The organism is Halomonas urmiana, assembly GCF_005780185.1.
GTDB classification, from domain to species: domain Bacteria; phylum Pseudomonadota; class Gammaproteobacteria; order Pseudomonadales; family Halomonadaceae; genus Halomonas; species Halomonas urmiana.
This window is the reverse complement of sequence record NZ_VBUI01000010.1, coordinates 1-112089: the sequence shown is the minus strand read 5'-3', so window position 1 is coordinate 112089 and position 112089 is coordinate 1. Positions and strand designations below refer to the sequence as shown.

The 112089-nt window shown below is 67.5% G+C and carries 104 protein-coding genes, 4 tRNA genes and 1 pseudogene (1 of these 109 only partly in view); 33 read left to right on the top strand and 76 right to left on the bottom strand.

Annotated features, from left to right (window positions below):
- On the top strand, positions 1–303 hold the 3' portion of the coding sequence (locus FEI13_RS08190; protein WP_138181058.1) for a PRC-barrel domain-containing protein. It extends 261 nt beyond the left edge of the window; the window shows 303 of its 564 coding nt (coding positions 262–564); its start codon lies beyond the left edge, outside the window; it ends in the stop codon at positions 301–303.
- Positions 304–360: 57 nt separating this feature from the next.
- On the opposite strand, the gene proX is transcribed toward FEI13_RS08190, so the two are convergent.
- From proX to FEI13_RS08175, 3 genes are read right to left on the bottom strand one after another with little or no spacing between them, the layout of a single operon-like run.
- Positions 361–1416 carry a glycine betaine/L-proline ABC transporter substrate-binding protein ProX gene (gene proX, locus FEI13_RS08185; RefSeq protein ID WP_138181057.1) on the bottom strand — a complete coding sequence of 352 codons (1056 nt, stop codon included), beginning with the start codon at positions 1414–1416 and terminating at the stop codon, positions 361–363.
- Positions 1417–1465: 49 nt separating this feature from the next.
- Entirely contained in the window at positions 1466–2389 is a 924-nt protein-coding gene (locus FEI13_RS08180) for an ABC transporter permease (RefSeq protein ID WP_138181056.1), read from the bottom strand.
- A 2-nt stretch (positions 2390–2391) separates the two neighbouring features.
- Positions 2392–3648 (bottom strand): quaternary amine ABC transporter ATP-binding protein, encoded by a 1257-nt coding sequence (locus tag FEI13_RS08175; protein ID WP_138181055.1) that lies wholly within the window; start codon positions 3646–3648, stop codon positions 2392–2394.
- A gap of 348 nt (positions 3649–3996) precedes the next feature.
- Here FEI13_RS08175 and FEI13_RS08170 point away from each other — a divergent pair, with 348 nt between their 5' ends.
- The 6 genes from FEI13_RS08170 to FEI13_RS08145 all read left to right on the top strand — a co-directional run bounded on the left by FEI13_RS08170 (position 3997) and on the right by FEI13_RS08145 (position 10974).
- The gene (locus tag FEI13_RS08170; protein WP_138181054.1) at positions 3997–5160 is read left to right on the top strand and encodes a PQQ-dependent sugar dehydrogenase; all 1164 of its coding nucleotides are present in this window, start codon (positions 3997–3999) and stop codon (positions 5158–5160) included.
- Positions 5161–5478: 318 nt separating this feature from the next.
- Positions 5479–6681 (top strand): quaternary amine ABC transporter ATP-binding protein, encoded by a 1203-nt coding sequence (locus FEI13_RS08165; protein ID WP_138181053.1) that lies wholly within the window; start codon positions 5479–5481, stop codon positions 6679–6681.
- A gap of 5 nt (positions 6682–6686) precedes the next feature.
- On the top strand, positions 6687–7520 hold the full coding sequence (locus FEI13_RS08160; RefSeq protein WP_138181073.1) for an ABC transporter permease: 834 nt from the start codon (positions 6687–6689) through the stop codon (positions 7518–7520).
- 84 nt (positions 7521–7604) lie between these two features.
- Positions 7605–8483: a glycine betaine ABC transporter substrate-binding protein gene (locus FEI13_RS08155; protein WP_138181052.1), complete on the top strand. Its 879-nt coding sequence runs from the start codon at positions 7605–7607 to the stop codon at positions 8481–8483.
- A 342-nt stretch (positions 8484–8825) separates the two neighbouring features.
- Positions 8826–9254, top strand: a complete 429-nt coding sequence (locus tag FEI13_RS08150; protein ID WP_138181051.1) for a universal stress protein — start codon at positions 8826–8828, stop codon at positions 9252–9254.
- Between the two features lie 46 nt (positions 9255–9300).
- On the top strand, positions 9301–10974 hold the full coding sequence (locus FEI13_RS08145) for a BCCT family transporter (protein ID WP_138181050.1): 1674 nt from the start codon (positions 9301–9303) through the stop codon (positions 10972–10974).
- 115 nt (positions 10975–11089) lie between these two features.
- Here FEI13_RS08145 and FEI13_RS08140 read toward each other — a convergent pair whose 3' ends face one another.
- The 5 genes from FEI13_RS08140 to dctP form a co-directional block, all read right to left on the bottom strand.
- On the bottom strand, positions 11090–11812 hold the full coding sequence (locus FEI13_RS08140) for a 3'-5' exonuclease (RefSeq protein WP_138181049.1): 723 nt from the start codon (positions 11810–11812) through the stop codon (positions 11090–11092).
- A gap of 1 nt (position 11813) precedes the next feature.
- A complete protein-coding gene (locus FEI13_RS08135) occupies positions 11814–13718 on the bottom strand; it encodes a DUF294 nucleotidyltransferase-like domain-containing protein (RefSeq protein WP_138181048.1) in 1905 nt (634 codons plus the stop codon).
- A 162-nt stretch (positions 13719–13880) separates the two neighbouring features.
- Positions 13881–14294, bottom strand: a complete 414-nt coding sequence (locus FEI13_RS08130) for a DUF4168 domain-containing protein (RefSeq protein ID WP_138181047.1) — start codon at positions 14292–14294, stop codon at positions 13881–13883.
- Positions 14295–14433: 139 nt separating this feature from the next.
- Positions 14434–16632: a TRAP transporter large permease subunit gene (locus FEI13_RS08125; RefSeq protein WP_138181046.1), complete on the bottom strand. Its 2199-nt coding sequence runs from the start codon at positions 16630–16632 to the stop codon at positions 14434–14436.
- Positions 16633–16777: 145 nt separating this feature from the next.
- Positions 16778–17941, bottom strand: coding sequence for a TRAP transporter substrate-binding protein DctP (dctP, locus tag FEI13_RS08120; RefSeq protein WP_138181045.1), 1164 nt, complete (start codon positions 17939–17941; stop codon positions 16778–16780).
- A gap of 467 nt (positions 17942–18408) precedes the next feature.
- Between dctP and FEI13_RS08115 the strand changes: the two genes are divergently transcribed.
- A complete protein-coding gene (locus tag FEI13_RS08115) occupies positions 18409–19308 on the top strand; it encodes a DMT family transporter (RefSeq protein WP_138181044.1) in 900 nt (299 codons plus the stop codon).
- Positions 19309–19340: 32 nt separating this feature from the next.
- Here the strand turns inward: FEI13_RS08115 and FEI13_RS08110 are convergent, their stop codons facing one another.
- On the bottom strand, positions 19341–20447 hold the full coding sequence (locus FEI13_RS08110; protein WP_138181043.1) for an FAD-binding oxidoreductase: 1107 nt from the start codon (positions 20445–20447) through the stop codon (positions 19341–19343).
- A gap of 321 nt (positions 20448–20768) precedes the next feature.
- Between FEI13_RS08110 and FEI13_RS08105 the strand changes: the two genes are divergently transcribed.
- Positions 20769–22055, top strand: a complete 1287-nt coding sequence (locus tag FEI13_RS08105; RefSeq protein WP_138181042.1) for an aromatic ring-hydroxylating oxygenase subunit alpha — start codon at positions 20769–20771, stop codon at positions 22053–22055.
- 135 nt (positions 22056–22190) lie between these two features.
- Here the strand turns inward: FEI13_RS08105 and FEI13_RS08100 are convergent, their stop codons facing one another.
- The 14 genes from FEI13_RS08100 to FEI13_RS08035 all read right to left on the bottom strand — a co-directional run bounded on the left by FEI13_RS08100 (position 22191) and on the right by FEI13_RS08035 (position 41074).
- Complete coding sequence (locus FEI13_RS08100) at positions 22191–22430, bottom strand: hypothetical protein (protein ID WP_138181041.1); 240 nt, start codon at positions 22428–22430, stop codon at positions 22191–22193.
- Between the two features lie 29 nt (positions 22431–22459).
- Positions 22460–25306: a formate dehydrogenase subunit alpha gene (gene fdhF / locus FEI13_RS08095; RefSeq protein ID WP_138181040.1), complete on the bottom strand. Its 2847-nt coding sequence runs from the start codon at positions 25304–25306 to the stop codon at positions 22460–22462.
- An 11-nt stretch (positions 25307–25317) separates the two neighbouring features.
- Positions 25318–27036 carry an NADH-ubiquinone oxidoreductase-F iron-sulfur binding region domain-containing protein gene (locus FEI13_RS08090; RefSeq protein ID WP_138181039.1) on the bottom strand — a complete coding sequence of 573 codons (1719 nt, stop codon included), beginning with the start codon at positions 27034–27036 and terminating at the stop codon, positions 25318–25320.
- 231 nt (positions 27037–27267) lie between these two features.
- Positions 27268–28461: a formaldehyde dehydrogenase, glutathione-independent gene (gene fdhA / locus FEI13_RS08085; RefSeq protein ID WP_138181038.1), complete on the bottom strand. Its 1194-nt coding sequence runs from the start codon at positions 28459–28461 to the stop codon at positions 27268–27270.
- A gap of 213 nt (positions 28462–28674) precedes the next feature.
- Positions 28675–29478 (bottom strand): electron transfer flavoprotein subunit beta, encoded by an 804-nt coding sequence (gene etfB, locus FEI13_RS08080; protein WP_138181037.1) that lies wholly within the window; start codon positions 29476–29478, stop codon positions 28675–28677.
- The gene (gene etfA / locus FEI13_RS08075) at positions 29468–30772 is read right to left on the bottom strand and encodes an electron transfer flavoprotein subunit alpha (RefSeq protein WP_138181036.1); all 1305 of its coding nucleotides are present in this window, start codon (positions 30770–30772) and stop codon (positions 29468–29470) included. Before etfA ends, etfB begins: the two co-directional genes overlap by 11 nt.
- Positions 30772–32754, bottom strand: coding sequence for a (Fe-S)-binding protein (locus FEI13_RS08070; RefSeq protein ID WP_138181035.1), 1983 nt, complete (start codon positions 32752–32754; stop codon positions 30772–30774). Before FEI13_RS08070 ends, etfA begins: the two co-directional genes overlap by 1 nt.
- 174 nt (positions 32755–32928) lie before the next feature.
- A complete protein-coding gene (dgcA, locus tag FEI13_RS08065) occupies positions 32929–35001 on the bottom strand; it encodes a dimethylglycine demethylation protein DgcA (protein ID WP_138181034.1) in 2073 nt (690 codons plus the stop codon).
- A gap of 12 nt (positions 35002–35013) precedes the next feature.
- Entirely contained in the window at positions 35014–35571 is a 558-nt protein-coding gene (locus tag FEI13_RS08060; protein WP_138181033.1) for a DUF5943 domain-containing protein, read from the bottom strand.
- Between the two features lie 51 nt (positions 35572–35622).
- Positions 35623–36600 carry a dipeptidase gene (locus FEI13_RS08055; RefSeq protein WP_138181032.1) on the bottom strand — a complete coding sequence of 326 codons (978 nt, stop codon included), beginning with the start codon at positions 36598–36600 and terminating at the stop codon, positions 35623–35625.
- A gap of 297 nt (positions 36601–36897) precedes the next feature.
- A complete protein-coding gene (gene mtgA, locus FEI13_RS08050; protein ID WP_138181031.1) occupies positions 36898–37599 on the bottom strand; it encodes a monofunctional biosynthetic peptidoglycan transglycosylase in 702 nt (233 codons plus the stop codon).
- 10 nt (positions 37600–37609) lie between these two features.
- Positions 37610–38746 carry a choline metabolism transcriptional regulator GbdR gene (gbdR, locus tag FEI13_RS08045; RefSeq protein ID WP_138181030.1) on the bottom strand — a complete coding sequence of 379 codons (1137 nt, stop codon included), beginning with the start codon at positions 38744–38746 and terminating at the stop codon, positions 37610–37612.
- Between the two features lie 282 nt (positions 38747–39028).
- Positions 39029–39886: an S-formylglutathione hydrolase gene (fghA, locus tag FEI13_RS08040; protein ID WP_138181029.1), complete on the bottom strand. Its 858-nt coding sequence runs from the start codon at positions 39884–39886 to the stop codon at positions 39029–39031.
- 78 nt (positions 39887–39964) lie between these two features.
- Entirely contained in the window at positions 39965–41074 is a 1110-nt protein-coding gene (locus FEI13_RS08035; RefSeq protein ID WP_138181028.1) for an S-(hydroxymethyl)glutathione dehydrogenase/class III alcohol dehydrogenase, read from the bottom strand.
- Positions 41075–41201: 127 nt separating this feature from the next.
- Between FEI13_RS08035 and FEI13_RS08030 the strand changes: the two genes are divergently transcribed.
- From FEI13_RS08030 to gfa, 3 genes and pseudogenes are all read left to right on the top strand, one after another.
- Positions 41202–42092 carry a LysR family transcriptional regulator gene (locus FEI13_RS08030; RefSeq protein ID WP_138181027.1) on the top strand — a complete coding sequence of 297 codons (891 nt, stop codon included), beginning with the start codon at positions 41202–41204 and terminating at the stop codon, positions 42090–42092.
- 17 nt (positions 42093–42109) lie between these two features.
- Positions 42110–42270: pseudogene (locus FEI13_RS19435) on the top strand (S-(hydroxymethyl)glutathione dehydrogenase); the annotation flags it as partial.
- 227 nt (positions 42271–42497) lie between these two features.
- Positions 42498–43067 carry an S-(hydroxymethyl)glutathione synthase gene (gfa, locus tag FEI13_RS08020; protein WP_138181026.1) on the top strand — a complete coding sequence of 190 codons (570 nt, stop codon included), beginning with the start codon at positions 42498–42500 and terminating at the stop codon, positions 43065–43067.
- A gap of 81 nt (positions 43068–43148) precedes the next feature.
- Here the strand turns inward: gfa and FEI13_RS08015 are convergent, their stop codons facing one another.
- The 6 genes from FEI13_RS08015 to FEI13_RS07990 form a co-directional block, all read right to left on the bottom strand.
- Positions 43149–44132, bottom strand: a complete 984-nt coding sequence (locus FEI13_RS08015; protein ID WP_138181025.1) for a branched-chain amino acid ABC transporter permease — start codon at positions 44130–44132, stop codon at positions 43149–43151.
- A gap of 4 nt (positions 44133–44136) precedes the next feature.
- The gene (locus FEI13_RS08010) at positions 44137–45024 is read right to left on the bottom strand and encodes a branched-chain amino acid ABC transporter permease (RefSeq protein WP_138181024.1); all 888 of its coding nucleotides are present in this window, start codon (positions 45022–45024) and stop codon (positions 44137–44139) included.
- 58 nt (positions 45025–45082) lie between these two features.
- Positions 45083–46303, bottom strand: coding sequence for an ABC transporter substrate-binding protein (locus FEI13_RS08005; RefSeq protein ID WP_138181023.1), 1221 nt, complete (start codon positions 46301–46303; stop codon positions 45083–45085).
- A gap of 94 nt (positions 46304–46397) precedes the next feature.
- Positions 46398–47144, bottom strand: coding sequence for an ABC transporter ATP-binding protein (locus FEI13_RS08000; RefSeq protein ID WP_138181022.1), 747 nt, complete (start codon positions 47142–47144; stop codon positions 46398–46400).
- Complete coding sequence (locus tag FEI13_RS07995; protein ID WP_138181021.1) at positions 47141–47917, bottom strand: ABC transporter ATP-binding protein; 777 nt, start codon at positions 47915–47917, stop codon at positions 47141–47143. Before FEI13_RS07995 ends, FEI13_RS08000 begins: the two co-directional genes overlap by 4 nt.
- A gap of 351 nt (positions 47918–48268) precedes the next feature.
- On the bottom strand, positions 48269–49648 hold the full coding sequence (locus FEI13_RS07990) for an L-serine ammonia-lyase (protein ID WP_138181020.1): 1380 nt from the start codon (positions 49646–49648) through the stop codon (positions 48269–48271).
- A gap of 203 nt (positions 49649–49851) precedes the next feature.
- Between FEI13_RS07990 and FEI13_RS07985 the strand changes: the two genes are divergently transcribed.
- The gene (locus FEI13_RS07985) at positions 49852–50814 is read left to right on the top strand and encodes a LysR substrate-binding domain-containing protein (protein ID WP_138181019.1); all 963 of its coding nucleotides are present in this window, start codon (positions 49852–49854) and stop codon (positions 50812–50814) included.
- Between the two features lie 65 nt (positions 50815–50879).
- Positions 50880–51533, top strand: a complete 654-nt coding sequence (locus FEI13_RS07980) for a hypothetical protein (RefSeq protein WP_138181018.1) — start codon at positions 50880–50882, stop codon at positions 51531–51533.
- Positions 51534–51716: 183 nt separating this feature from the next.
- On the opposite strand, the gene rpoD is transcribed toward FEI13_RS07980, so the two are convergent.
- From rpoD to rpsU, 3 genes are all read right to left on the bottom strand, one after another.
- The gene (gene rpoD, locus FEI13_RS07975; protein WP_138181017.1) at positions 51717–53555 is read right to left on the bottom strand and encodes an RNA polymerase sigma factor RpoD; all 1839 of its coding nucleotides are present in this window, start codon (positions 53553–53555) and stop codon (positions 51717–51719) included.
- A 221-nt stretch (positions 53556–53776) separates the two neighbouring features.
- Positions 53777–55600: a DNA primase gene (gene dnaG, locus FEI13_RS07970; protein ID WP_138181016.1), complete on the bottom strand. Its 1824-nt coding sequence runs from the start codon at positions 55598–55600 to the stop codon at positions 53777–53779.
- A 128-nt stretch (positions 55601–55728) separates the two neighbouring features.
- Entirely contained in the window at positions 55729–55944 is a 216-nt protein-coding gene (rpsU, locus tag FEI13_RS07965; RefSeq protein ID WP_013333229.1) for a 30S ribosomal protein S21, read from the bottom strand.
- Positions 55945–56210: 266 nt separating this feature from the next.
- On the opposite strand from rpsU, the gene tsaD reads away from it, so the two are divergent.
- Complete coding sequence (gene tsaD, locus FEI13_RS07960) at positions 56211–57245, top strand: tRNA (adenosine(37)-N6)-threonylcarbamoyltransferase complex transferase subunit TsaD (RefSeq protein WP_138181015.1); 1035 nt, start codon at positions 56211–56213, stop codon at positions 57243–57245.
- Between the two features lie 146 nt (positions 57246–57391).
- On the opposite strand, the gene FEI13_RS07955 is transcribed toward tsaD, so the two are convergent.
- Positions 57392–57946, bottom strand: a complete 555-nt coding sequence (locus FEI13_RS07955; RefSeq protein ID WP_420841579.1) for a glycerol-3-phosphate acyltransferase — start codon at positions 57944–57946, stop codon at positions 57392–57394.
- Between the two features lie 213 nt (positions 57947–58159).
- On the opposite strand from FEI13_RS07955, the gene folB reads away from it, so the two are divergent.
- Complete coding sequence (folB, locus tag FEI13_RS07950) at positions 58160–58525, top strand: dihydroneopterin aldolase (RefSeq protein WP_138181014.1); 366 nt, start codon at positions 58160–58162, stop codon at positions 58523–58525.
- Positions 58525–59046, top strand: a complete 522-nt coding sequence (folK, locus tag FEI13_RS07945; protein WP_138181013.1) for a 2-amino-4-hydroxy-6-hydroxymethyldihydropteridine diphosphokinase — start codon at positions 58525–58527, stop codon at positions 59044–59046. The genes folB and folK overlap by 1 nt, the downstream gene beginning before the upstream one ends.
- Positions 59047–59061: 15 nt before the next feature.
- Here folK and FEI13_RS07940 read toward each other — a convergent pair whose 3' ends face one another.
- From FEI13_RS07940 to FEI13_RS07905, 8 genes are all read right to left on the bottom strand, one after another.
- The gene (locus FEI13_RS07940; protein ID WP_138181012.1) at positions 59062–60216 is read right to left on the bottom strand and encodes a tRNA nucleotidyltransferase/poly(A) polymerase-related protein; all 1155 of its coding nucleotides are present in this window, start codon (positions 60214–60216) and stop codon (positions 59062–59064) included.
- A gap of 3 nt (positions 60217–60219) precedes the next feature.
- A complete protein-coding gene (gene glpE / locus FEI13_RS07935) occupies positions 60220–60549 on the bottom strand; it encodes a thiosulfate sulfurtransferase GlpE (protein ID WP_138181011.1) in 330 nt (109 codons plus the stop codon).
- A 37-nt stretch (positions 60550–60586) separates the two neighbouring features.
- On the bottom strand, positions 60587–61408 hold the full coding sequence (locus FEI13_RS07930) for a symmetrical bis(5'-nucleosyl)-tetraphosphatase (RefSeq protein WP_138181010.1): 822 nt from the start codon (positions 61406–61408) through the stop codon (positions 60587–60589).
- 31 nt (positions 61409–61439) lie between these two features.
- Complete coding sequence (apaG, locus tag FEI13_RS07925; RefSeq protein ID WP_240036474.1) at positions 61440–61838, bottom strand: Co2+/Mg2+ efflux protein ApaG; 399 nt, start codon at positions 61836–61838, stop codon at positions 61440–61442.
- Complete coding sequence (rsmA, locus tag FEI13_RS07920) at positions 61835–62653, bottom strand: 16S rRNA (adenine(1518)-N(6)/adenine(1519)-N(6))-dimethyltransferase RsmA (protein ID WP_138181009.1); 819 nt, start codon at positions 62651–62653, stop codon at positions 61835–61837. Before rsmA ends, apaG begins: the two co-directional genes overlap by 4 nt.
- Positions 62654–62838: 185 nt before the next feature.
- Positions 62839–63888, bottom strand: coding sequence for a 4-hydroxythreonine-4-phosphate dehydrogenase PdxA (pdxA, locus tag FEI13_RS07915; protein WP_138181008.1), 1050 nt, complete (start codon positions 63886–63888; stop codon positions 62839–62841).
- Positions 63888–64532 carry a SurA N-terminal domain-containing protein gene (locus FEI13_RS07910; RefSeq protein WP_138181007.1) on the bottom strand — a complete coding sequence of 215 codons (645 nt, stop codon included), beginning with the start codon at positions 64530–64532 and terminating at the stop codon, positions 63888–63890. The genes pdxA and FEI13_RS07910 overlap by 1 nt, the downstream gene beginning before the upstream one ends.
- A gap of 32 nt (positions 64533–64564) precedes the next feature.
- Positions 64565–67015, bottom strand: coding sequence for an LPS-assembly protein LptD (locus FEI13_RS07905; protein ID WP_138181006.1), 2451 nt, complete (start codon positions 67013–67015; stop codon positions 64565–64567).
- Between the two features lie 164 nt (positions 67016–67179).
- On the opposite strand from FEI13_RS07905, the gene FEI13_RS07900 reads away from it, so the two are divergent.
- From FEI13_RS07900 to FEI13_RS07890, 3 genes are all read left to right on the top strand, one after another.
- On the top strand, positions 67180–68205 hold the full coding sequence (locus FEI13_RS07900; protein ID WP_138181005.1) for an aminoglycoside phosphotransferase family protein: 1026 nt from the start codon (positions 67180–67182) through the stop codon (positions 68203–68205).
- Positions 68202–68864, top strand: coding sequence for an N-acetylmuramate alpha-1-phosphate uridylyltransferase MurU (murU, locus tag FEI13_RS07895; RefSeq protein ID WP_138181004.1), 663 nt, complete (start codon positions 68202–68204; stop codon positions 68862–68864). Before FEI13_RS07900 ends, murU begins: the two co-directional genes overlap by 4 nt.
- Positions 68865–68991: 127 nt before the next feature.
- A complete protein-coding gene (locus FEI13_RS07890; RefSeq protein ID WP_138181003.1) occupies positions 68992–69411 on the top strand; it encodes an OsmC family protein in 420 nt (139 codons plus the stop codon).
- 102 nt (positions 69412–69513) lie between these two features.
- Here the strand turns inward: FEI13_RS07890 and coq7 are convergent, their stop codons facing one another.
- From coq7 to phaR, 6 genes are all read right to left on the bottom strand, one after another.
- A complete protein-coding gene (gene coq7, locus FEI13_RS07885; protein WP_138181002.1) occupies positions 69514–70158 on the bottom strand; it encodes a 2-polyprenyl-3-methyl-6-methoxy-1,4-benzoquinone monooxygenase in 645 nt (214 codons plus the stop codon).
- A 73-nt stretch (positions 70159–70231) separates the two neighbouring features.
- On the bottom strand, positions 70232–70576 hold the full coding sequence (locus FEI13_RS07880; RefSeq protein WP_138181001.1) for a histidine triad nucleotide-binding protein: 345 nt from the start codon (positions 70574–70576) through the stop codon (positions 70232–70234).
- A 34-nt stretch (positions 70577–70610) separates the two neighbouring features.
- Positions 70611–71483 (bottom strand): phosphoribulokinase, encoded by an 873-nt coding sequence (locus FEI13_RS07875; RefSeq protein ID WP_138181000.1) that lies wholly within the window; start codon positions 71481–71483, stop codon positions 70611–70613.
- A complete protein-coding gene (locus tag FEI13_RS07870; RefSeq protein ID WP_138180999.1) occupies positions 71483–71917 on the bottom strand; it encodes an acyl-CoA thioesterase in 435 nt (144 codons plus the stop codon). The genes FEI13_RS07875 and FEI13_RS07870 overlap by 1 nt, the downstream gene beginning before the upstream one ends.
- A gap of 37 nt (positions 71918–71954) precedes the next feature.
- The gene (gene purD, locus FEI13_RS07865) at positions 71955–73247 is read right to left on the bottom strand and encodes a phosphoribosylamine--glycine ligase (protein ID WP_138180998.1); all 1293 of its coding nucleotides are present in this window, start codon (positions 73245–73247) and stop codon (positions 71955–71957) included.
- A 70-nt stretch (positions 73248–73317) separates the two neighbouring features.
- Positions 73318–73782 carry a polyhydroxyalkanoate synthesis repressor PhaR gene (gene phaR / locus FEI13_RS07860; RefSeq protein ID WP_138180997.1) on the bottom strand — a complete coding sequence of 155 codons (465 nt, stop codon included), beginning with the start codon at positions 73780–73782 and terminating at the stop codon, positions 73318–73320.
- A 111-nt stretch (positions 73783–73893) separates the two neighbouring features.
- Here phaR and FEI13_RS07855 point away from each other — a divergent pair, with 111 nt between their 5' ends.
- A complete protein-coding gene (locus tag FEI13_RS07855; protein ID WP_138180996.1) occupies positions 73894–74607 on the top strand; it encodes a 16S rRNA (uracil(1498)-N(3))-methyltransferase in 714 nt (237 codons plus the stop codon).
- An 85-nt stretch (positions 74608–74692) separates the two neighbouring features.
- On the opposite strand, the gene rloA3 is transcribed toward FEI13_RS07855, so the two are convergent.
- From rloA3 to FEI13_RS07795, 12 genes are all read right to left on the bottom strand, one after another.
- Complete coding sequence (gene rloA3 / locus FEI13_RS07850; protein ID WP_138180995.1) at positions 74693–75247, bottom strand: retropepsin-like aspartic peptidase RloA3; 555 nt, start codon at positions 75245–75247, stop codon at positions 74693–74695.
- A 20-nt stretch (positions 75248–75267) separates the two neighbouring features.
- On the bottom strand, positions 75268–76527 hold the full coding sequence (locus FEI13_RS07845; protein WP_138180994.1) for a lytic murein transglycosylase: 1260 nt from the start codon (positions 76525–76527) through the stop codon (positions 75268–75270).
- A gap of 70 nt (positions 76528–76597) precedes the next feature.
- Positions 76598–77053 (bottom strand): DUF3429 domain-containing protein, encoded by a 456-nt coding sequence (locus tag FEI13_RS07840; RefSeq protein ID WP_138180993.1) that lies wholly within the window; start codon positions 77051–77053, stop codon positions 76598–76600.
- Between the two features lie 48 nt (positions 77054–77101).
- Positions 77102–78502, bottom strand: coding sequence for a DASH family cryptochrome (locus FEI13_RS07835; RefSeq protein ID WP_138180992.1), 1401 nt, complete (start codon positions 78500–78502; stop codon positions 77102–77104).
- A complete protein-coding gene (locus FEI13_RS07830) occupies positions 78499–78651 on the bottom strand; it encodes a DUF2256 domain-containing protein (protein ID WP_138180991.1) in 153 nt (50 codons plus the stop codon). The genes FEI13_RS07835 and FEI13_RS07830 overlap by 4 nt, the downstream gene beginning before the upstream one ends.
- 218 nt (positions 78652–78869) lie before the next feature.
- Positions 78870–79274 (bottom strand): monovalent cation/H(+) antiporter subunit G, encoded by a 405-nt coding sequence (gene mnhG / locus FEI13_RS07825; RefSeq protein ID WP_138180990.1) that lies wholly within the window; start codon positions 79272–79274, stop codon positions 78870–78872.
- Positions 79267–79536 carry a cation:proton antiporter gene (locus FEI13_RS07820; protein ID WP_138180989.1) on the bottom strand — a complete coding sequence of 90 codons (270 nt, stop codon included), beginning with the start codon at positions 79534–79536 and terminating at the stop codon, positions 79267–79269. The genes mnhG and FEI13_RS07820 overlap by 8 nt, the downstream gene beginning before the upstream one ends.
- A 38-nt stretch (positions 79537–79574) precedes the next feature.
- Positions 79575–80048, bottom strand: a complete 474-nt coding sequence (locus tag FEI13_RS07815) for a Na+/H+ antiporter subunit E (RefSeq protein ID WP_138180988.1) — start codon at positions 80046–80048, stop codon at positions 79575–79577.
- Positions 80045–81559 (bottom strand): Na+/H+ antiporter subunit D, encoded by a 1515-nt coding sequence (locus tag FEI13_RS07810; RefSeq protein ID WP_138180987.1) that lies wholly within the window; start codon positions 81557–81559, stop codon positions 80045–80047. The genes FEI13_RS07815 and FEI13_RS07810 overlap by 4 nt, the downstream gene beginning before the upstream one ends.
- Positions 81556–81903, bottom strand: coding sequence for a Na+/H+ antiporter subunit C (locus FEI13_RS07805; RefSeq protein WP_138180986.1), 348 nt, complete (start codon positions 81901–81903; stop codon positions 81556–81558). Before FEI13_RS07805 ends, FEI13_RS07810 begins: the two co-directional genes overlap by 4 nt.
- Positions 81904–81912: 9 nt before the next feature.
- Entirely contained in the window at positions 81913–82347 is a 435-nt protein-coding gene (locus tag FEI13_RS07800; RefSeq protein WP_138180985.1) for a Na+/H+ antiporter subunit B, read from the bottom strand.
- On the bottom strand, positions 82340–84685 hold the full coding sequence (locus FEI13_RS07795; protein ID WP_138180984.1) for a putative monovalent cation/H+ antiporter subunit A: 2346 nt from the start codon (positions 84683–84685) through the stop codon (positions 82340–82342). Before FEI13_RS07795 ends, FEI13_RS07800 begins: the two co-directional genes overlap by 8 nt.
- Before the next feature lie 263 nt (positions 84686–84948).
- Between FEI13_RS07795 and FEI13_RS07790 the strand changes: the two genes are divergently transcribed.
- Genes FEI13_RS07790 through FEI13_RS07765 form a run of 6 tightly spaced genes read left to right on the top strand, consistent with a single transcriptional unit; the run spans position 84949 to position 90785 of the window.
- Positions 84949–87777, top strand: coding sequence for a monovalent cation/H+ antiporter subunit A (locus FEI13_RS07790; RefSeq protein WP_138180983.1), 2829 nt, complete (start codon positions 84949–84951; stop codon positions 87775–87777).
- Positions 87777–88115 carry a Na+/H+ antiporter subunit C gene (locus FEI13_RS07785; protein WP_089847482.1) on the top strand — a complete coding sequence of 113 codons (339 nt, stop codon included), beginning with the start codon at positions 87777–87779 and terminating at the stop codon, positions 88113–88115. Before FEI13_RS07790 ends, FEI13_RS07785 begins: the two co-directional genes overlap by 1 nt.
- On the top strand, positions 88112–89623 hold the full coding sequence (locus FEI13_RS07780; RefSeq protein WP_138180982.1) for a monovalent cation/H+ antiporter subunit D: 1512 nt from the start codon (positions 88112–88114) through the stop codon (positions 89621–89623). The genes FEI13_RS07785 and FEI13_RS07780 overlap by 4 nt, the downstream gene beginning before the upstream one ends.
- Complete coding sequence (locus tag FEI13_RS07775; RefSeq protein ID WP_138180981.1) at positions 89620–90117, top strand: Na+/H+ antiporter subunit E; 498 nt, start codon at positions 89620–89622, stop codon at positions 90115–90117. The genes FEI13_RS07780 and FEI13_RS07775 overlap by 4 nt, the downstream gene beginning before the upstream one ends.
- Entirely contained in the window at positions 90111–90380 is a 270-nt protein-coding gene (locus tag FEI13_RS07770; RefSeq protein ID WP_138180980.1) for a K+/H+ antiporter subunit F, read from the top strand. The genes FEI13_RS07775 and FEI13_RS07770 overlap by 7 nt, the downstream gene beginning before the upstream one ends.
- Before the next feature lie 21 nt (positions 90381–90401).
- Positions 90402–90785 (top strand): Na+/H+ antiporter subunit G, encoded by a 384-nt coding sequence (locus tag FEI13_RS07765; RefSeq protein ID WP_138180979.1) that lies wholly within the window; start codon positions 90402–90404, stop codon positions 90783–90785.
- Positions 90786–90810: 25 nt separating this feature from the next.
- On the opposite strand, the gene hemH is transcribed toward FEI13_RS07765, so the two are convergent.
- Positions 90811–91899: a ferrochelatase gene (gene hemH / locus FEI13_RS07760; protein WP_138180978.1), complete on the bottom strand. Its 1089-nt coding sequence runs from the start codon at positions 91897–91899 to the stop codon at positions 90811–90813.
- Between the two features lie 134 nt (positions 91900–92033).
- On the opposite strand from hemH, the gene FEI13_RS07755 reads away from it, so the two are divergent.
- Both FEI13_RS07755 and FEI13_RS07750 read left to right on the top strand, forming a co-directional pair.
- Positions 92034–93632, top strand: a complete 1599-nt coding sequence (locus tag FEI13_RS07755; RefSeq protein WP_138180977.1) for a cryptochrome/photolyase family protein — start codon at positions 92034–92036, stop codon at positions 93630–93632.
- Positions 93629–94117 (top strand): thiol-disulfide oxidoreductase DCC family protein, encoded by a 489-nt coding sequence (locus tag FEI13_RS07750; protein WP_138180976.1) that lies wholly within the window; start codon positions 93629–93631, stop codon positions 94115–94117. The genes FEI13_RS07755 and FEI13_RS07750 overlap by 4 nt, the downstream gene beginning before the upstream one ends.
- Here the strand turns inward: FEI13_RS07750 and FEI13_RS07745 are convergent.
- The 9 genes from FEI13_RS07745 to rnr all read right to left on the bottom strand — a co-directional run bounded on the left by FEI13_RS07745 (position 94056) and on the right by rnr (position 101835).
- A complete protein-coding gene (locus FEI13_RS07745) occupies positions 94056–94358 on the bottom strand; it encodes a DUF6482 family protein (RefSeq protein ID WP_138180975.1) in 303 nt (100 codons plus the stop codon). The two genes, FEI13_RS07750 and FEI13_RS07745, sit on opposite strands and share 62 nt — an antisense overlap.
- Positions 94359–94487: 129 nt before the next feature.
- Positions 94488–94781 (bottom strand): hypothetical protein, encoded by a 294-nt coding sequence (locus FEI13_RS07740; RefSeq protein WP_108445063.1) that lies wholly within the window; start codon positions 94779–94781, stop codon positions 94488–94490.
- 70 nt (positions 94782–94851) lie between these two features.
- The gene (gene dnaB, locus FEI13_RS07735) at positions 94852–96240 is read right to left on the bottom strand and encodes a replicative DNA helicase (RefSeq protein ID WP_138180974.1); all 1389 of its coding nucleotides are present in this window, start codon (positions 96238–96240) and stop codon (positions 94852–94854) included.
- 148 nt (positions 96241–96388) lie between these two features.
- Positions 96389–96835, bottom strand: a complete 447-nt coding sequence (gene rplI / locus FEI13_RS07730) for a 50S ribosomal protein L9 (RefSeq protein WP_138180973.1) — start codon at positions 96833–96835, stop codon at positions 96389–96391.
- 16 nt (positions 96836–96851) lie between these two features.
- Positions 96852–97703, bottom strand: coding sequence for a hypothetical protein (locus tag FEI13_RS07725; RefSeq protein WP_138180972.1), 852 nt, complete (start codon positions 97701–97703; stop codon positions 96852–96854).
- A 12-nt stretch (positions 97704–97715) separates the two neighbouring features.
- Complete coding sequence (gene rpsR / locus FEI13_RS07720; protein WP_016853668.1) at positions 97716–97943, bottom strand: 30S ribosomal protein S18; 228 nt, start codon at positions 97941–97943, stop codon at positions 97716–97718.
- A gap of 33 nt (positions 97944–97976) precedes the next feature.
- A complete protein-coding gene (gene rpsF, locus FEI13_RS07715) occupies positions 97977–98348 on the bottom strand; it encodes a 30S ribosomal protein S6 (protein WP_089847456.1) in 372 nt (123 codons plus the stop codon).
- A 302-nt stretch (positions 98349–98650) separates the two neighbouring features.
- Positions 98651–99469, bottom strand: coding sequence for a 23S rRNA (guanosine(2251)-2'-O)-methyltransferase RlmB (gene rlmB / locus FEI13_RS07710; protein WP_138180971.1), 819 nt, complete (start codon positions 99467–99469; stop codon positions 98651–98653).
- Positions 99469–101835, bottom strand: coding sequence for a ribonuclease R (gene rnr, locus FEI13_RS07705; protein WP_138180970.1), 2367 nt, complete (start codon positions 101833–101835; stop codon positions 99469–99471). The genes rlmB and rnr overlap by 1 nt, the downstream gene beginning before the upstream one ends.
- A gap of 239 nt (positions 101836–102074) precedes the next feature.
- On the opposite strand from rnr, the gene FEI13_RS07700 reads away from it, so the two are divergent.
- From FEI13_RS07700 to FEI13_RS07690, 3 genes are all read left to right on the top strand, one after another.
- Positions 102075–102161: transfer RNA gene (locus tag FEI13_RS07700), tRNA-Leu, on the top strand.
- 78 nt (positions 102162–102239) lie between these two features.
- A tRNA-Leu gene (locus tag FEI13_RS07695) sits at positions 102240–102326 on the top strand.
- Between the two features lie 41 nt (positions 102327–102367).
- Positions 102368–102454 (top strand) — tRNA-Leu (locus tag FEI13_RS07690).
- A gap of 155 nt (positions 102455–102609) precedes the next feature.
- On the opposite strand, the gene FEI13_RS07685 is transcribed toward FEI13_RS07690, so the two are convergent.
- Positions 102610–103476 carry a DNA/RNA non-specific endonuclease gene (locus tag FEI13_RS07685; protein ID WP_138180969.1) on the bottom strand — a complete coding sequence of 289 codons (867 nt, stop codon included), beginning with the start codon at positions 103474–103476 and terminating at the stop codon, positions 102610–102612.
- Between the two features lie 62 nt (positions 103477–103538).
- A complete protein-coding gene (locus FEI13_RS07680; protein ID WP_138180968.1) occupies positions 103539–103814 on the bottom strand; it encodes an Lrp/AsnC family transcriptional regulator in 276 nt (91 codons plus the stop codon).
- 424 nt (positions 103815–104238) lie between these two features.
- Here FEI13_RS07680 and FEI13_RS07675 point away from each other — a divergent pair, with 424 nt between their 5' ends.
- Positions 104239–104553, top strand: coding sequence for a high-potential iron-sulfur protein (locus tag FEI13_RS07675; protein WP_138180967.1), 315 nt, complete (start codon positions 104239–104241; stop codon positions 104551–104553).
- A gap of 131 nt (positions 104554–104684) precedes the next feature.
- Here the strand turns inward: FEI13_RS07675 and FEI13_RS07670 are convergent, their stop codons facing one another.
- The 5 genes from FEI13_RS07670 to FEI13_RS07650 form a co-directional block, all read right to left on the bottom strand.
- The gene (locus FEI13_RS07670; RefSeq protein WP_138180966.1) at positions 104685–106235 is read right to left on the bottom strand and encodes a SpoVR family protein; all 1551 of its coding nucleotides are present in this window, start codon (positions 106233–106235) and stop codon (positions 104685–104687) included.
- Positions 106236–106254: 19 nt separating this feature from the next.
- Positions 106255–107538, bottom strand: coding sequence for a YeaH/YhbH family protein (locus tag FEI13_RS07665; protein WP_138180965.1), 1284 nt, complete (start codon positions 107536–107538; stop codon positions 106255–106257).
- Positions 107539–107553: 15 nt separating this feature from the next.
- Positions 107554–109476 (bottom strand): PrkA family serine protein kinase, encoded by a 1923-nt coding sequence (locus FEI13_RS07660; protein WP_138180964.1) that lies wholly within the window; start codon positions 109474–109476, stop codon positions 107554–107556.
- A gap of 324 nt (positions 109477–109800) precedes the next feature.
- A complete protein-coding gene (locus tag FEI13_RS07655; protein WP_138180963.1) occupies positions 109801–111813 on the bottom strand; it encodes an NADPH-dependent 2,4-dienoyl-CoA reductase in 2013 nt (670 codons plus the stop codon).
- A gap of 199 nt (positions 111814–112012) precedes the next feature.
- Positions 112013–112089 (bottom strand) — tRNA-Asp (locus tag FEI13_RS07650).

The following is a 112089-nucleotide window of genomic DNA, read 5'->3' as shown; positions in this document are numbered from 1 at the left end:
CAGCAGTTCGTGGTCGAGGCCGGCAAGTTCACCGTCGAGACCCAGAACGGCAACAGCCTCGAGGAGATCGAATACCGGGTGAACGTCGACCTGAGCGAGGCGGAGCTCGCCGAACAGCCGACCTACACCAACGACTGGTGGCAGAACGCCCGCCAAGACGCCCATCAGGCCTGGGAGCAGACCAAGGAGGGCGCCGCCAGCGCCTGGGAGAGCACCCAGGAAGGCGCCTCCCGCGCCCTGGATCGCATCGGCCAGGCGCTGGAGAACGTCGGCGAGAAGACCCAGGACGCCGCCAACCAGTAACGCCCTCCCGACAGACGGCGCCGGGCGAGGCCCGGCGCTGCCCTCACGCTCTGGGTCTTACATGCCCGAGACGGCGGCCTGGCGAGCCTGGTCCAGCCAGCTGTCGACCTGGTCACGATGGGCCGCGATCCACTCCTCGGCATGACCCCGGATTTCCTCGGCACTGTCCTCGCCATCGAACATCCTGGCGTTCTGGGCGAAGATGTCGTCCACGGGGATCCGCACCACTTCGAACAGCTTGGTCGCCGCCGGGTTCTCCGCGGCGAAGGCGCTGTTTACCACCGGGCGGATGTCGTTGGCCGGCCAGCCCAGATTGCAGGGATCCTCGGTGCAGCCGACGACGTTCTCGACCACGGTATCGTCCTCGAACGCCTTCTGATCCTCAGGCAGGCTGGCCTCGTCCACCGTGATCCAGACGACGTCCTTGCCTGGTTCGAGCAGCCCTACCGTCCAGTTGGGGGTCCAAGTGTAGAAGAAGATGGCACCGCCCTCCTGGTAACGGCCCAGGGCGTCGGCCATGGAGGCCGAATAGCTCGCCTTGACCGGCTCGACGGTGTCGTTGAGGCCATAGGCCTCGAGCTGATGAGTGATCACCAGCTCGCAGCCCCAGCCGGGCGGACAGGCGACCAGTTCGGCCTTGCCGTTGCCGTCCGAATCGAACAGGGCCGCGACCTCGGGATCCTTGAAGTCCTCGAGACCGGTGATGCCATGCTCGTCGGCGGTCTTCTTGTCCACCAGGTAGCCCTGCAGGGCCCCGCCCTGAGCCACGTAGCCGATCAGCTCGGCACCCTGCTCGAAGGTGGGGCGATAGGTGTTGTGCAAGGGAAACCAGCCGTTCACCCAGAAGTCCACGTCGCCCTGGGCCACCGACTGATAGAAGGGCGGGTTGTCGAGGGTGGTGGGCCGGTCCAGCTCATAGCCCAATTCCTCGAGTAGCTGGCTGTAGACGGCCGCCAGGAACCAGCCGGTATCCCAGGTGGCCCGGGCCGGGGTCACGGTGACGCCCTCTCCGGGCAGATGCTGGTCGGCGGCGACCAAGCCCGGCGACAGGCACAGCGCCAGGGTGAGTCCCGCCGCCTTCAGCACGGATCTAGCATGGAGTAGCGAATGCATACGATGCCCTCCTCTATAGGGCCCCGGAGCAAACCTCGGGGCCGGATCATCAACGGTCATCCCTGTCGGTCCTCCTGACTCCCTTGAACAGCAGGTGCTTGAAGGAACGCTTCCTGCCGGTATCGGCGCGCCCGCCCTCTCCCAGGGCCTGGGTGACGCGATCGAGCAGGATGGCCAGCAACACGATGCCGATGCCCCCCAGGCTCGCCCGGCCGATGTCCAGGCGCCCCAGCCCGGTGAACACCGTCAGCCCCAGCCCACCGGCGCCGATCAGGGCGGCGATCACCACCATCGACAGGGACAGCATCAGCGTCTGGTTGAGGCCGGCCATGATGGTCCGCAACGCCAGCGGGACCTGAATCTCGAACAGCAGCTGCCGCCGGGTCGCCCCGAAGGCCAGGCCGGCCTCGACCAGTTCCCCCTGCACCTGGCGGATCCCCAGGTTGGTCAGGCGAATCATCGGTGGCAGAGCGAAGATGATGGTGGCGATGACGCCGGGCACGATCCCCACCCCGAACAGCATCACGATGGGCACCAGGTACACGAAGGGCGGGATCGTCTGCATGATGTCCAGCACCGGCCGGATCAGGCCGGCGAAACGGTCGCTGCGCGCGGCGAGGATCCCCACGGGCACCCCCACCACGACACAGAAGGCCACGGCCGTGATGATCATCGACAGGGTGATCATGGTCTCCCGCCAGATGCCCAGCAGGTCGAGCATGAGCACCGCCGAGAGCGCGAAGATGGCCACCGGGGTGCCGGCGGCGCGCCAGGCGATCAGCGGCACCACTACCACGAACACCGGATAGGGCAGCCACAGCAGGGCCCCCTCCAGCCCGCCAAGCACCTGATCGATCGGCCACTCCAGGGCCTGGAAGAGCGGACGGAAGTTGGGCACCAGCCAGTCCTTGACCAGCACTTCGATCCAGTCGTCCAGGGGTAGGGTATAGAAGTCGGAGATGCTGTCGGCCATGGTCATTCCTCCCTCGCGGCCAGCGGCGCGACGTCCGCGGCGTGTCGTGGCGTCTCGGCCTCGCCTCGCTCCCCGGCCAGCAAGGCGAAGACCCGCAGGGGGTCGACGCTGCTCTGCAGGCGTCCGGTCTCATCGAGCACGGCGATGGGCAACCCTCGGGCACAGGCGCCATAGAGCTCGATCAGCTCCTGGTCGGCCCGGGCCGCCGGGTAGTCGGACCGCATCAGGTCACTCAAGGCAGCGTCCTCGGCCGATGCCAGGTCCGCGCGCGTCAGGATGCCCAAGGGGCGGCCGTCCGGATCGACCACGTGGAGCCCCGCCACCTGGTGTTCATCACAGCGCCGCCGGGCCGTGGCCGCGTCGTCGCCCGGGGTCACGGTGAGCGCCTCCTGGCTCAGCCGCCCCATACGGAAGACCCGGCCGCGGTCCACGTCGCGGGTGAAGGCGGCCACATAGTCGTCAGCCGGGGCGGCGACGATCTGCTCCGGGGTACCCACTTGCACGAAGCGGCCATCCTTCATGATGGCGATGCGATCGCCGATGCGCAGGGCCTCGTGCAGGTCATGGGTGATGAACAGGATGGTCATGTGCAGCTGCTCCTGGAGCGCCAGCAGCTCATCCTGCACGTCGCGACGAATCAGCGGGTCCAGGGCGCTGAAGGGCTCGTCCATCAGCATGATCTCGGGATCCACGGCGAGCCCTCGGGCCAGCCCGACGCGTTGCTGCATGCCGCCGCTGAGATTGTCCGGTGGTACGTCGGCATAGGCCTCGAGCCCCACCTGCTCCAGGGCGCGCAAGGCCTTCTGGCGACGCTCGACAGGCGGCATTCCGCGCACCTTGAGGCCAAACTCGACGTTTTCCCCGACGGTCTTGTGGGGAAAGAGGGCGAAGTGCTGGAAGACCATGGAAAGCTTGTTGGCACGCAACTCACGCAGGGCATCCGCGTCCATGGCCACCACGTCCTGACCATCCAGCAGAATGCGCCCCCGGGTGGGCTCGATGAGTCGATTGAGACAACGGATCAGGGTCGACTTGCCCGACCCGGAGAGCCCCATGACGACGAAGATCTCGCCCGCACCCACGGTAAGGGAGACGTCGGCGACGGCGGCGACCGAACGGGTCTGGGCATAGATATTGTCCTTGGACTCGCCGGCATCGACTCGGCGAATCGTCGCCGCGGCATCCTCGCCGAAGACCTTGTAGAGGTGCTCCACGACGACCTTCGGGCGACTGGCCGGAACATCATTGCCGTCCGTCATGCCTCCCCCCATGTGGGGCAGGCGACGAGGCGGCGCGGCTTCGAGAGGGCGGCATCTAGCCGGAATCAGGGAAAGTAGCACCGAGCGTCGCCCGCCCGGGCGTTCTGAGGAACTTTCCGGCAGGGCCCAAGGCCCGGAACCGGGATTCCTGCATGGCTGATATTTAAAACACTAGAAGCCGCTCCTCTGGAGCGTCAAGTCGGCCCCCGAAGATATCGAGCGGCTCATGGCGATCGTCGCAGCTTGGCGATGACGGCGGTCAGTGCCTCACGGTACGACGGACAGTCCGACAGACTGCTAGCCTGTCCATGGAACGTCCGGGATCACCGCCACCGAGGGGGACACCGCATGTCGCTATCTCGCCAGTCGCCGACCACCGCCCTGCTGCTCGCGGGTGCTCTGCTCAGCGGTCCGGCGCTCGGCGCGGAGGTGATCGCGGCGCGCCTTTCCACCGAACACCATGACCTGCGCCTGGAACGCCTCGCCTCGGGGCTCGAGCACCCCTGGTCGGCGGCCGAGCTGCCGGGCGGTGGGTGGCTGGTCACCGAGCGCCCGGGACACCTCTCGCGGATCGACACGGACGGCAGCGTGACGCGCCTCGCAGGCGTCCCCGAGGTCGCTTCCGGCCACCAGGGCGGACTCCTAGATGTCGTCCTGCACCCGGACTTTGGCAAAGGTACTGGCCAGGGCGAGGGCCATGACTGGGTCTATCTCACCTGGAGCCAAGCGGGACCAGGCGGCCACGCCACCACTCTCTCCCGCGGACGACTCGAGGGCGACGCCCTGGTGGAGCTGGAGACACTCTTCACCCAGAACCGCTTCGCCCCGACGCGCCACCACTACGGCTCCCGCCTGGCCTGGCGCGCGGACGGCACCCTGCTGATGAGCATCGGTGAACGCGGCCGCCCGCAACGCGCCCAGGACGGCGGCGACCACACCGGCAGCGTCGTGCGTCTCACCGCCGAGGGCGGCGTACCGGCGGACAACCCCTTCGTCGATGACGACGCCATCCTCGATGAGATCTTCACCCTGGGCCACCGCAACCCCCAGGGCCTGACCGTGGCGGCGGACGGCACCGCCTGGAGCACCGAACACGGCCCGCGCACCGGCGACGAACTCAATCGCCTGGTGGCCGGCGAGAACTACGGCTGGCCGGTGGTCAGCCGCGGCAACGACTACGTCACCAACCAGCCCATCGGCCGCGACAGCGCACCGGGCATGCGTGATCCCGTGCATGTCTTTGCGGGCCGCTTCGCCCCCTCGGGTCTGGCCGAGGTGACCGGCGGCGCCTTCCCCGCCTGGCGCGGCGACCTGCTGGCCGGCGGGCTGCGCAGCGAGCGGCTGGTGCGTCTGTCTCTGAACGGCGACAGGGTGGTCGAGCGCGAGGTGATTCTCGAGGGGGAAATCGGCCGCATCCGCGATGTCCGCCTGGCCCGCGACGGCACCCTGACCCTGCTCAGCGACAGCGCCGACGGCGGCCTCTACCGGCTGCTGCCCGCGGCGGCCGACTGACGGCGCCGCGCCCGGATCGGGCGCCGGCCTGCGAAAAAGTGGCGCCCGCCGGCGAGCACATCCGGACACGTTTTTGCTACGCTCAATGGTTTGCTTCCGCCCGTCTGGACACCGCCGAGGCTAATTTTTCTTAGCCTGATACGGGGTTTTATTTGAATGACCGTTCAAATACCGCTAGGGTAGCTCCCACTTCTTCGTCGCTTGATGCCGCGGTCAACGGTACCGCATGGCATAGTTACGTCTTAATTTTACGTCACTTCACTCGACCCTTCGGCCCTTCCCGCCGAACCGACGGGAAGCCGAAATAAGGCAGAGCCAATGAACGAGAATCGAAACGTCAAGATTCGGGTGCGCAACCTGAGCAAGGTCTTCGGCAGTCAGCCCAAGAAGGCCCTCGAACTGCGCGACCAGGGACACAAACGTCCCGAGATCCTCGACAAGACCGGCCAGACCCTGGGCCTGTCGAACATCGACTTCGATGTCTACGAGGGTGAACTCCTGGTGATCATGGGGCTGTCTGGGTCCGGCAAGTCAACCCTGATTCGCTGCCTCAACCGCCTGATCGAGCCCACCGAGGGCGAGATCGTCATCGACGATGAGGATATTCCTCAGTTGGATGACAAGGCGCTGCTCGAGTGCCGGCGTCGACACTTCTCCATGGTGTTCCAGAACTTCGCCCTCTTCCCGCATCGCACGGTGCAGCAGAACGCCGAGTTCGGCCTCGAGATCCGCGGCGTGGAGCCGGCCGAGCGCGCCGACATTGCCCAGAAGGCGCTCAAGCAGGTGGGCCTCGATGGCTGGGAAGACGCCTACCCCAATCAGCTCTCCGGCGGCATGCAGCAGCGCGTGGGCCTGGCCCGGGCACTGGCCAACGACTCCACCGTGCTGCTGATGGACGAGGCCTTCTCGGCCCTTGATCCGCTGATCCGCGGTGACATGCAGCAGGAACTGCTCGAGCTGCAGCACCGCATGCAGAAGACCACGGTGTTCATCACCCATGACCTGGACGAGGCGCTGAACATCGGCGATCGCATCATCCTGCTCAAGGATGGCGAGATCGTGCAGATCGGCACGCCGGAGGAGATCCTCACCAATCCGGCCGACGAGTACGTCAAGCGCTTCATCGAGGGCGTCGACATGTCGAAGATCCTCACCGCCGAGCACGCCATGCGCCCGGTGCGGGCCACCGCCCGCGAGGATGACGGCCCGCGCACCACGCTGCGCAAGATGAGCGAGCACGGCCTCGACTCGATCTACGTGACCAGTCGCGACCGCACCCTGCTGGGCCTGGTGCAGGTCGATGCCTTGGAGCAGGCCGCCCACCAGGGCAAGGAGCACATCCGCGAGCTGATGGTCCAGGACTTCCGCACCGTCGGCCCCGAGGAGCCCCTGCACAATCTCTTCGCCATGTTCAGCGAGAAGAGCTTCCCCATCGCCGTGGTGGATGCCGAGAAGCGACTGCAGGGCGTGGTGGTCAAGGGCGCCGTCCTCGATGAACTGGCACAGGCAGGAGAAAAGTAATGGCTATCGAAATCCCGAGCATCCCGCTGGGCCAGTGGATCGAAGGCGGTCTCGACTGGCTGACCACTGAATATTCCGGTGTGACCCGCGGCATCTCGCGGGTCACCCAGACCGGCATCGACGGACTCAACGACGCCCTGTTCTGGTTGCCGCCCTGGGCGCTGCTGCTGATCATCGTCGGTCTGTGCTGGTGGGTGTCGAGCCATCGCCTGGCCATCGGCGCGGCCCTGGGCATGGCGCTGATCTGGAACCTCGATCTGTGGGACCCGATGATCGAGACCCTGACGCTGGTGGTGATCGCCACCCTGGTCGCGGTGGTTATCGCCATGCCGGTGGGCATCGCCGCGGCGCTCTCCGAGCGGCTCTACCGGACGATCATGCCGGTGCTGGACTTCATGCAGACCATGCCCGCGTTCGTCTACCTGATCCCGGCGATCCCGTTCTTCGGCATCGGCTCGGTGTCGGCGATCTTCGCCACGGTGATCTTCTCCATGCCGCCGGCGATCCGCTTCACCACCCTCGGCATCCGCCAGGTGCCCGTGGACCTGATAGAGGCGGCCGACGCTTATGGCGCCACCCGCCGCCAGAAACTGCTCAAGGTCCAGCTGCCGCTGTCGCTGCCCACGGTGATGGCCGGCATCAACCAGACCATCATGCTGGCCCTCTCCATGGTGGTGATCGCCGCCATGATCGGCGCCGATGGCCTGGGCAGCGAAGTGTGGCGCGCCATCCAGCGCCTGCGGCCGGGCGACGGCTTCGAGGCCGGCATCGCCGTGGTCATCCTGGCCATGCTGCTCGACCGCGTGACCCAGTCTTTGCGTAAGGGTCGCAAGGCGTAACGGCACACCGTTGATGGCAACCACTTGAAACCCTATGGGGTTGCCTCAAGATGTAATCGCACACTTACTGAAGAAGGTAGCTCGATGACCAAGCAACTGCTTAGCCGTCGTATCCGTTTCGCCAGCCTCGCCATGCTTGCCGGGGCCGGCCTTGCCGCGGGTACCGCCCAGGCGCAGGACAAGGGCACCGTCAACCTAGCCTATGTGGAGTGGGCCTCCGAAGTCGCCTCCACCAACGTGGTCCGCGCCGTGCTGGAGCAGGCCGGTTACGAGGTCGAGCTGACCTCGCTCTCCGCCGCCGCCATGTTCCAGGCGCTCTCCACCGGCGATGCCGACGCCATCGTCGCCGCCTGGCTGCCGACCACGCACGCCGACTACATGGAGCGTGTGGGTGACAGCGTCGATGACCTGGGGGCCAACCTCGAAGGCACCAAGCTGGGTCTCGTCGTGCCGGCCTACACCGACGTCGACTCCATTGCCGAGCTCGACGCCAACGCCGACGCCTTCGACGGCACCATCACCGGCATCGATCCGGGTGCCGGCCTGATGAGCCTCACCGAGCAGGTCGTCGAGACCTACGAGTTCGAGGAAGTGGACCTGCAGAGCGGCAGCGGCGCCACCATGACCGCGGCCCTGGACAGCGCCATCAAGAACGAGCAGGACATCGTGGTCACCGGCTGGACCCCGCACTGGATGTTCGCCCGCTGGGACCTCAAGTACCTCGAGGACCCGCAGGACGTCTACGGCGGTGCCGAGCAGATCAACACTATCGCTCGTGAGGGCCTGAAGGAGGACATGCCGGGGGCCTACGCCATCCTGGACGCCTTCGAGTGGACCCCCGAGCAGATGGGCGAGGTCATGCTGATGAACCAGTCTGGCGATGCCGAGCCCTACGAGAACGCCAAGCAGTGGGTCGCCGAGAACCAGGACGTGGTTCAGGAGTGGCTGCCGGCGGAGAGCTGATACGCCGCCGTGTCATCACTACGGTGATGTTCGAGGGGAGAGTCCGACAGGGCCCTCCCCTTTCTTTGGGTCTGACGCTGGCGTTGGGTCTACCTCGGCGCCCACATGACACCGCGGGGACCTCGCAGCCATCGGTACTCCATGGTTATCAGTCGTCTTACACTTGATTACAATGCGCTATGAGAGTCGCATCTGTCGCGTTTCACATACGCTTAATGCACCGATGGTGTAGGGTAGGCGCCGATTGACGGCAAGATACGTTGAAAGCGGCCCATGCCCAAACACCCTTGACCGTCCACACTTGACGTGGAAACCGCCGACCCCATCAGAAGGAGCGCAAGCATGTTCAAGAAGATCATGGTGCCAGTGGATCTGGCCCACCTCGACGTGATCGAGCCATCGCTGAAGATCGTCGCCGATCAGGCGAAGCACTACGACGCGGAAGTCTGTTACGTCGGCATCACGGCCACCACGCCCGGCTCCGTGGCGCGCACGCCGGAGGAGTTCACCCAGAAGCTCGAGGCCTTCGCCCAGGAGCGCGCCAAGGTCCACGGCCAGCCGGTCAGCACCCACACCATCGTCAGCCCCGATCCCATCGCCGATCTCGACGACGACCTCATCGAGGCCATCGACGAGGTCGGCGCCGACCTGGTGGTCATGCCGACCCACCCCCCCAAGCATGCAGACGTGATCATGCCCTCCCATGGGGGCAAGGTGGCGACGCATACCAAGGCATCGGTCTTCCTGGTGCGCCCGAGAGCCGACGATTAACTTCGTCGAAACACACAACCATCGATAACCGCAAGGGAGATGTCTCGTGGCTCAAGACCCTAAAGACAAAAAACCCCAGGAGCCGAATACCGGCTCCGAGGGCATACCCGCCCCCGAGGGGGCGGTAAACCTCATTGATACCGATTATGTGATCGGGCAGGACAACATCACTGCTTCCCCCCTGGGAATCAACGTGGACCTGCACGGCAAGGTCTTCCTGTTCTCCGCGATCGTGATCATGCTGTTCGTCGTCGTGACGCTGGCCCTGCAGGATCAGATGGAGCCGATCTTCAACGCCATGTTCAGCTTCATGACCACCAAGCTGGGCTGGTTCTTCCTGCTCGGTGCCAACGTCTTTATGCTCCTGGCGCTGGTGCTGATCTTCACTCCCCTGGGCAAGGTGCGAATTGGCGGTGCCGACGCCACGCCGGACTTCGGCTATCTCGGCTGGTTCTCGATGCTGTTCGCCGCGGGCATGGGCATCGGCCTGATGTTCTACGGGGTCTCGGAGCCGCTGGGCCACTTCGGCACCGCCATGGGCGGTATCAGCATGGGCGAGGACGGCGTGCGCACCGACTGGGCCCCGCTGGGGGCTGCCGCGGGTGACCAGGCCGGCGCCATCGACCTGAGCATGGCGGCCACCATCTTCCACTGGGGCCTGCACCCCTGGGGGGCCTACGCCATCGTGGGCCTGTCGCTGGCGATCTTCGCCTTCAACAAGGGCCTACCACTGACCATGCGCTCGATCTTCTACCCGATCCTGGGGGAGCGCATCTGGGGCTGGCCGGGGCACGTGATCGACATCCTGGCGGTGTTCGCCACCCTGTTCGGCCTGACCACTTCGTTGGGGCTGGGCGCCACCCAGGCGGCCGGGGGCCTCAACTATCTATTTGGCATACCCAACACCGAAACCACCCTGGTGATTCTGATCCTGGGCATCACGCTGGTGGCACTGGGCTCGATCTTGCTCGGCGTCGACAAGGGCGTACAACGCCTCTCCCAGCTCAACATGGTACTCGCCCTGCTGCTGCTGCTGTTTGTGATCCTCGTCGGCCCGACGCTGCTGATTGCTACCGGCGTGGTCGATAATCTGCTGGGCTATGTGAAGAACCTGCCGGCCCTCTCCATGCCGTTCGGGCGCGAGGATGCCAACTTCAGTCAGGGCTGGACGGCCTTCTACTGGGCCTGGTGGATCGCCTGGTCGCCCTTCGTCGGCATGTTCATTGCCCGCGTCAGCCGCGGCCGCACCGTGCGTGAGTTCCTGATCTCGGTACTGCTGGTGCCGACCCTGGCCTCGGTGGTGTGGATGACCGCCTTCGGTACTACCGCCATCGATCAGGTGATCAACCAGGGCATCACCGGTGTGCAGGATGCCGCCCTGGAGCTGCAGCTCTTCACCATGCTGGAGCACCTGCCGCTGAGTGCCATTACCTCCTTCATCGGTATTGTGCTGGTCATCGTGTTCTTCATCACCTCGTCCGACTCCGGTTCGCTGGTGATCGACTCGATCACCGCCGGCGGCAAGGTGGACGCACCCAAGCCACAGCGCATCTTCTGGGCGCTGATCGAGGGGGCACTGGCCATCGCGCTGCTGCTGGGCGGCGGCCTCGCTGCACTGCAGACGGCCGCCCTGACCACCGGCCTGCCCTTCACCCTCGTGCTGCTGGTGGGCTGCTACGGCATCGTCAAGGGACTGATGAGCGAGCCGCGCAGCAAGTAGCGGCACGCGCCTCCCCCGACGCTCATCGTTGAACGACGCGTCGGGTAACACGAAGAAGGCGGCCCGAGGGCCGCCTTCTTCGTGTCTGCACCTGTTCATAGCGCGCCGGCCGCGACTAGCTCCACAGCTCGCCCACCGGCGTCTCGGGGCCGAAGTGCGTGGCCACCTGGGCCTGCAGCAGCTCGGCAGTGGCCAGGGCATCGACCAGGGCATGATGGCCGGAGTAGACCGGCAGGCCGTAGCGCTCGCGGCTGTCGTAGAGGCGAATGGAGGCCGGCGGCCGCCCGATCCAGCGCTTGAAGCGCGCCAGCAGCGATTGGCGGTGCCGGCGCGCCTCCAGCGACATGGTGTCGATGACCGGAAACATCAGCCCCTCGCCCCGGCGTGCCTTCACGGCGGCGTCCAGGAACGGACGCTCGATATGCCGGTAGTGCACCACCACCAGGCGGCCTGCGATGGCCTCGAGGAGCTCCTCGAGTATCTCGTCGAGGTCGGGGGCACCCACGATGTCCGAGTGGGTGATGTGATGAAAGGTCACCGACTTGGCGCTCAGCGGCCGCGGCGGCCTCAACACCCAGTAGCGCCGCTCGGACAGTCGGATGCGCCCCAGGGTGAAGGGCACCAGGCCGATGCTGACGATGGCATGGCGCCGCTCGTCGAGCCCGGTGGTCTCCATGTCCAGGGCGACCATGGGGACCTCGGCGATGGGCATGTCCGGCGCGGGCGTCCCGGCGGCGAAGCAGCGCGCGAGCAGCGGGTCGCGGGCAAGCTCGGCGCGCTTCGCCAGGTACTCGGGCCAGCCCGGGGCCGGTACTCTCCTGCGTCGGGGAAGGCGCATCTCAGCGTGACCGCGACGGCATGGGATAGCGGAACTTGAGGAACTTCTGGGCGTTGCTCAGCACCTGGAAGGCATCCTTGAGGTTGTGGCGCTCGGTGTCGGAAACGTTCTCCGGCTCGATGTCGTTGTCCGGCTCCTGCTCGTGCTGCAGGTCGATCATCTGGTGGCGAATCCGCGCCATGCTCAGAAACTCGAGGGCATAGCGCAGCCGGTCGCTGACCCCGGGGGCCAGCAGCTGGGTGCGATCGATATCTTCCAGGCGCTCGAAGCTGTTCTGGGCCCGCGAGCCGCAGGCCAGGGCGTGGACGCGGATCAGGTCGACCATCGGAGCGGTACCCCGGCGCTTGAGGTTGATGGTGTTGTTGTGCTTGCCGTCCTTCTCCATCACGAAGGTGCGGAAGAAGCCCAGTGGCGGCGTGCGGTTCAGGGCATTGCGCGCCATGGCGGCGAGAAAGCGCGGGTGCTTGGGCGCCAGCTCGGCGACCAGGTCCTGGAGCTGCTCGACGAGCGAGTTCTCGCCGACGACGCTGTCCAGGTCGAAGAAGATTGAGCTGTGCAAGAGCCGCTCCGGCGTGGGCTGTTCGATCCACTCACGAAAGTAGCCCTTCCAGACCGCGAGCGGCTGACGCCACAGCGAGTTGGTGGCCATGATATCGCCCTTGCAGTAGGCGTAGCCACAGGCGGCCAGGCCGTCGCTCAGACGCGTGGCCAGGGCCAGGAAGTAGGCGTCATGACGGTCGGGATCGAAGTCGTCGGAGAGCACCAGGGCGTTGTCTTGGTCGGTGACGATGGACTGCTCGTTGCGCGCCATGGAGCCCAGCGCCATCAGGCAGTAGGGCACCGGCGGCGGCCCCAGCTCCTCCTCGGCGAGCTCCAGCAGGCGCCGCGACAGGCTGCGCCCGATGGTGGAGAGCGCAATGCCGATCATCCGCGAGTCGGCGCCCTCCTCGACCAGGCGCACGAAGGCCGCGTTGACGTCGGGCGTCAGCCGGGCGAGCCCCTCGCTGCTGGGCTGGTGGAAGATGTTGCTGACCAGGTAGAGGCTCGACTGGGTCTCGTAGCGGATGATGTCGGAGAGGTGGACGATGCCCACCGGCGAGCGACGGTGCATCACCGGCAGGTGGTGAATATTGTTGCGCAGCATGCAGAGCATGGCCTCGTGCACCGACACGTCGGACTGCACGGCGATCAGCTTGTGGGCGATCACCTCCCCCACCGGGGTATCGGCGGGGCGCCCCTCGGCCACCACCCGGGTGCGGAAGTCGCTATCGGTGAGGATGCCCCGAACCTGCCAGGCACGGCCCTCGCTGTCGCGGAAGGTGTAGCGGGGGTTGTCGCAGGGTTCATCGAGCACCAGCACCGCCGAGGCCTGGTAGTCGCTGATCAGCCGGGCGGCCTCCTGGACGGTCGTGGAGGCCTCCACCATCACCGGGTAGCGGGACACCAGCTTGCGCACCCGGGTGATCATCATGTCGTTCTGTTTCTTTTTCTCCTCCACCGTCGACTCGAGCCGCGGGCGCTCCACCTCGACGAACTCGGCGAAGTGTTCGTCCGCCTCACAGAGCTGATAGAAGACCGACTCGGGAATGAAGTAGATCAGGCTGTCTTCCATGGCCTTGGCGGGGAAGCGGGTGCGGCGATTTCGCAGCAGGCTGAAGTGGCCGAAAATATCGCCCTCGCCCAGGCGATTGTAGAGCTCACCGCCGCGGCGATAGACCTCTACCGCGCCGCTGCGGATGTAGCAGAAGTCGTGGACCTCCTGGTCGAGGGTCAGGATATCGCTGCCGGCCTTGAAGTAGGCCACCTCGACCTGGCCGGCCACCTCGTCGAGCAGGTCGTCGGAGATGCCATCGAAGGGCGGGAACCGCCCCATGTGCTGGCGGATTTCCAGCAGTTCCACGTCCATGTCCATGACTCCGAGCGGTGGGGAGGTTACCAGTCTGGAATGGCCCGGCGACGCTGTAAAGCCGCCGCACCCGCAACGAGGAGGGCCGCCCCGTGATGCACGGGGCGGCCCTAGGTCGAGGCTATCGCGGCCGAAGCAGCGGCCACGATCGCAAGGCGCGTGTTATGAGGCCTGGTCGGCTTCGGCAGCGCCGGCCTTGGCCATTTCCTGTACGCGCTGCATCAGCTCGGGATTCTGCTGAATCGCCTGACCGATCGCATTGAAGGTATTCACCTCAAGGCCGCTGTCCTGGACGGCCTGAACCATCTCGTCGTTGGCTTCCTTGCGGACCGCCTGCTGGGCCTCGTCACCTTCCGCCGACTGCAGCTGCTTGGTGTACTCCTGAGAGATCACGGCGATCTCCTTGGAGGCATCGGCGAACTGCTGGAGCTGGGCGTCGGAGAAGTCCTGAGCCGGCGCGGTGGCCTGCGGCTGGTCGGCGCTGTTCTCGGCGGTGTCCTGCTGGGCCTGTGCCTGGGTGGCGACGAGGCCGAGCGAGAGCAGCGCAGCCGAGAACAGTGCGGTCATCCGTTGCATGAATACCTCCAGAATATCTTGAGTGTGCCCCCGGTCAGACGAACGATCGACACGAGGGTTCAGGTTTGTCGTGTAACGGTTTGAAAAGACGACGCTCCCCGAGGAGAGCGTCGTGCATTGTGGCAGTCCTTGGTGCCTCCTAGCCATAGGCCAGGTTGGGCAGCCAGGTGACCAGCACCGGGAACAGGATGACCAGCAGCAGCCCCAACGCCTGGATGCCCAGGAAGGGGAAGGAGGAGCGGAAGATCTGAGCCATGGTAATGTGCGGCGGACAGACTCCCTTGATATAGAACAGCGCATAGCCAAATGGCGGGCTGAGGAAGGACATCTGCATGTTGACCAGGTAGATGACGCCGAACCACAGCGAGACATCGGTGGGATCGACGCCGGGCAGGCCGAACAGGCCGTCGAAGGTAAGCCCCTGGATCAGCGGCACGAAGATCGGTACCGCCAGTAGCAGGATCCCCACCCAGTCGAGGAACATCCCCAGGGCCACCAGCAGCACCATCATCAGCAGTAACACCGCATAGGGGCCGAGGCCCGCGCCGGAGATCAGTTCCTGCACAAAGGTCTGACCGCCCTGCAGGATATAGAAGCCGACGAAGATGCTGGCGCCGAAGATGATCCACATCACCATCGCCGAGGCCACCAGGGTACTCATGCAGGCGGCATGCAGGTTGGGCCAGGTCAGGCGCTTGTGCATGGCGGCTACCACCAGGGCGCCGAAGGTGCCGATCCCGGCAGCCTCCACCGGGGTGGCGATACCGGTGAAGATGACGCCGAGCACCAGCATCACCAGGATGATCGGCGCCAGCATGTTGCGCAGCAGGCGCAGCTTCTCCTTCATGTCGACCCGATCCTCGACCGGCATCGGCGGCGCCAGATTGATGTTCAGGGTGCCGCGCATCCAGCAGTAGAAACCGTACATGAAGGCCAGCAGCAGACCGGGGATCAGCGAGCCCAGGTAGAGCTCGCCCACCGACTGCTGGGCGATCACGCCGTAGATGATGGCCAGGATCGAGGGTGGTATCAGTATACCCAGGGTCCCGCCGGCCATGATCGAGCCGATGGCGATCTCCGGGTCGTAGTGGCGCTTGAGCATCGCCGGCAGGGCAATCAGCCCCATGGTCACCACCGCGGCCCCGATAACGCCGACCATGGCGGCCAACAGCGTGGAGGCAATGATGGTGGCGATGGCCAGACCCGCCTTGAGGCCGCCCATCCACTTGTAGACGACATCGAACAGCTCTTCGATGATCCCCGCCTTCTCCAGCACCGAGGCCATGAAAATGAACAGCGGGATGGCCGAGAGCTGATAATTGGTCATCATCGGGAAGATGCGCGAGGGCATCAGGTTGAGCATGGCCTGGTCGCCGACTGTATAGAGGAAGACCACCCCCAGGCCACCGGTGACGAAGGCCAGCGGCAGACCCGCCACCAGCACCACCATCAGCGAGCCGAACATCACCAGCGTGAGGGTTCCGATGCCGACGGAGCTAAGTCTGTTCTCGATGCTACCCGCCAGACTCTCGTAGTCAGTCACCGCGACGTTGACCATCTCGAAGAGCGTCCAGCCCGCCACCAGGACGGCCATGATCAACAGCACACGGGCAAAGGTCCGGCTGCCATCATGCAGGCGCCAGTGATAACGGAAGGACTGGAAGTCACGGAGCAGCTGCCCGAAACCCTGGAGCAGCAGCAGCAAGGCACCGAAGAAGAGCATGAACTTGACCGGGTAGAACTGAATCGCCCACTCGGTAAAGGAAGTCTCGTTGGCGTAGCTGGTACCGAAGAAGTAGGCATCGCTCACCGACTGAGAGAAGAACTTCCAGCCGGTCGTTAGCAGGGCGAGGGTGAAGATGAAGAAGAAGATCGAGGTCAACAGATCCAGCGCCGCCCTGTTAAGGGGTTTGGCACGCTGGTAGAGGATATCGACACGCACGTGTCCACCCTCGCGCAGGGCATAGGCCCCGGCCACCAGATACTGCATGCCGAACATCAGGGTCATCGACTCATGAGCCCAGTTGGTCGGCGAATTGAAGGCATAGCGCACCAGCACTTCGTAGGTGAAGATGAAGGGGGCGATCAGCGCCCAGTAAGCCACGTAACGGCCTGAAAACCCGGAAATGCGGTCGACGACATTAGTGAACAGATTACCGGGTGGCTGATAGGCGACCTCGACTTCCTGGCCGGCCGGTACCTCGGCGGTGTCGCCCCCGGAGATGGTGCCGCCCCGCCGAAAGCTTCGATCGACGAAGAACATCACCACTAGCGGTAACAGCAGCAGCACCGACCAATAGAGCCAGTGCGGAAGAACGAATTCAATATCAAGATTCATGGACACTCCTCCGCGACGCCATCACTTCCCGGCGATGGCAACGGATCATCGAGTCGACGGGATGCGGGATAAGTAGTGGTTGTCTTACCCAAACCGGGTGCTGCGGCCCATGGCCCACAACACCCGGTCTGGTCGTGCAGGTGGATCAGACGTTGAGTTCGTAACCCTTGACGTCCTCCTCGGTGAGCAGCGCCACCGCCGGGTCCATCATGGTATCGAGGTGCGCCTTGAAGAGACGCGCGGCATCCGGGTCCTTGTTGGCCCACTTGAACCACAGTGGGATGGCGGCCTCGCGGAAGCGGTTGCCGTCTTCCTCGGTGAGGTGGATGATCTCCACGCCCTTCTCGCGATACTTCGGCCAAGCCTCGGCGTTGGCCTTCTGGATCGCCGCGTAGTGCTCGCGGGAATAGGCGGCCACCAGGTCATGCATCAGGTCCTGGGTCTGCGGGGACATGCGCTCGAAGATGCGGCGGTTGACGGAGATGTCCATGAGGTCGACGGCCTGGTGCAGGCAAGGCGTGGAAGGCGGCCCCATGATGATATAGTCGGCGACCTGCCAGAAGCCCAGCTCGAAGTTGACTGCGGCGCCGACGTAATCGGCGGCATCGATGGTGCCCTTCTCCAGTGCTGGATAGACCTCGGACCCCGGCAGCAGGGTGGTCTGGGCACCGATGGAGGCGAAGGTCTCGGCGACGATCCCGCCCGGCATGCGAAGCTTGATCCCCTTGAAGTCGTCGAAACTGCGCAGCGGCTTCTTGGAGTGGATCAGGTTCATGTCGTGGTGGACGTAACCGAGCAGCTCCTGGCCCTGCTTGCGATAGAGGTCCTTGGCGATGCCGAAGCCCCCATAAGCGCCGAACATCATGTCCCACTGGTGGGGCACGGAGAGACCCATCGGATAGGCCGTCAGAAATACGCCGGCCGGCATCTTGCCGGGCCAGTAGACGGTAAACCAGTTCTGGCCGTCGAGGACGCCGTTACGCACGGCATCGGCGACTTCGAAGGCCCCGGCCACGGCGCCGGCCGGGAAGGGCTCGATGCGTACCTCGCCCCCCGTCGCTTCGGCGACACCGGCGGCCCACTCCTCGAAGATCTTATAGCCAGTGGTGCCCGGCTGCCAGGAGGACTGCATGCGGATACGGATGCCCTCCTGGGCCTGGACGTTGCCGATCCAGGGGGCCGCCACGGCCGCGGCAGAACCGACGGCCGCGGCCTTCAGGAAGTTACGGCGATTGGGGGTCTTGAACGCGTCCTTGACGCCTTCGCTGTCGACGGAAGAGGTATATGACGGCTGCTTGTCGTCCTGCATGGCATGGACTCCTGATTGGGTGGCCCGCTCGCACATGCAAGCGTCGGCCGGATCTTGTTGTTGTCGTCCCTGGGCCTTCGGGGACTGCCGATGATCTGACGATCGACCCGCAGACCGGCCTCACCATCCCGGTGGACCTTGAGCATAGACCTTGAGCGTGGATCTTGATCATCCAGCTTAAGAAGAAGACGCTGATATGGAAACACCTTCCACAGCCAAACCTAGCGAAAAGGGTGCGCGAGTCCAACAAGGCGTTTCAACGCAAACCGGCCGACTTTACTGGTCAGACCAGCGAGCAAGACGAGACAATTGTCTGCCAGTACAGGCAAAACTCTGGTCTGACCAATTTTCCAACGGCGCACCGCCTACGACCAAAGCACGAGCCCCGCGATTGGCGTCACGCTCCCTCGCCCGGGATGATGCTCGTTCTCGCCCACCCTCTCACCCCCACCTCCGGACGATCTTTCATGACCTCGGAACGTCACCGTCAGGCAGCGCTGGCTGCCATGCCCATCCTCTTCGTGGCGCTATGGAGCACGGGCTTCATCGGCGCCAAGTTCGGCCTGCCCCATGCCGAGCCTTTCACCTTCCTGTTCGTGCGCTGCGTGCTGACCCTGACGCTGCTGGTGCCGCTGATCCTGCTGATGGGGGCCGACTGGCCACGGGGGCCGCGGCTGTGGGGCCACATCGCGGTCTCGGGGCTGCTCGTCCACGGCGCCTACCTGGGGGGCGTCTTCTACGGTATCTATCAGGGCATGCCGGCGGGCCTGACCGCCCTGCTGGTGGGACTCCAGCCGCTGCTGACCGCCGCCCTCGCCGGGCCGCTGCTGAACGAGCGACTGGGCAAGGTACAGTGGCTGGGGCTGGTGCTGGGCCTGGCTGGTATCGCCCTGGTGCTGGGCGGCAAGCTCGATCCGGGCGAGACGCTGTTCCAGGGCTTCGGCATCGGCGCCCTGGCAAGCGTCTTGGTGGCGCTGGCGGGCATTTCATTGGGCACGCTCTACCAGAAGCGTTTCTGCACCGGCATGCCGCTGCTCTCCGGCACCGTGGTGCAGTACCTCGCCACCGGCGCGCTGGTGGGACTCGGCGCGTGGCTGTTCGAGACGCGGGAGATCGAGTGGACCCCGACCTTCATCCTGACCCTGGGCTGGCTGGTGCTGGTGCTGTCGATCAGCGCCATCCTGCTGCTGATGGCGCTGATCCGGCGCGGGGAGGCCTCGCGGGTGGCGAGCCTGTTCTACCTGGTGCCGCCGGTGACCGCCCTGGAGGCATGGTGGCTGTTCGACGAGCGCCTGCCGCCGCTGTCACTTGCCGGCATGGCCATTGCCATCGCCGGAGTGGTGCTGGTGGTGCAGGGACGCCGCTAGGGGAACGCCCCCCTCGCGGCCGGCCGGCATGATCAGTAATCCACCACCACGTCACCCTTGGGCTTGCTGCAGCAGGAGAGGATGTAGCCCTCGGCGACGTCCTCGTCGGTGATGCCCCCATTGTGGTCCATCTCCACCTCGCCGGAGGTCAGTTGCACCCGGCAGGTGCCGCAGATGCCCATGCCGCAGGCCTTGGGAATGTGCAGCCCCAGCTTGGCGGCGGCGGTGTGCACCGTCTCGTCGGGCTGGATGCGCACGCTCTTGCCGGTAGCGCTGAACTCGACGCTGATCAGGTCGGCGGCGTCGACCTCCTCGGCCTCGGCCTCCGCCTGCTCGGCGTTCTCGAGCACCTCCTCCTGGACGTCCAGCGGCGTGGCACCGAAGGACTCCTCGTGGTAGTGGCTCATGTCGAAGCCATTTTCCTTGAGCAGGTGCTTCACCGCGTTCATGTAGGGCGTCGGACCACAGCAGAAGATCTCACGATTCATGAAGTCCGGCGCCATGAGCTCCAGCATCGCCTGGCTGAGGTAGCCTCGGAAGCCCGACCAGGCCTCCCCCAGCTCGTCGCTGCGCTCGCAGACGATATGCAGCTTGAACTCGGGAATCCGCGAGAAGATGTGGTCCAGTTCACGGTGGAAGATCACGTCCCGGGGCGTGCGGGTACTGTGTACGAACTCCACGTCCACGGCCGCGTTGGTGTCGAACAGCCAGCGCACCATCGACATCAGCGGCGTGATGCCGACGCCGCCGGATAGCATCAGCAGCTTGTCGGCGGGATAGTCCATGACGTTGAAGTTGCCCACCGGGCCGTGCACCGCCAGTTCGTCGTTGACCTTGAGGTTGTCATGCAGCCAGTTGGAGACCTGGCCGCCCGGCATGCGCTTGACGGTGATCGAGAAACTGTAGGGTACCGACGGTGAACTGGAGATGGTGTAGGAGCGCATGACCTGCTGGCCGTCGATCTCCAGCTCCAGGGTCACGAACTGTCCCGGCTTGAAGAAGAACATGACCGGCTGCTCGGCCATGAAGCAGAAGGTACGGGTATCCGGGGTCTCCAGGATCACCTTGACGCAACGCACCAGGTGACGACCGTTGGTCCAGGTCTGGGTAGTAACGGGGTTCAGGAAGCTCATTGTCATGTTCTTGTCGCCTGGGCTGCAGCATGAAGGTCTCCGACCGCGGTGCCACCGCCTGCCGTTGAACGAATTCTGCGCACCCCCGCCGCCTGCCACTTGTCTGTCTACGACATGGGCATATCCATCAGGTCCAGCCCCGACACTTTTTGTTGCCCCCCTCGTCGCTTCTGTATCAAACCGCGTCGCCAGCAGACAACTGTTCCAGAGGGCGCTGTTACACACTCGCCGCAACCCGCCACGGCTCACCCGCTGGGCGGTCCCACACTCGGCAGTATCGAACAATTCCAACGCCGCCGCTGCGGCCCTGCAAGAGGAAGTGCCTTCATGGATCCGCTGTCTTCCGCTCGTCTGGATGATCCCCTGACCCCGGCCCGCGAGGCCACCGTGGAGATGCTGCAGCAGCGCCGTCGCCATTTCTCGCTACCCCAACCGTTCTACAATGACGAGCGGCTGTTCCGCCTGGAAATGCAGGAGATCTTCGAGAAGGAGTGGCTGTTCGCCGGCATGACCTGCGAGATCCCCGCCAAGGGCAACTTCATCACCCTCGAGGTGGGCGACAACCCGGTGGTGATCGTCCGCGGCAACGATGGTGATGTGCACGCTTTCCACAACGTCTGCCGGCACCGTGGTTCACGGCTGTGCGTCACCGACAAGGGCAAGGTGGCCAAGCTGGTCTGTCCCTATCACCAGTGGACCTACGAGCTGGACGGCCGCCTGCTGTTCGCCGGCAGCGATATGGGTAAGGAGTTCGATCTCTCCGCCCACGGCCTCAAGCCGGTTCACGTGCGCACCGGCGGCGGCTTCATCTTCGTCAGCCTGGCCGACGAGGCCCCGGAAATCGACGGCTTCCTCGAGGCGCTGGATCACTACCTGGCACCCTACGACATGGCGAACCTCAAGGTCGCCGTGGAATCCAGCATCGTCGAGCAGGCCAACTGGAAGCTGGTGCTGGAGAACAACCGCGAGTGCTACCACTGCAACGGCGCCCACCCGGAACTGCTCAACTCCCTGCAGGAGTTCGACGACACCGACGACCCCCGCGCCACCCCCGCCTACAAGGCCCTGGTCGCGCGCAAGCAGGCCGACTGGGAAGCCCAGGGCGTACCCTTCACGCTCACGCGCCTCGAGCGTCGCAACCGCCTGACCCGCACCCCGCTGCTGGACGGCGCGGTGTCGATGACCATGGACGGCAAGCAGGCCTGCCAGAAACTGATGGGCAACCTGCAGAGCGCCGACCTGGGCTCGCTACGCATCCTGCACCTGCCCAACTCCTGGAACCACTTCATGGGCGACCATGCCGTCGTGTTCCGGGTCATGCCCCTCGGCCCCCAGCAGACCGTGGTGACCACCAAGTGGCTAGTCCACAAGGACGCCATGGAAGAGGTCGACTACGTCCCCGAGCAGATGCGCAAGGTATGGGACGCCACCAATGACCAGGACCGGCGCCTGGCCGAAGAGAACCAGCGCGGCATCAACTCCAAGGCCTACCAGCCGGGCCCCTACTCCGAGACCTACGAGTTCGGGGTGATCGACTTCATCGACTGGTACAGCGAGCGCATGCTGGAGAACCTGGGCAACACCGCGCCGCAGCTCCGCCTCGCCAAGGGCTAAATCACCGTCCGCTCACACGAGGCCCCGCCATCGGCGGGGCCTTTTTCGTGTCGCTGACCAGGCGCACCCCATGTCAGGACGTCGCACCCCCGACGCCCGCCCGCGAGGCGAGCGGGTGTCGGGCGGAGCATGAGCTCAGCGCAGATCAGGCAACAGAAAGCGCTCGATCGCGGCACGCACCGACGGCAGCATGACATCGGTGCGCGCCATCAGTTCGCGCACCAGCTCCTGCAGGCCCGGCACCCCGACCTCCATGTGCTTGAGCCGCGCCATGCGCGCACAGGTCTCGGGGCAAGCCCCCTCCGGGATGCGGATGCCCAGGGCGACCAGCCGGTCGCGGAAGTCATCCCCATCGATGAGGTCGACGATCATCATGGTGGTTTCCTCTATGGTCCGTGCCGCATTCAGGTCAGCGCCTCAACAGCCGCCGGCGCCAGCCGGCAGGCGGCATACTTGAACTCGGGAATCTTGCCGTAGGGGTCCAGCGCCGGGTTGGTCAGGATGTTGGCGGCTGCCTCGGCGTAGCAGAAAGGCACGAACACCATGCCCTCCGCCATCTGCGGATCGACCCGCACCCGCAGCGAGATCTGGCCACGCCGCGTGGTGATGGACAGCCACTCTCCCGGGGCCAGGCCCAGCCGGCGCAGCTCGCCCGGAGCCAGGCTGGCCACGGCGTCGGGCTCCAGGGCATCGAGCACCCGGGCCCGGCGCGTCATCGAGCCTGTATGCCAGTGCTCGAGCTGACGACCCGTGGTCAACACGGTGGGGTATTCCCGGTCGATCGGTTCGTCCGGCGGCAGCGGCAGGGTCGGCGAGAACGTTGCCTTGCCCGAGGCGGTCGGGAAGGCCTCGCTGAACACCACGTCCTCGCCCGGGGCGTCGTCCGCCGGGCAGGGATAGGTCACCGAGCCCTCGCGCTCGAGACGCTCCCAGGTGATGTGATCCAGCGAGGGCATGCCTTGCTCCATCTCGGCGAAGACCTCACGGGGATGCGCGTAGTCCCAGGGCAGTCCGAAACGCTTGGCGATCTCCTGGATGATCCACCAGTCGGGCCGGGCATCGCCGGGCAGCGGGACGGCCTGGCGTCCCAGCTGCACCTGCCGATTGGTATTGGTCACGCTACCGTCCTTCTCCGGCCAGGCGGAAGCCGGCAGGATCACGTCGGCAAACTGGGCGGTCTCGGTAACAAACAGGTCCTGCACCACCAGGTGCTCGAGCTTGGCCAGCGCCGCGCGGGCGTGATCCAGGTCCGGGTCGGACATCGCCGGGTTCTCGCCCTGGATGTACATGCCTTTGATGGTCCCCGCCGCGATGGCGTCCATGATCTCGACCACGGTGAGGCCCGGCCGCTCCTCCAGCGGGGTAGCCCACAACTCCTCGAAGGCGGCGCGCACCTGGGCGTCGCCCACCGGCTGGTAGTCCGGCAGGACCATCGGGATCAGGCCCGCATCCGAGGCGCCCTGAACGTTGTTCTGGCCGCGCAACGGGTGCAGGCCGGTACCCGGACGCCCGGTCTGGCCGCAGGCCAGGGCTAGCGAGATCAGGCAGCGGGCGTTGTCGGTGCCATGCACGTGCTGTGAGATGCCCATACCCCAGAAGATCATGGCGCGCTCGGCGTTGGCATATTCCCGGGCCACGGCGCGAATCTCCTCGGCGGGCACGCCGCAGCTCTCTGCCATGGCCTCCGGCGTCAGGTCGCGGACATGGTCCTTGAGCGCCTCGAAGCCTTCGGTATGCTCGCGGATGTAGGCCTCGTCGTAGAGTTCCTCGGTCACGATCACGTTGAGCATGGCATTGAACAGCGCCACGTCGGTCCCGGGGGTGAAGCGCAGAGTCTGGTGGGCATAGGCACCGAGGGCCTGGCCCCGGGGATCGATGATGATGATCCGGGTTCCCTGCTTGGCGGCCTGCTTGAAGAAGGTCGCCGCCACGGGATGGTTCACCGCCGGGTTGCAGCCGGTGAGGATCACCACGTCGGCCTCGAGGGCCTGCATGAAGGAGGCCGTCACGGCGCCCGAGCCGATGCACTCCATCAGCGCCGCCACCGAACTGGCGTGGCACAGCCGGGTGCAGTGATCGACGTGGTTGGAGCCGAAGCCGGTGCGCACCAGCTTCTGGAACAGCCAGGCCTCCTCGTTGGAGCACTTGGCGCTGCCGAAACCGGCGAGGGCGTCGGGGCCATGGGCCGCCTTCAGGTCGACGAGCCCCTTGGCCGCCAGATCCAGGGCCTCGTCCCAGCTCGCCTCACGAAAGTGGGTAGTCGGATCGGCCGGATCGAAGGCCGGGTCGAGCCCCTTGGGGACCCCGGGCTTGCGGATCAGCGGAGTGGTCAGCCGCGAGGGATGGCGCGGGTAGTCGAAGCCGAAGCGCCCCTTGACGCACAGCCGGTTGTGGTTGGAGGGCCCGTCACGGCCGGAGACGTGCAGGATCTCCTCGTCCTTGATGTGATAGGTGAGCTGACAGCCCACCCCACAGTAGGGACACACCGAATCGACCTGGCGGTCGGCGGCGGCCGAGTCGCCGCGCCCCGCCTCGTCGACCAGGGTGGCCGGCATCAGGGCACCCGTGGGACAGGCCTGGACGCACTCGCCGCAGGCCACACAGGTGCTGTCGCCCATGGGGTCGTCGAAATCGAAGACGATCTTCGACGCCGCCCCACGGTTCGCCAGGCCGATGACGTCGTTGACCTGTACCTCGCGACAGGCCCGCACGCAGAGGTTGCACTCGATGCAGGCATCGAGGTTGACGGCCATCGCCGAGTGGGAGCGGTCATGCACCGGCGAGGTGGCCCGGTCGGGGACGTGATGGACGGTGGGCGCCTCGCGCTCCTCACGCCGCGGCAGCCACTGGCGTACAGCGTCGGCGTCGATGGCAAGCTGGTCGGCCATGTCCCAGAAGTGGCTCGAGCGGTCGGGACCGGTATCGCGGTCCGGCTGGTCGGCGACCAGCAGCTCCATCACGCCCTCCCGGGCGGTGCGGGCCCGCTCCGAGGAGGCGCTCCTGACCACCAGGCCGGGGCGCGCCTCACGCAGGCAGCTGGCGGCCAGGGCACGTTCGCCCTCGACCTCCACCATGCAGGCCCGGCAATTGCCGTCGGCGCGGTAGCCGTAGGCGTCCTTGAAGCACAGGTGCGGGATGGTCTCACCGGCCCGCTTGGCTACCTGCCAGAGGGTCTCCCCGGGATGGGCGCTGACGTCCACGCCGTCCAGGGTCAGGGTAAAGCTGTCGTTAACGCCTTCGTGGGTCGCCATGGTGTCTCTCCCTACCCTTTCACGATCACGTTCTGTGCGGCGAGTTCGTCGCGGAAGTCCCGGAGCAGTCCCAGCACCGGGTTCGGCGCGGCCTGACCGAGGCCGCAGATGGAGGCGTCCATCATCACCCGAGAGAGCCGCTCGAGGTCCGCGGCCTGCCAGGTGTCACGCTCCAGCAGGGTCAGCATCTTCTCGGTGCCCACCCGGCAGGGCGTGCACTGGCCGCAGGACTCGTCGGCGAAGAAGGCCAGCAGGTTGGTGGCAGCGGCGCGCAGGTCGTCCTGATCGGAGAGCACGATGATGGCCGCCGAGCCGATGAAGCAGCCCTCGGCCTGCAAGGTATCGAAGTCGAGGGGAATATCCGCCTTGGAGGCCGGCAGGATGCCACCGGAGGCGCCGCCGGGCAGGTAGGCGGCCAGCCGGTGGCCCGCCGGTAGGCCGCCGCAGTACTCCTCGATCAGCTCGCCCAGGGTGATGCCCGCCGGGGCCAGGTGGACGCCGGGGCGATTGACCCGGCCGGAGACCGAGAAGCTGCGCAGCCCCTTGCGCCCGTGGCGCCCCTGGTCGGCGAACCAGGCCGCGCCGCGGGCCCAGATCGTCGGGATCCAGACGACGGTCTCGACATTGTTGACCAGGGTCGGGCGGTCGAAGAGTCCGCGCTGGGCGACGAAGGGCGGACGGTGGCGGGGCTTGCCCGGCTTGCCCTCCAGCGATTCGATCATCGCCGACTCCTCGCCGCAGATGTAGGCCCCGGCGCCACGGCGCATCACGATGTAGCCCGGTGCGACCAGGCCGGCGGCCTCCAGCTCGGCGATCGCCTCGTGGAGCACCCGGTGCAGGCCGGGATACTCGTCGCGCAGGTAAATGTAGAGCGCCTCGGCCTCCACCGCCCAGGCGCTGACCAGCGCGCCCTCCAGGAAACGATGGGGCTCGCGCTCCAGGTAGTGGCGATCCTTGAAGGTGCCGGGCTCGCCCTCGTCGGCATTGATCGCGCAGTAGCGCGGCCCCGCCTCGGCGCGTACGAAGTGCCACTTCTTGAAGGTCGGGAAGCCGGCGCCGCCCAGGCCACGCAGGTTGGCGGCCTCCAGGGTCTGCATCAGGCGCTCCACGCTCACCTTGCCGGCCCGGCAGTCGGCCAGCAGGCGATAGCCGCCGGCGTCCCGATAGGCCTCGAGCCGCTGCCAGAGGATCGCCTCGGGATGGAAGTGGCCGGTATCCACTACCGCCTCCACCGCCTCCTGGGTGGCATGGCTGACATGGCGATGGCCCACCTCGACCACCGGGGCCATGTCGCAGCGGCCCATGCAGGGCGCCCGCAGCACGCGGACCCGCGCCGGGTCGGCGCCGGCCTCGAGCGCATCCTGGAGGGTGGCGGCGCCGGCCAGCTGGCAGGACAGCGAGTCGCAGACGCGCACGGTGATCGCCGGCGGCGGCGCCTGGTCGTCGTGGACCACATCGAAGTGGGCATAGAAGGTGGCGGTCTCGTAGACCTCCGCCATCGGCAGGTTCATGTAGGCGGCCAGCGCGCACAGGTCGGCCAGCGCGAGGTGCCCGCGGGCATCCTGGAGCACGTGGAGATGCTCGATCAGCAGGTCACGCCGGCGGCGTTTGGGCTCCTCGCGCTCGTCACCCAACAGCCGCCGCAGCGAGTCGAGCGCGGCGGGGTCGAGCTCACGGCCTCGGGGCTTGCCGCGGAAGCGGCGCTTGGGGGTCACGGTCTGAACGGTCATGGGGCACTCGTTGTGATCTTTGTCGGCATGCTTATCGCATGTTGGCACCACCCCCGAGGACTGACAACGCCGGGAGTGACTCCCGGTGTCGCCAATGACATGCCGATGTCGCAATCGGCTAAGCGGGGGCGACAAAAGACGACGGCGCCCCCGGGAGGACGCCGTCGCTGGGCCGCGCGGCACGATCAGGCGGCGATGCCGCCGTGGGAGGGGGCGCCGCGCCGTCCGTGCTTAAGCAGCGACGCTGCCATGGGGGTCGATAACGAATTTCTTCGCCGCCCCGCCGTCGAAGTCGGCGTAGCCCTTCGGCGCCTCGTCCAGGGTGATCATCTGGACGTTGACCGCATCGGCGATGTTGACCTTGCCGAACAGGATCGCCTGCATCAGCGGCCGGTGGTACTTCATCACCGGACACTGGCCGGTATGGAAGCTGTGCGACTTGGCCCAGCCGAGCCCGAAGCGCATGCTCAGCGCCCCCTGCTTGGCCGCCTCGTCGGCCGCGCCCGGGTCTTCGGTCACGTACAGGCCCGGGATGCCGATCTGGCCGCCGGCGCGGGTCAGCGACATGGCGGAGTTGAGCACGGTGGCGGGCGCCTCCTTGCCGTGGTTGCAACCGCAGGCGTGGGCCTCGAAGCCGACGCAGTCGACGAAGGCGTCGACCTCGCGCTCGCCGAGGATCACCTCGATCCTGTCGGCCATGTCGCCGTCCTGGGTCAGGTCGAGGGTCTCGCAGCCGAAGCTGCGGGCCTGTGCCAGGCGCTCCTCGATCATGTCGCCTACGATGACGCAGGCCGCCCCCAGCAGCTGCGCGGACACCGCGGCGGCGAGGCCGACGGGGCCGGCCCCGGCGATGTAGACGGTGGAACCCGGGCCGACGCCGGCGGTGACGCAGCCGTGGAAGCCGGTGGGGAAGATGTCGGACAGCAGGGTCAGGTCCTTGATCTTGTCCATGGCCTGGTCGGCGTCCGGGAACTTCAGCAGGTTGAAGTCGGCATAGGGGACCATGACGTACTCGGTCTGCCCGCCGACCCAGCCGCCCATGTCGACGTAGCCGTAGGCGGCGCCGGGACGCGACGGGTTGACGTTGAGGCAGATGCCGGTCTGGCCGGACTTGCAGCTGCGGCAGCGGCCGCAGGCGATGTTGAACGGCACCGAGACCAGGTCACCCGGGCTGAGGAATTCGACGTCGCGCCCGCACTCGACCACCAGGCCGGTGATCTCGTGGCCCAGCACCAGACCGGAGGGCGCGGTGGTGCGGCCACGCACCATGTGCTGGTCGCTGCCGCAGATGTTGGTGGTGACGACCTTGAGGATCACGCCGTGTTCGCACTTGCGGTTGCCCAGGGCGAGTTCCGGATAGGCGATGGATTCGACGGCGACCTCTCCCGGGCCCTTGTAGACGACGCCGCGGTTGGCTGTGCTCATGGCTGGCTTCCTTCGATGTTGTTGTAGGGGGCGGGGCTGCGCCGCCGCACTCCGACGATATACCCTTCCCTCGGCCGGAATGTTCCGAGCGAGTCATCGCCATGCCAATTCGAGACATCGCCAGCACCCGCTTGACGGCGACGCCACGGCCCCAGACGCGAAAGCCCCGGCACCAGGCCGAGGCTTTGCGTTGCGGTGCGGGACGCCGCGCGCCTAGCGCAGTACGCCCTCCTCCTTGAGCAGCTTGAAGATGGCCTCGGCCCCCTCCTCCGGCGTGACATCGGTGAGCACCTGGCCACCGCCCCCCTCGGCCTTGGCCGCGGCGGCCTTGAAGCGGTCTCGGGCCGAGGCGGCCTTGACGATCTTCAGGCGCTTGGGCCGCTTGCGCGCCGGCTGGGCCTGCCACTCGGCCATGTCGGCGTCGTCCATCACCGGGGCCGCCTGCACGTCCAGGCGACCCCGCCGGGCCGGGCCGTAGGCGCTCTGGCGCGGAGCCGGTGCCGCCGCGTCGACGGTGACGATGGCCGGCAGGCGCACCTGGAGCCGGCGACGCTGGCCCCGGGGCAGCGCCTGCAGCAGCGTGGCGACGCCCCCCGCGACCTCTTCCACGGCCGCCAGGCCACTGACCAGTGGCCAGCCCAGGCGCTCGGCGAGCAGGTAGGGCAACAGGCCCGATCCCTCGCCCTGCTCGGCCCGCTCGCCGGCGATCACCAACTGCGGCCCCGCCGCCTCCAGGGCCTCGGCCAGGGCGGGCAGCACGTCGGCCCCGGCGGGTTGCTCGAGCAGCGAGAGGGACTCGAAGCCCATGCCCAGGTAGCCACGCAGGGCCGCGTCACTGCCCTCATCGAGGCGGCCGGCATGCAGCAGTTCGACCTCGGCGCCTGTCAGGGTATGCGCCAGCTCCACCCCGCGGGCATCCTGATCGGCGCGCCGGCCGCGCCCGGTCAGCGGATGCCGCCCCACGGAGACCAGCACGGTCACCGCGAGTGATCCGTCGTGATGAGACTCAGGCCGCATTGCGCTTCTCCTCCCTTGACTGTTCCACCAGGGCGACCAGGGCCTCCAGCACCTTGGCCGAGTCACCGATCACCGCCAGGTCGGCGCGTTTGATCATGTCGCAGCCGGGATCCATGTTGATGGCCACCACCTTGTCGCAGGTCTGGATGCCCTGCAGGTGCTGGATGGCCCCGCTGATGCCCACCGCCACGTAGACCCGGGCGGTGACCCAGGTGCCGGTGGCCCCGACCTGCCGATCGCGAGCCATGAAGCCATCGTCCACGGCCACTCGGGACGCGCCCTCCGTCGCCCCGAGCACCTCGGCGGCATGATGGAAGGCCTCCCAGTCACGCACGCCGTTACCGGCGGAGAGGATGAACTCGGCCTCGGACAGCGCCACCCCGGCGGGGTCGACCGCCACCTGGCCGAGGTCCTGGATGCGCGCCAGCTGCGCGGGCAGGGCCTCGGGCAGCACCAGGGGCTCGGCGGCATGGCGCGTCTCGCTGACCGGTTCGGCACACTCGGCCAGGGCCAGCACCAGACGGGGCATGGCGCGTTGGAAATCCAGGGTGCCCGCCGCCCCGCGGGCGGCGCAGCGCCAGCCCAGGGGCGCCTCGCCGTCGGCCTCGACCTGCCAGACACCGGTGGCCGGACGCTCGCCGAGCCGGGCCGCCAGGCGCCGCCCGAGGTCGGCTCCGCCCAGCTTGGAATCTGGCAGCAGCCAGTGCCGCGGGTTCCAGGCCCGGTCCATGGCGACCAGCGCGCCGAGGCGGGCCTCGGGGGCGAAGCCGTCGACCTCGGACCCGGTGATGTGCAGTAGCCGGTCGACACCGGCCTCCCCGAAGCCGTGCTCCTTCAGCTCGCCGTCTCCCTCGCGGTTGTGCCCGCCGAAGACCACGGCCAGCACCGCCCCGCGGGCCGCCGGGTCGGCATCCGCCAGCTGGCGAGCCAGCCCCAGCAGGTCGCGGTCGTGACCGGTCAGGCGACCGCCGGCCATGTCCGGCACCACGGCCACCAGGAAGGCCGGCGCCTCGATCTCGACCAGCGGCTTGCTGGCGGCGGCCGAGGCCCGGGCCCCACCCGTGCGCTGACCCTGCTGCGCCCCACTGCGGTCGATGCGCTTCACGCCATTGGGTCCGATGAAACCCACGGCATGGGGGTTCCGGCGGATCAGGCCCTGGGGCCCCATCCATTCGCTGGCTGCCCCCTGGCCGGCACTCCTTCCCAGTTCCGCCAGCACCTCGAGGTGCTGGGGATGCAGGCGATTGCGGGCGATCCACTCCTGGCGGGGATCGCGACGTCGGATATCGCTCATCACACTACCTCCTCGGCCAGCGGACGGGCCGTCTGCGCCTGACCCTTGCCATGCTCGGCCGGCAGCTCGACCAGGGCGTCGGCCACCAGCTCAGCGATATCGCGGACCTCGGCGGCGCTGTCGACCACGCCTTCCAGCATGGCGGTGCACTGGGGGCAGCCCACGGCCACCAGCTCGGCACCGGTCTCGCGCACGTCACCCATGCGCATGTCCGGAATCCGCTGCTTGCCGGGGATGTCGGTGATCGGGGCCCCGCCACCGCCGCCGCAGCACCGCGAGCGGAAGCCTGAACGCTCCATCTCGGCGACCTGGATGCCCAGGGCGCGCAGGACATTGCGTGGGGCCTCGAATTCGCCGTTGTAGCGGCCCAGGTAGCAGGGATCGTGATAGGTCACGCTGCCGCCCTTCCAAGGCCGGAAGGCCAGGCGACCCGCCTCATGGAGCTCGGCGATGAAAGTGCTGTGGTGATAGACCTGGTAGTGCCCTCCCAGCTCGCCGTACTCGTTGCCCAGCACATGGAAGCTGTGCGGGTCACAGGTGACGATCTGCTGGAAGCGGTACTTGGCCAGGGTGGCGATGTTGCGCCTGGCCAGGCTCTGGAAGGTCGCTTCGTCGCCCAGGCGCCGGGCCACGTCGCCGCTGTCACGCTCCTCGTTGCCGAGCACGGCGAAGTCGACGCCGGCGGCGCGCAGCACCTTGACCAGCGACCGCAGGGTGCGCTGGTTGCGCATGTCGTAGGCCCCGTCGCCCAGCCACAGCAGCACGTCGACCTGCTGCAGGTCCGCCATCAGCGGCAGCTCCAGGTCGGCGGCCCAGTGCATCCGCGCACCGGGGTCGAAACCGCCGGGGTTGTCGGTGGCGATCAGGTTGTCGAGGACCTCGGCGCCCTTGTTGGGCGTGTTGCCGTGCTCCAGGGTCAGGAAGCGACGCATGTCGACGATGGCATCGACGTGCTCGATCATCATCGGGCACTCCTCGACGCAGGCACGGCAGGTGGTGCAGGACCACAGGGTCTCGGCGTCCACCAGCGCCTTGCCTTCGCGCGCCACGATGGGCCCATGGGCATCGCCCTGGTGCTCGCCCACCGGCTGGCCCGGATAGGGGCTGCCGGCGTAGTTGGCGTCGCTGCCCCCGGCCATGCCCACCACCATGTCTTGAATGAGCTTCTTGGGGTTGAGCGGCTGGCCGGCGGCGAAGGCCGGGCAGACCGCCTCGCAGCGACCGCACTGCACGCAGGCATCGAAGCCGAGCAGCTGGTTCCAGGTGAAGTCACTGGGCTTCTCGACGCCCAGGGTGGCGTCCTCGTCGTCCAGGTTCAGGGCTTTGAGACCGGTGGAGCGATTCCCCTCGCCGAAGCGCTCGGCCCGGCGATGGAAGGCCAGGTGCAGGGCGCCGGCGAAGGCGTGCTTCATGGGCCCGCCCCAGGTCATGCCGAAGAACATCTCGCCCAGGCCCCAGACCAGCACGGCGCTCAGGGCCAGCGCCAGGACCCAGCTGCCGAAATCCTGGGGCAGCAGGCCCACGGTGGGCAGGGTGATGGCGAAGACGCTCAACGAGAAGGCCATCAGGCTCTTGGGCAGGCGCATCCACGGGCCCTTGGAGAGTCGAGCCGGTGGGTTGCGGCGCCGGCGCGCCACGAAGCAACTGCCGACGAACATGGTCGCGCTGGCCGCCAGCAGCAGCCAGCCGAGGATGCCTTCGGCGGCCTCGGAACCCAGGCCCAGCCCGTGCACTAGGATCATCAGCACGGCCGCGGCGACGAAGCCGCCGGCGGTGGCCACATGGGTGTTGGACATCGCCTTGTCGCGGGCCACCACATGGTGAAGATCCACCAGGTAGCGCCGCGGCATGGCGGCGAGCCCCTTGAGCAGGGGGACCCGGGCGGAACGCCCCTGACGCCACAGGCGGACACGCCGCCCGGCGCCGATCACCGCCAGCGCCAGGGCGGCAAAGATCAGGATCGGCAGGAGGATATCGAGCATGGTACTCACCTCTCCTCGATGAGGAGCTGTAAGCCTTAAGCTGTAAGCGGTAAGTTACCCCCTCTTGGAGGTCCTTCCCAAGCCGGTCAAGGAGATGAGCCGTTCCAGCGTTCATCTCACCAGACGTCCGGAAAGGGGTTCTTACAGCTTCCGGCTTACAGCTTATGGCTGGGGTTAAAAGTCCTTGCAGATACGCAGGGCATCGTAGATCGCCGCATGGGTATTGCGCGGCGCGCTGCAGTCGCCCAGACGGAACAGCAGGAAGCCGTCGCCGTCCTCCGCCAGGCAGGGCTGCGGCTGGATCGCATAGAGCGCCTCCAGGTCCACCTGCCCCTTGTTACGCGACTGCCCTTTGAGGGCGTAGTAGAGGGCCTCGTCGGGCCGCACACCGTTCTCCACCACCACCTGGTCGACCACGCGCTCCTCCTGGGCGCCGGTGTACTCGTTCTCGAGCACCGCCACCAGGGCGTCGCCCTCGCGGTAGACCTTGTGCAGCATCAGGTCGGAGGACATGATCACCTCTTTCTCGTAGAGGCTGCGGTAGTAGGTCGGGAAGGTGGTGCCGCCCACCGCCGCACCCGGCTTGATGTCGTCGGTGACGATCTCGACCTTGGCCCCCTTGTCGGCCAGGAAGTCCGCCGCCGAGACGCCGGAGAACTCGCAGATGGCGTCATAGATCAGCACGTTCTTGCCCGGCGCCACGCGGCCGCTGAGCACATCCCAGGTGCTGACCACCAGGCTCTCCTCGGGATTCTCCGAGTAGCCCCACTCCTCGTGCTGCTCGAGGAAGGGCTGGCCGCCGGTGGCCAGCACCACGATGTCCGGGCGCAGATCCAGCAGGGTCGCCTCGTCGGCCCGGGTGCCCAGGCGCAGGTCGACGCCCAGGCGCGAAAGCTCGAGCTGGTACCAGCGGGTGATGCCGGCAATCTGGTCGCGTTGGGGTGCCTTGGACGCGATGGTGATCTGGCCGCCCAGCTGCTCCGCGACCTCGAACAGGGTGACGTCGTGGCCCCGCTCGGCGGCCACCCGGGCCGCCTCCATGCCGCCGGGTCCGCCGCCGACCACTACCACCTTGCGCTTGGCACCTTCGGTCTTCTCGATGATGTGCGGCAGGCCCATGTATTCCCGCGAGGTCGCGGCGTTCTGGATGCACAGCACATCCAGGCCCTGGTACTGGCGATCGATGCAGTAGTTGGCGCCCACGCACTGCTTGATCTGGTCGATCTGTCCCATCTTGATCTTGGCGATCAGGTGCGGGTCGGCGATATGTGCCCGGGTCATGCCTACCAGGTCGACATAGCCGCCCTCGAGGATGCGCTCGGCCTGATTGGGATCCTTGATGTTCTGGGCATGGATCACCGGCACCTTGACCACTTCCTTGATGCCCGCTGCCAGATGCAGGAAGGGCTCCGGCGGATAGGCCATGTTGGGAATGACGTTGGCCAGGGTGTTGTGGGTATCGCAGCCCGAACCGATCACGCCGAAGAAGTCGACCTGGTCGGTGGCATCGTAGTAGGCGGCGATCTGCTTCATGTCTTCATGGGACAGGCCGTCCGGGTGGAACTCGTCACCGCAGATGCGCATGCCGACCACGAAGTCGTCGCCGACCTCGGCACGTACCGCCTTGAGCACCTCCATGCCGAAGCGCATGCGATTCTCGAAGCTGCCGCCCCACTGATCGGTACGCTTGTTGACCCGCGGGCTCCAGAACTGGTCGATCAGGTGCTGGTGCACGGCGGACAGCTCGACGCCGTCCAGCCCCCCTTCCTTGGCCCGCCGCGCAGCCTGGGCGAAGTCGCCGATGATCCGCCAGATATCCTCTTCCTCGATGGTCTTGCAGGTCGAGCGGTGCACCGGTTCACGGATGCCGGAGGGCGACAGCAGGGTCGACCAATCGTGGCCGTCCCAGCGCGAGCGCCGCCCCATGTGGGTGATCTGGATCATGATCTTGCCGCCGTGCTTGTGCACCGCGTCGGCAAGGTTCTGGAAGTGCGGGATGATCCGGTCGGTGGCCAGATTCACCGAGCTCCACCAGGCCTGGGGACTATCGATGGACACTACCGAGGAGCCGCCGCAGATGGAAAGACCACAGCCGCCCTTGGCCTTCTCCTCGTAGTACTTGACGTAACGGTCGGTAGTCATGCCGCCGTCGGTAGCATGCACCTCGGCATGGGCGGTGCTGACCACGCGGTTGCGGATGGTCAGGTTGCCGATCTGGATCGGCTGGAAAATCGCGTCGAAAGCCATGGTGATGTCTCCTCAGGCCTGCCCGGTGGTGGAGAGAGCGTCGAGCGGACGAGTCACGAAGATCCCGACGTCGCAGCCTTCCTCGGCGCCGCTCTGCGTCTGTTCGGCGACGGTGCGCACGTCGCTGCCGCGCGCGGCGAGGATCTGGTCCATGGCACCGGCGAACCAGCCGGTGAACATGTACTCGACGCGGCGACCCACCTTGCCCAGTTGATAGACGAAGGCACTGTGCTCAAGGCGCACCCGGCAGGTCCCCGCCTCGAGGTCGATGCCCTCGGTGATGAACAATCCCCAGCCCCGCTGGGAGAGGCGCTTCATGTAGTGCTCGAAGACGTCAACGCCCTCGAGGCCATGGCACTCGGCCTCCTTCTCGCACCAGTGCCAGGCGCTCTTGTAGCCGGCGTGATAGAGAATCTCGGCGTACTTCTCGGCACCCAGCGCCTCTTCCACGGCCACATGGTTGTTGATGAAGAAGTGCCGGGGCACGTAGAGCATGGGCAGCGCATCGGTGGTCCAGACGCCGGTCTCGGCATCCACGTCAATGGGCAGTTCGGGGGCCATCTTGGTCACGGTGTCACTCACTCGAATTGTTATTGGATGCATGGTCAGGGGTAGGGGCGGTCATTCGCCCCAGACATCGCGCAGCACGCGGACCCAGTTCTCGCCCATGATCTTGCGGACCTGGGATTCACTGAAGCCACGGCGCGAGAGCGCCTCGGTGAGGTTGGGGAATTCGCCGATGGTGCGAATGCCCTCGGGGTTGATGATCTTGCCGAAGCGAGTCAGGCGACGGGCATAGCCCTTGTCGTGGGTCAGCCACTCGAAGAAGTTCTGATCGTGGCCCTGGGTGAAGTCGGTGCCGATGCCGATGGCATCCTCGCCGACGATGTTCATCACATACTCGATGGCCTCGACGTAGTCGTCGACGGTGGCGTCGACGCCGGCACGCAGGAAGGGGGTGAACATGGTCACGCCGACGAAGCCGCCATGGTCGGCGATGAACTTGAGTTCCGCGTCGGACTTGTTGCGGGGATGATCCTTGAGGCCCGAGGGCAGGCAGTGGGAGTAGCAGACCGGCTTGGTGGAGGCCTCGATGACCTCGGTGGAGGTCTTCTCGCCGACATGGGAGAGGTCGCACATGACGCCCACGCGGTTCATCTCGGCGACGATCTCGTGGCCGAAGCCGGACAGGCCGCCGTCACGTTCGTAGCAGCCGGTCCCCACCAGGTTCTGGGTGTTGTAGCACATCTGCACGATGCCCACGCCGAGCTGCTTGAAGATCTCGACGTAGCCGATCTGATCCTCGAAGGCATGGGCGTTCTGGAAGCCGTAGATGATGCCGGTCTTGCCCTCTTCCTTGGCGCGGGTGATGTCGGCGGCGGTCCGCACCGGGCGCACCAGGTCGCTGGACTCGGCCATCAGGGCATTGCTCCTGACGATGTTGTCGACGGTGGCCTGGAAACCTTCCCAAACCGAGACCGTGCAGTTGGCGGCGGTCAGGCCGCCCCTGCGCATGTCCTCGAACAGCTCGCGGTTCCACTTAGCGATAACGAGGCCATCGATGACGATGGCGTCCTGGTGCAGCTCGACTGGGGTCATGGCGGGGCTCCGGAAGAATGCATGAACTTGCCGGCAGCATATCCCCCGCCCCCCGGAGTTCGGCGCCTGGAAGCGACCGGGAAGATTCCAAAAGCGTCATGGCCGTCGCGATCGCGACATGGCGGAACCGACAAGGAGCCTGCTGGGCGTGAGCGGTCGTCACGAGAGGCACGGGGGGGGGGGGGGAGTCAAGCTCACCGATCGATGGAAGCGAATAGCGCGCTATTCATAGAAAGGGATCGAATAAGGTCGGCGGAAAGGCGGGACGCCGTCGCTCAGTACTACGTCCGGCAGGCTCTAGAGCCGATCGAGGTAAGCAGGACCGCCCAGGTTGTGCATCTGGCGACGAATCCAGACGCTGCGGCGCAGCACATGGCCCCCGGGACGCGAGGCGCTCCAGCCGCGGGGGTTGGGCAGGATGGCGGCCAGGCGACTGGCCTGGACGACGCTGAGCTGCGATGCGGAGACGCCGAAGTAGTGGCGGGACGCGGCCTCCAGGCCGAAGACGCCGTCATCCCACTCGGCGATATTGAGGTAGACCTCGAGGATCCGCTCCTTGGGCCAGAGCATCTCGATGAGCAGGGTGAACCAGGCCTCCAGGCCCTTGCGCACCCAGCTGCGGTCGGTCCACAGGAAGAGGTTCTTGGCGGTCTGCTGACTGAGGGTACTGGCGCCGCGCAGGTCACCGCCGTTGAGACGGGCGGTGACGGCACGACGCAACTCGACCAGGTCGAAGCCGTGATGCACGGGGAAGCGCTGGTCCTCGGCGGCAATCACCGCGAGCTTGGCCTGGGAGGACAGCGCATCCCAGGAGCGCCAGTCCTGGCGGATATCCAGCGACTCGCCTGCGCGCCAGGCCTCCACCTTGCGCTCGAACATCACCATAGAGCCGCCCAGCGGCACCACCCGTAACATCAGCACCAGCAGGACCGACAGCCCCACCCAGCCCAGCAGGGCGAGTCCCAGGAAGCGCGCCGCCCGACGCCCCCAGTTACGCATCAGGCCTCGCTCATATTCTGAGCCGCACGCTGGCATAGGTGGGCTCTCCCCGGGCCTCGGACAGAGCGTTCAGGGCCGCGGACACCGGCTCGATGACCGGCTCGTAGGAGGCGGACTGGAGCAGGGCCGCCGCCTCCTTGCCCAGGGACACGGGCACCAGGTCCACGGGACTGCTGCCCAGCCGCTCGTCCCGGGGCGGGATGCCGAAGTACTCCCGGTAGCACTTGGAAAAGTGCGGCGTAGAGACGAAGCCGCAGGCGGACGCCACCTCGATGATCGACATCGCGGTCTGCTTGAGCAGCTGGCGGGCCCGGGTCAGGCGCAGCTTGAGGTAGTAGCGCGACGGCGAGCAGTGCAGGTTCTTCTGGAAAAGCCGCTCGAGCTGGCGACGCGAGACGTTCACGTAGTCGGCCAGCTCGTCGAGGCTGATGGGCTCCTCCAGGTTGGCCTCCATCAGCGCGACGATCTCCAGTAGGCGTGGCTGGGTGGTGCCCAGCACGTGCTTGAGCGGCACTCGCTGCTGATCCTGCTCGTTGCGTACCCGGTCGTAGACGAACATCTCGGAGATGCCCGCCGCGAGCTCGCGCCCGTGGTCGCGACTGATCAGGGTCAGCATCATGTCCAGCGGCGCGGTGCCGCCGGAGGAGGTGGCGCGATCGCGGTCGATGGAGAACAGCCGAGTGGTGAGCGCGACCTTGGGGAAGGCCTCCTGCATGGCGGCCAGACATTCCCAGTGCACGCTGGCCTCGAAGCCGTCGAGGAGCCCCGCCCGGGCCAGGGCCCAGGTCCCCGTGCACACCGCTCCCAGGCGACGCGACTGCCGGGCCTGGGACTGCAGCCAGGTGACACACTCGCGCTGGACGCTGCGCTGGGGCCCCACCCCGCCGCAGACGATCACCGTGTCCAGCGCCAGCGGCACGTTGGTGGCGGCATCCGGGGTGACCTGGAGGCCATCGCTGGCCTTCACCGGGGCGCCCTCGAGGCTCAGGGTGAACCAGCGATAGAGCTCGCGGCCGGCTAGCTGGTTGGCCATGCGCAAGGGCTCGATGGCCGAGGCCAGTGAAATGAGGGTGAAGTTGTCCATCAGCAAAAAGCCGATGGTCTGGGGGATAGCGGCAATGCGTGAGGCCTGGGGAGCGGCTGTCATTCGGGTACTCCAGCGCAAGTATCTTTATGCCCTGTTCGTTTGGAATTGCTCCTTAGAATGAGGGCGTTGGGCATGACGGCCGCGTCAGGCGTCGCTGTCAGACATGCTCACGAAGGAATGTACCCCAAGTGTCGTTTTCTGGCATGTCAAATTTCCCTATCAGGCGGCTGTTCCTGGTGGACTGGGACGATCGCGACGCGTGTGAGCAACATCATGTCGCCCCGTGACACGCATCCACCAGGCGGCATGTCGCACCGGCGGGCGACATGCCCCGTCGCCCCCTCAGCGAGTCGCGTGCAGGTGCCTGGCGTGGTAGCGCAGGTGCTCCTCGATGAAGGTGGCGATGAAGTAGTAGCTGTGGTCGTAGCCCGGCTGACGGCGCAGGGTCAGCGGGTGATCGTGCTCGGCGCACACGGCCTCGAGGCGCTCGGGGCAGAGCTGCTCCTCGAGGAAGTCGTCGGCCTCGCCCTGATCGATGAATAGCGGCTGGCTCGAGGCCCCGCGGGCCACCAGCTCGCAGGCATCGTACTGGGTCCAGAGCCCGCGATCCTCACCCAGATAGCCGGAGAAGGCCTTCTGCCCCCAGGGGCACTCGCTGGGATTGACGACGGGGGCGAAGGCAGAGACCGCGCGATAGTGGCCGGGCCGACGCAGCGCCAGGATCAGCGCGCCGTGTCCGCCCATGGAGTGGCCACTGATCGACTCGCGGCCGTTGACCGGGAAGTGCTGACGCACCACCGAGGGCAGCTCCTCGGCCACGTAGTCGTACATGCGGTAGTGCTGCTTCCAGGGCTCCCGGGTGGCGTTGACGTAGAAGCCCGCGCCGCTGCCGAAGTCGTAGCTGTCGTCCTCATCCGGCAGGTTGGTACCGCGAGGGCTGGTGTCCGGGCAGACGATGGCGATGCCGAGCTCGGCCGCCACCCGATGCGCGCCGGCCTTTTGCATGAAGTTCTCGTCGGTGCAGGTCAGGCCGGAAAGCCACCACATCAGCGGCACGCGCTCGGTCTCCGCCTGGGGCGGCAGATAGATGGCGAAGGTCATCTCGCAGTCCAGCGCCCGGGAGCGGTGGCGATAGCGCTTGTGCCAGCCGCCGTAGCTCTTGTTGGCCGAAACCAGCTCGAGATGTTCGGTCATGGTCATGGAGTCACTCTCCCTGTCGGGGCGATCCCCCTCGCGGCGCGCCCGACGTCCGGGCCTGCGCGCCGCGAGGAAGCGTCATCAGTAGTGGAGGACGGTGCGGATGCTCTCGCCCCGGTGCAGCAGCTCGAAGGCCTCGTTGATCTTCTCGAAGGGCATGTCGTGGGTGATGAAGTCGTCGATATTGATCTCGCCCTTCATGTAGCGATCCACGTAGCCCGGAAGCTCGGTCCGCCCCTTGACGCCGCCGAAGGCAGAGCCCTTCCAGACTCGACCGGTGACCAGCTGGAACGGCCGCGTCGAGATCTCTTCGCCGGCCCCGGCGACACCGATGATCACCGACTCGCCCCAGCCCTTGTGGCAGCACTCCAGCGCCTGGCGCATGACGTTGACATTGCCGATGCACTCGAAGGAGTAGTCGACGCCACCGTCGGTCATGTCGACGATCACCTCCTGGATGCTGGCGTCATGCTCCTTGGGATTGACGAACTCGGTGGCGCCGAACTGCGCGGCCAGATGGAACTTCTCCGGATTGACGTCGATGGCGATGATACGGCTGGCCTTGGCCATCTGCGCGCCCTGGATCACCGCCAAGCCGATGGCGCCCAGGCCGAAGACGGCCACCGTGGCGCCCGGCTCCACCTTGGCAGTGTTCATCACCGCGCCGATGCCGGTGGTCACGCCGCAGCCGAGCAGGCAGATCTTGTCCAGCGGCGCCTCCTTGGAGACCACTGCCAGCGACACCTCGGGCAGCACCGTGTACTCGCTGAAGGTCGAGCAACCCATATAGTGGTGCAGCGGCTTGCCGTCGAGCGAGAAGCGCGAGGTGCCGTCCGGCATCACGCCCTTGCCCTGGGTGGCGCGCACGGCACCGCACAGGTTGGTCTTGCCGGAGAGGCAGAACTTGCACTGGCCGCACTCGGCGGTATAGAGCGGGATGACGTGGTCGCCGGGGCGCACGCTGCTCACGCCCTCGCCCACCTCCTGCACGATGCCGGCGCCCTCGTGGCCCAGCACCGCCGGGAAATTGCCTTCCGGATCGGCGCCGGAGAGGGTAAAGGCATCCGTGTGACAGACGCTGGTGGCGGCCATTTTCACCAGCACCTCGCCGGCCTTCGGGCCCTCGACGTCGATCTCGACCAGTTCCAGGGGCTTGCCGGCTTCCAGGGCAACCGCAGCGCGAGACTTCATGGCATCTTCCTCGTTCGGTGTGTGATGAACCTGACCACAGTCTAGGCAATTCGCCCCGCTAGGATAAACTGCATCAAATGCAGGACATTATTGTCATACAGCAACAATCACGTCGACGGGAGGCATCATGCAGCGCTGGGATCGGGTCGAGGCCTTCGTCGAGGTGGTGCGCCTGGGCGCCTTCAAGGCCGCGGCCGAGCGGCTCAAGGTCTCGAGCTCCCACGTCAGCCGGCTGGTCAGCCAGCTCGAGAATCAGCTCGGCACCACCCTGCTCTATCGCACCACACGGCGGATCCGCCTCACCGAGGCCGGCAGCGTCTACTACCAGCACTGCCACCACCTGGTCGAGGGCTTTCGCGAGGCCGAGGCCGCGATCAAGGACCTCCAGGCGAGGCCAATCGGCCTGCTGAGCCTGACCTGCGCCACCACCTTCGGCGAGCGCTACCTGGCCCCGCTGGTCAACGACTTCATGGTCCAACACCCTCAGCTGGAGGTGCGCCTGCACCTGACCAATCGTCAGGTGGACATCATCGACGAGGGCTTCGACATCGCCATTCGCATGGGCGCGCTCGAGGACTCCTCATTGGTCGCCCGCCGGCTCTGCGAGCGCCGCGAGTACGTGGTCGGCTCGCCGACCTACTTCACCCATCGCCCCCAGCCCCATGCGCTCTCCGAGCTCGCCCACCAGCGCTGCCTGATCGGCTCCCGGGATCACTGGCGCTTCGCCGTGGAGGGTGTGCGTCGCGAGGTACGGGTCGCCGGCCCCTGGGAGAGCAACTCGGGACCGGCGCTGCTGGATGCCGCGCTCAAGGGCCTGGGACTGGCCCAGCTGCCGGACTACTACGTGGAGCCCTACCTGGCCAGCGGCGAGCTGATCAGCGTGCTCGACGCCTACCGCCACGACGACAGCGCGGTCTGGGCGGTGACCCCGCACCATCGCCACCGCTCGCCGAAGATCCGCCAATTCATCGACTTCCTGGTCGAGCGCCTTCCCGCGCGGCTGCCGAGGCGGCGCTGAGCCATGCCCCATGAAGCGCCACCCGGCCCTTCCGACTGGTCACCGGTCGCGTCTGGAAGGGGTCGGCCCTCGGCCGAGTAAAGGGAAGATCACCCACGACATGCCCTTCGAGAAGATCAATGCGGCCCTCGAGCTGCTGCATCGGGGTGAGCGCATCCGCACCGTTCTACACTACTGACAGTGGGGAAACCGACAGTTACCGCCTGGCCCACCACGACTCAGGTAATCGCCATGCTGACAAGACGACAAGAGGAGCGGAAGCCCATGAGCCTGATGAACACCTTGAAGCGCTGGTTCGGCGGCCAGGGGGCGACACCCTCGACGACGCCTCAGCAAGGCCGTGACCGACCCGAGCCCCCCGCAGCGACATCTTCCCCAGCAGCCACCACCCAGGGAGCCACCACCATGAGCGACATCAGGATTCATCCCGCCGTGGATAGCGGTGTGCGTGCCGGCAGCAACAGCTTCGACGGCGGCACCCTGCATTGCCACTGCTCCGACACCCCCGTCGAAGTGACCGTCAAGGCACAGTGCGCCCACAATCATGTGTGCGGCTGCACCAAGTGCTGGAAGCCCGAGGGTGCCCTGTTCTCGATGGTCGCCGTGGTGCCTCGCGAGAGCCTCAGCGTCACCGCCAACGAGGACAAGCTGGAGGTCGTCGACACCTCGGCCGCCATCCAGCGCCATGCCTGCAAGGAGTGCGGGGTTCACATGTTCGGCCGCATCGAGAATACCGACCATCCCTTCCACGGCCTGGACTTCATCCATACGGAGCTATCCGACGACACGGGCTGGGCGTCGCCGGAGTTCGCCGCCTTCGTCTCCTCGATCATCGAGTCGGGCGCCGACCCGGACAACATGGACAAGGTTCGCGGCCGGCTCAAGGAGCTGTGCCTGGAGCCCTACGACTGCCTGTCGCCACCGCTGATGGATGCCATCGCCATCCATACGGCCAAGGCCAAGGGCGTGCTATGACGCCGGCCATTGCTGCGGATCACGCACCAACGCTATCGGGCGCCCCAAGGGGCGCCCGATAGCGTTCTGGCCGGCTTGGGCCTACTTGAAGTTCTTGCGCACCAGCTTCTGGATCTCCCCGACGATGCCGCTGCGAAAGCTCAGTACGCAGATCACGAAGATCGCGCCGAGGATCACGCTCACCCAGTTGCCGATGGGCGACTGCGCCAGCTGGGTCTGCAGGCTGACCACCAGGCCCGCGCCCACCACCGGACCGAACAGCGTGCCCACTCCGCCCAGCAGGGTCATCAGGATCACCTCGCCGGACATATGCCAGTGCGCATCGGTCAGCGAGGCCAGCTGGAACACCACCGTCTTGGTGGAGCCGGCCAGCCCCGCGAGGCCCGCCGAGATGACGAAGGCCACCAGCTTGTAGGCATCCACGTTATAGCCCAGGGATACCGCCCGGGGCTCGTTCTCGCGGATCGCCTTGAGCACCTGGCCGAACGGCGAGTGCACGGTGCGCTGGATGATCGCGAAGCCGATCACGAAAACCGTCAGCACGAAGTAGTACATCGGCAGGTTGTCGGAGAGGCTGATCAGCCCGAACAGCTCCCCGCGGGGCACGCCGTGCAGACCGTCCTCGCCCCCGGTGAAGGGCGCCTGGATGAAGAAGAAGTACACCATCTGCGCCAGCGCCAGGGTCACCATGGCGAAGTAGATCCCCTGGCGGCGGATCGACAGCACCCCGAAGAAGGTACCCAGCACCACCGCCGCCAGGGTGCCGATCAGGATGCCCGCCTCCGGCGTCAGGCCCGGGTAACTCGAGAGCATGATCCCGGTGAAGTAGCCGCCGGTGGCCAGGAAGGCTGCATGGCCGAAGGAGAGCAGCCCGGCAAAGCCCAGCAGCAGGTTGAAGGCGCAGGCGAAGAGTGCGAAGCACAGCACCTTCATCAGGAACACCGGGTAGATGGCGAGCGGCGCCAGCAGGGCCAGCCCCAGCAGCACCAGGTAGAGCATGTTACGCCGCATCCGCGCGCTGCGCTGGCGCTGCATGGCGGGGGTCAGGGAGTGAGTCGTGGCCATGGCGTCATGCCTCCTTACCGAAGAGACCCGCGGGGCGCAGCAGCAGCACCAGGATCATCACCAGGAAGATCACGGTGTTGGCCGCCTCGGGGTAGTAGACCTTGGTGAGGCCCTCGATCAGCCCCATGGCGAGGCCGGTGATGATCGCGCCGAGGATCGACCCCATGCCGCCGATCACCACCACCGCGAAGACCACGATGAGAAGGCTCGAGCCCATGGTCGGCGACACCGGGTAGAGCGGCGCCGCGAGGACGCCGGCGAAGGCGGCCAGCGCCACGCCAAACCCGTAGGTCAGGGTAATCAGCTGCGGCACGTTCACGCCGAAGGCCTGCATCAGCGCCGGGTTCTCGGTGCCGGCGCGCAGGTAGGCCCCGAGGCGCGTGCGCTCGATGATGAACCAGGTGCCGCCACAGACCACCAGCGCCGCCACCAGCACCCAGGCACGATAGGTCGGCAGGAACATGAAGCCGAGGTTCAGGCCGCCCTGGAGGGCCTCAGGCGTCGGGTAGCTGGACCCGGACACCCCGAAGATGTTGATCAGCGTCCCTTCCAGGATCAGCGCCAGGCCGTAAGTGAGCAGCAGCCCGTAGAGGTGGTCGAGGTGGGCGATGCGCCGCAGGATCAGCCGCTCGATCACCACCCCCAGGGTCCCCACCACCAGCGGCACCAGCAGCAGTGCGGCCCAGTAGTTGATGCCCAGGTACTCCAGGGCCAGCATCGCCACGAAGGCGCCCAGCATGTACTGGGCGCCGTGGGCGAAGTTGATGATCTTCAACAGTCCGAAGATCACCGCCAGCCCCAGGCTCAGCAGGGCATAGAAGGCACCGTTGATCAGGCCCAGCATCAGCTGACCCATGAACACCGCCAACGGCACCCCGAATATTATCGTCATGTCACGTTCCTCCCGTCAGAGGGGCGGCGGCCGTGGCCGGCGCCCTGCCTCGACTCGCTCAGTTCTGCACCAGCTTGCACTGGCTCTCGGCGAGCGGGCGGTAGGCCTCGTCGGCGGGGATGGTGCTCTTGATCTCGTAGAGGTCCCACTCCCCGGTGGATTCCTCCGGCGACTTCACCTCGGCGAGGTACATGTCGTGAACCATGCGGCCATCCTCGCGGATGCGACCGTTGCGGGCGAAGAAGTCCTCGACGGGCGTCTCGGCCATCTGGGCACGGACCGCCTGGGCCTCGTCGGTGCCGGCGGCCTCCACGGCGTTGAGGTAGTGCATGGTGCTGGAGTAGACGCCGGCCTGGACCATGGTCGGCATCTTGCCCACGCGGTCGTAGTAGCGCTGGGCCCACTCGCGGGACTGCTCGTCCATGTCCCAGTACCAGCCGGTGGTCAGCAGCAGGCCCTGGGTGGCCTCGAGACCCATGGCGTGGACGTCGTTGAGGAAGATCAGCAGGCCGGCGAGCTGCTGGCCGGACTGCACCAGGCCGAACTGGCTGGCGGTCTTGATGGCATTGACGGTATCGGAGCCGGCGTTGGCCAGGCCGACGATCTTCGCCCCGGACCCCTGGGCCTGAAGGATGTAGGAGGAGAAGTCGCTGGTCGGGAAGGGGTGACGCACCCCGCCGATGATCTCGCCGCCATTCTGCTCCACCACTTTGGTGACATCGGCCTCCAGGGCATGGCCGAAGGCGTAGTCGGCGGTGAGCATGAACCAGGTATCGCCCCCCTGTTCGACGACGGCCTTGGCCGTGCCGTTAGCCAGCGGATAAGTATCGTAGACCCAGTGGATGTGGTTGGGGGTGCAATGCTCGTTGGTGATGCTCGAGGCCGCGGAGCCGGAGATGATGGCCAGGCCCCCCGCCTCTTCCAGCACCTTGCTCACGGCGATGGAGACCGAGGAGGCCACCATGCCGGCGACGAGGTCGACGTTCTCCTGATCCACCCAGCCACGCACGGTGTTGGCACCGACGTCGGCGCTGTTGCGGTCATCGGCGCTGAAGACCTCGATCGGCACGCCATTGACCTCGCCGCCGACGTCCTCGACGGCCATCTTCAGGGCCTCGAGGCCACCCGGGCCGGCCAGGTCGCGGTAGGTGCCGGACATGTCGGCGAGGTAGCCGATGCGCAGCTCGTCGTTGCTCATCTGCGCCTGGGCGCCGCTGGCGACCAGGGCGGTGGCGGCGAGGGCGATGCTGCTGGCGAGGGTCTTCCTGTTGAAGATCATGTTCATCTCCGTGGCCCGGTGGGCCGTTTGTTGTTGTCGATACGGATGATTGTCGATGCGGATGCTTGCGGTGCACGAGCCGATGGCGCGGCCGTCACACCCCCAGCAGGGTGTTGAGGTGCTCGCGCCGCGAGGGAAGCTCGGCGGCGCTGATCTCCTCGATGATGCGGCCGTGCTCCATGACGAAGTGACGGTCGGCCAGGGGGGCGGCGAAGCGAAAGTTCTGCTCCACCAGCACGATGGTCATGCCCCGTTCCTTGAGCTTGACCAGCACCTCGCCCAGCGCTTGGACGATGACCGGCGCCAGCCCCTCGGTGATCTCGTCGAGCAGCAGCATCCGGGCCCCGGTGCGCAGGATGCGGGCCATGGCCAGCATCTGCTGCTCGCCGCCCGAGAGCCGGGTACCCTGGCTGCGGCGACGCTCGTAGAGGTTGGGGAACATCGCATAGATCTCATCGATCCCCATGCCGCCGCTGCGCACCGTGGGGGGCAACAGCAGGTTCTCCTCGACGTCGAGGCTAGCGAAGATGCCGCGCTCCTCGGGGCAGTAGCCCACGCCGAGCCGCGGGATACGATGCGGCTTCATGGCCAGGGTCTCGGTGCCGTTGATGACGATGGAGCCGGTGCGCCGGCCGACCATGTTCATGATCGCCTTGAGAGTGGTGCTGCGTCCGGCGCCGTTGCGTCCCAGCAGGGTCACCAGCTCACCGCGCTTCACGTCGAAGTCGACGCCATGCAAGATGTGCGACTCGCCGTAGAAGGCATGCAGGTCGCCGATGCGCAGCATCTCGGCGCCATCCCGCTCAGGGTACTCGCCGAGCGTCTGTGCGGCCTGGCTCATGCGCTGGCCTCCTCTTCTGTCTCGGCATCGCTGCCCATGTAGGCCTCGCGAACCCGCGGGTCGCGGGAGACGGCCTCGTAGTCGCCCTCGGCCAGCACGCTGCCGCGAGCCAGCACGGTGATGCGGTCACACAGGCGGCTGACCACGCTGAGGTTGTGCTCCACCATCAGCACGGTGCGGCCCTTCGAGACCCGCCGGATCAGTTCGACGATACGGTCGACGTCCTCGGCGCCCATGCCCTGGGTCGGCTCGTCGAGCAGCATCACCGTGGGATCCAGCGCCAGGGTGGTCGCCACCTCCAGTGCCCGTTTGCGCCCGTAGGGCATCTCCACGGTGAGCACGTCGGCGTACTCCTTGAGGCCGACCTCGTCGAGCAGCTCGATGGCCCGGTCGTTGAGGTGCTCGAGACTCTTCTCGGACTTCCAGAAGTGAAAGGAAGTGCCGAGGCGGCGCTGCAGCGCCACGCGCACGTTCTCCATGGCGGTCATGTGGGCAAACACCGCCGATATCTGGAAGGAGCGCACCAGGCCGAGCCGGGCGATCTCGTTGGCTCGCATGTTGGTGATCGGCTTGCCGCGATAGAGAATCTCGCCGCGGGTGGGGGGCAGGAACTTGGTGAGCAGATTGAAGACGGTGGTCTTGCCGGCCCCGTTGGGGCCGATCAGGGCGTGGATGTGCCCTTCCCGGACCCGCAGATTGACGTCGTCCACGGCGGTGAAGCCGCGAAACTCCTTGGTCAACCCGCGAGTTTCCAGTATGAACTCCTGGGTCATGGTGGGTCCTCTCTGGATCGCTGGCGCGATCCGCCGTGGATGCTGTTGTCGTTGTTGTCGGCCGTTGTCGTTGTTGTGGCGGTGCCGGCATCGAGGGCCCGTGATGCACCATCACGCGACCCCGGAGAACACTCTACACTTTACGTTAACGTAAGCTAGAGGAGCGAAGGCGACAGGGCAACAGGAGAACGCCGGAACTCGACCAATGGTGTAGACGCCCGCGCTATCAATAGCTTGCAAACCATGTCGGGCAAAAAAAAAGCGCGATGCCCCCTCCGGGGCATCGCGCCTGATCTGCTCGGCGGCCCGCCGGGCCGCACCGTTCACGACATCGTCGCGTGTCGAGGGTCGTCAGCACTCGATGGCGTTGACCGCGAGACCGCCCTTGGAGGTCTCCTTGTACTTATCCTGCATGTCGGCGCCGGTGTCGCGCATGGTGCGGATCGCCTTGTCCAGCGAGATGAAGTGGTTGCCGTCGCCGCGCAGCGCCATCTGGGCGGCGTTGATGGCCTTGACCGAGGCGATGGCGTTGCGCTCGATGCAGGGCACCTGCACCAGCCCGCCGACGGGGTCGCAGGTGAGCCCCAGGTTGTGCTCCAGGCCGATCTCAGCGGCGTTCTCCACCTGGCCCGGCGTGCCGCCCAGCACCTCGGTCAGTCCCGCCGCCGCCATGGCGCAGGCCGAGCCAACCTCGCCCTGGCAGCCGACCTCGGCGCCGGAGATGGAGGCGTTCTTCTTGCACAGGATGCCCACCGCGGCGGCGGTCAGCAGGAAGTCGACCACGCAGCGCTCGTCGGCCTCGGGTTGGAACTTCATGTAGTAGTGAAGCACCGCCGGGATGATGCCCGCCGCGCCGTTGGTCGGTGCGGTGACCATGCGCCCGCCGGCGGCGTTCTCCTCGTTGACCGCCAGGGCGAAGACGTTGACCCAGTCCATCGCCGAGAAGGTGGTGGCGATCAGGCTGCGGTCGTCGTCCATGGCCTCGAGGCGCCGATGCAGGGCGGCGGCGCGGCGCCGCACCTCGAGCCCGCCGGGCAGCACGCCCTCGGCGGCCAACCCCTGATCGACGCAGGCCTGCATGGCCTCCCAGATCCGCCACAGCTCGGCACGGACCTCGGCCTCGCTGCGCCAGGCCTTCTCGTTCTCGAGCATCAGCTCGCTGATGCGCAGGCCGTGCAGCCGGCACAGCGCCAGCAGCTCGCCGGCGCTGTTGAAATCGAAGGGCAGCACCGTAGTGTCGGAGTCCAGCTCGCCACTGGCGGCCTGCACCTCGTCGATCACAAAGCCGCCGCCCACCGAGTAGAAGACGTTACGGTAGAGCTCCTCGGCATGACCGTGGGCCACCAGGGTCATGGCGTTGGGGTGGTAGGGCAGGCTCTCGTCGTGCCACTCGAGGTCTCGGGTCCAGCGGAAGGGGATCGCCAGGCGGCCGTCGAGCATCAGGGCCTGGGACTCGAGCAGCTCCTCGATGCACGGCGAGACGATCGCCGGGTCGATGTGCTGGGGACGCTCGCCCATCAGCCCCATGATGATGGCCCGGTCGGTGCCGTGCCCCTTGCCGGTGGCGGAGAGCGAACCGTGCAGGTGCACCTCGATGCGCGCCACGCGCTCGAGCAGCTCGCGACGCTTGAGCACCTGCACGAAATCGTAGGCGGCCTGCATGGGGCCGACGGTATGGGAGCTGGACGGACCGATGCCGATCTTGAACAGGTCGAAGACGCTGATTGCCATGATGATGCCTCGTGTCTGGGCCGGGCGTTCCGGCGTTCCGGCGTTCCGGCGTTCCGGCTTTCAGGGCCTGCGGCCGCCTGATCGTTCATCAGACAGTTAAACTAAAGCCACTCGACGCCTGCCGATAGATGGCCTCATCATGGCGGCGAAGTGGCGCACCGACAATCGAGAATATCTGGTCCGCGATATAGAATGACTAAACCATGAACCCGAATCTTAACGCTCAGACCCACGCCGGGCTGAAGGTCTTCGCCGTCAGCGCTCGCCACCTCTCCTTCACGAGGGCGGCCGAGGAGCTGCACGTGACCACCGGCGCCGTCAGCCAGCAGATCAAGCAGCTCGAGCAGCGACTGGGGTTCAAGCTGTTTCTCCGCCGGCCGCGTCGACTGGAGCTGACCGAGGAGGGGCGGCGCCTGGCGGCAGTGGTCGACGAGGCCTATCAGGCGGTGGGGCTCGAGGTGCGGCGGCTGCGCAGCGGGGTGATGAGCGGGGTGATCCGGCTGCGCTCGGTGCCCTCCTTCCTGCACAAGTGGCTGATGCCGCGCCTGCCGCGGCTGCAGGCGCGCTTTCCCGATATCGAGCTGCACGTCACCGCCGAGGACAGCAGCGTCTCGCTGCGCGACGGCGACTTCGACCTGGCGCTGGACCTTAACGACGGCCACGCCCCGGGGCTTGCCATCACGCCGCTGATGGAGGAGCGGATCTTCCCGGTCTGCGCCCCCGCCCTGCTGCGGGGACGCCCGCCCCTGCGCCATCCCGCCGACCTGGCCTGGTACCCGCTGCTGCACGACGTCACGGCCTGGCGGGGAAGTCACGAGCACGCCGAATGGGAGCGCTACCTCGAGGCCATCGCGGCGCCGCCGCTCAACCTGCGCCGGGGCTATACCTTCAACCGCCACCACCTGACCATGGCGGCGGCCATCGCCGGCATGGGCGTCGCCATCGCCCGCCAGACCCTGATCCGCGGAGAACTCGGCAGCGGCGCCCTGATCGCGCCCTTCGCCCAGCGCGTAGCGACCGGCATGCACTACGGCATCGTCCATGCACCGGGGGCGCTCGACGATCGCCGGGTCGCCGCGGTGCACGACTGGCTCGTCGAGGAGGCCCGGCGAGCGCCGGAGGGGGCGGAGATAGACGCCGTGGAATTGACGCTTCGTAATCGATAGGCAGCCGCGGGCGAGCCGGGTATCATATACATTCACCAATGAATGTGATTCACCCCGAGACACCCATGCCACGTCATCTCCCCCCCGAAGTGCCCACGCCCATCGACTTTCGTGCCACCAGCCTGCGCGCCCTGCTCTATATCATCTTGATCGGCCTGCTGATGCAGGGCGTGATGATCGAGGCGCTGGGGCTCGAGGGCCAGCGATTCTCCGAGCGCGGCTTCGTCGAACCTGCCCAGTCGCTGCTGCTCGCCGGCAGCACCGGCCTGGCGCTTTACGTGCGCCTGACGAGCCCGCGGCTGACGCACGTCTCCCTGCTGCTGCTGGCCCTGCCGCTGGCCTCGCTGATTCGCGAGCAGGATGCCTGGCTGGATGCCTGGGTGTTCGATGGTGCCTGGCAGACGCTGGTCGCGCTGCTAGTGCTGCCTGTTCTTTTCGTGGTGATCCGCAGCCGCCACGCCTTCGCCCGCGAGTTCGAGCGCTACGCCAACAGCTTCTCGTTCGGCCTGTTCGCCGCGGGCTTCTTGACCACCTACGTCTACTCGCGGCTCTTCGGACGCAGCGAGATGTGGCAGGCGATCCTCGGCGAGGCCTACCTGCGCACCTTCAAGGACGCCGCCGAGGAGGTCACCGAGTTGTTCGGCTATACCCTGCTGTTCTTCGCCATGATCGAGCTGGTGCTGCTGGTGCGCCGCTGGCGCCGCCTCAGCGCCGACTGAGACGCGACCGGACCGGATTGCCGGCCCCGCATGGCACTGGCGCCGCCGCTGCCATACCACGATGCTTGCTTGTGACATCGCCTCGCCACGCCCCCGACAAGGTGCCCCACACACGACGACGCCCGCAGCCGATGGCTGCGGGCGTCGTCGTTCGGGCGGGCGCCAGCGGGTTACTCCGGCAGGTTACTCGTCGAGGAAGGAGCGCAGCGACTCCGAGCGCGACGGGTGACGCAGCTTGCGCAGCGCCTTGGCCTCGATCTGGCGAATCCGCTCGCGGGTGACGTCGAACTGCTTGCCGACCTCCTCGAGGGTGTGGTCGGTGTTCATGTCGATGCCGAAACGCATCCGCAGCACCTTGGCCTCGCGGGCGGTGAGGCCGCCGAGCACGTTGCGGGTGGCCTCGATCAGCCCCTCGCCGGTCGCCGAGTCGATGGGCAGCAGGATGGTGCCGTCCTCGATGAAGTCGCCCAGGTGGGAGTCGTCATCGTCACCGATGGGCGTCTCCATGGAGATCGGCTCCTTGGCGATCTTGAGCACCTTGCGGACCTTGTCCTCAGGCATCTCGAGACGCTCGCCGAGCTCCTCGGGCGTCGGCTCGCGACCCATCTCCTGCAGCATCTGCCGCGACACGCGGTTGAGCTTGTTGATGGTCTCGATCATGTGCACCGGAATACGGATGGTGCGCGCCTGGTCGGCGATCGAGCGGGTGATCGCCTGACGAATCCACCAGGTGGCATAGGTCGAGAACTTGTAACCGCGGCGGTATTCGAACTTGTCGACGGCCTTCATCAGGCCGATGTTGCCCTCCTGGATCAGGTCCAGGAACTGCAGGCCGCGGTTGGTGTACTTCTTGGCGATGGAGATCACCAGACGCAGGTTGGCCTCGACCATCTCCTTCTTGGCCCGGCGCGCCTTGGCCTCGCCGATGGAGAGCCGGCGATTGACCTCCTTGATCTCGGTCACCGCCAGCTGGATCATCTCTTCCTCGAAGGCGATCTTGCGCTGGGAGCGCTGGATATCGCCGCGCAGCGGCTCCAGGCGCGCCGCGTACTTCGGGTTGGCGGCGCCGAACTCGTCGAGCCACTCGGGACGCGATTCGCTGCCCGGGAAGGCCTTGATGAAGGTCTTGCGCGGCACCTTGGCCTTCTTCACGCAGAGCTGCATGATGGCCTTTTCCTGGGCGCGCACCTGCTCGACGCTGATGCGTACCTGGCCGACCAGACGCTCGAAGTGCTTGGGCACCAGCTTGATCGGCGAGAACAGCTGCGCCAGGCGAGCGAGCTCTTCCTGAGCCGCCTTCGAGGCGCGACCGTGGGCCTCGATGGCCGCCTGGGCCGCGGCGTTCTGTTCGCGAATCTGCTCGAAGCGGGCACGCGCCTCCTCGGGATCGGGGCCGCCGACGCTCTCTTCCTCCGCCTCGGCATCGCCCTCGGCGTCGCTCTCGGACTCGTCGCGGGGCTCCTCTTCGCGCACTTCAGCTTCCGCGACGCCGGGAATCCCCTCGTCGGGATCGATGAAGCCGGAGAACAGGTCGGAGAGACGACCGGGCGCCTCCTCGTCCTGAGTAGCATCGTAGGCGTCGAGGATGGAGTCGACCGCACCGGGCAAGTAGGCCAACGCCGACATTACCTCGCGGGTGCCCTCCTCTATGCGCTTGGCGATCTCGATCTCGCCCTCGCGGGTCAGGAGCTCGACGGTGCCCATCTCGCGCATGTACATGCGCACGGGGTCGGTGGTGCGACCCACGTCACTCTCCACCGCGGCGAGCGCGGCGACGGCCTCTTCGGCGGCCGACTCGTCGGCGGATTGATCCGACATCATCAGGGTATCTTCATCGGGGGCTACCTCGACGACGCTGATGCCCATGTCGTTGATCATGCCGATGATATCTTCCACCTGATCCGGGTCGGCGATATCCTCGGGAAGGTGGTCGTTGACCTCGGCATAGGTCAGGAAGCCCTGTTCCTTGCCGCGCGCGATCAACTCCTTCAGACGTGACTGCTGCTGCGCATTTCCAGCCATAGAAACCCTATCTCGACGAAGAAGAATGAAGCACCTGAAGTACTGAGGCGGTGAAAACTCGATAAGCCGGACAGTATAGCGGGTAAGGCCACCTTCCTGCCAGTTCGGTGTGTTTGCGCGGTCATTCAGGTGTGTTAGGTTGTGAGGTTACGCCTTTCGAAGGCAGCTTCCTCGTATGTGGTGATAGTGGCAGAAAATTCAACCCCCGCCACGACGAGCCCTTAGCTCTTTAGCTCCATCAACAGTTCATTCAGCCGCTGACCCTCTTCCTTCGACAGCCGCTCCCCTGCCTGCATTCGCGACAGCAAGGCCTCATACTCTTCCAAGGGCGACTGCTGCTGGCGATGGCGCTGGAAATAGGCCACCCAATTGTCCAACTCGGCGCCTCGCACACCCCGGGGGACCAGCGGCTCCCGGCGCGCCAACTCGGCCAGCCGCTCCCCCTCGGGGGTGCCGTGGAAGTGGGCCAGCAGCACCTGGGCGCTGCGATATCCGCCCGCCCTGAGCAGCCGCACCACTTCGCGACATAGCCGCGCCTCCGGGTCCGGCTGGTCGCACCAGTCGTCGTCTTCGGGCAGGCGCTCCACCAGCCGCGGCTCGTGCACCAGCAGCTGCAGGACGCGCCCCATCAGGCTCAGAGCCTGCTGCCCCTTACCCGGCACCGGGCGCGCCTCGCGCCCCTCGTCCTCGGGGCGCCACTCAGCCTCCGGTGCCAGGGGCGGCTCGCTCGATAGAGCCTCGACGGGCGCGACCAGCGCCTCGAAGCGCGACTGATCGACGCCGGTGCGCCGCGAGAGCTCCCCCAGCAGCAGCGACTTCAGCACCCCCTCCGGCAACTTGCCGATGGCCGCGAGCACCTGGCTGGCGAAGCGCTCGCGCGCCTCGATCGTTCCCAGGTCGCGCCCCTCGGCCGCGTGATCGAAGAGGAACTCCGACAGGGGGCTGGCGCAGGTGATGCGATCCTCGAAGGCCTCCGGCCCCTCGCGGCGCACCAGGGTGTCCGGGTCCTCCCCCTCGGGGAGGAACATGAAACGCGCCTGGCGACCATCGATCATCTGCGGCAGCACCGTCTCCAGCGCCCGGGTCGCGGCCTGGCGGCCGGCGCGATCACCATCGAAGCAGAACACCACCTCGCCGACCATGCGGAACAGCCGGCTCAGGTGCTCTTCGCTGGTCGAGGTACCAAGCGTCGCCACGGCATTGCGGATTCCGAACTGGGCCAGTGCCACCACGTCCATGTAGCCCTCGACGATCACCACCCGCTCGAGCCGCGAATTGGCCTGGCGCGCCTCATAGAGGCCGTAGAGCTCGCGCCCCTTATGGAACACCGGCGTCTCGGGGGAGTTGAGGTATTTGGGCTTGGCATCGCCCAGCACGCGACCGCCGAAGGCGATGGTGCGCCCGCGGATATCGCGGATCGGGAACATCACCCGGTCGCGGAAGCGGTCGTAGGTGCGTCCGCTGTCCTCGTGATGCACCAGCAGGCCATATTCGATCTGCACCGCCTCGGCGATGCCGCGCTCGGAGAGGTGGCGCTTGAGCGCCTCCCAGCCGGCCGGCGCGCAGCCGATGCCGAAGGTCTGCTGGACCTCCGGCGACAGCCCCCGGTCGGCGAGGTAGCGACGGGCGCTGTCGCCCTCCGGCATCTTCAGCCGCTCGCGGAAGTAGCTGGCCGACAGCTCCAGCAGGTTGACCCCCTCCTTGCGCTTGCGCTCGCGCGCCTGGGCCCGCGGATCGTCGGCGCCCTCGCGGGGCACCTCCATGCCGAGCCGGGCGGCCAACTGCTCCACGGCCTCGGGAAAGCGCAGCTTGTCGTATTCCATCAGGAAGCGCAGGGCATTGCCGTGGGCGCCGCAACCGAAGCAGTGATAGAACTGCTTGTCGGCACTGACGGTGAATGACGGCGACTTCTCCTGGTGAAAGGGACAGAGCCCGGAATGGTTGCGACCGGCCTTCTTGAGCTTCACGCGCTCGCCGACCACCTCGACCACGTCGACCCGGGCCAGGAGATCATCGAGGAAACGCTGGGGGATCTGACCGGACATGCGGACAACCTGCGAGGAGCGGGAAAGCGAACGGGAGGCGACAAAAACAAGCGGCCACCGTTAGGCGGCCGCTTGGCGTCCCTCTTGAGACGGCATGGGCCGGATGCCCTCACCGACTCCAGTACGGATCAATAGAGCCGTTCGAAACGCTTGCGCTCACGCTGAAGCTTCTTGGCATGGCGCTTGACGGCCGCGGCCGCCTTACGCTTGCGCTCTGCGGTCGGCTTCTCGTACTGCTCGCGACGACGCACTTCCGAGAGGACACCGGCCTTTTCACAGGAACGCTTGAAGCGACGCAACGCGACGTCAAACGGCTCGTTATCACGTACTTTAACAGAAGGCATTAAGCACTCACCTACCTTGGGTAACTTGAGTTCGGTTTGTACGCACACCGGCGGGGTCTGTTACCACCACGAAACACGCTCCGAGATCGCCAGGCGAACCGGAACGATGCGTGAATACGCGGGGAATGGCCCCTGGGTGCACGACCCAGTCTTACAGCGGACAACATTCTAGTCGTCCGACCGAGCTCGTGCAAATCGTTTCCCTGCTGCCGACAGGGGGCAAAATGCGTAGAATGCCGCCATCCACGCATTACCGAGCCGATATCATGCGCGTACTGGGCATCGAGACCTCCTGCGACGAGACCGGCGTCGCCATCTTCGACACCGGGACCGGGCGCGGCCTCGTCGCCGACGCCCTCTACAGCCAGATCGCCATGCACGCCGAGTACGGCGGCGTGGTGCCGGAGCTCGCCTCCCGCGACCACACGCGCCGGCTGCTGCCACTGATCCAGCAGGTGCTGGACGACGCCGGCCTGTCGCGCGGCGAACTCGACGCCATCGCCTACACCGCCGGCCCCGGCCTGGTCGGCGCACTGATGGTCGGCGCCAGCACCGCCCACGGCATGGCCCGGGCGCTGGACATCCCGGTGCTCGGCGTCCACCACATGGAGGGCCACCTACTGGCGCCCATGCTGGAGGACGCGCCGCCCGGCTTCCCCTTCGTGGCGCTGCTGGTCTCCGGCGGCCACACCCAGCTGGTCGAGGTGCGGGGGCTGGGCCGCTATCGCCTGCTCGGCGAGTCGGTGGACGACGCCGCAGGCGAGGCCTTCGACAAGGCGGCCAAGATGCTCGGGCTCGCCTACCCCGGCGGCCCCCAGGTGGCGCGCCTGGCCGAGCAGGGCGACCCCGGTCGGCTCCGTTTCCCGCGGCCCATGACCGACCGCCCGGGGCTGGACTTCAGCTTCTCGGGGCTCAAGACCCACACCCTGACCGCCATCCGCCAGCTGGAGCGCGCCGACGAGCTCGACGACCAGGCCCGCGCCGACGTGGCCCGCGCCTTCGAGGAGGCGGTGGTCGACACCCTGGTGATCAAGTGCCGCCGCGCCCTCGACCAGACGGGCCTCAAGCGTCTGGTGGTCGCCGGCGGCGTGAGCGCCAACGTGCGGCTGCGCGAGCGGCTCGAGCGCGAATGCACCAAGCGCGACGCCCGGGCCTACTACCCGCGCGGCCGCTTCTGCACCGACAACGGGGCGATGATTGCCTATGTGGGGGCCCAGCGCCTGCTGGCCGGCGAGCGTGACGAGACCGGCATCATGAAGGCGGTGCCGCGCTGGCCCATGGACACCCTTCGGGAGCCGTAAGCTGGAAGCTGGAAGGCAGCACCATGATGTCACCAGCCTTGGAGTCAGGGTTTTTCTTCCTGCTTACAGCTGAAGGGTTTCAGCTCCGGGCATAGCCCGGCTCTTCAAGCTTCCAGGAGCGAAGCGACGCTCTTCAAGCTTCCAGCTTAGAGAGGCGGCTCACTGCCGCGCCCGAGCCGGCGGATATTGAGCACGTGGCGCCCGAACACCAACAGCGTGAAGACCATCACCACCCCCACGAACTCCGGCGCCAGCCAGATGCTGGCCAGCGGCGCCATGGCGGCGCTGGCCAGCGACGCCACGGCCGCGGTACGCACCCGCCAGGCCAGCAGGGTCCAGAGCCCGGCGCAGCAGAGCGCCACCCAGGGTGTGAGGACCAGCATCACGCCGAAGGCGCTGGCCACCCCCTTGCCACCGCGAAAGCGGTGCCAGGCCGGATAGGCATGCCCCAGCAGCACGCCGAGCCCGACGAGCCCCAGCCCCCAGGGCGGCAGACCATACCCCATGGCGAGCCACAGCACCGGCATGCCCTTGATCACGTCGACGAGCAGGGTGGCTAGGGCGAGGCGCGGGCCATGCAGGCGCAGCACGTTGGAAAACCCCGGATTGGCCGAGCCGGCGAGCCGCGGGTCGCCCACGCCGGCCCACCGACACACCGCGAGGGCGCCGAGCCAGGTGCCGCTGAGATAGCCGATCGCCATCAGCGGCAGGATGAGGTCGAGTGGCACCTCCACGGGCGGGCTCCTCCGGGATAATGCCTCGATTCTGCCAGCCAGGGGCCAGGGACGACAGGCCTGCCGCTCGCGGTGTCGCCCGGGAGCGCGCTGGCGTACAATCGGGCGCCAGCAGGCGGAGCCTCGCCTATCCTGTGCGCATCAACCAGGTCCGCCACCACCACCGACCGGGGAGCCCCGATGGATCTTGTGCTGATCGACGCGCTCGAGGTAGACACCGTGATCGGCGTCTACGACTGGGAGCGCACCATCACCCAGACGCTGCGCCTCGATCTCGAGTTGGGCACCGACATCCGCCCCGCCGCCGCGGGCGACGACATCGCCCAGACCCTGGACTACGCCGCCATCAGCAAGCGTATCGCCGGCTTCGCCGGGGAGCATCAGTTTGCCCTGGTGGAGACCTTCGCCGAGCGCCTAGCCGAGACCCTGCGCGCCGAGTTCGCCATCGCCTGGCTGCGCCTGACCGTGCGCAAGCCCGGGGCCGTGGCCGCAGCCAGCGCGGTAGGTGTCGCCATCGCGCGCGGCTCCCGACCAGGAGACGCCTGATGGCCCGGGTCACCGTCAGCATCGGCAGCAACATCGAGCGCGAGCATCACGTCCTGGCCTGCTTGGACGCGATGGAGGAGGCCTTCGGCCGGCTCGCCATATCGCGGATCTTCGAGAGCGAGCCCGTGGGCTTCGAGGACGGCCGTAACTTCTACAACCTGGTGGTAGCCTTCGAGAGCGAACGCTCGGTGGGCGAGCTGCAGGCCTGGTGCAAGCGCCTGGAGTTCGCCCACGGCCGGCGCAAGGACGTGCCCAAGTTCAGTCCGCGAACCCTGGACATCGACCTGCTCACCGTGGGCGCGCTCAGCGGCCACCATGACGGTGTCGAGCTGCCCCGCGGCGAGATCCTGCATCACGCCTTCGTGCTCCAGCCGCTGGCCGAGCTGCTGCCCGACGCACGCCACCCCCTCACCGGCGCGACCTATCGCGACCACTGGGCTCGCTTCGCGTCCGGCGAACAGCGCCTCTGGCCGGTGGATTTCACCTGGCAGGGACGGTGGCTTTCCCGCGCGGAGAAGTAGCCCAGCCCGCCCGGGTCATGCCCCGGGGTCGGCGAGCGCCCCTTCGATGGCCTCCCAGCGTCGCCGTGCCAACTCCTCGCCAAGCTCGCGCCCCTGATAGCCCTCCGCCACCAGCGCCTTGGGCAGGATCTGCGCCGCCAGCCGCCAGGCCAGGGCCAGGTCCTCGGCCAGCGACGGGGCGTCCAGGCTCACCAGGCTGATCAGCGGCGCCACCCGGTCGCCGCGGCGCCACGCATCGATGCCGTCGAGCCAGCGCATCACCTGCGCCCCGCATAGTCCGTTGGTCGCGACCCGTCGGCACAGGGCCCGGGTTCTGGCCGCCTGGGTGGCCAGCTCGCGATGCGCCCGCGGCAGGCGCAGCCGTTCGGACAGCGTCCCACGCTCGTCGTCGCCCAGATGCTCGACCAGGCGTGCCCAGCGCCAGCGCACCTGTGCCTCGGCCTCGATGTCCTCGGGCAGCCGATGCAGGCGCCCCAGCGCCGCATCGAGGTCCGCGTCATCCTCGGCCAGCTCCGGCATCAGCACGGCGAGCGCTCCGCATGCCGCCAGCACCTGAAAGTAGACCTCCGGCCAGGGCTCGGAGAGCGCCTTCTCGGTCTCCGTCCAGACTCGCTCAGCCACCAGGTGCTCAAGCTCGCCGCTCGCCGCCAGCGAGCGCATCAGCGTGCGAGTCTCCTCGGCGATGACGAAGCCGAGCCCCGCATAGCGGGCCAAAAAGCGCGCCGTACGCAGCACCCGCAGCGGATCCTCGACGAAGGCCGGCGAGACGTGGCGCAGCCGACGCGCCTCAAGGTCGGCGAGCCCCCCGTAGGGGTCGACCAGCGCGCCCTCGGGGGTCTCGGCCATGGCGTTGATGGTCAGGTCGCGCCGCGCCAGGTCATCCTCGAGGGTGACCTCGGGGCTCGCATGCACCACGAAGCCGGTGTAGCCGTGGCCCGACTTGCGCTCGGTGCGCGCCAGGGCGAACTCCTCATGACTCACTGGGTGCAGGAAGACCGGGAAGTCACGCCCCACCGGTTTGAAGCCCCGCCGCTGCATCTCCTCGGCGGTAGTGCCGACCACCACCCAGTCGGTGTCCTTGACCGGCCAACCCAGGCGGGCATCGCGCACCGCCCCGCCGACGCGATAGACCTCGAGACCCTCGAGGTGACGGTCGTCGCTCGCGCTCATGGCTCAGCGCTCCACGCGGTCGGGGTGGCGATGCTGCCAGTCGGTGAAGCCGCCATCGAGGCTGTAGACCTCGGCGAAGCCCTGGCCGGCCAGCCAGGCCGCCGCCTGCTGGCTGGAGTGGCCGTGATAGCAGATCACCACCAGGGGGGGCTGGCGCGGGGCCTCGCCGAGGAAGGCCTCGACGGTATCGTTGCCCAGGCGCTGGCTGCCGGGCACGCGCCCCTGGGCGAAGCTCTGGGGGTCGCGGATATCGACCAGGGTGAGGGGCGAGTCGCCCTCGAGCCAGTCGGCCAGGGCGGGAATGTCGAGGTGGTAGAAGGGAGCGGTGGTCATGACAGGTCTCTCGTCGTCGGGGATCGTCTCGATCGGTTCACTGCCGGCTCGGCACGCTGATGCGCCGGCCGCTCTCGAGGTCCAGGGCGGTCAGCCGGCGACCCCAGACGCAGCCGGTATCCAGCGCCTCGGCGCGCACGCGGCTATCGGGCGTCTCGCCCTCGAGCGCCGCCCAGTGGCCGAACAGCAGCCAGGGATCGTCCTGTCGCGGGTACTGGAACCAGGGGGCGAAGCCCGCCGGGGCGCGGTCGAGCCCCTCCTTGGCGGCGAAATCGAGGCAGCCCGCGGCGTCGAGGAAGCGCATGCGGGTGAAGACGTTGACGATCATCCTCAGCCGCGGGATACCGTCGAGATCATCGCGCCAGCAGGCCGGCTCGTTGCCGTACATCGCCTCGAGGAAGGCGCCGGCCCCCTCGCCAGCGAGGCGCGCCTCGGCCTCGACAGCGAGGCCAGCGGCCTGCTCCACTGGCCACTGGGGCAGCAGGCCGGCGTGGGTCATGACGGTCTCGCCCTGCGCCGCGGAGGTTCGACGCACCAGCAGCGGGCGCGTCTGCAGCCAGTCGAGCAGGCGCTCGCGGTCCGGAGCGCCGAGGATCGGCGCCAGGGTGTCCTTGCGGTTCTCCCGGGCACCGCCCCGGGCCACCGCCAGCAGGTGCAGGTCGTGGTTGCCGAGCACGACGCTTGCGGCCTCGCCCAGCGCCATCGCCTCGCGCAGGCAGGCGAGCGACCCCGGGCCGCGGTTGACCAGGTCGCCGGCGAGCCACAGCCGGTCGCGGCGCGGGTCGAAGTCGAGCCGCTCGAGCAGGGCGACGAACTCCGCGTGGCAACCCTGCAGGTCGCCGATGGCATAGGTAGTCATGTCGGCTCCGTTGCGGTGCGTGTCACGGGATCTAGTGTACCTGGTTGGGCCCGGCCAGTCGGAAGGGAGAGACCGCCACCTCGAAGGGGCGCTGGCTGGCGGCATCGACGCAGGTGTAGGCGCCCTCCATTACCCCCACCGGGCCGTCGAGAATCGCCCGGCTGGTGTAGCGGAAGCTTTGGCCGGGGCCGATCAGCGGCTGCTGGCCGACCACCCCCTTGCCGCGCACCTCCTGCACCTTGCCGCTGCCCTGGGTGATCTTCCAGTAGCGGGCGAGCAGCTGGACGCTGTGGTCGGAGGCGTTGTGCACGGTGACGGTATAGCTGAAGACGAAGCGCTGCTCGTCGGGGTCGGACTCGTCCAGGCGGAAGTCCGGCGCCACGTCGACGCGGATGGCCTCCTCGAGCCCCTCGGGCATCGTCGGCGTCATGAGACTTCTCCTTCCCCGGCCGCGGCCAGGTGGTTGGCGATGCGCACGAACTCCTCGACGTCCAGCGTCTGGGGGCGCCGCCCCGGGTCGATGCCCAGCGTCTCGAGGGCCGCGGCATCGATGCGCCCCTTGAGGTTGTTGCGCAGGGTCTTGCGCCGCTGGCCGAAGGCCTGGCGCACCAGGTCGAAGAGCAGCGCCTCGTCGCGGGCCGGATGAGGCAGAGTCTCATGGGGCGTGAGGCGCACAATCGCCGAGTCGACCTTGGGCCGGGGCACGAAGGCCTCCGGCGGCACGGTGAACAGGGCGTCGACGCGGCAGTGATACTGCGCCATCACCGACAGCCGCCCCCAGTCGGGGCCGCCCGGCGCGGCGGCCAGCCGCTCGACCACCTCCTTCTGCAGCATGAAGTGCATGTCGGCCACGGCCTCGCCGGCCTGGAGCAGGTGGACGATCAGCGGCGTGGAGATGTTATAGGGCAGGTTGCCCACCACGCGCAGCGCCGGGCCGTCGCCTCGCAATTCCCGGAAGTCCACCTTCAGGGCGTCGCCCTCGTGGATGATGAAGCCCGGCTTGTCGAAGAACTGCACCCGCAGCCCGGGGATCAGGTCGCGGTCGAGCTCGATCACCTCGAGGTGGCCGTCGGCGGCCTCGAGCAGGGGCTCGGTCAGGGCGCCCTGGCCCGGGCCGATCTCGACCAGCCGGTCGCCGGGACGAGGGCCGATGGCACGCACGATGCGCGAGATGACGCCGTAGTCGCGCAGGAAGTTCTGGCCGAAGCGCTTGCGGGCCTGATGAACCGGGGGGCGGGATGCCATTCGGGGTGTCCTTATGTCTCTTGAGATTCTCACTGTCGCATCGCCGCCGTGTCGGGGCTGACCCGGCGATAGACCGTTTACGGAGGCGCTGTGGAACCCTCCCTGTACGCTACCGATGCCTTCCCTGGCATCGGACCTCCGCCTCGGTCTATCCCCGGCGCCCCTCGAACGGCTGGACGTCTCGTCTAGCCACGGCCGCCGCGACTCGCCATCTCGGCGGCCAACGCCACGGCGACCCGCAGGCTGCCCGGGTCGGCGACTCCGCGGCCGGCCAGGTCCAGCGCGGTGCCGTGATCCACCGAGGTGCGCACCAGCGGCAGCCCCAGGGTGATGTTGGCGGCGCGACCGAAACCGGCGTACTTAAGCACGGGGAGGCCCTGGTCATGATACATGGCCAGCACCGCGTCGACGCCCTCGAGATGGCGCGGGGTAAACAGGGTATCGGCCGGCAGGGGGCCGTCAAGGGTCAGCCCCTCGGCGCGCAGGGCCTCGAGGACCGGGATGATGGTGTCCAGTTCCTCGCGCCCCAGGTGACCGCCCTCCCCCGCATGGGGGTTGAGGCCGCAGACGGCGATGCGCGGCGCATCCACGCCGAACCAGCGTTGCAGGTCATCGTGCAGGATGTTCAGCAGGCGAGCCAGGCGCGGGCCGGTGATGGCATCGGCCACCTCGCGAAGCGGCAGGTGAGTGGTGGCCAGCGCCACTCGCAGCGCCGCCCCGCCCTGCCCGCTCGCCTCGCGGGCATGCAGGGCGCTGTCGGTGGCCAGCATCATCACCACCTCGTCGACCCCGCAGGCGTCGCGCAGGTACTCGGTGTGGCCGCTGAAGCCAGCATGGCCGGCGTCGAGGATCACCCCCTTGTGCAGGGGCGCGGTGACCATGCCGACCGCGCGGCCGGCGCGACAGGCGGCCAGCGCCACGTCGAGGGTCTCGAGCACGTGGGCGGCGTTGGCGACATTGAGCTCACCGGGACGCGCCGGGGCGCGCAGCGCCACGGGCCACACCGGCAGCACGCCACGGCGCGGCGCGGGCGGCGCCTCGTCGCGGGCGAGTTCAAGGATCTCGACCTCGCGACCGATCATGGCGGCGCGCTCGGCGAGCAGGGCCGGATCGCCTACCGCCACCACCAGTGCCGGGGGGACCACGTCGGCGGCCAGCATCACGGCCAGCTCCGGCCCGATGCCCGCCGGCTCGCCGCAGGTCAGAGCCAGCACGGGCGCGTCCGCCGGCGACATCAGCGCGCCTCGAGGCGATCGTCGACGAAGGCGCGGCTGCGGATCTCCTGGACCCACTCCTCCATCTCGGCATTGACCTTGCGCTGGAACAGCGCCTGACGCGCCTGGTCGCGGCTGACGCCCTGCTGCTCCACGAAGCGATCCACCTCACGCTCGGAGAGGTCGACCCGGCTGGCGACCCGGCGCTGCTGCAGCTGGCGCATCAGCAGTTCGCGGCGCACCTGGTCACGCACCACGCCGAGCGACAGGCCATCGGCCTCGAGCGCATCGGCGAACTGCTCCAGGGTCATGCCGTTGCCCTCGGCGATGGCCCGTACCTGGCGGTTGAGCTCGGTATCGTCGACGCTCAGGTTGGCCTCACGGGCCATCTGCAGCTGGATCTCCTCGACGATCATGCGCTCCAGCACCTGCTCGCGCAGGACCGCGTCGGGGGGCGTCGCCTGCCCGCCGCCCTCGAGCTGACTGCGGACCTGGGCGACGCGGTTCTCGAGCTGACTGGCCATGATGGCGCCCTCGTTGACCACCGCCACGATGCGGTCCAGCGGCTGACGGCCCGCGTAGGCCGACTCCTGGGCCAGCCCCGTCGGGGGCAGGCCGGTCAGGCACAGGGCCAGCGCCAGGGTGGCGATACGTCGGCTGCGCATGTCTCTCTTTCCTCTCGTCGATGTCGAATGTCTCACAGGCGGTCCAGGGACGCGCTCCGGTAGCCCGGAATCGCCTGCTGGAAGTAGCCATCGGCGTCGCCGCCGACGCCGCCCAGCCCCTTGAACACGAAGCGCAGGAAGATCCCGCGATCGGTCTGGTCGTCCTCGATGGTGTTGGCGGTGTCGTTGTCGTCGATCCACTCACGCCAGACCAGCTGCAGACCATAGCAGCAGTCGTTCCACTGGACACCCGCCAGCTGCTCCAGGGCCCGGTCGTTGGTATTGTCGTAGAGCAGCCGGCCGATCAGGTCGACCTGCCGGCTGGCCTTCAGGGCGAACGACAGGTCGACCTCCTCGCGGTTGTAGGTGACCACGTCCTCGTCCTCTTCGGCAGGGTCGAAGCCTTCGATCTGCCAGCGATAGCCGAGGTTCAGCACGTGGCCGGCCGGCGCCCGATACTGCAGGTCCAGCGAGGTGCTCTCGGTGCGATCCAGGTGGTCGTCGTAGAGCCACTGCCAGCGGGTGCGCCACTCCTCGGTGATCTGCCAGTCCGCCCGAGTGACTAGCGGCGAGCGCTTCCGGGTGGCTCGGTAATAATCGTTGAAGCTGGCATAGTCTTCACGCTCGGACTTGTCGGGATCGCCATCCATGTCGATGCTGCGATCCTCCAGGTAGTAGGCCTGCCCCAGCCCGATGGAGACGCGCTCGCGGCCGCTCTCGTCCGCCAGCAGCCGCGACTCGAGGCCCAGCGAGACGCGGTTCAGATCGCCCACCCGGTCGCTGCCGCTGAAGCGGAAGGGCGACCAGAGCTGGTTCCAGGAGAAGGCGCGCTCGGCGGTGTCGAAATCGGGAAACTCGGTCTGGTCCCGTGCCGGCACGTAGGCGTAGTTGATCCGCGGCTCCAGCGTCTGGCGGTAGTCGCGCCCGCCGAGGGCGAGCTCGCGCTCGAAGACCAGGCCGCCGTCGACGCTGGCCACCGGCATGCTGCGGGTGAGGCTCTCGTCGCGGTCGGTCTCGCGCTCGCCGTAATCCAGCTGGTAGGCGGTGGCGAGCCACTCGACGCGGGGCTCCAGGTAGCCCCAGCTCTCGTCCCAGCGCCAGCCGGTGGCCGGTGCCAGGTGCAGGCGGGTGCCGTTGGCCGACTCTCGATCGAAGCGCTCCGTGTCGGGCAGTGCCGCTTCGTCCACGTCACGCCAGAAGTAGGTGACGTTGGAGCGCCACTGCTGGTAGAAGCCGCTGTCCTGGAACCAGCGGGCGTCGGCGGTCAGGCTCGGCAGGCGGTAGAAGGGCTTGTCACGATCGAGCAGCGGATCATCGAGCTTCTGGTAGCCCTGGGCCTTGGCCTGCAGCCGCCAGGTATCACCGCGATGATCGATCTGGGCCAGGCGCGCCATGTAGGCGGTGTCGCCCTCGCCGAAATCGCGCCCGAAGTCATCGAAGTAGCTGCCGTCGCTGGCCGCCCCATAGCGCAGCCGATAGCGCGTGCGGGCATCCAGGCGTCCGGCGTGCCGGTAGTCGAGATACCAGCGATCTTCGCCCTCATAGCTCGGCTCGTCGTCGGGATCGCCGTCGTCGTCGGCCAGGTAGGCGCCCTCGATCTGGCCACCGTGGTTCTCGAAGAGATACCGGTACTCGCCGCCCAGCAGCAGGCCGCGATCGCTGATAACGCGCGGCGTGATCGTGGCGTCCTGGTCCGGGGCGATGTTCCAGTAGAAGGGCTGGGCATAGTCGAGGGAGTCGGCGGAGAGCCCCAGCAGCGGCCACAGGAAGCCGGTCTGGCGACGCTCGTCCAGGGGGAAACGCACCCAGGGCCAGTAGAAGACCGGCACCTTGCCCACCTCGAGCCGGGCGTGCTTGGCGGTGCCGACGCCGATCTCGCGATCGAGCAGGATGTCGTTGCCGACCAGGCGCCACAGGTCGCTGTCCGGCTCGCAGGTGGTGAAGCTCGCCTCGGTGAGGCGGTAGCGCTCGCCGTCGAGGCGGGCCAGGCGCACGGCATCACCGCGCAGGCGCTGCTCATGGGCCACGTAGTGGGCCGTGTCGATGCTCGCGGCGTCGCTGTTCAGGGAGAACTCGGCGGCGTCGCCCCGCACCAGCAGGTTGCGGTCGCGCAGGGTCAGCGGCCCCTCGGCGTAGGCGGTCTCGCGGCTGGCGGGCACCCGCACCCGTGGCGCCTCGAGCTGGGCGTCGCCGCGGCGCAGCAGCACCTCGCCGTCGAGGCGGGTCTCGCCCTCCTCGCCCGAGGCGACCCGATCGGATTCGCTCGCCACCTTCTCGCCGGGCGGCGGCGGCAGGCGGTAATCCGGCATCACGTAGCGGCCGCGGCACAGGGCATCCGCGGGGCGTGACTCGCCCCAGGGCTGCCAGTCCAGCTGGGCCGCCGGCAGCGACTCGGGGGGCGCCGCCGAGAGGGGCCCGCTCGCCAGGCCGGCGCCGGCCAGACCTGTCAGGGCCGTCCATGTCCACGAGTGTCGCTTGCCCATGCTCCACGATGTCCTTGGCGGGGTGAATCGGTATTATACAGGCCGCACCCGGCCTGTGCTGCCGGCGCGAGCCCTGCCATCGCCGACGATGTCGGGCGCTCAGCATGCGGGGCCCCCACGGGGCCGTCAACCGTACCCGCCCCCTCACAAGGAGCCAGACGACGATGCCCGAGGCCACCGATTCCACGCGAACACAGCGGCTGCAAGCCTGGGCGGCCAGGCGCCACGGCCTCTCCCCGCAGGCCGTCAGCCTGCGCTTCGCCGCCGGCGACGCCAGCTTCCGGCGCTACTTCCGCCTCGAGCTGCCCGATGGCACCACCCGCATGCTGATGGACGCCCCGCCCGACCGGGAAGACAGTAGCCCTTTCGTGGCCATCGCCGAGCAGTGGGGAGCCGCCGGCCTGCCGGTACCGGCGCTGCACGGCGTGGATCTCGACGCCGGCTTCCTCGAGCTCGACGACCTCGGCGATACGCCGCTGCAGGACCGCTTCGCGGGCGACGATGATCCGGCGACCCTGGCCTGGCACGAGCGTGCCCTCGACCTGCTCCACGAGCTGCAGAACCGCGCCCCGGTGGATGGCCTGCCGGCCTACGATACCACCCTGCTCGGCCGCGAACTCGACCTCTTCCCCGACTGGTGCCTGGGCGAGTGGCTGGACCTGACCCCGCCGCCGGGCTGGGCGACGCTGCGCGAGGCGCTGATCGCCTCGGCACTGGCGCAGCCGGTGGTCGCGGTGCACCGCGACTTCGACGCCATGAACCTGATGGTGAAGGATGATGCCCTCTACCTGATCGACTTCCAGGACGCCGTCGCCGGCCCGCTCAGCTACGACCTGATCTCGCTGCTGCGCGGACGCTACTGCCGCTTTGCCCCGGCGCGCTTGGCCGCCTGGACCGAGGCCTTCCGCGTCCGCGCCATCGCCGACGGCCGATTGGCCGAGGACGTCGACGCCGCGACCTTCCTCGCCCGGGTCCAGGCCATGGCCGCCCAGCGCTCGCTCAAGGTGCTCGGCATCTTCTGCCGGCTGACCCTGCGCGACGCTCGCCAGGGCTATCTCGAGCGCCTGCCGCACTTCCTCGGCCACCTGGAGGAGAGCCTCGCCGGCCTGCCCGACCACGCGGCGTTTCGCAGCTGGCTCGCCGAGACCTTCCGTCCGGCGCTCGCGGCACGCCTGGAGGCCTGTGCATGAAGGCGATGATCCTGGCCGCGGGTCTCGGCACCCGCATGCGCCCGCTCACCGACCACTGCCCCAAGCCGCTCCTCGAGGTGGCCGGCCGCCCGCTGATCGTTCATCACCTCGAGTGCCTGCGCGCCGCGGGCATCACGGAGGTGGTGATCAACGTCAGCTACCGGGCACAGCAGATCATCGACGCCCTGGGCGATGGCTCAGCCTATGGCGTGTCCATCGCCTGGAGCCGCGAGGCGAGCCCCCTGGAGACCGGCGGCGGCATCCGCCAGGCGCTGCCGCTGCTCGGCGACGCTCCCTTCCTGCTGGTCAACGGCGACGTCTGGTGTGACCTCTGCCCGTCGTCGCTGCCCGCGCTGGGCGACGACCTGGCCCACCTGGTGCTGGTGGACAACCCCGACCACCACCCGGAGGGCGACTTCCACCTGGACCCGCGCGGCCGGGTGCATGCCGAGGGGGCGCCGCACCTCACCTTCGCCGGGGTGAGTCTGCTCGACCCGGTGCTGGTGGCCGATGAAGCACCCGCTGCCTTCGGCCTGGCGCCGCTGCTCCGGCGCGCCATGGCCGAGGGCCGCGTCGGCGGCACCCACCACCGCGGCGCCTGGGTCGACGTCGGCACGCCGGCACGGCTGGCCGAGCTCGACCGCCGCCTCGGGGGCTGAGCCGCCGCCCGGCAGCTGCTATGCTGACCGCTTTTTCCCGATCACCCTTATCGCAGCCTACCAAGCGAGGGGCACCACAACGGTCCCGAGCTGGCTGCCGAATAGTCGAATTAAGGATACCTGCACTATGAAAGCCAGCGTGAAGTGGACCGATGGACGCCAATTCGTTGCCGAGAGCGGCAGCGGCCACAGCGTGGTCATCGATGGCCCGCCCGACCACGGCGGCCGCAACACCGGCCCGCGCCCCATGGAGATGCTGCTGATGGGCATGGGCGCCTGCACCTCCTTCGACATCCTCAACATCCTCGAGAAGGCCCGGGCCGACGTGACCGACTGCGTGGCGAGCCTCGAGGCCGAGCGCAGCGACGAGGTGCCGAGCGTCTTCACGAAGATCCACGTGCACTTCACCGTCAGCGGCCGCGGCCTCAAGGAGAAGCAGGTGGCGCGTGCCGTGGAACTCTCCGCCGAGAAGTACTGCAGTGCCTCCATCATGCTGGTCAACGGCGGCGTCGAGATCACCCACTCCTTTACCATCGTCGAGGAATAAGCTGGAAGCTGGAAGCTGGAAGGCAGAATGTTGATGTTGCCATCAGTCTCCTAATCAGGGAGCTTCTTCCAGCTTCCAGCCGCGGAGCGGCGCTCTTCAAGCTTATAGCTTGTAAACGCTGGTGGTCATCACCTTCGACATCAGCTTCATTCCCAGCTTGACCGGCGCGGGGAAGCGGCTGCCGCCCGCCTCCAGCGCCAGCTGGGCGTGGTGGGCCTCGTCGATGGCCATCTGGCGCAGCACGGCGCGGGAGCGATGATCGCCCGCCGGCAGCGTGACCAGGTGCTCCTCCAGGTGATGGCCGACCTGCTCCTCGGTGGCGGCCACGAAGCCGAGGCTCACCCGGTCGCCGACGGCGCCCGCCGCGGCCCCCAGGCCAAAGGAGGCCGCATAGAACAGCGGATTGAGCAGGCTCGGGCGATCGTCGAGCTCCTGGAGGCGTTCATCGCACCACGCCAGGTGGTCGATCTCCTCCTGGGCGGCCTGCTCCATCTGGCCGCGCACCTCGGGCAGCTTGGCGGTCATCCCCTGGCCCTGATAGAGCGCCTGGGCACACACCTCGCCGGTATGGTTGATGCGCATCAACCCCGCGGCGTGACGCCGCTCCTCCGCACTCATCGGCTCATCGTGCACCGCCGGAGTCGCCGGGGAGGCCCGCGAGGGGCTCGCCGCGTGGGGCACCAGGGTCCTCAACACGGTATCGAACTGGTGGATCAGGTTGTCGGCACGGGTCAGGGAGCGGGTCATGACGGAATCTCTCGAGAATGCACCTGATGCGTCGTACGCCGGGTCGCGCGCGGCCTCGGCCGCAGGGCGCCGGCTAGCCAGCCGGCCAAGTAAAGCGACGACCGCCCATCAGGTGCATGTGAATATGATAGACGGTCTGGCCGCCGTGGTCGTTGCAGTTCATCACCACCCGGTAGCCATCCTCGGCGAAGCCCTGCTCGGCCGCCAGCCTGGCGGCGGTGTACTGCAGGCGCCCCACCAGCGCCAGGTCGCCGTCCTCCTGGATGTCGTTGAGGGTGGCGATGTGGCGCTTGGGCACGATCAGCATGTGGGTCGGCGCCTGGGGATTGATGTCGTTGAAGGCCAGCACCTCGTCGTCCTCATAGACGATGTCGGCGGGAATCTCGCGATCGATGATCTTGCAGAACAGGCAATCCATGGGCGGTTCTCCTTGCGTAAGGGTCGGGCCGGCGTCAGCGAAAGCGCCGCTGGGCCAGCAGGTGGCGCACCAGCGGCCCCAGGATCAGCTCCATGGCCAGCGACAGCCGCGAGCCCGGCACCACCAGGGTGTGCGGGCGGCTCATGAAGGCATCCTGGATCATCGCCAGCAGGTAGGGGAAGTCCACCGTGGCCGGGTCGCGGAAGCGGATCACCACGAAGGATTCGGCATCGGTGGGAATGTCCTGGACCTCGAAGGGGTTCGAGGTATCCACCGTAGGCACCCGCTGGAAGTTGATGTGGGTACGCGAGAACTGCGGCTGGATGTAGCGCACGTAGTCGTCCATGCGCCCCAGGATGGTGTCGATCACCGCCTCCTGGGCGTAGCCGCGGTGGCGCATGTCGCGATCGATCTTCTGGATCCACTCCAGGTTCATGGTCGGCGCGATCCCCACCAGCAGGTCGACGTGGCGGGCGATGTCGAGCTCGGCGGTGACCAGCCCCCCGTGCAGCCCCTCGTAGAAGAGCAGGTCGGTGCCGCAGGGCAGCGACTGCCATTCGGTGAAGGTGCCGACCTGGTAGCCGGCCTCGATCATCTGCTTGTCTTCGGCATGGATATAGTGCCGGTAGGAGCCGTTGCCGTGCTGGCCGTACTCCCGGAACAGAGCCTCGAGCCGGTCGAGCAGGTTGGCCTCCACCGCGAAGTGGGAGAGCTCGTCCTTGCGATCGGGCTCGTCGAAGAGGATCTGCGCCAGCTCCTGGCGGGTGTAACGGTGGAAGGCATCGCCATCGACGAAGGCGGCGTGCACGGCCTCCCGGGCGAACATCCGCTCGAAGGTGCGCTTCACCGTGGTGGTACCGGCCCCGGAGGAGCCGGTGAGGGCGATGATCGGATACTCCCGAGACATCAGCGCGCTCCCGCCAGGGTGTCGCGCAGCGCCTCGGGGATCGCCACCGGGCGGCCGGTGGCGGGGTCGACCAGCATCAGGTTGATCCGGGCGGTGGCCACCGTGGCGTCGTCGGCATCGCGCAGGATCCGCTGGTAGACGCCGATCGCCTTGCGCGCCGGCGCCGGGATGGCGGTCTCCACTACCAGGGCGTCGGGCCAGCGCGTCTCGGTCTGGTACTGCACGGCGAGATCGGCCGCGACGCAGGGAAAGCCGCCGAGATCCCACTCCTGAAGCCCACGGGAGGCCAGCGCGGCGACTCGCGCCTCGTGGAGCAGCGAGATCAACGCATCGTGGCCCAGATGGCGACCGTAGTTCATGTCGGTGATGCGCACCGTCAGCGGGTGACGGTGCATCACCTCATCGACGGGAAAGCTCAGTCGCACACGCTCCATCCTCGCTCCTGTCATTGTTGTTCGGAGTCCTTCGTCGTCAGGCGTCGCCGCGCTCCCGGGCAATGGCCCGGTGGGCGATATCGCGGCGGTAGAGCACCTCGGGCCAGGCGATCTCGGCCACCCCCCGGTAGGCCAGGTCGCGCGCCGCCTCTACGTCGTCGCCCAGCGCCGTGACGCAGAGCACCCGGCCGCCGGCGGTGACCACCCGGCCGTCATGCTCGGCCGTGCCGGCGTGGAAGACCTTGCAGCCGGTCGCCTCGGCGGCCTCGAGCCCCTCGATGGCGTCGCCCTTGCGGTAGCTGCCCGGGTAGCCGCCGGCGGCCAGCACCACGCCGACCGCGGGGCGCGACTCCCAGTCGCAGGCCAGCCCGGCCAGCTCGCCGCGCGACCCGGCTAGGCACAGCTCGGCCAGGTCGGAGCGCAGCCGCAGCATGATCGGCTGGGTCTCGGGGTCACCGAAGCGGCAGTTGTACTCGATCACCTTGGGATTGCCCTCGGCGTCGATCATCAGCCCGGCGTAGAGGAAGCCGGTGTAGGCATGGCCTTCCTCGGCCATGCCCTGCACCGTAGGGCGGATCACCCGCGCCATGATGCGCTCGAAGACGCTGTCGGTGACCACCGGCGCCGGGGAGTAGGCGCCCATGCCACCGGTGTTGGGGCCGGCATCGCCATCGAAGGCGCGCTTGTGGTCCTGGCTGGTGGCCATCGGCAGGATGGTCTCGCCATCGACCATGACGATGAAGCTCGCCTCCTCGCCCTGCAGGAACTCCTCGATCACCACTCGGGCGCCGGCATCGCCGAAGGCGTTGGCCTCGAGCATGTCGCGCACCGCCGCCTCGGCCTCCGCGGCGGTCATCGCCACGATCACGCCCTTGCCCGCCGCCAGGCCGTCGGCCTTGATGACGATGGGCGCGCCCTTCTCGGCCAGGTACTTAAGGGCCGGCTCCACCGCGGTGAAGGTACGATAGTCGGCGGAGGGGATGGCGTGGCGGGCCAGGAAGTCCTTGGTGAACGCCTTGGAGCCCTCGAGTTGGGCCGCCCCGGCCGTGGGACCGAAGATCGCCTGGCCCGCCTCGCGGAAGCGGTCGACCACCCCCTCGACGAGCGGCGCCTCGGGGCCGACGATGGTCAGCGCGACACCCTCTTCCCGGGCGAAAGCCACCAGGCCCGCCAGGTCGTCGACACCGATAGCGACGTTCGTGAGCCCCGGTTCCCGGGCCGTGCCGGCGTTGCCGGGGGCCACGAAGACCGTCTCCACGCGGGGTGACTGGGCGACCTTCCAGGCCAGGGCGTGTTCGCGGCCACCGCCGCCGATGATCAGGACCTTCATCCGCTGTACTACCTCAGAACCGTGCGAGAAACGTCGCGGCATTATGTCAGAAACCGACACGCGGCGCCGCTCACGGCTTGCCATTTCCCGAGTCATCGTCGCTGGAGCTGCCGGCCTGCGTGATGGTCTTCTGCCAGAACTTCATGTTCTCCTCGGCCATCTCGCGCATCAGCTCCATGGGCGAGTGGCGCATGGCCTGCTGCCACTGATCCTGCATGCGGTGCTGCTGTTCGAGCATCAGCTTGGTGCCCTGTTCCAGATAGCGCGCCAGGGGCAGCGGCTGGGCCATGTCGTAGACCCGGATGAACTGCGCCAGCAGGTCGTTGGAGAACACCTGGGCGTCGCCGTCGGCCTGCTCCTGCTCGATGATGATCGACAGCAGGATGGTGCGGGTCAGATCCTCGCCGCTCTTGGCATCCTCGACGCGGAAGGGCACCTCGTCGATGATCAGGCCACGCAGATCCTCGAGGGTCACGTAGCGGCTCTGTTCGGTATCATAGAGCCTGCGGTTGGCATACTTGCGAATCACGCGCACGGCGCTGCTCCTTGTTCTGTGCGGGGCGGCTGCCCCGTAGCGCTATTGTGCACCGCGACACCATCCATGCAAGACATAGCCCCCATTCAGTCTCTAACGCGGCGAGGCGCCATGAACCTGATCCTGCTCTCCCCCGAGGACATCGAGAACCACCGCCTGGCCCGGGTCCGCGACCCGCGGCGACTGGCGCACCTGCGCGAGGTCCATCGCGCTCGTCCCGGGGACACCCTGACCCTCGGCATCGCGGGGGGAGCGCTGGGGCGCGGCGAGCTGCTGACCCTGGACGACGACGAGGCGTGCTTCGATGTCTCCGCGCTGGACCAGCCGCCACCGCCGGCGCTGCCGGTGCATCTGGTGCTCGCCCTGCCCCGCCCGCGGATGCTGGCGCGCAGCCTCGAGCACGTCACGGCGCTCGGCGTGAAGCAGATCACCCTGCTCAACACCCGCCGGGTCGAGAAGAGCTACTGGCAGTCGCCGGAACTCGATGACGAGAAGATCCACCGCCACCTGGTGCTGGGCCTGGAGCAGGCGCGCGACACGCGGCTGCCCGAGGTGACCCTGGCCAAGGGCTTTCGCCCCTTCGTCGAGGACCGCCTGCCGGGGCTGCTCGCGGGGCGGCGCGGCCTGGTGGCGCATCCGGGCATGCCCGACGACTGCCCCCGCGGGCTCGACGAGCCGGCGCTGCTGCTGGTGGGGCCGGAGGGTGGGTTCATCCCCTGGGAGGTGGAGCGACTGCTGGAGGCCGGCTGCCAGGGCATTCACCTGGGGCCGCGCATCCTGCGGGTAGAGACCGCGGTCACCGTCCTGCTCGCCCGGCTCTCCTGAGCCGACGCCCTTGCGTTCAGCCCCCTGCCCTCCTCGCGACCGCCCCCTTTCCTAGGCCGGCCGCCAGGAGGAGACGACGGCGGCGCTACTCCGCCTCGTCGGGATCGTGGGCGACGGAGGGGGAGTCCGCGTCGCAGTCGGGCTCGGTGAGGAAGGTCTCGCGGACGTCGAGCAGGCCGAGGTGGCCGATGGAGCGGCGCCCGAGCAGCAGCGGATAGTTCATCTCCTCGCGGTCGCGCAGGCTGAACTGCTCCTCATAGACGGTATCGCCCAGGCAGACGTTCATCAGCACCACCGGCCGCTCGTCGACCCCGCCGGCGCCACGCACCCGAAGGTCGCGGTAGAGCGGCAGCTCCATGCGCTCGGTGAAGGTCTCGCCGCTGGCTTCATCCTCGAGCTTCAGGCGAAAGCGCACCCAGGCATCGCCCTCCTTCTCGAAGGTCTCGATATCGCGGGCGTCCAGCGACGAGGTCAGCGCGCCGCTATCGAGCTTGGCCTTCACCTCGACGCCCCAGGGCTCCAGGGTCGCCTTCTCCACCCAGCCAAACACGCCAGCGTGGTCGTCGCCGGCGAAGGCCGCCGACGCCGCGCTCGAGAGCAGGGCCGCCAGCAGCAGCGGGCGGTAACGTGTCGAAATCATGATCACCTCCTAAACGAGGCTCAGCGCCGCAGGCGCTCGAGCAGGGCGAGGGTCGCGAAGCCATCCGGCGTGACGCCGATGGCATCCTGAAAGGCGCGCAGGCCTCGACGGGTATTGGGGCCCATGATGCCATCCGGCGCGCCCACCTCGAAGCCACGCGCATTGAGCAGGCGCTGCATCTCGCGCAGCTGGCCGCGGCTCAGCGGCTGCTGCTCCCGCGGCCAGGCCTGCACCACGCCCTCGCGGCCGGCGATCTCGCCGGAGAGCACACCCACCGCCAGGGCGTAGCTGGTGGCGTTGTTGTAGCGCAGGATCGCCCGAAAGTTGCGGCCGACCAGGAAGGCCGGCCCCTCGGCGCCGGCGGGCACGATCACCGCGGCGGCGGCGAAATCGGGCAGCGGCGCGCCGGTCAGGGTGCGTACGTCCTGCTCGGCCCACTCGGCGCTCGAGAGGCGCTGGGCCAGCTCGGTGCGCGCGTAGTCGAACCCCTCGGGGAGGCGCACCTCGACGCCCCAGGGCTCGCCCGCCTGCCAGCCGGCGCGGTCGAGATAGTGGGCGGTGGAGGCCATGACATCGGGAATGCTGCCCCAGATATCGCGGCGCCCGTCACCGTCGCCATCCACGGCGTAGGCCACGAAGCTGGAAGGGATGAACTGAGTGTGTCCCATGGCGCCGGCCCAGGAGCCGATCATGCGCTCGGGCGAGATATCTCCCGCCTCGAGGATGCGCAGCGCCGCCAGCAGCTCGGTCCGCGCGAAGTCGCGGCGGCGGCCGTCATAGGCCAGGGTGGCCAGCGCCTCCAGGGTCGAGAAGTCGCCGAAGTTGCCGCCGTAGTTGCTCTCGATGCCCCAGATGGCAACGATCACCTCGGCCGGCACCCCGTAGCGACGCTCCATCTCGCGGGCCGTGGCGCGATGCTCCGCCAGCCGTTCTCGTCCTGTGGCGACCCGGGTCGCCGAGACGGCACTGTCCAGGTATTGCCAGATCGGCCGCACGAACTCGGGCTGGGAGCGGTCGAGCTCGATCACCCGCGGGCGATAGCGCAGGCCATCTAGGGCTCTCGCCAGCGTCGACTCGGTGATGCCCTCGGCGCGCGCCTCGCGCCGAAAGCGCGACAGCCAGTCCTGGAAGTTCGCCGCGGCGGCCGCCGGCTGGGCGGCGTCGGCCACGGCCACCATGGTCGCCGCGTCACGCGCCTCCGCTGGAACCATGCTGGGCGGGGCCGCCTGGCAGCCGGCCAGCAGGGCCATCAGCAGAGGGGGGGTCAGCATCCGTTTCATCGTTGCTCCTGCAGGAGAGGTCCATCAACCGGCCGATCATCGCCCAGATCCGGGCGTCAGGAAAGCCCGATCAGGCGCCGGCGAGCCGCCAGATCACCAGGCCATGACAAGCCAGCACCACCAGGGTCAGGAGCGTGCGCAGGGATTGATACCAGTCGGGCAGCTGCGTCCGGCCGTCACGGGAGCACTCATGGAAGCGCACCAGCACGAAGCCCGCGACCAGCACCCAGGCACCGGTGAGCGGATGCAGCAGCAGCGCCGGCCAGGCCAGCAGGCTCGGCACCATGGCGAGCAGCATGCGCGCTCGGAACGGTGTCTCGCCGGGGCGCTCCCGGCACATGGCCACGCCCCACTGCACTCCGCCCAGGAAGGAGAGGATCACTGCGGCGTAGCCGAGAAAGGCGCGGATGGCAACGACCTGCCAGGCGATCGGCGCCAGCCAGGTGGCCGCGGCGGTCGCCACGAAGGGAATCAGGCCGGCCAAGCCCAGCATCCAGGGCAAGCGGGGCGCGGCGTTGAGTCTCATGTCGGCTCCTTGTGCGAGTGGAACGCGAGAGCCTCCCGCGTTCGCCGGCTAGTCCTCCGCCGCGCCCCGGGGCAGCAGCCAGTCGCCCCAGCCAGACACTTCCACCACGGGCGAGGCGAAGCGCGTGGGCGCTGCCCGCCAGGGCTGATGTCGGGCCTGGCCGGGCGGCAGCTCGGCGAGCTCGGGCTGCCAGTGGGCGACGTAGTGACCTGCGGGGTCGTAGTCCCGCGCCTGCTTGAGGACGTTGAACCAGCGGTCGCGGGTGTCGCGCCCCACGCCGGCCACGTAGCGCCAGTTGCCCCAGTTGCTGGCCACATCGTAATCGACCAGGCAAGCCTCGAACCAGGCCGCCCCCAGGCGCCAGTCGACCGCGAGCTCGTTGACCAGGAAGCTCGCCACGTTCTGGCGCGCGCGGTTGGAGAGCCAGCCAGTGGCGGCCAGCTCGCACATCGCCGCATCCACGAGGGGCACCCCGGTCCGGCCCTCACGCCAGGCGCGAAAGCCGTCGTCCGGCGCCGGCAGGCGACGCTCGCCAAAGAGCGCCGCGCCCTCCTGTCGCGCCGCCCAGTGGAAGTACTCGCGCCACAAGAGCTCGAAGACGACCCAGTAGCTCGACTCGTTGGCCCCGTGCCGGGCCTCCCAGGCGTCTACCGCATCGTTCACCTGGCGCGCCGACAGGCAGCCGTGGGCCAGCCAGGGGGAGAGCCGGGTGGAGAAGTCGGCGCCGACCAGGCCGTTGCGGGTCTGCTTGTAGCGGGCGATGGCACCGCTCTGCCAGAGGTAGTGCTCGAGGCGCGCCCGGCCCGCCGCCTCGCCGCCGGCAAAGGCAAACCCGCCGCGGGCATCCGGGGCCCAGGCGGCCGCCCGGGCGCACACCTTGTCGAGGGGCGGAAAGCCGCGTGGCGCAGCCTCCGGCCACCCGGGCAGGGTCACTGGCGTCGGGGCGGCATCGGGGATCGACCCGGCGCGCTCGACCCCGCGGCGAAACGCCGAGAAGCTGGCCGGCAGCTCGTCGAGCGGTGTGGGCAGCAAGGCCTCGTCGAGCAGGGTGCCAGTGTCGAAGCGGTTCAGCGTCACCCTCTCGCCCAGCCGCGAGGAGAGCTGCGCGACGGCCTGCTGCTCGTCCCAGCCGGGATCGGCACGCACCCGCACCTCGTCGATGGCGTACGCGTCGACCAGCGCCGCCACCGCCTCGACGGGATCCCCGATGCGCACCAGCAGGTCGCTGCCGCGCTTGAGCAGCTCTCCACGCAGCGCGATCAGGCTCTCCCACAAGAAGCGCAGGCGAGCCGGCCCGATGCGCGGGGTCTCGAGCCCGGGTCGTGGCTCGAGCCAGGCCTCATCCAGCGCAAAGACGCAGAGTAGCGCCTCCGGAGCGGTGGCGAAGGCGAACAGCGGGTTATCGGCCAGGCGCAGGTCACCGCGCAGCCATATCAGTGTCCGGCTCATAGCGATCGCTCCCGGCGACGGGCCTCACGACGGCAGCGTTCGCTGCAGTGGCGAACTTCCCCCCAGCAGCGTGCCCACTTGCGTCGCCAGGCGAAGGCGCGCGCGCAGTGGGCGCAGACCTTGTGCGGGAGATGCGGCTTGCGATGCATGGGAGCAGCCTCATAGGTGGACAGAGGTCTTTAATCGTACAGTATTTGTACAGATAAATACTCTCTGCGACCACCATCGAGGCGTTCAACGCGCCCCACGTCCAGGGCTGACGTTCAAGACTCGACGACCGCGGCCATCGATCTAAGGCCCAACGAAAAGGAGCCGCCCGAAGGCGGCCCCATAGCGATCGAGGCGCATCGGGCGGCGAGCGCGTGCCTCAGGAGGCGTCGAGGTCGTCGGGGGGGCGGCGCTCGTGCTCCTCGGCCGGCGCGCCGCTCCTCAAGTCGCGGGTCAGGGGGTCGAAGTGCGGCTTCAGCTCGTCCTTGACGGTGCCCGCCCACAGCCGGGCACCGACGATGTAGCCCGCCCGACCGATCACGTGGGCCGCCACCGGGGCGGTCATCATGATGAAAAGAATCACCCCGAAGGCGCGCGCCACCACCGCCACTTCGGCGAAGTGTAGTGCCACCGCCAGCATGATCAGGGCGGTGCCCAGGGTCGCCGCCTTGGTGGTGGCGTGCATGCGGGTCAGCAGGTCGGGCAGACGCAGCACGCCCAGCGCCGCCAGGAACATGAAGAGTGCGCCGGCCAGGATCAGGCCGCTCTCGATTACGTCAATCATCGCGCGGTCCCCCGCGCTCCAGGAAGCGAGCAAAGCCAATGGTGGCCATAAAGGCCATCAGCGCCATGACGATCGCCACGTCCAACAGACTCGGCACGTCGGTGGCGATGGCGACCACGCCGATGATGCCGACGAGGATCGACGAGAAGAGCTCCAGGGCCACCACCCGGTCCGGCAGGCTGGGGCCGCGAAACAGGCGCACGAAGGCCAGGCACAGCGCCAAGACCATCACCGCCAGGCTCACAAGGATCACGGGGGACACCGAGTACCTCCTTTATGCGCAACGAAAACGGGCATTCGCTAGTGAAACAGGGCCAGCGCCCGGCGCTCGAGCTCCGCCAGGCTGCGCCGGAGCGCCGGCTCGTCGTCCAGGAACATGGCATGAATGTAGAGCACGCGGCGGTCGTCGGAGACGTCCAGGCTGAGGGTGCCCGGCGTCAGCGAGATCAGGTTGGCGACGAGGGCGATCTCGAACTCGGTGGTGGCCCGCAGCGGCATGGCGATCACCCCCGGCTTCATGTACCAGGTCGGGGTGATGATGTCGTAGGAGACCTTGAGATTGGCCATCACCAGCTCCTTGAGGAAGAAGCCGATGAAGCGGACCAGCCGCGGCAGGCGCTGGGCATGCCCGGCCAGTGCCGGCACCTGGGGCTGGATCAGCGCCAGCACCAGGTAGCCGAAGAGCAGTCCGGCCAGCAGGTTGCGGCCGCTGAAGTCGCCGGTCAGCACCACCCAGGCGAAGCCGAGCATCAGGTTCCAGGTGGCTCCGATCATGGCGTCCCCTCCCCCGCCACGCCGAGCACGGCCTCGATGTAGCGCTCGGGCGCCAGCAGCTGGCCGGCCGAGGCCTCGGCCAGGGCGTAGATCGGTTCGGCATTGAGGCCAATGAACAGGGTGCAGAGCGCCAGGCCCGCCACCGTCGTCGACATCAGCCACATCGCTCGCGGCTCGACCGGCGGCATGGCATCGAGCTCCTCCTCCGGCGCCGCCTTCCAGAACACCTCGGCCCAGATCTTGATCATCGAATAGAGGGTGAGCAGCCCCACCAGCAGCGCGATGAAGGTCACGCCGTAGGCCTCGGCCTCGATGCCGGCGCGGATCACGATGAACTTGGCGAAGAAGCCCGACAGCGGCGGCATGCCGGCGAGCGACAGCGCCGGGATCAGGAACAGCACGGCAAGCCAGGGGTGGCTACGGTAGAAACCGCCCAGCGAGGCGAGCTGGTAGGTGCCGCGCAGTCGATGGACGATGCCGCTGATCAGGAAGAGGTTCGTCTTCACGATGATGTGGTGAATGATGTAGAAGACCCCGCCGATGATCGCCAGGGGGGTGAACAGCGCCAGTCCCAGGATCATGTAGCCGATCTGGCTGACGATGTGAAACGACAGGATGCGCCGGAACTCGAACTGCGCCGCCGCGCCGAGCACCCCGGAGAGCATGGTGAATCCCGCCCCCCACAGCAGGATCTCATGGGTGTAGCCGGGGCTATGATGGAAGATCAGCGTGAACACCCGGTACAGCGCATAGACCCCGACCTTGGTCAGCAGGCCGGCGAACAGCGCCGAGACGGCCACCGGCGGCGTGTGGTAGGAGGCCGGCAGCCAGAAGAACAGCGGGAAGGCCGCCGCCTTGATGCCGAAGGCCACCATGAACATCATCGCCAGCACATCGACCATGCCGTCGTTCTCGAGGGGCGCCAGGCGACGGGCAATATCGGCCATGTTGAGTGTGCCGACCATGCCGTAGAGCAGCCCCACGGCGACCAGGAAGGTCACCGAGGAGACCAGGTTGAGGGTGACGTACTTGATCGCCCCTTCCATCTGGGCCTTCTCGCTGCCCAGGATCAGCAGCGCGAAGGAGGCCACCAGCATCACCTCGAACCAGACGTAGAGGTTGAAGATGTCGCCGGTGAGGAAGGCGCCGGCGACCCCGGCCAGCAGTAGGTGCATCAGCGGGAAGTAGCCGTAGGCCTCGTGGCCGCGCCCGACCGTGGCCAGCGAGAAGAGCGCCACGGCGAAACCGATGATGCCGGTGAGCACCACCATGATCGCGCCCAGCAGGTCGGCGACCAGGCTAATGCCGAAGGGCGCCGTCCAGCCGCCCATGTGCATCACCTGGATGCCGTCGCGATGGACCGTGGCCAGCAGCCACAGGCTGGTCAGCAGCAGGCTGGCGGTGCCGGCCACAGCGATGAAGCGCTGCATGCTGCGGGAGCGCCAGAACAGCAGCGACACGGCCCCCGCCAGCAGCGGGATGATGATGGGCAGCGCGATCTGGGGCGTCACGTGTCGGTATCCCTCATCTTGTCCAGGTCATCGGCGCCCACGATTTCCCAGGCGCGACGCACCAGCACCACGGCGAACGACAGCACCCCGAAGGCGATGACGATGGCCGTGAGCACCAGCGCCTGGGGGAGCGGGTCGGCCACCGCGCCCGCCGGTGCCGAGAGGCCCTCGGGCACCAGCGGCGGGGCGCCGCGCACCATGCCCGCCGTGGCGAAGATCAGCAGGTTGGCGGCGTTGGAGAGCAGCATCAACCCGATCACCAGCTTGACGATGGAGCGACGCAGCATCATGTAGACGGCGGCGGCGAAGAGAATGCCGATCGCGACGGCTATCAGGGGTTCCATGGTGCCTCCTCAGCGTTCGTCATCGTGCTGGTCGGTCTTGACCAGGGCGGTGATCGCCGTGAGCACCGAGCCCACCACCACCAGGTAGACCCCGATATCGAAGATCAGCACTGTCGAGGCCTTGAAGTCGATGATCGGGATGGTCCACCACTGGGCCGTGAAAAAGGGCTCGCCGACCCACCACGCCGGCAGCGTCGAGCCCACCCCGAGCAGCAGCCCCATGGCCACCAGGTCGCGGGGCGACACCGTGAGCATCCGGTTCAGGGGGCGACGCCCGAAGGCGAAGAGGTAGAGCGCGAAGGCCGCCGCCGCCACCAGGCCGGCGATGAAGCCTCCGCCCGGCTCGTCGTGGCCGCGCAGCAGCAGGAATAGCGAAAAGAGCAGCTGCAGCGGCAGCAGCAGCTGCGCCGCGGCATTGAGGATCAGGGTGCCCGACCTAGCCATCGTCGCTCTCCTTCGTCGGCGCGGTGCGCTGGGCCCGGCGATGCCGGGCATGATCGTCCCGGGCATGGAAGCGCAGCATGGCATAGACGCCGACGGCCGCCAGCGCCAGCACGAACATCTCGCCCAGGGTATCCAGCGCCCTGAAGTCGACGAGGATGACGTTGACGATGTTGTGGCCGTGGCCGAGCGGCTGACTGTTGGCGACCATGTACTCCGAGATGCGCGGCAGGCGCTCCCCGGAGAGCACCGCGAGCATCAGCAGGGTGATCAGACCGCCGGTGAGGACGGCCACCGCGAGGTCGCGCAGCCGCTCGAGGGGCGTGGAGAGGGTGGCGAAGCGCGGCAGGCGGAACAGCACCAGCACCAGCAGGATGACCGTCAGGGTCTCCACCAGCAGCTGGGTGATCGCCAGGTCCGGGGCGCTGAACAGCACGAAGAACAGCGCGATGGAGAAGCCCATGGTGCCGAGCGCCGCCACCGCCGCCAGGCGCGAGCGCATCACGCAGGCCGCCACGGCCCCGGCGACCATCAGGCCGGCGACCACGGCCTCATGCAGGTAGAGATCCAGGGTGAGGTCGAGCGCGAGGGAGTGTCGAAAGAACAGCGCATGGCCGACCAGGCCGACCAGCACCAGCAGGGTCATGGCCAGGTAGTTGCGGATGTGCCCGTTCTGCAGCAGCCGCGTCTGCCAGCCGGCGACGGCCACCATGCCGGCCATCAGCGCCTCATAGCCGGCCTCGGGGCCGCGCGCCATGAGCGGCGCGAGGCGTGACAGCCGCGCCCGCAGGCGATCCCAGTGACGGTAGGTCAGCAGCCCCAGCGCCAGGCTCGCCAGCGACAGCGCCAGCGGCAGGTTGAGTCCGTGCCACAGCGACAGGTGCACGTCGGCGGCGGGCGCGCCGATGCCGGCCAGGGTGGCGGCCACCAGCGGGTCGAGCAGGCCCGGCGCCAGGCCGAGGGCGAGCGACAGCACGGCGAGCAGCGCCGGTCCCGCGAGCATCGCCGAGGGCGCCTCGTGGGGCGTCTTCGGGGTCTGGCGCGGGGCGCCGAAGAAGGGGCGCAGGGCGACGATGGCCGCGACGGCCAGGGTCAGGAAGGCCGCCGTGAAGGCGAGCAGCAGGATCATCGGCCGCCAGGCGGAGGCCTCGAGCACCGAGGCGAGCATCGCCTCCTTGCCCACGAAACCCAGCAGCGGCGGCAGCCCGGCCAGCGACAGGGCCGCGACGCCGGCGACGACGGCGGTGCGCGGCATCGCCCGGCGCAGGTCGCCCATGGCGGTGACGTCTTTGGTGCCGGTCTCGTGGTCGAGAATGCCGGCCACCATGAACAGCGCCCCCTTGTAGAGCGAGTGGGCCAGCAGGAAGACCACGAAGGCGGTGAGCGCCTGGGGGGTACCGAGGCCGAGCAGCAGGGTCAGGGTGCCCAGCGCCATCACCGTGGAGTAGGCCAGCAGCATCTTGACGTTGGTGTGGTGGATCGCCAGGAAGGCGCCGGTGGCCATGGTCACCGCCCCGACGAGCGACAGGCTGATAACCCAGAGCTCGGTGCCACCCAGCGCCGGATGCAGGCGCGCCAGCAGGTAGATGCCCGCCTTGACCATGGTCGCCGAGTGCAGATAGGCCGAGACCGGCGTGGGGGCGGCCATGGCGTTGGGCAGCCAGAAATGGAAGGGGAACTGCGCCGACTTGGTGAAGGCGCCCAGCAGCACGCAGAGCAGCAGCGGCGTGTAGAGCGCATGGGCGCGCAGCGCCTCGCCGCGCTGGACGAGCTCGTAAAGCGACCAGCTGTCGCCGGCGCCGGCGAGCATGACGAAGCCGGCCAGCAGCGCCAGCCCGCCCCCCACGGTGACGAAGAGCCCCTGCAGGGCCGCCTTGCGGGCGGCGGGGTCGGTGTGATGGAAGCCGATCAGCAGGTAGGAGGTGACGCTGGTGAGCTCCCAGAACACGAAGAGCGTGACCAGGTTGTCGGCCAGCACCAGGCCGAGCATCGACATCATGAAGGCGGTGATCACCACCAGAAAGCGCGGCAGGTCGCGATGGCCGCGCAGGTACTCCCCGGTGTAGAGCAGTACCAGGGCGCCGATCCCGGTGATCAGCAAGGCGAACAGCCAGGCGAGGCCATCGATCAGGAAGGTCAGAGTGATGTCGAGCCCCGGCACCCAGGCCCACTCCAGCAGCAGGACCTCGCCGCCGGCGATCGTCGGCCACTGGCCGATCAGCCAGGCCGCGATCGCCGCGGGCAGCAGCGCCATGAGACGCGGCGTTCGGGCCCCGAACCACTGGTGCAGCAGCGGGGCCAGGCACGCCATCACGAAGCCTCCTAGCACGGCAAGTTGCATCGGCCACCCTCCTTGTGACGATGGAGCGCGCAACAGCGGCGTGCCCCCTCGATAAGGTCCATCCACTCTAGAGAGACAAAGAGTTGAAAGGCAAGGAGGCAGCGAGGGAATTCGCTTTGCGGTAAAGTGGCAAGGAGCCAAACCATGGGGGGCCTTGACCCAGGGACGGGGGGCGATGGCGTATCGCCTGTCTCATCCTGTTCCCCGGGCGCGTGATCCAGACGGCCCTCCCCGTTTCCGAACCCGCGCAGGATGACCGATCGATGACACTGCTGTGGATAGCCCTGCTGCCCCTGCTGGGGGTGCTGGTGCCCGCGTTCACCGCGCAACGTGGACGCCGCTTCTGCTCCCTGGCCACCGCACTGCTGCCCGCGCTGGCGCTGCTGATGACCCTCGGCCAACTGCCGACCCTGGCGGCCGGCGAGACACTGCGTTTCGCCGTCGACTGGGTGCCTACCCTCGGCCTCGAGCTGGCCTTCCGCCTGGACGGCCTGTCGGTGCTGTTCAACCTGCTGATCATGGGCATCGGCCTGCTGATCCTGCTCTACGCGCACTACTACCTGTCGCCGGAGGAGCCCTTTGGGCGCTTCTACGCCTACCTGATCCTGTTCATGGCCTCCATGGTCGGCATCGTGATGGCCGACAACCTGCTGCTGCTGTGGCTTTACTGGGAGCTGACCAGCCTCTCCTCCTTCCTGTTGATCGGCTTCTGGTCGCACAGAAGCGACGCCCGCAAGGGGGCGCGCATGGCGTTGACCGTGACCGGCGCCGGCGGCCTGGCGCTGCTCGCCGGCCTGCTGCTGCTGGGCGACATGGTCGGCAGCTACGACATGCAGGTGGTGCTCGAGAGCGGCAGCGCCATTCTCGCCGACCCGCGCTACCCCTGGATGCTCGGGCTGGTGCTGCTCGGCGCCTTCACCAAGTCGGCGCAGTTCCCCTTCCAGTTCTGGCTGCCCCACGCCATGGCCGCCCCCACGCCGGTCTCGGCCTACCTGCACTCGGCGACCATGGTCAAGGCGGGCATCTTCCTGATGGCGCGCCTGCACCCGGCCATCGCCGGCAGCGAGCTGTGGACGGTGGTCGTCTCGCTCATCGGCATGGCGACGATGCTCTATGGCGCCTGGTTCGCGCTGATGAAGACCGACCTCAAGGGCATCCTGGCCTTCTCCACGGTGAGCCATCTCGGCCTGATCACCGTGCTGCTGGGGATCGGCAGCCCCATGGCGGTACTCGCCGCCCTCTTTCATATCCTCAACCACGCCACCTTCAAGGCGGCGCTATTCATGTGCGCGGGGATCATCGACCACGAGACCGGCACCCGCGAGCTCAAGCGGCTGGGCGGGCTCAGGCGCGCCATGCCGATCACCGCCCTGCTGACCACCCTGGCCGGCGCCGCCATGGCCGGGGTGCCGCTGTTCAACGGCTTCCTCTCCAAGGAGATGTTCTTCACCGAGACCCTGGAGACCCCGGTGCTCGGCGGGCTGAGCTGGCTGCTGCCGGTGCTCGCCACCCTGGGCGGCGTCCTCTCGGTGGCCTACTCGCTGCGCCTGGTGCATGCGGTGTTCTTCAAGCCGGCCCGCGAGGCGCCGCCGAAGTCCCCCCACGAGCCGCCCTGGCTGATGCGCGCCCCGGTGGTGGTGCTGGTGGTAATCTGCGTGCTCGTGGGGCTCGCGCCGGTACTGGCCGAGGGCCTGCTGGGGCTGGCCCTGACGCCGGTGCTCGGCGAGACGATGAGTTTCCACCTGGCGATCTGGCACGGGTTCAACCTGCCGCTCGCGATGAGCGGGGTGGCGCTGGTCGCCGGCGTGGCGATGTACTGGCGCCACCCCGACCTGCAACGCTTCCTCAAGGGCTTTCGCCCGGTGGACGCACGCCTGGTATTCGAGGGCGCCATGCAGCGGCTCTCCGCCTGGGCCGAGGCGACGCTGCGCGGCATCGACAACGGCTCCCAGCAGCGCTACGTCGGCCTGCTGCTGCTGGCCTCGCTGGTCGTGGTGGGGTTCGGCCTTTCCGGTATGCCGCTGCTCACCGGCGATCAGGGCAACCAGCCCGTCGACGGCGTGCTGCTGGTGGGGGCCGGGCTGCTGATCTTCGGCGGCATCGCCACGGCCGCCACCCACCGCTATCGCCTGATCTCGCTGCTGATGCTCTCGGTGGTGGGACTGGTGGTGTCGCTGACCTTCGCGCGCTTCTCGGCGCCCGACCTGGCGCTAACCCAGCTGTCGGTGGAGGTGGTGACCATGATCCTGCTGATGCTGGCGCTCTTTTTCCTGCCCCAGCACACCTCCCGCGAGACCTCGGCGCCGCGCAACGTGCGCGACATCGTGCTGGCCAGCGCCTTGGGCATGGCGGTGGCCAGCCTCAACTATGCGGTGCTGACCCGCGACACCACCAGCCTCTCGAGCTTCTTCCTGGAAAACAGCGTGTCCGGCGGCGGCGGCCACAATGTGGTCAACGTGATCCTCGTCGACTTCCGCGGCTTCGATACCCTGGGCGAGATCACCGTGCTGGCCCTGGCGGGTCTCGCCATCTTCAAGCTGCTGCGACGCCTGCGCCTGTTCATGCCCCATAGCGACACCGAGGGCCGGCTGTGGTCGCCGGACCGCTACCCGTCGATCCTGACCTCCATCTCCATGGCCCTGCTGCCGCTGGCGCTGCTGGTCTCGGCGTTCATCTTCCTGCGCGGCCACAACATGCCCGGCGGCGGCTTCATCGCCGGTCTGGTCACCGCCGTGGCCATGATTCTGCTCTACATGGCCCGCGGCGTGGAGTGGGCCCAGGAGCGGCTGCAGTTCGAGTACCAGCCGGTGGCGATCGCCGGCGTCGGCATCGCGACCCTGACGGGACTCGGCAGCTGGCTGTTCGGCGAGCCGTTCCTGACCTCGGCCTTCGGGCACTTCCACCTGCCGCTGATCGGCGACTTCGAGCTGGCCACCGCCCTGCTCTTCGACCTGGGGGTCTACCTGGCGGTGGTCGGTGCCACCCTGATGATCCTGGCCAACCTGGGCAAGGTCACCACGCCTCACAGCCCGGCCAAGGGGGCCCCGGCCAGCGACGAGAACCTGTCCCGTTCCAGCAAGGAGAAACACTGATGGAAAGCCTCTACGCCATCACCACCGGCGTGCTGACCGCCTGCGGGCTCTACCTGACGCTGCGCGGTCGGACCTTCCCGGTCGTCGTCGGGCTGACCCTGCTCTCCTATGCGGTCAACCTCTTCCTGTTCTCCATGGGAGGACTGACGACCGGCGGCGCGGCGATCATCGATGGCCAGTCCCATTTCGCCGACCCCCTGCCCCAGGCGCTGGTGCTGACCGCCATCGTGATCGGCTTCGCCATGACCGCCTTCGTGGTCATCCTGGCCATGCGCGCCCGCAGCGAGCTGGGCAATGACCACGTCGACGGTCGCAAGCGAGAGGAGCCTCACCGGTGATGCAGCACCTGATCGTACTTCCCGTCGTCCTGCCGCTGCTGGTGGGACTGATCCTGCTGCGCAGCCGACACGGCGCCATGCGTACCCACCGCCGGGTGGGCGTCGCGGCGACCGCCCTGCTGGTGGTCGTAGCGACGGTGATGCTGACCCGGGCCGCCGGCGGCGAGGTCACCTACTACGCGCTGGGCGGCTGGCAGCCGCCGTTCGGCATCGTGCTGGTGCTCGACCGCCTCTCGGCACTGATGATCATGGTCACCTCGGTGCTGGCGCTGGGCTGCGTGATCTTCGCCTGCGCCGGCGACGACGAACGCGGCAGCAACTTCCACGGCCTCTTCCAGCTGCAGCTGATGGGCATCAACGGCGCCTTCCTGACCGGCGACCTGTTCAACCTCTTCGTGTTCTTCGAGGTGCTGCTGCTGGCCTCCTACGCGCTGCTGATCCACGGCGGCGGCAAGTCGCGAATCCAGTCGGCGGTGCACTACGTGGTGCTAAACCTGGTCGGCTCGTCGCTGTTCCTGATCAGCGTCGGCGTGCTCTATGGCGCCACTGGCACCCTCAACATGGCCGACATGGCCGTGCGCCTGGGGGAGCTGCCGGCCGAACGCACGGGCCTGGTCGCCGCGGGCGGCCTGATGCTGCTGGTGGTGTTCGGCCTCAAGGCCGCCATCCTGCCGCTCTACTTCTGGCTGCCGCGGGCCTATGCCGCCGCCCCGGCGCCGGTCGCCGCGCTCTTCGCGATCATGACCAAGGTCGGCATCTACGCCATCCTGCGGGTCTATACGCTGATCTTCGGCGAGCAGGCCGGGGGCCTGGAGGCCCTCGAACGCCCCTGGGTATGGTGGCTGTCGCTGGCGACGATGGTGGTGGCCGGCATCGGCGTGCTGGCCGCCCGCGACCTGCGCCTGATGGTGGCCTACCTGGTGGTCATCTCGGTGGGCACGCTGCTGGCCGGCATCGGCATGGGCTCGCCGGAAGCCGTCTCCGCCCTGCTCTACTATCTGGTGCACAGCACCCTGATTACCGGCGCACTCTTCCTGCTGGCCGAGATGATCGGCCTGCAGCGGGGCAAGGCGGGCACACGACTGGTCAAGGGGCGTCCGCTGCGCGACGGCCGCCTGCTGGCCGGACTGTTCTTCGTCGGGGCGATCGCCGTGGCCGGCCTGCCGCCGCTGTCGGGCGCCATCGGCAAGGCCCTGCTGCTCGACGCCGCCGCGCCCTGGCAGCAGCCGTGGCTGTGGCCGATCCTGCTCGGTACGGGCCTGGCCACGCTGATCGCCCTCTCGCGCGCCGGCTCGACGCTGTTCTGGCGCAGCCATGACGGCGAGGCCAGCGGCGAGGCGCTCTCGCGCTCGCGCTGGCTCGGCGCCGGCGGACTGCTCGCCGCCTCGCCGTTGCTGGTCGCCCTGGCGGGTCCGGTCAGCGACTACACCCGCGCCACCGCCGACCAGCTGGCCGATCCGGATGTGCTGGTGCGTGCCGTCCTGTCTGATGCCGGAGAGTCCCCATGATCACGCCTCGTCGCTGGCTCCCCCTCCCCCTGCTGTCGATCCTGCTGCTGGTCGTCTGGCTGCTGATGGCCCGCAGTATCGCGCCGGGACAGATCCTGCTGGGCGGGGGGCTGGCCCTGCTCATCCCGCTGGCCACCTATCGCTTCTGGGACGCGCAGCCCCACGTGGCACGCCCCGGGTTGCTGCTGCGCTTCGTTGCGCGCGTGCTCGGCGACATCCTGATCGCCAACATCCAGGTGGCCTGGCTGATCATCAATCCGCGCCAGCGCATGCGCCCGGCCTTCGTTGTCTATCCGCTGATGCTGGAGGAGCGCTTCACCATCACCCTGCTGGCTAGCACCATCAGCCTCACCCCGGGCACGGTATCGGCCAACCTGCGCATGGACGGCAAGTCGCTGCTGATCCATACCCTCGACATGGAGGATGAGGACGCGCTGATCGAGACGATACGCGAGCGCTACGAGCGGCCGTTGAAGGAGATCTACGAATGCTAGACATTGCCCTGAAGATCAGCATCACGCTGGTCCTGATGTCCATCCTGCTCAATGCCTATCGCCTGACGGTCGGGCCCGACATGCCCGACCGCATCCTGGCGCTGGACACCATGTACGTGAATTCCATCGCGCTGATCGTGCTGATGGGTCTGTGGCTGAATACCAAGACCTATTTCGAGGCGGCCCTGCTGATCGCCATGCTTGGCTTCATCAGCACGGTGGCGGTCTGCAAGTACATCCTGCGCGGCGACATCATCGAATAGGCCAGCAACGTCGGAGCCACCATGAATTTCTTCGTCATTCTCGAGGGCGTCATCGCCTTCTTCCTGATCGCCGGCGGCATCTTCGCCTTCATCGGCTCGCTGGGCATGGCCCACCTGCGCGACTTCTACATGCGCCTGCACGGCCCTACCAAGGCGACCACCCTGGGGATCGGCTGCATCCTGATCAGCTCGATGCTCTACTTCTCGACCATCCAGAGTGAACCCGTGGTCCAGGAGATGCTGATCACCCTGTTCCTGTTCATCACCGCGCCGGTGAGCGCCCACCTGCTGGCCAAGACGGGGCTTCACCTCAAGCTCAAGCACGTGCCCAAGACCCGCGGCAAGCCCGTGGAACTCCATCGCGAGGAGGTCGGCGAGAAGCCCGTCCCGCACCCGGAACAGTGACCGCGATCATCGCTCCGGCGCGCCGCTAGATCCAGCCGCCGAGCTCGTTCTCGATCACCGAGAGCAGCGCGGCGATGTGGTCGTCGCGATCGTTCAGGCAGGGAACGTAGGTGAAGGTCTCGCCGCCGGCCGCGAGGAAGGCGGCGCGGATCTCCTCCTCGATCTCCTCGAGGGTCTCCACGCAGTCGGCCGAGAAGGCCGGCGAGACCACCGCGATGTGCTTCTTGCCCTGGCGGGCCAGCTCGGCGACGTGCTCCACGGTGGCCGGCCCCACCCACTCCTCGGGACCGAACTTCGACTGAAAGGCCGTCTGGATGGACGGCTCGTCCCAGCCCAGGCGTTCGCGCAGCAGGCGCGTGGTCTTCTGGCACTGGCAGTGGTAGGGGTCACCCTCCAGCAGGTAGCGCTTGGGCACGCCGTGGTAGGAGGCCACCAGCACCTCCGGGGGCGTCTCGGCGGCCTCATAGGCCTCACACACCGAGTTGGCCAGGGCGTCGAGATAAGCGGGATGCTCGAAGTAGGCCGGCACGGTGCGCAGGGACGGCTGCCACTTGAACTTCATCAGGGAGCGGAAGGCCTGATCGTTGGCGGTGGCCGTGGTCGGCGAGGCGTATTGGGGGTAAAGCGGGAAGAACAGGATCCGCTCGCAACCCTCGGCCTGCAGGCGGCGCAGCACGCTGTCGATGGAGGGATTGCCATAGCGCATGCAGAAGTCCACCACCACCCGGTCGCCGTGGCGCTCGCCCAGCCCCTCGGCCACCTTGCGGGTCTGCTCCCGAGTGATGGTCAACAGCGGGCTCTCGTCGCGCTCGGTGTTCCAGATCCCCCGATAGGCCTCGCCGGACTTGAAGGGCCGGCGCGAGAGGATGATCAGCTGCAGCAGCGGCTGCCACTTCCAGTCCGGGTAGTCGACCACCCGCTTGTCGGAGAGGAACTCGCTCAGGTAACGGCGCATCGACCAGTAGTCGGTGGCATCCGGCGTGCCCAGGTTGGCCAGCACCACGCCGACCTTGCCCCTGGGCACGGCGGGATGATCGGCGGGGGCATGGGGCGGACGATCCGCCCGGGGCTGGTCGTGGTCGGAGGCGGCGAGCGGCGTCTCGGGGGCGGCCATGGAGTCATCCTTGTGGAAGCACGAGTGAACAGGGTGTCGCTAAGTGCAAGGCAGGCTAAAGCCTACCATCGACAGACGCCATCGCGGAATCTAGTTATACTATAAAAACCATTTGTATAACTTCTGGTCAACTCATGCCCAAACCGCTGATCCTGGTCCTCGGCGACCAGCTGAGCCACGACCTCGCCAGCCTGCGCGACCTGCCGGACCAGGCGGTGATCGCCCTGTGCGAAGTGGGCGCCGAGACGAGCTACGTGCCCCACCATCCCCAGAAGATCGCGCTGATCTTCTCGGCCATGCGTCACTTCGCCGAGGAACTCCGCGAGCGCGACCACTTCGTGCACTACTGCGCCCTGGAGGACGACGACAACGCCCAGGATCTGATCGCCGAGGCAGAGCGTCTGGCCGCGGACTACGGCTGCGACGAGATCCGTGCCGTGCGCCCCGGCGAGTGGCGGCTATGGCAGGCGATGCACGAGCGAGCCGAGGCCGAGGTGCCCTGGCGGCTTATCGAGGACGATCGCTTCTTCAGCACCCCCGAGGCGTTCGAGGCCTGGGCGCGGGGCCGCAAGGCCCCACGCCAGGAACACTTCTATCGCCTGCTGCGCCGCCGCACCGGGCTGCTGATGGAGGGCGACGAGCCCGTGGGCGGGCGCTGGAACTTCGATCACGACAACCGCGAGCCGCTGCCCGACGCGATACACCCGCCGGCGCCACCCGAGCACCGCCATGACGCCACCACCCTGGCGGTGCTCGATCTCGTGGCCGAGCGCTTCGACGATCACTTCGGTCGCCTCGAGGGCTTCCACTGGCCGGTGACGCGTGACCAGGCGCTGGACGAGCTGGGGCATTTCCTCGAACACCGGCTGGCCCAGTTCGGCCGCCTGCAGGACGCCATCAGCGACCGCGAGCCGTTCCTCTACCACTCGCGGCTCTCGGCGGCGCTCAACCTCGGGCTACTCTCGCCCCGCGAGGTGTGCGAGGCGGTCGAACGCGAATACCACGAGGGGCGCGCACCGCTGAACGCCGCGGAGGGCTTCATCCGTCAGGTGCTGGGCTGGCGGGAGTACGTGCGCGGGCTCTACTGGACGCGCATGCCCGACTACAAGCGCGGCAACGCCCTGGGCGCCCGGCGCGGCCTGCCGAGCTGCTTCTGGGACGGCGAGACCGAGATGCGCTGCCTGCGTCGCGCCATCGAGATGACCCGCGACCACGCCTATGCCCACCATATCCAGCGGCTGATGGTCACCGGCAACTTCGCGCTGCTCTGCGACGTGGCGCCCGAGGCGCTCTGCGACTGGTATCTCGCCGTGTACGCCGACGCCTGCGAATGGGTGGAGCTGCCCAACACCCTGGGGATGGTGCTGCACGCCGACGGCGGGCTGATGGGCTCCAAGCCCTACTGTGCCTCGGGCAAGTACATCGATCGCATGTCGGATCACTGCCGGCACTGCCGCTTCGACCCGAAGCAGGCCACGGGCCCCGACGCCTGCCCCTTCAATAGCCTCTACTGGGACTTCCTCGAGCGTCACGCCGACACCCTGAGCGCCAATCCGCGCATGAAGCTGATCTACGCCGGCCTGTCGCGCATGAGCGATGCCAAGCGCGCGGCCCTGCGCGAACAGGCCGGGGCCTTTCTCGAGCGGCTCGATGCCGCGCCCGCCTATTCACCGGCCCATGGCCAGGGCGAACACCGGGCGGGCTACGGTACCGCCGAGGAGACACCGACATGACCCGACGCGCCACGCTTTCCGCCCGCGCCCCGGTGACCCTCTTCCACGACGGCCACTGCCCGCTGTGCCAGCGGGAGGTCGCCTGGCTGGCGCAGCATCCGCGCCGCGAGTGGGTCAGGCTGGTGGACATCCAGGCGCCGGATTTCGATGCCACACACCTCGACAGCAGCTTCTCGGCGATGATGGGCCGGCTGCACGTCCGCGACGAGGACGGGCGCTGGTACGTGGGCATGGACGCCAGCCGCGCGCTCTATGCGGTGCTGGGCTATCGTCGGTTGGTCTGGCTGAGCACCCTGCCGGGGATCGGCGGGATGATGGATGCGGGGTACCGCTGGTTTGCCCGCCGTCGTCTGCGCCTGGTCGCTGGCTCGCACGGCGGGGGAAGCGCTAGCTCAGGGAAGGAACTCGCTCACAAGCGCTGGTTCAGAAGACCAGCGGCATGCGCGAGGTCAGCGGGTCCTGATAGTGCGTCTCGCGCCCGATGACCTCGTCGTGGGGCACCTGCTGAACCAGGTAGGCGCGGTGGATGCCCGCCCGGCTCAGCTCGAGGTAGACGTCGTCCAGCGAGCGAAACAGGATCGGTTTGCCGGCGCGGGTCAGCATATGGCGGCCACCTTCCACGTCCTCGAGTTCGACCTGGTAGAAGCGGCTGCCGGCATGACCGATCACGCGCATCTCGAAATTGTCGTGGTGGGCCACGAAGGCCTTCAACGCCTGGAAATCCATGGGCCATCCTCCTGATGTCCGGTCGGTGATGTCGGTACACGCTCGGGACAGCCTGAAGCGCCCCGATGACGATCACGTGTCGCCGATGTGTCCTTCCAGTGACCCTGCCCCCCGCGCGAGGTTCCAGGCCTACTGATATTCGGAGGGATCGATGGCCTTGCCCAGGGAGTTGCGGTCGACCCACTTGCCGGCTTTGGTCTCCTTGTAGCGGAACACCACCTTGTCGCCGACCTTCACCGGGAGCTCGGAGTCCTCGGTCTGATAGCTGTAGGCCTCGCCATCCACCTGCAGGTGGTAGCGATAGAGGTCGGGCATCCCCAGCCACTCCTTGAAGGGACCTTCACGCTCCATCGACTGGAGCTCGCCGCGCCCCTCGAGTTTCGGGGTCCGCTGGCGATTGCCGCGTCGAAATCCGCCTGCCATGGTGTCTCCTGCTTGTGCGATTCAAGGGAACGGCATTATACGGGGCCGTCGACGGGACTCAAGGACGCCGTCACTCGCCGAATGCGTCGCGATAGCTGTCCGGCGCCAAGTCCTCGAAGCGAGTGTACTTGCCGATGAAGGCCATGTGCACCGTGCCGATGGGACCGTTACGCTGCTTGCCGATGATCACCTCGGCCAGCCCCTGATTGTCGGGATTATCCGGATTGTAGACCTCGTCGCGATAGACGAAGCCGATGATGTCGGCGTCCTGCTCGATGGCCCCGGACTCACGCAGGTCCGACATCACCGGTCGCTTGTTGGGACGCTGCTCGAGGGAGCGGTTGAGCTGGGAGAGCGCCACCACCGGGCAGCCGAACTCCTTGGCCAGGCCCTTGAGGGAGCGCGAGATCTCCGATATCTCGCCGGTCCGGTTCTCCGAGAAGCCCGGGATCTGCATCAGCTGCAGATAGTCGATCATGATCAGCCCCAGGTTGCCCTGTTCGCGTACCACGCGGCGGATGCGCGAGCGCATCTCGCTGGGCGAGAGCGCCGCGGTGTCATCGATGAACAGCTGCTTGTCCTTGAGCAGGTTGACCGCCGAGGTGAGGCGCGGCCAGTCCTCGTCCTCCAGCTGGCCGGTGCGCACCCGAGTCTGGTCGATGCGGCCAAGCGAGGAAAGCATACGCAGCATCAGCGACTCCGCGGGCATCTCCATGGAGAACACCATCACCGGCTTGTCGCTCGAGATCACGGCGTGCTCGACCAGGTTCATGGCGAAGGTCGTCTTGCCCATGGAGGGGCGCCCGGCAATGATCACGAGGTCTGAGGGCTGCAGGCCCGAGGTCATCTCGTCGAGGTCGCGAAAGCCGGTCGAGAGGCCGGTCATCTCGCCCTGCATGTTGAACAGCTCGTCGATGCGGTCGACCGCCTTGGTCAAGAGCTCGCTCATACCGATGGGGCCGCCCGACTTGGGCCGCTCCTCGCTGATCTGGAAGACCAGCCGCTCGGCCTCGTCGACCAGCTCGTCGGCGGGGCGTCCCTGGGGGCTGAAGGCGCCGTCGGCGATCTGGCTGGCCGCGCGGATCAGCTTGCGCAGGGTGGCGCGCTCGCGAACGATATCGGCGTAGGCGCGGATGTTGCTGGCCGAGGGCGTGTTGCGCGCCAGCTCGGCGAGGTAGGCGAGCCCCCCCACGGTATCCAGCTGGTCGCGCCCCTCCAGGGCCTCGGAGAGAGTCACCACGTCCAGCGGCCGCCCCGACTCGGCCAGGCCCGCCATGACGTTGAAGACCAGCCGATGCTCGTAGCGATGAAAGTCGTCCGCCACCAGGCGGTCGGCCACGTTGTCCCACGCCTGGTTGTCGAGCATCAGCCCGCCGAGCACCGACTGCTCGGCCTCCACGGAGTGGGGCGGCACCTTGAGGGCGGCGGTTTCCTGGTCGATGGCGGCGGGTTCGTTCATGGTGCGCGGACCTTCAGGAGGGAAAGGGGCAGGCTCATTCTACCCGATGGCGGGCAAGGCAAGAAAAGGGACAAAAAAGGGGCGAGGATTCGCTCCTCGCCCCCTCTTGTCGCGGCATGCCCCGAGGCGCATGCCGTCAACAGCGGCCTTACTCGGCCACCACCACCACGCGCACGGTGGCATCGACTTCGGCATGCAGGTGCAGGTCGATGTCGTACTCGCCGGTCTGGCGGATCGGGCCCAGCGGCATGCGCACTTCGCTCTTGGCAACCTCGATCCCGGCGCTGGAGATGGCCTCGGCCAGATCGCGCGAACCGATGGAACCGAACAGCTTGCCCTCGTCGCCGGCCTTGGAGACCAGAGAGAGCTCGATGTCGTTGAGCTGTTCGGCACGCGCCTCGGCCTCGGCCTTGCGCTCGGCGGCCTGGGCCTCTAGCTCGGCACGCTGCGCCTGGAAGGCCTCGATGTTGTCCTTGGTGGCCGGCACGGCCAGGCCGTAGGGCACCAGGTAGTTGCGGCCGTAACCGGGCTTGACGGTGACCTGGTCACCCAGACCGCCCAGCTTGCCAATCTTGTCGAGCAGAATGACGTCCATTCTCGTAAACCTCTTGTCAGTGGCTGCGGGCCAGTCGTCCACGGAAGTCCGCGAACGTGTCGATGAAGGCCATGAGCAGCACAATGAGAATCATGGGCCAGGTGGTGATCAGCAGCACATAGAAGGCGACCAGCCACAGCCCGTTCATTCCCTTCAATCCGATAACACCATGCACCAGCGCGATGCCGGCCACCAGCAGCGGCACCCAGGCCAGCATGCCCAGGGCAGGGAGCCCCAGCACGCCGCCGAGCACCCCGAGCATCACCAGCATGGCGAGCTCGCGGGGCAGCAGGCGCAGCGCGTGGAACTCCTCGCGGAACCCGCCCGGGTTGTAGAGCCCGGCCTGCCAGCCACGCGCCAGGGCCAAGCAGGCCACGGCGGCGAGCAGCACGATCAGCGCGGTCACGCCGCTGATCATCAGGCCGGCCAGATGCTCGGTATCCATGCCCTGGGCCGAGAGCTCGCTGAGCATCGCCGCGATATCCGGCGACCCCTGGCGCAGCTGCTCCAGCACGAAGGCAGCCCCGCCCGGTGGCAGGAAGATGCCCAGCTGGATCATACCCGCCCCGGCCAAGGTGCCGGCGATGATGGCCTCACCCCAGCTCAACCGGGCGCGCAGCACCACCGCCATCAACGTCACCAGCAGCACGCTGGCGAGCGGGATGACGTCTCCCTGGGTCCACCACAGGCCGGCGGGTGCCGCCGCGGCGAGAATCACCGGCAGCGAGGCGGCCATGCCCTGGCGCAGCGTGACCAGGCCCACCACGGCGGCACCCAGCCAGAACAGCCAGGGAATGGCGGTGCCCGCGGCGGCCCCCAGGGCCGCGTAGGGCGTGCCGCGCATCAACCAGCGGGCGACGGGCAACATCACGCGCCGTGCTTACTGGTGGCTGTCGGTGTAGGGCAGCAGCGCCAGGTAGCGTGCCCGCTTGATGGCGGTGGACAGCTGGCGCTGGTAACGGGCCTTGGTCCCGGTGATACGGCTGGGAACGATCTTGCCGGTCTCGGTGATGTAGGCCTTGAGCGTGTCCAGATCCTTGTAGTCGATCTGCTTCACGCCTTCAGCGGTAAAGCGGCAGAACTTACGGCGACGGAAAAAGCGTGCCATGGGAAGACTCCTTCAGAGGTGCGATGGGTGTGCTCAGGCGGATTCGGTGCTGCGCGGCTTCTCGTCGCGGCGAACACGCTTTTCTTCCACCGGCTTCATCATCGGAGAGGCCTCGGTGACGGCTTCCTTGGCGCGAACCACCAGGCTGCGGATGATGGCATCGTTGAAACGGAAGATGTTCTCGATCTCGTCGAGGGTCTCGCCGCTGCACTCGACGTTCATCAGCACATAGTGAGCCTTGTGGATCTTGTTGATCGGGTAGGCCATGTGGCGACGGCCCCAATCTTCGAGGCGATGCACGGTGCCGCCGTTCTCGGTGACGAGGCCGGTGTAGCGCTCGACCATGGCCGGGACCTGCTCGCTCTGGTCCGGGTGGACCATGAAGACGATCTCGTAGTGACGCATGGGATCTCCTTGCGGTTTGGCAGCTTCCACAGTGACGACCTCGGGTCGCTCAGGGGAAGCAAGGAGTGATTGTCATAAAGACAGGAATGCCCGCTCGCAGGACGAGCGGGCGCAGGTATTCTAAAGAGTGCGCGCCGAAGGCGCAAGCGCCGAGCGCCGAGCGCCGAGCGCCGAGCGCCGAGCGCCGCAGGATGATGCCTGCACCACTACGGTCATCAACAGGACCCCCGCCGGGCGCATCGCTCGACGAGGTGTCTCATGCCATCTTCGACACTTGCCGCCCGCTGCCAGTCAGCAGGGCGCTAGGCGCTTGTATCTCGGCGCTGCCTGACCGCCTCGAAGAGGCAGATTCCAGTGGCCACCGAGACGTTGAGGCTGGAGACGCTGCCGGCCATGGGCAGCTTGACCAGGGTGTCGCAGGCCTCACGGGTCAGCCGTCGCATGCCCTTGCCCTCGGCGCCCATCACCAGGGCCGCGGGGCCGATGAAATCGGCCTCATAGAGGCTCGCCTCGGCCTCGCCGGCGGTGCCGGTGATCCATACCCCGAGCGCCTTCATCTTGGCCAGCGTCCGCGCCAGGTTGGTGACCTGGTAGACCGGCATGCTCTCGGCGGCCCCGCAGGCGACCTTGCGCACCGCGGCATTGAGCGGTGCCGCCTTGTCCTTGGGCACGATGACGCCGTGGACCCCGGCGGCATCGGCACTGCGCAGGCAGGCGCCGAAGTTGTGCACGTCGGTGACGCCGTCGAGCACCAGTAGCAGCGGCGGTGCCACATGGGGCCAGCCCTCGAGTCGCAGCCAGAGCGACGCCTCGCCCTCGAAGGCGAGCGGCGTGGCGAAGGCGATGATGCCCTGGTGAGAGGCGCCCTGGGCGAGCTGGTCGAGCTCGTCACGGGAACGCGACTGCAGGCGTGCGCCCCCCTGGCGCGCGGCCTCGACCAGCTCGGCCAGGCGGGCGCCGGCGCTGCCCTCCTGCACCCAGACCTCACGGGGCGTCTCGCCGCGATCGAGCAGCGCCCGCACCGCGTGGACGCCGAACACGGCCTCGAGCCCGCCGGGTGTCGACGGCGCCCGACGCGGCGCCCCGCGCGACGCGCGCGGCTTCCTGTGCCCTGCCGCCATCAGCCGCGGCCCTTCGACCGCCGCGGGCCACGGCGACGCTTGCCGCCCTTGCCCGACTTGTCATCGCCGACCTTGTCGGCGCCGCCGCTGCCGCGAGGCTTGCGCGGCTGACGCTTGGGGCGCGGCTTCTCGTCGGCCAGCTCGAAGTCGATCTTGCGATCGTCCAGGTCGACGCGGGCCACCTGCACCGAGACACCATCGCCGAGGCGATAGCTCATCCCGCTGCGCTCGCCCTTGAGACGATGCTTCTCGGGCTCGTAGTGGTAGTAGTCGGAGGGCAGCGAGGTGACGTGCACCAGCCCCTCGACGTACACCTCGTCGAGGCGCACGAAGATGCCGAACTGAGTCACCGAGGCGATGCTGCCGTCGTAGACCTCGCCGAGCTTGTCGGACATGAACTCGCACTTGAGCCAGTCCTCGACGTCGCGGGTGGCATCGTCGGCGCGGCGCTCGGTCATCGAGCAGTGCTCGCCGAGCTCGAGCATCTGCTCGAAGGTATAGGGCGACCACTTGCTCGGCGGCTCGACCGCGGCGTCCTCGGCGCGCAGCACGGTATTGGTCTGGCGTGGCCCACGGATCACCGAGCGGATGGCGCGGTGGACCAGCAGGTCCGGATAGCGGCGGATCGGCGAGGTGAAGTGCGCATAGGCCGGATAGGCCAGGCCGAAGTGGCCGTCGTTCTGCGGCGAATAGACCGCCCGGCTCATCGAGCGCAGCATCACGGTCTGGATTACGTCGGCGTCATCGCGGCCCTTGATGGCCTCGGCCAGGTCGCGATAGTCCTGCGGGCTCGGGTCATCGCCGCCCGGCAGCGACAGGCCCAGCTCGTTGAGGAACAGGCGCAGCTTGTCGAGGCGCTCCGGCGAGGGCTTCTCGTGGATGCGATAGAGCGCCGGCAGGTCGTGCTTGTCGAGGAAGCGCGCCGTGGCGACGTTGGCCGCCAGCATGCACTCCTCGATGATCTTGTGGGCGTCGTTGCGGCTGCGCGGCACGATCTTCTCGATCTTGCGCTCGTCGTTGAAGACGATCGCCGTCTCGGTGGTCTCGAAGTCGATGGCCCCGCGCTCCACGCGAGCCTCGCGCAGCAGCCGATAGAGCGAGTGCAGGTTCTTGAGCGACGGCACCAGCTCGCTGTACTCCTCGCGCAGTGCCTCGCCCTGCTCCCCCTCGTCGTCGAGGATGTCGGCGACCTTGTTGTAGGTCAGGCGCGCGTGGGACTGGAACACCGCCTCGTAGAAACGGTAGCGGCTGATCGCCCCGCTCTGGGAGATGTTCATCTCGCAGACCAGCGCCAGGCGATCGACGGCCGGGTTCAGCGAGCAGAGCCCGTTGGAGAGCAGCTCCGGCAGCATCGGCACCACCTGCCCCGGGAAGTAGACCGAGTTGCCGCGGGTGATCGCCTCCTGATCCAGGGCGCTACCCGGACGCACATAGTGGGAGACATCGGCGATGGCCACCAGCAGCTTCCAGCTGCCCGACTTGGTCTTCCAGGCGCAGACGGCGTCGTCGAAGTCCTTGGCGCTCTCATCATCGATGGTCACCAGCGGCACGTGACGCAGGTCGATGCGATTCCCCTTGTCCGCCTCGGCCACCTCGGCCGACATGCCGGCGATCTGGTCATGGACCTCTGGCGGAAACTCGGCGGGAATCTCATAGCTGCGGATGGCGATATCGATCTCCATCCCCGGGTCCATGCGCTCGCCGAGCACCTCGAGCACCTCGCCCACCGGCTGTACCCGAGTCTCGGGCTGCTGAGTGATCTTCGCGGAGATCACCTGGCCATCCTGAGCGCCACCGCAGGCACTGTGGGGGATGATGATCTCCTGGGTGATGCGCGAGTTCTCGGGGATCAGCACCCCGAATTCCGGGGTGTTGGCCCGGTAGACGCCGACGATCTCCTGGGTGTTGCGCGCCAGCATCTCGACAATGGTCGCCTCGTCACGCCCGCGGCGATCGCGGCCGCTGACCCGCACCAGCACGTGGTCGCCGTGGAAGACCCGCCGCATCTGGCGGGGCGGCATAACCAGATCCGGTTTCTTGCCGTCATCGCGCAGCAGGAAGCCGAAGCCGTCACGATGCCCCAGCACCTTGCCCTTGATCAGGTCGAGCTTGTCGATCAGCGCATAGGCGTTGCGACGGTTGCGCAGCACCTGACCATCGCGCTCCATCGCCGCCAGGCGACGCCGCACCGCCTCCTGGAGATCCTCATCCTCGAGACCCAGTTGCTGGCTCATCGCCTCGTGGGTCAGCGGCTTGCCGGCCTCTTCGAGGCGCGCCAACAGGTATTCTCGGCTGGGTGCAGGCTTGTCGTACTTGTGAGCTTCGCGTTTCGCGTGCGGATCGTCGCTGAGCGTCCAGTGGGTCATGCGGAGGGCATCCTTGGCGGCATCATGAGCAGCGTGATCGAAAGGGCGCGGGGACGGCGGCGTCCAGCGCGTGTCATCTGGCGTTTCAAGTAGTTTATCATGCGCGCAGTATAGCGCTGGCGCCCCCATCACCCAAGCATGGCGGCGTCACGAACCCCCGGCCGGCAACAAAAAAACCGCCTTTTTCACCCCCCGGGCGCTTGCATCGCCGAACGAATCCGGTACCATACGCCTCGCCTGCCCAGATGGCGGAATTGGTAGACGCGCTAGCTTCAGGTGCTAGTGTCCTTACGGACGTGGAGGTTCAAGTCCTCTTCTGGGCACCATCGATATCCCCTCGCTCGCCGATCGGATATCCGGGAGTTCTCTCCCACGCTCTTTGTCAGCTCGAGTCACTCGTGTTCGCCCAGGTGGCGGAATTGGTAGACGCGCTAGCTTCAGGTGCTAGTGTCCTTACGGACGTGGAGGTTCAAGTCCTCTCCTGGGCACCATCGCTCACGCGATGATCCCGAACACGACGACAGCATGATGCGCCCAGGTGGCGGAATTGGTAGACGCGCTAGCTTCAGGTGCTAGTATCCTTACGGATGTGGAGGTTCAAGTCCTCTCCTGGGCACCACTACTCGCGTCATGCAAACGAGACTTACATCGATGCCATAAAGGAAACCGCGACACTGGATCGCGGTTTTTTTGTGCCTGTCGTTCTGTCTCTCAGACGCCCTTTCCTCGGATATGCCCCCTCCTGGGATAACCGCCACCGGGAGCGTCGACCGCTCAGAAGCGCCCGGGCAGCCTGGCCACCGCCTCGAGGCCCCAGCCGGCGGTGTCGACCCGCCCCTCCAGGGCCTCGGCCGCCGCCGGCGCGAGCCGCGGCAGGAAGTCCAGGCCGGTGCGCACCTCCACCTCGTCGATGCTCACCAGGAAGTCGTCCAGCGGCTCGTCGCCGGAGACCCGCTGCGGCATGATGAAGGCCAGCGCCCGGGGCTCATCTCCCGGCACCACCAGGATCTTGTAGAAGGCCTCGGGCACCTCCACCAACCCGACGCGGTTGAGCACGTTGTCCTGGAAGCGCTCGGGGAAGATCGGCCCGGTGATCACCTGCAGGGCGGCGAAGCGCGGCACGAAGTGATCCATCACCACCTCCTCCAGCCGCTGCCAGAGGCGCCGATTGAGCGCGGGCCGCTGGGGCGACATATTGCTCATTAGGAAGGTATCGCGCTGGGCCCCGCTGCCATGAACCGCCGCGATGGCATAGTTGGGCGCGAGATGGCCGCGGTCGTAGCCGCTGCCGAAGTAGCTCTCCGTGGAGATCGGCCAGAGCGCCCGCCAGTCGCGGCGAAAGCCGGGGCGCGGCCCGGCGGCAGGATCCTCGACTCGGCGCAGCTGGTAGCCGACCCAGAGCGGGTTGACGCGAACATCGGACCAGCCCACCAGGAAGCCGTCGTTGCGCAGCACGCGATGGAAGGTCAGCGGAGTGAGATCCTGCCAGGTAGTGACGCCCTGCCAGCTCAGCTCGTCGCGAAGCTCACGCTCCTGGAGGTGCCACAGCCCCGTGGCGACCGCCAGGAACAGGGCCGTGATGCCGAAGCGACGCACCCGATGCCGCCAGCGGTGGCCACCGCGCCCTCGTCTTGCTGCCATGTCTGCACCGCCCCTGTTCGTTCACGACGAGTCCTGCGGCCGCCGGGCCTCCCCCGCGCCCCTCACCAGCCCAGCGAGAACATGGTCTCCAGATCATGGCGGGAGTGAACCTGCATGGCGTTGAGGGTCTCGGTGTCGCGGATGCCCTCGACGGCATTGAGGCGCCCGGTGACCAGCTCAGCGAGGCTCTCGAAGTCGCGGGTTCGCGCGATGGCCACCAGATCGTAGCGACCGCAGGTGGAATAGACCTCGCTGATCCCCTCCACGTCGGCCAGCCGCTCGGCCACGGCCTTGACCTGGCCCTGCTCGGCATTGATCAGAATCACGGCATTCTGCATCGCACTTCTCCCTGCTCAAGGCGCTGTCGCGCGCATAGGTTCCGGTCGGCCGGGGGCCACCGCAGCTGGCGCGAGTATAGCAGCGCCGGCGCGGGCACTGCACCGACGCCAGGCCGACCGTCGACTCACGCGTTACACCCACGCGGCCGCGCGGCGGATTGCCGCACTGCCCCCAAGCGATTCGCGATGCCTCATTCAGTTGACTACCATGGAGCGGTCGAACTCCACCGGCGAACGCCGGTCGGAACAGGGGTGGTGCAACGCGCCATCCGTCGCGCCAGACGCGACACGCAAGACCCGAGCGGCAAGACTCGGAAAGCAAGCCACAGAACAGACAGTGCTCGAACCTAAGAGCCTGCTAGAAGCGCGGGCACCAAGCATGCCCCGCCACGATTCGTCCCTACCGTGATGACAAGGAGAGACCATGGCCGACCGCAATCGTCGTGACTTCATGCGTAACAGCCTGCTGGGCCTCGCCGCCCTGCCCCTGGGTGCCGGCATCCTGTCGAAGAGCGCCTTCGCCCAGGACCTGCCCGCCCTGGACCCGAGCGCCGAGCAGGCCAAGGCCTTGAACTACGTCAAGGTCGCCAGCGAGGCGAGCGATCACCCTGCCTACGAGGAGGGCGAGGAGTGCCAGAACTGCATGTTCTACCAGGCGGATAGCCAGGGCTGTCAGCTGTTCCCCCAGAACAGCGTCGAGCCCGGCGGCTGGTGCCAGTCCTGGACGGCTCAGGCCTGATACCTCGCCGTCCGCCAACACCCCAAGACCCGCGCCTTGGCGCGGGTCTTTTTTGTTCAGGCCCACTCGTTCAAGGACCGTTCACTGCCGGGCCGTGGCGCGTGTCGGTGCAGAGACCCGAACGCCGGCCGTCAGTCGCGGCGTTCCTCCTCGGCCAGGGGCCAGTGATAGCGGCGCACCACCTCGTCGTCTTCCACGGACTCCAGCCGAATCGGGAAGCCCCACAGCTGGTGGAGGTGACGGATCACCGGATAGACGCTGCGCGCCAGCGGACGCCGACTGTCCTGGACATGGCGCAGGGTCAGCGAGCGGTCGCCGCGGATATCCGCCGCGTAGATCTGGATATTGGGCTCGCGCACGGCCAGGGCGTACTGAGTGGCCAGGGAGTCGCGAATGCGCCGGTAGCCACGCTCGTCGTGGATCGCCGCCACCTCCAGCATCTCCTCCTGATCATCGTCGACCACCATGAACAGCTTGAGGTCGCGCATCACCTTCGGCGAGAGGAACTGCTGGATGAAGGACTCATCCTTGAAGTTCTTCATCGCGAACTCCAGGGTCTCGCGCCAGTCGCTGCCGGCGGAGTCGGGGAACCACTCGCGATCCTCCTGAGTCGGGGCCTCGCAGATGCGCTTCAGGTCGGTGAAGATGGCGAAACCCAGCGCATAGGGGTTGATGCCGCTGAAGTAGGGGCTGTCGAAGGCCGGCTGCTGGACCACCGAGGTGTGCGACTGCAGGAACTCCAGCATCAACCCCTCGTCCACCAGCCCCTCGTCGAAGAGCCGATTCATCAGGGTGTAGTGCCAGAAGCAGGCCCAGCCCTCGTTCATCACCTGAGTCTGGCGCTGAGGATAGAAGTACTGGGCCAACTTGCGCACGATGCGCACCACCTCGCGCTGCCAGGGGGCCAACAGCGGGGCATTCTTCTCGATGAAGTAGAGCAGGTTCTCCTGGGGCTCGGGAGGATAGCGTCCGCCCCCATGCAGGCCCAGCGGGTCCTCCTGGTCGACCATGCCGGGCAGGGCATCCGCGGGCAGCTGCCCGGGAATGGTCCGCCACAGCATGTTGACCTGGGCCTGGAGATGCGCCTCACGCTCCGCCTGTCGGCGCGACTCCTCCGCCGCGGAGATCGGCGAGGGCCGTTTGTAGCGATCGACCCCGTAGTTCTGCAGGGCGTGGCAGGCATCCAGCAACTGCTCCACCGCCTCCACGCCGTGACGCTCCTCGCACTCGCTGATGTACTTCCGGGCGAACACCAGGTAGTCGACGATGGAGGAAGCGTCCGTCCAGGTACGGAACAGGTAGTTACCCTTGAAGAAGGAGTTGTGGCCATAGCAGGCGTGGGCCATGACCAGCACCTGCATCATCAGGGTGTTCTCCTCCATCAAGTAGGCGATGCAGGGGTCGGAGTTGATGACGAGCTCGTAAGCGAGCCCCATCTGGCCGCGGCGATAGGCCTGCTCCACGGCCAGGAACTGCTTGCCGAACGACCAGTGGTGGTAGCCCACCGGCATGCCCACGCTGGCGTAGGCGTCCATCATCTGCTCGGTGGTGATGACCTCGATCTGGTTGGGGTAGGTATCCAGGCGATACTCATCGGCCAGGCGAGCGATCTCGTGCTCGAAGGCGTCGAGGATCTCGAAGTTCCAGTCGGAACCGGTGGCGATGGGCTGACGTCGGGTCATGCTGCCTCCTCAGGCCGCCTCAGAAGGCGGCTCGGCGCTTGAACAGCTCGCGGAAGACCGGGTAGATGTCGCCGGCCTCGACGATCTGGCGCATGGCGAAGCGGGCGTCGTACTCGGCCTCGACGCGCTCGTACTCCTCCCACAGCGCCTGGTGGGCATGAGGCGTGATCTCCACGTAGGTGAAGTACTGCAGCCGCGGCATCAGGCGCTCGACCAGCAGCTTGCGACAGGTGACGGAGTCGTCGTCCCAGTTGTCCCCGTCCGAAGCCTGGGCCACGTAGAGGTTCCACTGCCCAGAGGGATAGCGCGCCTCGATGATCTCGTCGACCAGGGTCAGGGCGCTGGAGACGATGGTGCCGCCGGTCTCCCGAGAGTAGAAGAACTCCTCCTCGTCGACCTCCTTGGCCGCGGTGTGGTGGCGCACGAAGACCAGCTCGACTTTCTCGTAGTTGCGCTCCAGGAACAGGTAGAGCAGCAGGAAGAAGCGCTTGGCGATGTCCTTGTGGGCCTGGGTCATCGAGCCCGAGACGTCCATCACGCAGAACATCACCGCCTTGCTCGACGGCTGGGGCTGGTCGACCAGGTTGTTGTAGCGCAGGTCGTAGGTGTCGATGAAGGGCACTGCCTCGAGGCGCTTCTCCAGCCGCTCGATCTCCTCCTTGAGGGCGTTGATGCGTGCCGGATTGCGCAGCACCGGGTCCTTGCGCTCCTCCTCGGCCAGCGCCTCCATGGCCTCACGCAAGGCCCGGCGAATCGGCGCGCGCATGGCGATGCGCCGCGCCTGAGCCTCGCGCATGGAGCGCACGATGTTGATGCGCGCCGGCGTCCCGTCCCGGGAGACCCCCGCCCGCACCTGGCGCACCTCGTCGAGGTCCACCAGGTTCTTGCGCTCCAGGTGGGGCAGCTCCAGGCCGTCGAAGACGAAGTCGAGGAACTCCTCCCGCGAGAGGGTGAAGGCGAACTCGTCCATCCCCTCACCCTGGTTGGAGGCGCCGCCCTCCCCCGAGCCGTCGCCGCCGCCTCCGCCGCCGGGGCGACGCAGCCGGTCCCCTTCGACGAACTCCTTGTTGCCGGGAGCAACGATGGTGCGCTTGCCCCCAGGGCCGTGCTGAAAGACCGGCTCGGAGATGTCCCGCGTCGGGATCGAGACCTTCTCGCCCCGCTCCATGTCGGTGATCGAGCGGCGATTCACCGCCTCCTCGACCGACCGCTTGATATGGGTGCGGTAGCGGTCGAGGAAGCGCTGGCGGTTCACCGCGCTCTTGTGCTTGGCATTGGCTCGTCGATCGATGAAATAGGTCATGGCGACCTCCTCGCCCTACTGCGACTTGCGCACCCGCAGGTACCACTCGGAGAGCAGCCGCACCTGCTTCTCGGTGTAGCCACGGTGGACCATCCTCGCCACGAAATCCTCGTGCTTCTTCTGATCCGAGGTCGAGGCCTTGGCATTGAAGGAGATCACCGGCAGGAGCTCCTCGGTATTGGCGAACATCTTGTGCTCGATCACCCCCCTGAGCTTCTCGTAGGACTGCCAGCTGGGATTCATGCCGTTGTTCTGGGCACGGGCCCGTAGCACGAAGTTGACCACCTCATGACGGAAGTCCTTGGGATTCGAGATGCCGGCCGGCTTCTCGATCTTCTCCAGCTCCTCGTTGAGGGCTTGGCGGTCGAGGAACTCGCCGGTCTCGGGATCGCGATACTCCTGATCCTGGATCCAGAAGTCGGCATAGGTGACGTAGCGATCGAAGATGTTCTGGCCGTACTCCGAGTAGGACTCGAGGTAGGCGGTCTGGATCTCCTTGCCGATGAAATCGACGTAGCGCGGCGCCAGGAACTCCTTGATGAAGCGCAGGTAGCGCTCGAAGGTCTCCCTGGGCAACTGCTCCTGCTCCAGGCGCTGTTCGAGCACGTAGAGCAGGTGCACCGGGTTGGCCGCCACCTCGTGGTTATCGAAGTTGAACACCTTGGAGAGAATCTTGAAGGCGAAGCGCGTCGAGAGCCCCTCCATGCCTTCGTCGACGCCGGCGCTGTCGCGATACTCCTGGATCGACTTGGCCTTGGGATCGGTGTCCTTGAGGTTCTCGCCATCGTAGACCCGCATCTTGGAGTAGATGCTCGAGTTCTCGGGCTCCTTGAGCCGCGAGAGCACCGTGAACTGGGCGAGCATGCGCAGGGTATCCGGGGCGCACGGCGCCTCGTTGAGCGACGAGTGCTCGAGAAGCTTCTTGTAGATGTTGATCTCTTCGGTGACCCGCAGGCAGTAGGGCACCTTGACCATGTAGACGCGATCGAGGAAGGCCTCGTTATTGCGATTGTTGCGGAAGGTCTGCCACTCGCTCTCGTTGGAGTGCGCCAGCACCACCCCGTCGAAGGGGATCGCGCCCATGCCCTCGGTGGGATTGTAGTTGCCCTCCTGGGTCGCCGTCAGCAGCGGATGCAGCACCTTGATCGGCGCCTTGAACATCTCGACGAACTCCATCAACCCCTGGTTGGCGCGACACAGCCCGCCGGAGAAGCTGTAGGCGTCCGGGTCATCCTGGGAATAGAGTTCGAGCTGGCGAATGTCCACCTTGCCGACCAGCGAGGAGATGTCCTGGTTGTTCTCGTCGCCGGGTTCGGTCTTGGAGATGGCGATCTGGTTGAGCCGCGAGGGGTAGAGACGCACCACCCGGAAATGGGAAATATCACCGCCGCTCTCCTTGAGCCGCTTGGCGGCCCAGGGCGACATCACGCTCTTGAGGTAGCGCTTGGGAATGCCGTACTCCTTCTCCAGCAGCTCACCATCCTCCTCGGGGGAGAACAGCCCCAACGGCGACTCATAGACCGGAGAATCCTTTATGGCATAGAAGGGCACCTTCTCCATCAGCAGCTTGAGGCGCTCGGCCAGCGACGACTTGCCGCCGCCCACCGGCCCCAGCAGGTAGAGGATCTGCTTGCGCTCCTCCAGCCCTTGGGCGGCGTGACGGAAGTAGGCGACGATCTGTTCGATGGCCTCCTCCATGCCGTAGAACTCGGCGAAGGCCGGATAGCGGCGAATCACCTTGTTGGAGAAGATGCGCGACAGCCGCGAATCCTTGGCGGTGTCGATCACCTCCGGTGCGCCGATGGCCTCCAGCATCCGCTCGGCAGCAGTGGCATAGGCCACCGGATCTCGGCGACAGAGTTCCAGATACTCCTGCAGGCTCATCTCTTCCTGCTGGACGCGAGAGAAGCGGTTCTGCACATGGTCGAAGATGCTCATCGATACCTCCTTAAAGCCCGATTCCCCGGCAACGACGACATGGTGATGATAAAGCCGGGATGGGGTCTCTTAAGCGTAGACAGCATCAGCGGATAACGGTTTAGCTCACCAATCAACGCTCCCGAGCCCTCAACACTGAGAGCCCGCGAGCGTCCGTCGGTTCATGAAGATTGTCGAGAGATTAAACGCTGCAACGACGCTGGCCGCCGGCGGCATCGGCGGCCAGCGGACAGGGATCGACGCGGGGCGCCGTTCGGGGGCGGGGTGAGAGGTACGACGCGAAGCGCGGCGGGAGGCTCACCATCGTGGGTGCCGCTCGCCGCCTCAGAGTCCCGCGGCGAGGCGAGTGCCCTGGGCGATGGCCCGCCGGGCATCCAGCTCGGCGGCCTCGTCGGCGCCGCCGATCACATGCACGCCCACGCCGGCCGCGCGCAGCGGCTGAAGCAGTTCGCGCACCGACTCCTGACCGGCACACACCACCACGGTATCGACCTCGAGCCGGCGCGGCTCGCCCGCGATGCGCAGTGCCAGGCCGTCGTCGTCGATGCCGACGTACTCGCAGTCGGCGATCGCCTCAACCCCGCGGTGAGCCAGTGAGGCACGATGCACCCAGCCAGTGGTCTTGCCGAGCCCCTTGCCGGGCCGCGAGGCCCGGCGCTGCAGCAGGAAGACCCGGCGCGGGGTCGCGGGCGGGCGCGGCGCCTTGAGCCCGCCGCGATCGGCCATGGCCAGGTCGACACCCCATTCATCGCACCAGGTCGCGACATCCCGCGAGGGGTGACCGGCATGCGTCAGCAGCTCCGCCACGTCGAAGCCGATGCCACCGGCGCCGATGATCGCCACCCGCGCGCCGACCCGTTCGGGATGGGTGATGGCCTCGGGGTAGCTCATCACCATGGCATGATCGATGCCCGCCAGCGCGAGTCGGCGGGGACGCACGCCGGTGGCCAGCACCACGGCGTCGAAGGCCCGCAGGTCCTCGACATCCGCCTCGACGTTCAGCCGCACCGCCACGCCGTGCTTGTCGAGCATCGTCCGATAGTAGCGCAGGGTCTCGTCGAACTCCTCCTTGCCGGGGATGCGCCGCGCGTGGTTGAACTGGCCACCCAGTTCACCGGCCCGCTCGAAGAGCGTCACTGCATGGCCCCGCTCGGCGGCGGTCACGGCCGCGGCGAGCCCCGCCGGGCCGCCACCCACCACGGCGACGCGCCGCACGCGCTCGGTCGGCGTGACGACGAGCTCGGTCTCGTGGCAGGCGCGAGGATTGACCAGGCAGGAGGTGAGCCGCCCCTCGAAGACCTGGTCCAGGCAGGCCTGGTTGCAGGCGATGCAGGTATTGATCTCGTCGTCTCGCCCGGCGGCGGCCTTGCTCACCCAGGCCGGATCGGCCAGGAAGGGGCGTGCCATGGAGACCATGTCGGCATGCCCCTCGGCCAGCACCCGCTCGGCCACCTCGGGCATGTTGATGCGGTTGGTGGTGATCAGCGGCACGCTGAGTGCTTCGCGCATGCGACGCGTCACCTCGGTGAAGGCGGCGCGCGGCACGCTGGTGACGATGGTCGGCACCCGCGCCTCGTGCCAGCCGATGCCGGTATTGATCAGGTCAACACCGGCGGCCTCAAGGGCACGCCCCAGGGCCAGGACCTCCTCGAAGGTACTGCCCTCCTCCACCAGATCGATCATCGACAGCCGGAAGATCAGCAGGAAGTCGCTCCCCACCGCCTCACGGATGCGCTTCACGATCTCCACCGGGAAGCGCAGGCGATTCTCGAAGCTGCCGCCCCAGGTATCGTCGCGATGGTTAGTGCGCGGACAGAGGAACTGGTTGATGAGATAGCCCTCAGAGCCCATCACCTCGACGCCGTCGTACCCGGCCTGCCGGGCCAGGGTCGCGCAGCGCACGTAGGCCTCGATGCGCTCCTCGACCTCGTCGGTGGTGAGCGAGCGCGGCATGAACGGCGTGATCGGCGACTGGATCGCCGACGGCGCCACCAGCTCCGGGGTATAGGCATAGCGGCCGGCATGCAGGATCTGCAGGCAGATGCGTCCGCCGGCCTCGTGCACGCCCTCGACCACGCGGCGGTGATCCGCCAGCTGATCCGACCGCTCCAGGGTCGCGGCACCCTGGAAGACGGCGCCTTCGGTGAGCGGCGCGATGCCGCCAGTAACGATCAGTCCCACTCCCTCCCGGGTCCGTTCGGCATAGAAGGCCGCCAGCCTCTCGAAGCCGCCGGGGGCCTCCTCGAGGTTGGTATGCATCGAGCCCATCAGCACCCGGTTGGGGAGCGTCAGATGGCCGACCCTCAAGGGGCGGAACAGCTGGGGGTAAGCACTCACGGCGGGATCCTCATGGTCGAAACGGCGACGATTTCAAACAACTGTATGATAGTCACGGCGCAGGACGCAAAGGCTCATCGCAGGTTCTTGCGAAAAGCATGCAAAACGACGAGGGAGGAGAAGACGAAAAAGAGGACGTCGGAAAACGACACAGCCCCGAGGCCGGAAAGGCCTCGGGGCTGAAGAATTCGTGTGCAGATGGCGGACCGGACGGGACTCGAACCCGCGACCTCCGGCGTGACAGGCCGGCATTCTAACCAACTGAACTACCGGTCC

Excerpts from the sequence above, each read along its gene's own strand:
- proX (WP_138181057.1), bottom strand. The coding sequence starts at position 1,416 with ATGCATTCGCTACTCCATGCTAGATCCGTGCTGAAGGCGGCGGGACTC.
- FEI13_RS08180 (WP_138181056.1), bottom strand. The coding sequence starts at position 2,389 with ATGGCCGACAGCATCTCCGACTTCTATACCCTACCCCTGGACGACTGG.
- FEI13_RS08175 (WP_138181055.1), bottom strand. The coding sequence starts at position 3,648 with ATGACGGACGGCAATGATGTTCCGGCCAGTCGCCCGAAGGTCGTCGTG.
- FEI13_RS08170 (WP_138181054.1), top strand. The coding sequence starts at position 3,997 with ATGTCGCTATCTCGCCAGTCGCCGACCACCGCCCTGCTGCTCGCGGGT.
- FEI13_RS08165 (WP_138181053.1), top strand. The coding sequence starts at position 5,479 with ATGAACGAGAATCGAAACGTCAAGATTCGGGTGCGCAACCTGAGCAAG.
- FEI13_RS08155 (WP_138181052.1), top strand. The coding sequence starts at position 7,605 with ATGACCAAGCAACTGCTTAGCCGTCGTATCCGTTTCGCCAGCCTCGCC.
- FEI13_RS08150 (WP_138181051.1), top strand. The coding sequence starts at position 8,826 with ATGTTCAAGAAGATCATGGTGCCAGTGGATCTGGCCCACCTCGACGTG.
- FEI13_RS08140 (WP_138181049.1), bottom strand. The coding sequence starts at position 11,812 with ATGCGCCTTCCCCGACGCAGGAGAGTACCGGCCCCGGGCTGGCCCGAG.
- FEI13_RS08135 (WP_138181048.1), bottom strand. The coding sequence starts at position 13,718 with ATGGACGTGGAACTGCTGGAAATCCGCCAGCACATGGGGCGGTTCCCG.
- FEI13_RS08130 (WP_138181047.1), bottom strand. The coding sequence starts at position 14,294 with ATGCAACGGATGACCGCACTGTTCTCGGCTGCGCTGCTCTCGCTCGGC.
- FEI13_RS08125 (WP_138181046.1), bottom strand. The coding sequence starts at position 16,632 with ATGAATCTTGATATTGAATTCGTTCTTCCGCACTGGCTCTATTGGTCG.
- dctP (WP_138181045.1), bottom strand. The coding sequence starts at position 17,941 with ATGCAGGACGACAAGCAGCCGTCATATACCTCTTCCGTCGACAGCGAA.
- FEI13_RS08115 (WP_138181044.1), top strand. The coding sequence starts at position 18,409 with ATGACCTCGGAACGTCACCGTCAGGCAGCGCTGGCTGCCATGCCCATC.
- FEI13_RS08110 (WP_138181043.1), bottom strand. The coding sequence starts at position 20,447 with ATGACAATGAGCTTCCTGAACCCCGTTACTACCCAGACCTGGACCAAC.
- FEI13_RS08105 (WP_138181042.1), top strand. The coding sequence starts at position 20,769 with ATGGATCCGCTGTCTTCCGCTCGTCTGGATGATCCCCTGACCCCGGCC.
- FEI13_RS08100 (WP_138181041.1), bottom strand. The coding sequence starts at position 22,430 with ATGATGATCGTCGACCTCATCGATGGGGATGACTTCCGCGACCGGCTG.
- fdhF (WP_138181040.1), bottom strand. The coding sequence starts at position 25,306 with ATGGCGACCCACGAAGGCGTTAACGACAGCTTTACCCTGACCCTGGAC.
- FEI13_RS08090 (WP_138181039.1), bottom strand. The coding sequence starts at position 27,036 with ATGACCGTTCAGACCGTGACCCCCAAGCGCCGCTTCCGCGGCAAGCCC.
- fdhA (WP_138181038.1), bottom strand. The coding sequence starts at position 28,461 with ATGAGCACAGCCAACCGCGGCGTCGTCTACAAGGGCCCGGGAGAGGTC.
- etfB (WP_138181037.1), bottom strand. The coding sequence starts at position 29,478 with ATGCGGCCTGAGTCTCATCACGACGGATCACTCGCGGTGACCGTGCTG.
- etfA (WP_138181036.1), bottom strand. The coding sequence starts at position 30,772 with ATGAGCGATATCCGACGTCGCGATCCCCGCCAGGAGTGGATCGCCCGC.
- FEI13_RS08070 (WP_138181035.1), bottom strand. The coding sequence starts at position 32,754 with ATGCTCGATATCCTCCTGCCGATCCTGATCTTTGCCGCCCTGGCGCTG.
- dgcA (WP_138181034.1), bottom strand. The coding sequence starts at position 35,001 with ATGGCTTTCGACGCGATTTTCCAGCCGATCCAGATCGGCAACCTGACC.
- FEI13_RS08055 (WP_138181032.1), bottom strand. The coding sequence starts at position 36,600 with ATGACCCCAGTCGAGCTGCACCAGGACGCCATCGTCATCGATGGCCTC.
- mtgA (WP_138181031.1), bottom strand. The coding sequence starts at position 37,599 with ATGCGTAACTGGGGGCGTCGGGCGGCGCGCTTCCTGGGACTCGCCCTG.
- gbdR (WP_138181030.1), bottom strand. The coding sequence starts at position 38,746 with ATGACAGCCGCTCCCCAGGCCTCACGCATTGCCGCTATCCCCCAGACC.
- fghA (WP_138181029.1), bottom strand. The coding sequence starts at position 39,886 with ATGACCATGACCGAACATCTCGAGCTGGTTTCGGCCAACAAGAGCTAC.
- FEI13_RS08035 (WP_138181028.1), bottom strand. The coding sequence starts at position 41,074 with ATGAAGTCTCGCGCTGCGGTTGCCCTGGAAGCCGGCAAGCCCCTGGAA.
- FEI13_RS08030 (WP_138181027.1), top strand. The coding sequence starts at position 41,202 with ATGCAGCGCTGGGATCGGGTCGAGGCCTTCGTCGAGGTGGTGCGCCTG.
- gfa (WP_138181026.1), top strand. The coding sequence starts at position 42,498 with ATGAGCGACATCAGGATTCATCCCGCCGTGGATAGCGGTGTGCGTGCC.
- FEI13_RS08015 (WP_138181025.1), bottom strand. The coding sequence starts at position 44,132 with ATGGCCACGACTCACTCCCTGACCCCCGCCATGCAGCGCCAGCGCAGC.
- FEI13_RS08010 (WP_138181024.1), bottom strand. The coding sequence starts at position 45,024 with ATGACGATAATATTCGGGGTGCCGTTGGCGGTGTTCATGGGTCAGCTG.
- FEI13_RS08005 (WP_138181023.1), bottom strand. The coding sequence starts at position 46,303 with ATGATCTTCAACAGGAAGACCCTCGCCAGCAGCATCGCCCTCGCCGCC.
- FEI13_RS08000 (WP_138181022.1), bottom strand. The coding sequence starts at position 47,144 with ATGAGCCAGGCCGCACAGACGCTCGGCGAGTACCCTGAGCGGGATGGC.
- FEI13_RS07995 (WP_138181021.1), bottom strand. The coding sequence starts at position 47,917 with ATGACCCAGGAGTTCATACTGGAAACTCGCGGGTTGACCAAGGAGTTT.
- FEI13_RS07990 (WP_138181020.1), bottom strand. The coding sequence starts at position 49,648 with ATGGCAATCAGCGTCTTCGACCTGTTCAAGATCGGCATCGGTCCGTCC.
- FEI13_RS07985 (WP_138181019.1), top strand. The coding sequence starts at position 49,852 with ATGAACCCGAATCTTAACGCTCAGACCCACGCCGGGCTGAAGGTCTTC.
- FEI13_RS07980 (WP_138181018.1), top strand. The coding sequence starts at position 50,880 with ATGCCACGTCATCTCCCCCCCGAAGTGCCCACGCCCATCGACTTTCGT.
- rpoD (WP_138181017.1), bottom strand. The coding sequence starts at position 53,555 with ATGGCTGGAAATGCGCAGCAGCAGTCACGTCTGAAGGAGTTGATCGCG.
- dnaG (WP_138181016.1), bottom strand. The coding sequence starts at position 55,600 with ATGTCCGGTCAGATCCCCCAGCGTTTCCTCGATGATCTCCTGGCCCGG.
- rpsU (WP_013333229.1), bottom strand. The coding sequence starts at position 55,944 with ATGCCTTCTGTTAAAGTACGTGATAACGAGCCGTTTGACGTCGCGTTG.
- tsaD (WP_138181015.1), top strand. The coding sequence starts at position 56,211 with ATGCGCGTACTGGGCATCGAGACCTCCTGCGACGAGACCGGCGTCGCC.
- FEI13_RS07955 (WP_420841579.1), bottom strand. The coding sequence starts at position 57,946 with ATGGCGATCGGCTATCTCAGCGGCACCTGGCTCGGCGCCCTCGCGGTG.
- folB (WP_138181014.1), top strand. The coding sequence starts at position 58,160 with ATGGATCTTGTGCTGATCGACGCGCTCGAGGTAGACACCGTGATCGGC.
- folK (WP_138181013.1), top strand. The coding sequence starts at position 58,525 with ATGGCCCGGGTCACCGTCAGCATCGGCAGCAACATCGAGCGCGAGCAT.
- FEI13_RS07940 (WP_138181012.1), bottom strand. The coding sequence starts at position 60,216 with ATGAGCGCGAGCGACGACCGTCACCTCGAGGGTCTCGAGGTCTATCGC.
- glpE (WP_138181011.1), bottom strand. The coding sequence starts at position 60,549 with ATGACCACCGCTCCCTTCTACCACCTCGACATTCCCGCCCTGGCCGAC.
- FEI13_RS07930 (WP_138181010.1), bottom strand. The coding sequence starts at position 61,408 with ATGACTACCTATGCCATCGGCGACCTGCAGGGTTGCCACGCGGAGTTC.
- apaG (WP_240036474.1), bottom strand. The coding sequence starts at position 61,838 with ATGACGCCGACGATGCCCGAGGGGCTCGAGGAGGCCATCCGCGTCGAC.
- rsmA (WP_138181009.1), bottom strand. The coding sequence starts at position 62,653 with ATGGCATCCCGCCCCCCGGTTCATCAGGCCCGCAAGCGCTTCGGCCAG.
- pdxA (WP_138181008.1), bottom strand. The coding sequence starts at position 63,888 with ATGTCGCCGGCGGACGCGCCCGTGCTGGCTCTGACCTGCGGCGAGCCG.
- FEI13_RS07910 (WP_138181007.1), bottom strand. The coding sequence starts at position 64,532 with ATGCGCAGCCGACGTATCGCCACCCTGGCGCTGGCCCTGTGCCTGACC.
- FEI13_RS07905 (WP_138181006.1), bottom strand. The coding sequence starts at position 67,015 with ATGGGCAAGCGACACTCGTGGACATGGACGGCCCTGACAGGTCTGGCC.
- FEI13_RS07900 (WP_138181005.1), top strand. The coding sequence starts at position 67,180 with ATGCCCGAGGCCACCGATTCCACGCGAACACAGCGGCTGCAAGCCTGG.
- murU (WP_138181004.1), top strand. The coding sequence starts at position 68,202 with ATGAAGGCGATGATCCTGGCCGCGGGTCTCGGCACCCGCATGCGCCCG.
- FEI13_RS07890 (WP_138181003.1), top strand. The coding sequence starts at position 68,992 with ATGAAAGCCAGCGTGAAGTGGACCGATGGACGCCAATTCGTTGCCGAG.
- coq7 (WP_138181002.1), bottom strand. The coding sequence starts at position 70,158 with ATGACCCGCTCCCTGACCCGTGCCGACAACCTGATCCACCAGTTCGAT.
- FEI13_RS07880 (WP_138181001.1), bottom strand. The coding sequence starts at position 70,576 with ATGGATTGCCTGTTCTGCAAGATCATCGATCGCGAGATTCCCGCCGAC.
- FEI13_RS07875 (WP_138181000.1), bottom strand. The coding sequence starts at position 71,483 with ATGTCTCGGGAGTATCCGATCATCGCCCTCACCGGCTCCTCCGGGGCC.
- FEI13_RS07870 (WP_138180999.1), bottom strand. The coding sequence starts at position 71,917 with ATGGAGCGTGTGCGACTGAGCTTTCCCGTCGATGAGGTGATGCACCGT.
- purD (WP_138180998.1), bottom strand. The coding sequence starts at position 73,247 with ATGAAGGTCCTGATCATCGGCGGCGGTGGCCGCGAACACGCCCTGGCC.
- FEI13_RS07855 (WP_138180996.1), top strand. The coding sequence starts at position 73,894 with ATGAACCTGATCCTGCTCTCCCCCGAGGACATCGAGAACCACCGCCTG.
- rloA3 (WP_138180995.1), bottom strand. The coding sequence starts at position 75,247 with ATGATTTCGACACGTTACCGCCCGCTGCTGCTGGCGGCCCTGCTCTCG.
- FEI13_RS07845 (WP_138180994.1), bottom strand. The coding sequence starts at position 76,527 with ATGAAACGGATGCTGACCCCCCCTCTGCTGATGGCCCTGCTGGCCGGC.
- FEI13_RS07840 (WP_138180993.1), bottom strand. The coding sequence starts at position 77,053 with ATGAGACTCAACGCCGCGCCCCGCTTGCCCTGGATGCTGGGCTTGGCC.
- FEI13_RS07835 (WP_138180992.1), bottom strand. The coding sequence starts at position 78,502 with ATGAGCCGGACACTGATATGGCTGCGCGGTGACCTGCGCCTGGCCGAT.
- FEI13_RS07830 (WP_138180991.1), bottom strand. The coding sequence starts at position 78,651 with ATGCATCGCAAGCCGCATCTCCCGCACAAGGTCTGCGCCCACTGCGCG.
- mnhG (WP_138180990.1), bottom strand. The coding sequence starts at position 79,274 with ATGATTGACGTAATCGAGAGCGGCCTGATCCTGGCCGGCGCACTCTTC.
- FEI13_RS07815 (WP_138180988.1), bottom strand. The coding sequence starts at position 80,048 with ATGATCGGAGCCACCTGGAACCTGATGCTCGGCTTCGCCTGGGTGGTG.
- FEI13_RS07805 (WP_138180986.1), bottom strand. The coding sequence starts at position 81,903 with ATGGAACCCCTGATAGCCGTCGCGATCGGCATTCTCTTCGCCGCCGCC.
- FEI13_RS07800 (WP_138180985.1), bottom strand. The coding sequence starts at position 82,347 with ATGGCTAGGTCGGGCACCCTGATCCTCAATGCCGCGGCGCAGCTGCTG.
- FEI13_RS07795 (WP_138180984.1), bottom strand. The coding sequence starts at position 84,685 with ATGCAACTTGCCGTGCTAGGAGGCTTCGTGATGGCGTGCCTGGCCCCG.
- FEI13_RS07790 (WP_138180983.1), top strand. The coding sequence starts at position 84,949 with ATGACACTGCTGTGGATAGCCCTGCTGCCCCTGCTGGGGGTGCTGGTG.
- FEI13_RS07785 (WP_089847482.1), top strand. The coding sequence starts at position 87,777 with ATGGAAAGCCTCTACGCCATCACCACCGGCGTGCTGACCGCCTGCGGG.
- FEI13_RS07775 (WP_138180981.1), top strand. The coding sequence starts at position 89,620 with ATGATCACGCCTCGTCGCTGGCTCCCCCTCCCCCTGCTGTCGATCCTG.
- FEI13_RS07770 (WP_138180980.1), top strand. The coding sequence starts at position 90,111 with ATGCTAGACATTGCCCTGAAGATCAGCATCACGCTGGTCCTGATGTCC.
- FEI13_RS07765 (WP_138180979.1), top strand. The coding sequence starts at position 90,402 with ATGAATTTCTTCGTCATTCTCGAGGGCGTCATCGCCTTCTTCCTGATC.
- hemH (WP_138180978.1), bottom strand. The coding sequence starts at position 91,899 with ATGGCCGCCCCCGAGACGCCGCTCGCCGCCTCCGACCACGACCAGCCC.
- FEI13_RS07755 (WP_138180977.1), top strand. The coding sequence starts at position 92,034 with ATGCCCAAACCGCTGATCCTGGTCCTCGGCGACCAGCTGAGCCACGAC.
- FEI13_RS07750 (WP_138180976.1), top strand. The coding sequence starts at position 93,629 with ATGACCCGACGCGCCACGCTTTCCGCCCGCGCCCCGGTGACCCTCTTC.
- FEI13_RS07745 (WP_138180975.1), bottom strand. The coding sequence starts at position 94,358 with ATGGATTTCCAGGCGTTGAAGGCCTTCGTGGCCCACCACGACAATTTC.
- FEI13_RS07740 (WP_108445063.1), bottom strand. The coding sequence starts at position 94,781 with ATGGCAGGCGGATTTCGACGCGGCAATCGCCAGCGGACCCCGAAACTC.
- dnaB (WP_138180974.1), bottom strand. The coding sequence starts at position 96,240 with ATGAACGAACCCGCCGCCATCGACCAGGAAACCGCCGCCCTCAAGGTG.
- rplI (WP_138180973.1), bottom strand. The coding sequence starts at position 96,835 with ATGGACGTCATTCTGCTCGACAAGATTGGCAAGCTGGGCGGTCTGGGT.
- FEI13_RS07725 (WP_138180972.1), bottom strand. The coding sequence starts at position 97,703 with ATGTTGCCCGTCGCCCGCTGGTTGATGCGCGGCACGCCCTACGCGGCC.
- rpsR (WP_016853668.1), bottom strand. The coding sequence starts at position 97,943 with ATGGCACGCTTTTTCCGTCGCCGTAAGTTCTGCCGCTTTACCGCTGAA.
- rpsF (WP_089847456.1), bottom strand. The coding sequence starts at position 98,348 with ATGCGTCACTACGAGATCGTCTTCATGGTCCACCCGGACCAGAGCGAG.
- rlmB (WP_138180971.1), bottom strand. The coding sequence starts at position 99,469 with ATGGCGGCAGGGCACAGGAAGCCGCGCGCGTCGCGCGGGGCGCCGCGT.
- rnr (WP_138180970.1), bottom strand. The coding sequence starts at position 101,835 with ATGACCCACTGGACGCTCAGCGACGATCCGCACGCGAAACGCGAAGCT.
- FEI13_RS07685 (WP_138180969.1), bottom strand. The coding sequence starts at position 103,476 with ATGGCAGCAAGACGAGGGCGCGGTGGCCACCGCTGGCGGCATCGGGTG.
- FEI13_RS07680 (WP_138180968.1), bottom strand. The coding sequence starts at position 103,814 with ATGCAGAATGCCGTGATTCTGATCAATGCCGAGCAGGGCCAGGTCAAG.
- FEI13_RS07675 (WP_138180967.1), top strand. The coding sequence starts at position 104,239 with ATGGCCGACCGCAATCGTCGTGACTTCATGCGTAACAGCCTGCTGGGC.
- FEI13_RS07670 (WP_138180966.1), bottom strand. The coding sequence starts at position 106,235 with ATGACCCGACGTCAGCCCATCGCCACCGGTTCCGACTGGAACTTCGAG.
- FEI13_RS07665 (WP_138180965.1), bottom strand. The coding sequence starts at position 107,538 with ATGACCTATTTCATCGATCGACGAGCCAATGCCAAGCACAAGAGCGCG.
- FEI13_RS07660 (WP_138180964.1), bottom strand. The coding sequence starts at position 109,476 with ATGAGCATCTTCGACCATGTGCAGAACCGCTTCTCTCGCGTCCAGCAG.